Annotated in this window: 105 protein-coding genes and 1 tRNA gene (1 of these 106 only partly in view); 64 read left to right on the forward strand and 42 right to left on the reverse strand. The window is 73.0% G+C overall.

The window, feature by feature from the left end; all coding sequences use genetic code 11:
- Window positions 1-196 precede the first annotated feature (196 nt).
- Window positions 197-1,279: a helix-turn-helix transcriptional regulator gene (locus ABZY31_RS08795; RefSeq protein WP_356406315.1), complete on the reverse strand. Its 1,083-nt coding sequence runs from the start codon at window positions 1,277-1,279 to the stop codon at window positions 197-199.
- Between the two features lie 84 nt (window positions 1,280-1,363).
- Between ABZY31_RS08795 and ABZY31_RS08800 the strand changes: the two genes are divergently transcribed.
- Together ABZY31_RS08800 and ABZY31_RS08805 are read left to right on the forward strand one after the other, a co-directional pair.
- Complete coding sequence (locus tag ABZY31_RS08800; protein WP_356406317.1) at window positions 1,364-1,660, forward strand: hypothetical protein; 297 nt, start codon at window positions 1,364-1,366, stop codon at window positions 1,658-1,660.
- A complete protein-coding gene (locus tag ABZY31_RS08805) occupies window positions 1,657-1,971 on the forward strand; it encodes a (2Fe-2S)-binding protein (protein ID WP_356406318.1) in 315 nt (104 codons plus the stop codon). The genes ABZY31_RS08800 and ABZY31_RS08805 overlap by 4 nt, the downstream gene beginning before the upstream one ends.
- Window positions 1,972-2,242: 271 nt before the next feature.
- Here the strand turns inward: ABZY31_RS08805 and ABZY31_RS08810 are convergent, their stop codons facing one another.
- Window positions 2,243-2,647 (reverse strand): TIGR03618 family F420-dependent PPOX class oxidoreductase, encoded by a 405-nt coding sequence (locus tag ABZY31_RS08810; protein WP_356406320.1) that lies wholly within the window; start codon window positions 2,645-2,647, stop codon window positions 2,243-2,245.
- Between the two features lie 103 nt (window positions 2,648-2,750).
- Here ABZY31_RS08810 and clpB point away from each other — a divergent pair, with 103 nt between their 5' ends.
- Together clpB and ABZY31_RS08820 are read left to right on the forward strand one after the other, a co-directional pair.
- Entirely contained in the window at window positions 2,751-5,336 is a 2,586-nt protein-coding gene (gene clpB / locus ABZY31_RS08815) for an ATP-dependent chaperone ClpB (RefSeq protein ID WP_356406322.1), read from the forward strand.
- 186 nt (window positions 5,337-5,522) lie between these two features.
- Window positions 5,523-6,077 (forward strand): YbjN domain-containing protein, encoded by a 555-nt coding sequence (locus ABZY31_RS08820; RefSeq protein ID WP_356406324.1) that lies wholly within the window; start codon window positions 5,523-5,525, stop codon window positions 6,075-6,077.
- 22 nt (window positions 6,078-6,099) lie between these two features.
- Here the strand turns inward: ABZY31_RS08820 and ABZY31_RS08825 are convergent, their stop codons facing one another.
- From ABZY31_RS08825 to ABZY31_RS08835, 3 genes are all read right to left on the reverse strand, one after another.
- Window positions 6,100-7,257, reverse strand: coding sequence for a hypothetical protein (locus ABZY31_RS08825; RefSeq protein ID WP_356406328.1), 1,158 nt, complete (start codon window positions 7,255-7,257; stop codon window positions 6,100-6,102).
- Between the two features lie 113 nt (window positions 7,258-7,370).
- The gene (locus ABZY31_RS08830) at window positions 7,371-8,570 is read right to left on the reverse strand and encodes a pyridoxal phosphate-dependent aminotransferase (RefSeq protein ID WP_356406331.1); all 1,200 of its coding nucleotides are present in this window, start codon (window positions 8,568-8,570) and stop codon (window positions 7,371-7,373) included.
- Between the two features lie 65 nt (window positions 8,571-8,635).
- A complete protein-coding gene (locus ABZY31_RS08835) occupies window positions 8,636-9,028 on the reverse strand; it encodes a hypothetical protein (protein ID WP_356406333.1) in 393 nt (130 codons plus the stop codon).
- Window positions 9,029-9,301: 273 nt separating this feature from the next.
- Between ABZY31_RS08835 and ABZY31_RS08840 the strand changes: the two genes are divergently transcribed.
- The 6 genes from ABZY31_RS08840 to fbaA all read left to right on the forward strand — a co-directional run bounded on the left by ABZY31_RS08840 (window position 9,302) and on the right by fbaA (window position 15,370).
- The gene (locus tag ABZY31_RS08840; protein WP_356406336.1) at window positions 9,302-9,823 is read left to right on the forward strand and encodes a DUF2617 family protein; all 522 of its coding nucleotides are present in this window, start codon (window positions 9,302-9,304) and stop codon (window positions 9,821-9,823) included.
- Between the two features lie 192 nt (window positions 9,824-10,015).
- On the forward strand, window positions 10,016-11,659 hold the full coding sequence (locus ABZY31_RS08845) for a polyamine aminopropyltransferase (RefSeq protein ID WP_356406339.1): 1,644 nt from the start codon (window positions 10,016-10,018) through the stop codon (window positions 11,657-11,659).
- 110 nt (window positions 11,660-11,769) lie between these two features.
- The gene (locus tag ABZY31_RS08850) at window positions 11,770-12,693 is read left to right on the forward strand and encodes an SRPBCC family protein (protein WP_356406342.1); all 924 of its coding nucleotides are present in this window, start codon (window positions 11,770-11,772) and stop codon (window positions 12,691-12,693) included.
- A gap of 16 nt (window positions 12,694-12,709) precedes the next feature.
- Complete coding sequence (locus ABZY31_RS08855; RefSeq protein ID WP_356406345.1) at window positions 12,710-13,537, forward strand: aldose 1-epimerase; 828 nt, start codon at window positions 12,710-12,712, stop codon at window positions 13,535-13,537.
- A 10-nt stretch (window positions 13,538-13,547) separates the two neighbouring features.
- Window positions 13,548-14,087: an orotate phosphoribosyltransferase gene (gene pyrE / locus ABZY31_RS08860; RefSeq protein ID WP_356406348.1), complete on the forward strand. Its 540-nt coding sequence runs from the start codon at window positions 13,548-13,550 to the stop codon at window positions 14,085-14,087.
- Window positions 14,088-14,347: 260 nt separating this feature from the next.
- Complete coding sequence (gene fbaA, locus ABZY31_RS08865; RefSeq protein WP_356406350.1) at window positions 14,348-15,370, forward strand: class II fructose-bisphosphate aldolase; 1,023 nt, start codon at window positions 14,348-14,350, stop codon at window positions 15,368-15,370.
- Between the two features lie 91 nt (window positions 15,371-15,461).
- Here the strand turns inward: fbaA and ABZY31_RS08870 are convergent, their stop codons facing one another.
- Window positions 15,462-16,454 carry a ScbA/BarX family gamma-butyrolactone biosynthesis protein gene (locus ABZY31_RS08870; protein WP_356406352.1) on the reverse strand — a complete coding sequence of 331 codons (993 nt, stop codon included), beginning with the start codon at window positions 16,452-16,454 and terminating at the stop codon, window positions 15,462-15,464.
- Window positions 16,455-16,869: 415 nt separating this feature from the next.
- On the opposite strand from ABZY31_RS08870, the gene ABZY31_RS08875 reads away from it, so the two are divergent.
- The 7 genes from ABZY31_RS08875 to ABZY31_RS08905 all read left to right on the forward strand — a co-directional run bounded on the left by ABZY31_RS08875 (window position 16,870) and on the right by ABZY31_RS08905 (window position 23,923).
- On the forward strand, window positions 16,870-17,583 hold the full coding sequence (locus ABZY31_RS08875; RefSeq protein WP_356406355.1) for an HAD family hydrolase: 714 nt from the start codon (window positions 16,870-16,872) through the stop codon (window positions 17,581-17,583).
- Window positions 17,584-17,673: 90 nt separating this feature from the next.
- Window positions 17,674-18,441: a glucose 1-dehydrogenase gene (locus ABZY31_RS08880; RefSeq protein ID WP_356406358.1), complete on the forward strand. Its 768-nt coding sequence runs from the start codon at window positions 17,674-17,676 to the stop codon at window positions 18,439-18,441.
- 76 nt (window positions 18,442-18,517) lie between these two features.
- On the forward strand, window positions 18,518-19,237 hold the full coding sequence (locus tag ABZY31_RS08885) for a ScbR family autoregulator-binding transcription factor (RefSeq protein WP_356406361.1): 720 nt from the start codon (window positions 18,518-18,520) through the stop codon (window positions 19,235-19,237).
- 203 nt (window positions 19,238-19,440) lie between these two features.
- The gene (locus ABZY31_RS08890) at window positions 19,441-20,163 is read left to right on the forward strand and encodes a BTAD domain-containing putative transcriptional regulator (RefSeq protein WP_356406364.1); all 723 of its coding nucleotides are present in this window, start codon (window positions 19,441-19,443) and stop codon (window positions 20,161-20,163) included.
- Between the two features lie 207 nt (window positions 20,164-20,370).
- Entirely contained in the window at window positions 20,371-20,841 is a 471-nt protein-coding gene (locus ABZY31_RS08895) for a hypothetical protein (protein ID WP_356406367.1), read from the forward strand.
- Between the two features lie 56 nt (window positions 20,842-20,897).
- Window positions 20,898-21,725, forward strand: a complete 828-nt coding sequence (locus ABZY31_RS08900) for a hypothetical protein (protein WP_356406370.1) — start codon at window positions 20,898-20,900, stop codon at window positions 21,723-21,725.
- Window positions 21,726-21,778: 53 nt separating this feature from the next.
- Window positions 21,779-23,923 (forward strand): GAF domain-containing protein, encoded by a 2,145-nt coding sequence (locus ABZY31_RS08905; protein WP_356406373.1) that lies wholly within the window; start codon window positions 21,779-21,781, stop codon window positions 23,921-23,923.
- Window positions 23,924-23,972: 49 nt separating this feature from the next.
- On the opposite strand, the gene ABZY31_RS08910 is transcribed toward ABZY31_RS08905, so the two are convergent.
- Both ABZY31_RS08910 and ABZY31_RS08915 read right to left on the reverse strand, forming a co-directional pair.
- Window positions 23,973-24,767 carry an alpha/beta hydrolase gene (locus ABZY31_RS08910; protein ID WP_356406376.1) on the reverse strand — a complete coding sequence of 265 codons (795 nt, stop codon included), beginning with the start codon at window positions 24,765-24,767 and terminating at the stop codon, window positions 23,973-23,975.
- 40 nt (window positions 24,768-24,807) lie between these two features.
- A complete protein-coding gene (locus ABZY31_RS08915; protein WP_356406378.1) occupies window positions 24,808-26,055 on the reverse strand; it encodes a transposase in 1,248 nt (415 codons plus the stop codon).
- 147 nt (window positions 26,056-26,202) lie between these two features.
- Here ABZY31_RS08915 and ABZY31_RS08920 point away from each other — a divergent pair, with 147 nt between their 5' ends.
- The 4 genes from ABZY31_RS08920 (at window position 26,203) to ABZY31_RS08935 (ending at window position 30,000) form a co-directional block, all read left to right on the forward strand.
- The gene (locus tag ABZY31_RS08920; protein WP_356406381.1) at window positions 26,203-26,616 is read left to right on the forward strand and encodes a DUF3151 domain-containing protein; all 414 of its coding nucleotides are present in this window, start codon (window positions 26,203-26,205) and stop codon (window positions 26,614-26,616) included.
- A gap of 165 nt (window positions 26,617-26,781) precedes the next feature.
- A complete protein-coding gene (locus ABZY31_RS08925) occupies window positions 26,782-27,630 on the forward strand; it encodes a tryptophan 2,3-dioxygenase family protein (protein ID WP_356406383.1) in 849 nt (282 codons plus the stop codon).
- Entirely contained in the window at window positions 27,623-28,930 is a 1,308-nt protein-coding gene (gene kynU, locus ABZY31_RS08930; RefSeq protein ID WP_356406386.1) for a kynureninase, read from the forward strand. Before ABZY31_RS08925 ends, kynU begins: the two co-directional genes overlap by 8 nt.
- Window positions 28,931-29,124: 194 nt before the next feature.
- Window positions 29,125-30,000 carry an alpha/beta hydrolase gene (locus ABZY31_RS08935; protein ID WP_356406389.1) on the forward strand — a complete coding sequence of 292 codons (876 nt, stop codon included), beginning with the start codon at window positions 29,125-29,127 and terminating at the stop codon, window positions 29,998-30,000.
- A gap of 107 nt (window positions 30,001-30,107) precedes the next feature.
- On the opposite strand, the gene ABZY31_RS08940 is transcribed toward ABZY31_RS08935, so the two are convergent.
- Both ABZY31_RS08940 and ABZY31_RS08945 read right to left on the reverse strand, forming a co-directional pair.
- Entirely contained in the window at window positions 30,108-31,346 is a 1,239-nt protein-coding gene (locus tag ABZY31_RS08940; RefSeq protein WP_356406392.1) for a helix-turn-helix domain-containing protein, read from the reverse strand.
- On the reverse strand, window positions 31,343-31,663 hold the full coding sequence (locus ABZY31_RS08945) for an antibiotic biosynthesis monooxygenase (RefSeq protein ID WP_356406395.1): 321 nt from the start codon (window positions 31,661-31,663) through the stop codon (window positions 31,343-31,345). The genes ABZY31_RS08940 and ABZY31_RS08945 overlap by 4 nt, the downstream gene beginning before the upstream one ends.
- Before the next feature lie 155 nt (window positions 31,664-31,818).
- On the opposite strand from ABZY31_RS08945, the gene ABZY31_RS08950 reads away from it, so the two are divergent.
- The 3 genes from ABZY31_RS08950 to ABZY31_RS08960 all read left to right on the forward strand — a co-directional run bounded on the left by ABZY31_RS08950 (window position 31,819) and on the right by ABZY31_RS08960 (window position 34,088).
- Window positions 31,819-32,043, forward strand: coding sequence for a hypothetical protein (locus ABZY31_RS08950; protein WP_356406398.1), 225 nt, complete (start codon window positions 31,819-31,821; stop codon window positions 32,041-32,043).
- Complete coding sequence (locus tag ABZY31_RS08955) at window positions 32,040-32,471, forward strand: hypothetical protein (RefSeq protein ID WP_356406401.1); 432 nt, start codon at window positions 32,040-32,042, stop codon at window positions 32,469-32,471. The genes ABZY31_RS08950 and ABZY31_RS08955 overlap by 4 nt, the downstream gene beginning before the upstream one ends.
- A gap of 783 nt (window positions 32,472-33,254) precedes the next feature.
- Window positions 33,255-34,088: a DUF1906 domain-containing protein gene (locus ABZY31_RS08960; RefSeq protein ID WP_356406404.1), complete on the forward strand. Its 834-nt coding sequence runs from the start codon at window positions 33,255-33,257 to the stop codon at window positions 34,086-34,088.
- A gap of 269 nt (window positions 34,089-34,357) precedes the next feature.
- Here ABZY31_RS08960 and ABZY31_RS08965 read toward each other — a convergent pair whose 3' ends face one another.
- The gene (locus tag ABZY31_RS08965) at window positions 34,358-35,641 is read right to left on the reverse strand and encodes an adenylosuccinate synthase (protein WP_330331271.1); all 1,284 of its coding nucleotides are present in this window, start codon (window positions 35,639-35,641) and stop codon (window positions 34,358-34,360) included.
- A gap of 163 nt (window positions 35,642-35,804) precedes the next feature.
- Here ABZY31_RS08965 and ABZY31_RS08970 point away from each other — a divergent pair, with 163 nt between their 5' ends.
- On the forward strand, window positions 35,805-36,758 hold the full coding sequence (locus tag ABZY31_RS08970; RefSeq protein WP_356406407.1) for a diacylglycerol kinase: 954 nt from the start codon (window positions 35,805-35,807) through the stop codon (window positions 36,756-36,758).
- A gap of 301 nt (window positions 36,759-37,059) precedes the next feature.
- On the opposite strand, the gene ABZY31_RS08975 is transcribed toward ABZY31_RS08970, so the two are convergent.
- Window positions 37,060-37,626, reverse strand: a complete 567-nt coding sequence (locus tag ABZY31_RS08975; protein ID WP_356406410.1) for a MarR family transcriptional regulator — start codon at window positions 37,624-37,626, stop codon at window positions 37,060-37,062.
- Between the two features lie 71 nt (window positions 37,627-37,697).
- Between ABZY31_RS08975 and ABZY31_RS08980 the strand changes: the two genes are divergently transcribed.
- Together ABZY31_RS08980 and ABZY31_RS08985 are read left to right on the forward strand one after the other, a co-directional pair.
- Window positions 37,698-38,648 carry an ABC transporter ATP-binding protein gene (locus tag ABZY31_RS08980; protein WP_356406413.1) on the forward strand — a complete coding sequence of 317 codons (951 nt, stop codon included), beginning with the start codon at window positions 37,698-37,700 and terminating at the stop codon, window positions 38,646-38,648.
- The gene (locus ABZY31_RS08985; RefSeq protein WP_356406416.1) at window positions 38,645-40,219 is read left to right on the forward strand and encodes an ABC transporter permease; all 1,575 of its coding nucleotides are present in this window, start codon (window positions 38,645-38,647) and stop codon (window positions 40,217-40,219) included. The genes ABZY31_RS08980 and ABZY31_RS08985 overlap by 4 nt, the downstream gene beginning before the upstream one ends.
- Before the next feature lie 42 nt (window positions 40,220-40,261).
- Here ABZY31_RS08985 and ABZY31_RS08990 read toward each other — a convergent pair whose 3' ends face one another.
- The gene (locus ABZY31_RS08990; protein WP_356406419.1) at window positions 40,262-40,675 is read right to left on the reverse strand and encodes a nuclear transport factor 2 family protein; all 414 of its coding nucleotides are present in this window, start codon (window positions 40,673-40,675) and stop codon (window positions 40,262-40,264) included.
- A 107-nt stretch (window positions 40,676-40,782) separates the two neighbouring features.
- Between ABZY31_RS08990 and ABZY31_RS08995 the strand changes: the two genes are divergently transcribed.
- Window positions 40,783-41,229 (forward strand): MarR family transcriptional regulator, encoded by a 447-nt coding sequence (locus tag ABZY31_RS08995; protein ID WP_356406422.1) that lies wholly within the window; start codon window positions 40,783-40,785, stop codon window positions 41,227-41,229.
- A 64-nt stretch (window positions 41,230-41,293) separates the two neighbouring features.
- Here the strand turns inward: ABZY31_RS08995 and ABZY31_RS09000 are convergent, their stop codons facing one another.
- The 8 genes from ABZY31_RS09000 to ABZY31_RS09035 all read right to left on the reverse strand — a co-directional run bounded on the left by ABZY31_RS09000 (window position 41,294) and on the right by ABZY31_RS09035 (window position 49,311).
- A complete protein-coding gene (locus ABZY31_RS09000; RefSeq protein WP_356406425.1) occupies window positions 41,294-42,505 on the reverse strand; it encodes a cytochrome P450 in 1,212 nt (403 codons plus the stop codon).
- Window positions 42,506-42,531: 26 nt separating this feature from the next.
- Window positions 42,532-43,191, reverse strand: coding sequence for a response regulator transcription factor (locus tag ABZY31_RS09005; protein ID WP_356406428.1), 660 nt, complete (start codon window positions 43,189-43,191; stop codon window positions 42,532-42,534).
- A complete protein-coding gene (locus ABZY31_RS09010; protein WP_356406431.1) occupies window positions 43,188-44,507 on the reverse strand; it encodes a histidine kinase in 1,320 nt (439 codons plus the stop codon). Before ABZY31_RS09010 ends, ABZY31_RS09005 begins: the two co-directional genes overlap by 4 nt.
- Window positions 44,508-44,594: 87 nt before the next feature.
- Complete coding sequence (locus tag ABZY31_RS09015) at window positions 44,595-45,245, reverse strand: response regulator transcription factor (protein WP_356406815.1); 651 nt, start codon at window positions 45,243-45,245, stop codon at window positions 44,595-44,597.
- Window positions 45,246-45,262: 17 nt separating this feature from the next.
- On the reverse strand, window positions 45,263-46,579 hold the full coding sequence (locus ABZY31_RS09020) for a histidine kinase (protein WP_356406434.1): 1,317 nt from the start codon (window positions 46,577-46,579) through the stop codon (window positions 45,263-45,265).
- Between the two features lie 10 nt (window positions 46,580-46,589).
- Window positions 46,590-47,792, reverse strand: coding sequence for an acyltransferase (locus tag ABZY31_RS09025; RefSeq protein WP_356406436.1), 1,203 nt, complete (start codon window positions 47,790-47,792; stop codon window positions 46,590-46,592).
- Window positions 47,785-48,744, reverse strand: coding sequence for an alpha/beta hydrolase (locus ABZY31_RS09030; protein WP_356406439.1), 960 nt, complete (start codon window positions 48,742-48,744; stop codon window positions 47,785-47,787). Before ABZY31_RS09030 ends, ABZY31_RS09025 begins: the two co-directional genes overlap by 8 nt.
- Window positions 48,745-48,906: 162 nt before the next feature.
- Entirely contained in the window at window positions 48,907-49,311 is a 405-nt protein-coding gene (locus ABZY31_RS09035) for a nuclear transport factor 2 family protein (protein WP_356406442.1), read from the reverse strand.
- A gap of 234 nt (window positions 49,312-49,545) precedes the next feature.
- Between ABZY31_RS09035 and ABZY31_RS09040 the strand changes: the two genes are divergently transcribed.
- The 4 genes from ABZY31_RS09040 to ABZY31_RS09055 all read left to right on the forward strand — a co-directional run bounded on the left by ABZY31_RS09040 (window position 49,546) and on the right by ABZY31_RS09055 (window position 55,045).
- Window positions 49,546-50,937: an aspartate aminotransferase family protein gene (locus tag ABZY31_RS09040; RefSeq protein ID WP_356406445.1), complete on the forward strand. Its 1,392-nt coding sequence runs from the start codon at window positions 49,546-49,548 to the stop codon at window positions 50,935-50,937.
- A 194-nt stretch (window positions 50,938-51,131) separates the two neighbouring features.
- On the forward strand, window positions 51,132-51,812 hold the full coding sequence (locus ABZY31_RS09045) for a GntR family transcriptional regulator (protein WP_356406448.1): 681 nt from the start codon (window positions 51,132-51,134) through the stop codon (window positions 51,810-51,812).
- The gene (locus tag ABZY31_RS09050) at window positions 51,809-54,289 is read left to right on the forward strand and encodes a glycosyltransferase family 2 protein (RefSeq protein WP_356406451.1); all 2,481 of its coding nucleotides are present in this window, start codon (window positions 51,809-51,811) and stop codon (window positions 54,287-54,289) included. The genes ABZY31_RS09045 and ABZY31_RS09050 overlap by 4 nt, the downstream gene beginning before the upstream one ends.
- A 105-nt stretch (window positions 54,290-54,394) precedes the next feature.
- Window positions 54,395-55,045: a hypothetical protein gene (locus ABZY31_RS09055; protein WP_356406454.1), complete on the forward strand. Its 651-nt coding sequence runs from the start codon at window positions 54,395-54,397 to the stop codon at window positions 55,043-55,045.
- A gap of 123 nt (window positions 55,046-55,168) precedes the next feature.
- Here ABZY31_RS09055 and ABZY31_RS09060 read toward each other — a convergent pair whose 3' ends face one another.
- On the reverse strand, window positions 55,169-55,918 hold the full coding sequence (locus ABZY31_RS09060) for an SLATT domain-containing protein (protein WP_356406457.1): 750 nt from the start codon (window positions 55,916-55,918) through the stop codon (window positions 55,169-55,171).
- Window positions 55,919-56,172: 254 nt separating this feature from the next.
- Between ABZY31_RS09060 and ABZY31_RS09065 the strand changes: the two genes are divergently transcribed.
- From ABZY31_RS09065 to ABZY31_RS09095, 7 genes are all read left to right on the forward strand, one after another.
- Window positions 56,173-56,517, forward strand: coding sequence for a YbaB/EbfC family nucleoid-associated protein (locus ABZY31_RS09065; protein WP_356406817.1), 345 nt, complete (start codon window positions 56,173-56,175; stop codon window positions 56,515-56,517).
- A gap of 54 nt (window positions 56,518-56,571) precedes the next feature.
- Window positions 56,572-57,171 (forward strand): recombination mediator RecR, encoded by a 600-nt coding sequence (gene recR / locus ABZY31_RS09070; RefSeq protein ID WP_356406460.1) that lies wholly within the window; start codon window positions 56,572-56,574, stop codon window positions 57,169-57,171.
- Window positions 57,164-57,820 carry a DUF5063 domain-containing protein gene (locus ABZY31_RS09075; protein ID WP_356406462.1) on the forward strand — a complete coding sequence of 219 codons (657 nt, stop codon included), beginning with the start codon at window positions 57,164-57,166 and terminating at the stop codon, window positions 57,818-57,820. Before recR ends, ABZY31_RS09075 begins: the two co-directional genes overlap by 8 nt.
- A gap of 118 nt (window positions 57,821-57,938) precedes the next feature.
- Complete coding sequence (locus ABZY31_RS09080) at window positions 57,939-59,213, forward strand: aspartate kinase (protein WP_351038010.1); 1,275 nt, start codon at window positions 57,939-57,941, stop codon at window positions 59,211-59,213.
- Window positions 59,210-60,283 (forward strand): aspartate-semialdehyde dehydrogenase, encoded by a 1,074-nt coding sequence (locus tag ABZY31_RS09085; RefSeq protein ID WP_356406465.1) that lies wholly within the window; start codon window positions 59,210-59,212, stop codon window positions 60,281-60,283. Before ABZY31_RS09080 ends, ABZY31_RS09085 begins: the two co-directional genes overlap by 4 nt.
- 151 nt (window positions 60,284-60,434) lie before the next feature.
- The gene (locus ABZY31_RS09090) at window positions 60,435-61,217 is read left to right on the forward strand and encodes a SigE family RNA polymerase sigma factor (protein WP_356406468.1); all 783 of its coding nucleotides are present in this window, start codon (window positions 60,435-60,437) and stop codon (window positions 61,215-61,217) included.
- A complete protein-coding gene (locus ABZY31_RS09095) occupies window positions 61,214-62,338 on the forward strand; it encodes a hypothetical protein (protein WP_356406471.1) in 1,125 nt (374 codons plus the stop codon). Before ABZY31_RS09090 ends, ABZY31_RS09095 begins: the two co-directional genes overlap by 4 nt.
- On the opposite strand, the gene ABZY31_RS09100 is transcribed toward ABZY31_RS09095, so the two are convergent.
- Entirely contained in the window at window positions 62,307-63,125 is an 819-nt protein-coding gene (locus ABZY31_RS09100; protein ID WP_356406473.1) for an SURF1 family protein, read from the reverse strand. The genes ABZY31_RS09095 and ABZY31_RS09100 overlap by 32 nt on opposite strands.
- A gap of 76 nt (window positions 63,126-63,201) precedes the next feature.
- The gene (locus ABZY31_RS09105) at window positions 63,202-64,986 is read right to left on the reverse strand and encodes a prolyl oligopeptidase family serine peptidase (RefSeq protein ID WP_356406820.1); all 1,785 of its coding nucleotides are present in this window, start codon (window positions 64,984-64,986) and stop codon (window positions 63,202-63,204) included.
- Window positions 64,987-65,132: 146 nt separating this feature from the next.
- Between ABZY31_RS09105 and codA the strand changes: the two genes are divergently transcribed.
- The 4 genes from codA (at window position 65,133) to ABZY31_RS09125 (ending at window position 69,084) form a co-directional block, all read left to right on the forward strand.
- A complete protein-coding gene (gene codA / locus ABZY31_RS09110) occupies window positions 65,133-66,455 on the forward strand; it encodes a cytosine deaminase (protein WP_356406476.1) in 1,323 nt (440 codons plus the stop codon).
- Between the two features lie 40 nt (window positions 66,456-66,495).
- Complete coding sequence (locus tag ABZY31_RS09115; RefSeq protein WP_356406479.1) at window positions 66,496-67,074, forward strand: HD domain-containing protein; 579 nt, start codon at window positions 66,496-66,498, stop codon at window positions 67,072-67,074.
- Window positions 67,075-67,163: 89 nt separating this feature from the next.
- Entirely contained in the window at window positions 67,164-67,682 is a 519-nt protein-coding gene (locus tag ABZY31_RS09120) for a DUF5956 family protein (protein ID WP_356406482.1), read from the forward strand.
- Between the two features lie 139 nt (window positions 67,683-67,821).
- Window positions 67,822-69,084 (forward strand): SLC13 family permease, encoded by a 1,263-nt coding sequence (locus ABZY31_RS09125; RefSeq protein ID WP_356406485.1) that lies wholly within the window; start codon window positions 67,822-67,824, stop codon window positions 69,082-69,084.
- A 13-nt stretch (window positions 69,085-69,097) separates the two neighbouring features.
- Here the strand turns inward: ABZY31_RS09125 and ABZY31_RS09130 are convergent, their stop codons facing one another.
- The 4 genes from ABZY31_RS09130 to ABZY31_RS09145 all read right to left on the reverse strand — a co-directional run bounded on the left by ABZY31_RS09130 (window position 69,098) and on the right by ABZY31_RS09145 (window position 73,666).
- Window positions 69,098-70,765, reverse strand: a complete 1,668-nt coding sequence (locus ABZY31_RS09130; protein ID WP_356406488.1) for an FAD-dependent monooxygenase — start codon at window positions 70,763-70,765, stop codon at window positions 69,098-69,100.
- Window positions 70,766-70,919: 154 nt separating this feature from the next.
- On the reverse strand, window positions 70,920-72,434 hold the full coding sequence (locus ABZY31_RS09135) for a SulP family inorganic anion transporter (protein ID WP_356406491.1): 1,515 nt from the start codon (window positions 72,432-72,434) through the stop codon (window positions 70,920-70,922).
- A gap of 107 nt (window positions 72,435-72,541) precedes the next feature.
- Window positions 72,542-72,615: transfer RNA gene (locus ABZY31_RS09140), tRNA-Pro, on the reverse strand.
- A 112-nt stretch (window positions 72,616-72,727) separates the two neighbouring features.
- Window positions 72,728-73,666 (reverse strand): metallophosphoesterase, encoded by a 939-nt coding sequence (locus tag ABZY31_RS09145; RefSeq protein WP_356406494.1) that lies wholly within the window; start codon window positions 73,664-73,666, stop codon window positions 72,728-72,730.
- A gap of 67 nt (window positions 73,667-73,733) precedes the next feature.
- Here ABZY31_RS09145 and ABZY31_RS09150 point away from each other — a divergent pair, with 67 nt between their 5' ends.
- On the forward strand, window positions 73,734-74,195 hold the full coding sequence (locus tag ABZY31_RS09150; protein WP_356406496.1) for a GatB/YqeY domain-containing protein: 462 nt from the start codon (window positions 73,734-73,736) through the stop codon (window positions 74,193-74,195).
- 86 nt (window positions 74,196-74,281) lie between these two features.
- Here ABZY31_RS09150 and ABZY31_RS09155 read toward each other — a convergent pair whose 3' ends face one another.
- A complete protein-coding gene (locus tag ABZY31_RS09155; protein ID WP_356406499.1) occupies window positions 74,282-76,594 on the reverse strand; it encodes a transglycosylase domain-containing protein in 2,313 nt (770 codons plus the stop codon).
- Window positions 76,595-76,979: 385 nt separating this feature from the next.
- Here ABZY31_RS09155 and ABZY31_RS09160 point away from each other — a divergent pair, with 385 nt between their 5' ends.
- Window positions 76,980-77,330: a WhiB family transcriptional regulator gene (locus ABZY31_RS09160; protein WP_356406502.1), complete on the forward strand. Its 351-nt coding sequence runs from the start codon at window positions 76,980-76,982 to the stop codon at window positions 77,328-77,330.
- 17 nt (window positions 77,331-77,347) lie between these two features.
- On the opposite strand, the gene ABZY31_RS09165 is transcribed toward ABZY31_RS09160, so the two are convergent.
- Window positions 77,348-78,679, reverse strand: coding sequence for an ArsA family ATPase (locus ABZY31_RS09165; protein WP_356406823.1), 1,332 nt, complete (start codon window positions 78,677-78,679; stop codon window positions 77,348-77,350).
- A gap of 26 nt (window positions 78,680-78,705) precedes the next feature.
- On the reverse strand, window positions 78,706-79,686 hold the full coding sequence (locus ABZY31_RS09170) for an ArsA-related P-loop ATPase (RefSeq protein ID WP_356406505.1): 981 nt from the start codon (window positions 79,684-79,686) through the stop codon (window positions 78,706-78,708).
- A gap of 108 nt (window positions 79,687-79,794) precedes the next feature.
- Between ABZY31_RS09170 and ABZY31_RS09175 the strand changes: the two genes are divergently transcribed.
- The 4 genes from ABZY31_RS09175 (at window position 79,795) to ABZY31_RS09190 (ending at window position 82,284) form a co-directional block, all read left to right on the forward strand.
- Window positions 79,795-79,956 (forward strand): DUF4177 domain-containing protein, encoded by a 162-nt coding sequence (locus tag ABZY31_RS09175; protein WP_007264966.1) that lies wholly within the window; start codon window positions 79,795-79,797, stop codon window positions 79,954-79,956.
- Entirely contained in the window at window positions 79,953-80,432 is a 480-nt protein-coding gene (locus tag ABZY31_RS09180; RefSeq protein WP_356406506.1) for a RidA family protein, read from the forward strand. The genes ABZY31_RS09175 and ABZY31_RS09180 overlap by 4 nt, the downstream gene beginning before the upstream one ends.
- Before the next feature lie 80 nt (window positions 80,433-80,512).
- Window positions 80,513-81,433, forward strand: coding sequence for an NUDIX hydrolase (locus tag ABZY31_RS09185; RefSeq protein ID WP_356406507.1), 921 nt, complete (start codon window positions 80,513-80,515; stop codon window positions 81,431-81,433).
- A complete protein-coding gene (locus tag ABZY31_RS09190; protein ID WP_356406508.1) occupies window positions 81,430-82,284 on the forward strand; it encodes an MBL fold metallo-hydrolase in 855 nt (284 codons plus the stop codon). Before ABZY31_RS09185 ends, ABZY31_RS09190 begins: the two co-directional genes overlap by 4 nt.
- A gap of 31 nt (window positions 82,285-82,315) precedes the next feature.
- Here ABZY31_RS09190 and ABZY31_RS09195 read toward each other — a convergent pair whose 3' ends face one another.
- Complete coding sequence (locus tag ABZY31_RS09195) at window positions 82,316-83,146, reverse strand: nucleotidyltransferase domain-containing protein (RefSeq protein ID WP_356406511.1); 831 nt, start codon at window positions 83,144-83,146, stop codon at window positions 82,316-82,318.
- Between the two features lie 133 nt (window positions 83,147-83,279).
- A complete protein-coding gene (locus tag ABZY31_RS09200) occupies window positions 83,280-83,954 on the reverse strand; it encodes a Crp/Fnr family transcriptional regulator (protein ID WP_003981529.1) in 675 nt (224 codons plus the stop codon).
- 386 nt (window positions 83,955-84,340) lie between these two features.
- Here ABZY31_RS09200 and nth point away from each other — a divergent pair, with 386 nt between their 5' ends.
- From nth to ABZY31_RS09215, 3 genes are all read left to right on the forward strand, one after another.
- On the forward strand, window positions 84,341-85,159 hold the full coding sequence (gene nth / locus ABZY31_RS09205) for an endonuclease III (protein ID WP_356406514.1): 819 nt from the start codon (window positions 84,341-84,343) through the stop codon (window positions 85,157-85,159).
- Between the two features lie 129 nt (window positions 85,160-85,288).
- Complete coding sequence (locus ABZY31_RS09210) at window positions 85,289-86,047, forward strand: CoA pyrophosphatase (protein ID WP_356406517.1); 759 nt, start codon at window positions 85,289-85,291, stop codon at window positions 86,045-86,047.
- Between the two features lie 13 nt (window positions 86,048-86,060).
- Window positions 86,061-87,263: a MarP family serine protease gene (locus ABZY31_RS09215; RefSeq protein ID WP_356406519.1), complete on the forward strand. Its 1,203-nt coding sequence runs from the start codon at window positions 86,061-86,063 to the stop codon at window positions 87,261-87,263.
- A 110-nt stretch (window positions 87,264-87,373) separates the two neighbouring features.
- On the opposite strand, the gene ABZY31_RS09220 is transcribed toward ABZY31_RS09215, so the two are convergent.
- From ABZY31_RS09220 to ABZY31_RS09245, 6 genes are all read right to left on the reverse strand, one after another.
- Window positions 87,374-87,553 (reverse strand): hypothetical protein, encoded by a 180-nt coding sequence (locus ABZY31_RS09220; RefSeq protein ID WP_356406522.1) that lies wholly within the window; start codon window positions 87,551-87,553, stop codon window positions 87,374-87,376.
- Between the two features lie 105 nt (window positions 87,554-87,658).
- The gene (locus ABZY31_RS09225; RefSeq protein WP_356406525.1) at window positions 87,659-88,630 is read right to left on the reverse strand and encodes an alpha/beta hydrolase; all 972 of its coding nucleotides are present in this window, start codon (window positions 88,628-88,630) and stop codon (window positions 87,659-87,661) included.
- Window positions 88,627-89,085, reverse strand: coding sequence for a phage holin family protein (locus ABZY31_RS09230; RefSeq protein ID WP_356406528.1), 459 nt, complete (start codon window positions 89,083-89,085; stop codon window positions 88,627-88,629). The genes ABZY31_RS09225 and ABZY31_RS09230 overlap by 4 nt, the downstream gene beginning before the upstream one ends.
- Window positions 89,086-89,136: 51 nt before the next feature.
- Window positions 89,137-90,570 carry a Na+/H+ antiporter NhaA gene (gene nhaA / locus ABZY31_RS09235; RefSeq protein WP_356406826.1) on the reverse strand — a complete coding sequence of 478 codons (1,434 nt, stop codon included), beginning with the start codon at window positions 90,568-90,570 and terminating at the stop codon, window positions 89,137-89,139.
- Between the two features lie 266 nt (window positions 90,571-90,836).
- Window positions 90,837-92,834, reverse strand: a complete 1,998-nt coding sequence (gene acs / locus ABZY31_RS09240; protein WP_356406829.1) for an acetate--CoA ligase — start codon at window positions 92,832-92,834, stop codon at window positions 90,837-90,839.
- 171 nt (window positions 92,835-93,005) lie between these two features.
- Complete coding sequence (locus tag ABZY31_RS09245) at window positions 93,006-95,552, reverse strand: SulP family inorganic anion transporter (protein ID WP_356406530.1); 2,547 nt, start codon at window positions 95,550-95,552, stop codon at window positions 93,006-93,008.
- A gap of 237 nt (window positions 95,553-95,789) precedes the next feature.
- On the opposite strand from ABZY31_RS09245, the gene ABZY31_RS09250 reads away from it, so the two are divergent.
- On the forward strand, window positions 95,790-97,097 hold the full coding sequence (locus tag ABZY31_RS09250) for a hypothetical protein (protein ID WP_356406532.1): 1,308 nt from the start codon (window positions 95,790-95,792) through the stop codon (window positions 97,095-97,097).
- Here the strand turns inward: ABZY31_RS09250 and ABZY31_RS09255 are convergent.
- On the reverse strand, window positions 97,063-98,145 hold the full coding sequence (locus ABZY31_RS09255; protein ID WP_356406535.1) for an ATP-binding protein: 1,083 nt from the start codon (window positions 98,143-98,145) through the stop codon (window positions 97,063-97,065). The genes ABZY31_RS09250 and ABZY31_RS09255 overlap by 35 nt on opposite strands.
- A gap of 109 nt (window positions 98,146-98,254) precedes the next feature.
- Between ABZY31_RS09255 and ABZY31_RS09260 the strand changes: the two genes are divergently transcribed.
- Window positions 98,255-99,124 carry an oxidoreductase gene (locus tag ABZY31_RS09260; protein ID WP_356406538.1) on the forward strand — a complete coding sequence of 290 codons (870 nt, stop codon included), beginning with the start codon at window positions 98,255-98,257 and terminating at the stop codon, window positions 99,122-99,124.
- A gap of 403 nt (window positions 99,125-99,527) precedes the next feature.
- Here ABZY31_RS09260 and ABZY31_RS09265 read toward each other — a convergent pair whose 3' ends face one another.
- On the reverse strand, window positions 99,528-100,406 hold the full coding sequence (locus tag ABZY31_RS09265; RefSeq protein ID WP_356406541.1) for an HAD-IB family hydrolase: 879 nt from the start codon (window positions 100,404-100,406) through the stop codon (window positions 99,528-99,530).
- 642 nt (window positions 100,407-101,048) lie between these two features.
- Between ABZY31_RS09265 and ssd the strand changes: the two genes are divergently transcribed.
- The 7 genes from ssd to ABZY31_RS09300 are packed head-to-tail and all read left to right on the forward strand — an operon-like array spanning window position 101,049 to window position 106,202.
- A complete protein-coding gene (gene ssd / locus ABZY31_RS09270) occupies window positions 101,049-102,266 on the forward strand; it encodes a septum site-determining protein Ssd (RefSeq protein ID WP_356406543.1) in 1,218 nt (405 codons plus the stop codon).
- Window positions 102,263-103,411 (forward strand): TadA family conjugal transfer-associated ATPase, encoded by a 1,149-nt coding sequence (locus ABZY31_RS09275; RefSeq protein WP_356406546.1) that lies wholly within the window; start codon window positions 102,263-102,265, stop codon window positions 103,409-103,411. The genes ssd and ABZY31_RS09275 overlap by 4 nt, the downstream gene beginning before the upstream one ends.
- Window positions 103,408-104,295 (forward strand): hypothetical protein, encoded by an 888-nt coding sequence (locus ABZY31_RS09280; RefSeq protein ID WP_356406549.1) that lies wholly within the window; start codon window positions 103,408-103,410, stop codon window positions 104,293-104,295. Before ABZY31_RS09275 ends, ABZY31_RS09280 begins: the two co-directional genes overlap by 4 nt.
- Window positions 104,295-105,110, forward strand: a complete 816-nt coding sequence (locus ABZY31_RS09285) for a type II secretion system F family protein (protein WP_356406552.1) — start codon at window positions 104,295-104,297, stop codon at window positions 105,108-105,110. The genes ABZY31_RS09280 and ABZY31_RS09285 overlap by 1 nt, the downstream gene beginning before the upstream one ends.
- 36 nt (window positions 105,111-105,146) lie before the next feature.
- Complete coding sequence (locus ABZY31_RS09290) at window positions 105,147-105,344, forward strand: DUF4244 domain-containing protein (RefSeq protein ID WP_356406554.1); 198 nt, start codon at window positions 105,147-105,149, stop codon at window positions 105,342-105,344.
- Window positions 105,331-105,762: a TadE family type IV pilus minor pilin gene (locus ABZY31_RS09295; protein ID WP_356406557.1), complete on the forward strand. Its 432-nt coding sequence runs from the start codon at window positions 105,331-105,333 to the stop codon at window positions 105,760-105,762. Before ABZY31_RS09290 ends, ABZY31_RS09295 begins: the two co-directional genes overlap by 14 nt.
- Window positions 105,759-106,202 (forward strand): Rv3654c family TadE-like protein, encoded by a 444-nt coding sequence (locus tag ABZY31_RS09300; RefSeq protein WP_356406559.1) that lies wholly within the window; start codon window positions 105,759-105,761, stop codon window positions 106,200-106,202. Before ABZY31_RS09295 ends, ABZY31_RS09300 begins: the two co-directional genes overlap by 4 nt.
- A 20-nt stretch (window positions 106,203-106,222) precedes the next feature.
- Here the strand turns inward: ABZY31_RS09300 and ABZY31_RS09305 are convergent, their stop codons facing one another.
- Window positions 106,223-108,775 carry a DEAD/DEAH box helicase gene (locus tag ABZY31_RS09305; protein WP_356406562.1) on the reverse strand — a complete coding sequence of 851 codons (2,553 nt, stop codon included), beginning with the start codon at window positions 108,773-108,775 and terminating at the stop codon, window positions 106,223-106,225.
- Window positions 108,776-108,856: 81 nt separating this feature from the next.
- On the opposite strand from ABZY31_RS09305, the gene bldG reads away from it, so the two are divergent.
- From bldG to ABZY31_RS09320, 3 genes are all read left to right on the forward strand, one after another.
- Window positions 108,857-109,198 carry an anti-sigma factor antagonist BldG gene (gene bldG, locus ABZY31_RS09310; RefSeq protein ID WP_008743037.1) on the forward strand — a complete coding sequence of 114 codons (342 nt, stop codon included), beginning with the start codon at window positions 108,857-108,859 and terminating at the stop codon, window positions 109,196-109,198.
- 86 nt (window positions 109,199-109,284) lie between these two features.
- Window positions 109,285-109,743, forward strand: coding sequence for an ATP-binding protein (locus tag ABZY31_RS09315; RefSeq protein ID WP_356406565.1), 459 nt, complete (start codon window positions 109,285-109,287; stop codon window positions 109,741-109,743).
- 332 nt (window positions 109,744-110,075) lie between these two features.
- Window positions 110,076-111,783, forward strand: partial view of a sodium-translocating pyrophosphatase gene (locus ABZY31_RS09320; RefSeq protein ID WP_356406568.1) — the 5' portion only. Its footprint extends 695 nt past the window's final position; only the first 1,708 of its 2,403 coding nucleotides appear in the window; its start codon is at window positions 110,076-110,078; its stop codon lies beyond the right edge, outside the window.

The following is a 111,783-nucleotide window of genomic DNA, read 5'->3' on the forward strand; positions in this document are numbered from 1 at the left end:
CCGCGACCACCTCGACACCGTCGCTGCCCAACTCAACGGCCGCCCACGCAAAACGCTCGGCTGGGAAACCCCAGCCGAGCGCCTGCATAAACTGCTCGCAGCCTGATCCATACGACCACGTGTTGCGACGACCCCTAGAAACCGCCGACCGGGGGCGGGGCCTTCGTGCGCACACGGGGCGGGGCGGCCGCCGCCGTCACACGAGGCGGCCGGTGCCCAGGCCCGGGTCCGGATCGTGCTCGGCGGTCAGGCCGCCGCCGCCCGGCAGGCTGCCCGGGCCGTCCAGGATCCCCGACTGGGCGATGAGGTAGCCGAGCTGCGCGCGGCTCCCGCTGCCGAGGACGGTGGCCAGCTTCGCGATGTGGGCGCGTGCCGTCCGTACGTTCATTCCCAGCCGCCGGGCGATGGCCTCGTCGACGTACCCCTCGACCAGGAGCTGCGCGATGGAGCGCTGGACGCCCGAAATCCCCTCGGGGGTGTGCCGGTACGTCACTTCCTGGCGCAGGGGCACAGCGCGCCGCCAGAGCTGCTCGAAGACCTTGATGAGGTACTCGACCAGGCCCGGGTGCCGCAGCTCCAGCGCCACCCGCCGGTCGTCGCTGGCGGGGATGAAGGCGACGGTGCGGTCGAAGATGATGAGGCGCTCTATCAGTTCTTCCAGCGTACGGATCTCCACCTTGCCCGCGGAGATCCGGTCGACGTAGGCCAGCGTGCCCTGGCTGTGCCGCGCGGTGTGCTGGTAGAGGGTCCGTATGCTGACCCCGCGGTCGATCAGCGGGGCGTCCCGCTCCAGTGCCTGGGTCAGGGCGAGCGAGGGCCGGGCGCCGCCCGGCTGGACCGTCAGCACCTCGGTGTGGCACTCGGCGGTCGCCAGGTTCAGGGCGGCGTTGATCCGCTCGAAGCCCTCCAGCACCGTGATGGCGTGGGTGTTGGCGGGGCTCTGGGCACTGATGGCGAGGAACGGCTCGAAAGCGTCGGTGAGATCTACAGCGCTGCGTCGGCGGTCCTGGATCTCGCGTTCAATCGGATGCAGCCGTTGGGCCAATGCGACGGACGGGGGAACCGGACGCAGCTGGTTCGCGTCGTCCGGATCGGGCTGCAGAAGAGCGAATTCAAGCAGGCAGGGGGCATTTTCAACTTCTCCCCTTGCGATACGGCCCGTACTGAGCGCCGCCGCGTAGAGCCGCGCTCCCTCGTCACACAGAGACGTGACGGGGTGGGGATGTGTCTCGTTTGTGCCACTTCTGGGCAAATCTCCACCCCCCAGGGTCCTGAACATGCAAGAACATGATGCATCGTCCCTGTGGCAGTGACGTGCCTGAATGAGCCATCGTCGGACACGCGGGGGAGAGGATTCCATCAAGTGAGGACGAAGCCGACCATGTACAAAAGAATGCTTCGCTCGGCGCTTGCCGTTGTTTTCTCCGCCGTTGCGGTTTTTGGTGCAATCAGCGCCGTCGACACAGACGCGGGGAGCGCTAGGGCCAGCCATGACACCGGCTGGACCAGTGCGCCGGCAGGAACATCGTTCGACACCGGCTGGACCAACGGGCCGGTTCTGAAGAACGATCTGAAGGACGACACGGGCTGGACCGATTCTCCGCAGGGCACCGGGGGAGACACCGGGTGGACCTCCCACCCCGAGGCGGTGTCGTCATGACCCCCGACGACCGCGACTTCCGTCGCGAAATGGCATCGGCGTACCGATCCGGATGGCAGTTCATCGACCTCGTCACGGCCATCCCCCACACCGGCGATTCGTTGATGGTCACCTTGTTCGGCCAGCCGATCGTCGTCGTGCGCGAGGAGGACGAGGACGTCCGTGCCTACCGCTGCCTGCGCCGTCCCCGGGGCGCGCCGCAGCCCGTCCGCTGCGAGGTGCGGTACGGGATGGTCTTCGTCAACCTTGATCAGCGCGACCACCAGCTTTTCGAACCCGATGCCACCACCGCCACCCCCCGCAGTGCCTGAAGCGATTCCCCCGTCGTCACAGATCGCTCAGGCGCTTCCCCCACACAGCGGCGCCGTCGTGAACCTGAACACGATGGCGCCGCTGTGCTCCTCCCGTCCAGTGCTCGCACCGGGAACGTTCCGGAATTGGCCCGAATGAATCCGCGGCGCCGCACCCCTGCGCCGCACCACCCGCACACCCGAACCGCCCGCACCGCCCGCGACGCGCCCCGCGCCGCACCCCGAGCCCGCCGCCCGCGCCGCCCCGAGGGGCACACCCCTGCTCCGCCCCTCAGGCGCGGCCCATCGCGCGCTCCAGAGTGATCTCCAGGACGACCCGGTCCGGATTGGGCGACGGGACGCGTCCGTACCGCTGCGCGTAGCGCTCCACCGCCTCGGCCACCGACGCCGGGTCGTCGAGGATCCGCGCGCGCCCCTCCAGCGTCGCCCAGCGGCGCCCCGCCATCTGGCACACCGCGACCCGGGCCCCCTCGGGCCCCGCCGCCAGGACGTTGCGGATCTTCTTGCTGTGCTTGTTGCTGATCACCCGCGCCACCCCGGCCTCCGGGTCGTACGTCACGCCCACGGGCACGACGTGCGGCGTCCCGTCGGGGCGCGGGGTGGTCAGCGTGCAGACGTGCCGTTCCTGCCAGAAGGCGAGGTAGTCGGCCGTCGGGTTGAGTGCGTCATGGGACATGCGCCGAAGCGTACGAGCTTGCCCTTGAGTGGAATAGACTCAACTTTGTGCACGCTTCCCTTGGCAGAGAAGGAACGGAAGAAGGAACGGAGAGGAGCCGTACGTGGACGCCGAGCTGACCAACAAGAGCCGCGCTGCCCTGAACGCCGCCACCAGCAGGGCGGTCCGGGGCGGCCACGCCGACCTGACCCCCGCCCACCTGCTGCTGGCCCTGCTCACGGGCGAGGACAACGAGAACGTCACCGACCTGCTCGCCGCCACCGAGGCCGACCAGGCCGTCGTACGGGCCGGCGCCGAGCGCCTGCTGGCCGCGCTGCCCAGCGTCACCGGGTCCACGGTCGCACCGCCGCAGCCCAGCCGCGACCTGCTCGCCGTACTCGCCGAGGCCGACCGCGAGGCCGGGCGGCTCGGCGACGAGTACCTCTCCACCGAGCACCTCCTCATCGCCATCGCCGCCCAGGGCGGTCCGGCGGGCGAGGTGCTGTCCGCGCAGGGCGGCACCGCGAAGAAGCTGCTGTCCGCATTCGAGACCTCAAGAGGAGGGCGGCGGGTGACCTCCCCCGACCCCGAGGGCCAGTACAAGGCCCTGGAGAAGTTCGGCACCGACTTCACGGCGGCCGCCCGCGAGGGCAAGCTCGACCCCGTGATCGGCCGCGACCACGAGATCCGGCGCGTCGTCCAGGTCCTCTCGCGCCGCACGAAGAACAACCCGGTGCTCATCGGCGAGCCCGGCGTCGGCAAGACCGCCGTCGTCGAGGGCCTGGCGCAGCGCATCGTGAAGGGCGACGTCCCGGAGTCCCTCAAGAACAAGCGGCTCGTCTCCCTGGACCTCGGCGCGATGGTGGCCGGGGCGAAGTACCGCGGCGAGTTCGAGGAGCGGCTCAAGACCGTCCTGTCGGAGATCAAGGCCAGCGACGGCCAGATCATCACCTTCATCGACGAACTGCACACCGTCGTCGGAGCGGGCGCCGGCGGCGACTCCGCCATGGACGCGGGCAACATGCTCAAGCCGATGCTCGCGCGCGGCGAACTGCGCATGGTCGGCGCGACCACCCTCGACGAGTACCGCGAGCGGATCGAGAAGGACCCGGCGCTGGAGCGCCGCTTCCAGCAGGTGCTGGTCGCCGAGCCCAGCGTCGAGGACACCATCGCGATCCTGCGCGGGCTCAAGGGCCGCTACGAGGCCCACCACAAGGTGGTCATCAACGACAGCGCGCTGGTCGCCGCCGCGACCCTCTCCGACCGGTACATCACCTCCCGCTTCCTGCCCGACAAGGCGATCGACCTGGTCGACGAGGCCGCCTCCCGGCTGCGCATGGAGATCGACTCCTCGCCCGTCGAGATCGACGAGCTCCAGCGCTCGGTGGACCGGCTGCGGATGGAGGAGCTGGCGCTGAAGAACGAGTCCGACCCGGCCTCGATCGAGCGCCTGGAGCGGCTGCGCAAGGACCTCGCCGACAAGGAGGAGGAGCTGCGCGGCCTGAACGCCCGCTGGGAGAAGGAGAAGCAGTCCCTGAACCGGGTCGGCGAGCTGAAGGAACGCCTCGACGACCTGCGCGGGCAGGCCGAGCGCGCCCAGCGCGACGGCGACTTCGACGCCGCCTCCCAGCTGCTGTACGGGGAGATCCCGGCGCTGGAGCGGGAGCTGGCGGAGGCCACCGAGGCCGAGGCGGAGGTCTCCCGCGACACGATGGTCAAGGACGAGGTCGGCCCCGACGACATCGCGGACGTGGTGGGCGCCTGGACCGGGATCCCGGCCGGGCGGCTGCTGGAGGGCGAGACGCAGAAGCTGCTGCGGATGGAGGAGGAGCTGGGACGGCGCCTCATCGGCCAGAAGGAGGCCGTCCAGGCCGTCTCGGACGCCGTGCGCCGCACCCGCGCAGGGATCGCCGACCCGGACCGCCCGACGGGCTCGTTCCTCTTCCTGGGACCGACCGGCGTCGGCAAGACCGAGCTGGCCAAGGCCCTCGCGGACTTCCTCTTCGACGACGAGCGGGCCATGATCCGCATCGACATGTCGGAGTACGGCGAGAAGCACAGCGTGGCCCGCCTGGTCGGCGCCCCGCCCGGCTACGTCGGCTACGAGGAGGGCGGCCAGCTCACCGAGGCGGTGCGCAGGCGCCCGTACTCCGTCGTGCTCCTCGACGAGGTGGAGAAGGCGCACCCGGAGGTCTTCGACGTGCTGCTCCAGGTCCTCGACGACGGGCGGCTCACGGACGGCCAGGGCCGGACGGTGGACTTCCGCAACACCATCCTGGTGCTCACCTCGAACCTGGGCAGCCAGCACCTGATGGACCCGCTGACCTCGCCGGAGGTGAAGAAGGCGCAGGTCCTGGAGGTGGTGCGGGCGAGCTTCAAGCCCGAGTTCATCAACCGCCTGGACGACCTGGTGGTCTTCTCCGCCCTGGACCGGGACGAGCTGGCGCACATCGCCGAACTCCAGATCGGCCGCCTGGCGGCCCGTCTCGCGGAGCGCCGCCTGACCCTCGACGTCACGCCGGAGGCGCTGGCCTGGCTCGCGGACAAGGGCAACGACCCGGCCTACGGGGCCCGGCCGCTGCGCCGGCTGATCCAGACCGCGGTCGGGGACCGGCTGGCCCGCGAGATCCTGGCGGGCGAGGTCAAGGACGGCGACACCGTCCGCGTGGACGTGGCGGGCGAGGGCCTGCTGGTCGGCAAGGCGCTGTAGCCGCCGCGGCGCCGCAGGACGCCCGCGGGCGCCGTCCGGCCGGACGGCGCCCGCACACGTCGGGCCATACACGCCCTTAACCAGCTCTTATGCCTGTCCGCCCGGAGCGGATCGCGCGTCCGGGGGTGGACACGGGGTGGGCGCGATGGGGGAGGATGAAGGTATCCGCACGAAGGGAAGTACACGGTGAGCATCGACCCGGCCTCGATTCCGAACTTCGGGGGTCAGCCCGAACCGCAGGCCACAGGATCGGCGGGACCCGTCGTCCCCGACCAGGATCTGGTCAAGCAGCTCCTGGAGCAGATGGAGCTGAAGTACGTCGTCGACGACGAGGGTGACCTCGCGGCGCCGTGGGAGGACTTCCGCACGTACTTCATGTTCCGGGGCGAAGACGAGCAGCAGGTCTTCTCGGTGCGGACGTTCTACGACCGTCCGCACGCCATCGAGGACAAGCACCAGCTCCTCGAGGCCATCGACGACTGGAACCGCCGCACCCTGTGGCCCAAGGTCTACAGTCACACCCACGACGACGGCTCGGTCCGTCTGATCGGTGAGGCGCAGATGCTGATCGGCACCGGCGTCTCCCTGGAGCACTTCGTGTCCTCCACGGTCAGCTGGGTCCGCGCCTCCATCGAGTTCGACAAGTGGCTCCTGGAGCAGTTCGGCCTGGAGAAGGACGTCGACTCGGCGGATTCCGCCGACGAGAAGGGCGACGCCGAGGGCGACGACTCGGGAAACTGAGTCACGCGCGCCCGGACGAGCCCTACAGCGGTACGTGGGACACGAGCATCAGATAGGCCCCGTAGCCGCACGAGAGCCCGGCCAGGACCCCGGTCACCACGACCGCCGTCCGCGGCCGGGCTCTCGCCATGGCGGCCGCGAGCGGCAGCAGCAGCGGGAAGGCAGGCAGCAGGAAGCGCGGCTTGGAGTCGAAGAACCCCGCGCCGCCGAGGGTTATCACCAGCAGCACGGCGGTGTACACGAGCAGCGGCAGCGGCGCCCGGTCCAGGGCGAGCAGCACGCCGAGGCCCACCGCCAGCGCCAGGACGACGAGCGTCATCGCGGAGTTGGGCGAGCCCTGGCCCATCAGCACCCGCGAGGCCGAGCGCACCGCCGAGGCCCCGAAGTCGAAGCGCGAGCCCCAGGAGTCCTGCACGGCGAAGTAGCCGCCCAGCAGGTCGCGCCGCCGGACGCCCACGGCCAGGAGGTACGCCGCCCAGCCCGCCGGGGCCAGCAGCCCGGCCGCCCACACCGCGGGCCGCCGCAGCCCCCCGCGCGCCAGCAGCGCGTACAGGGCGGTCACCGACACCGCCGCGGCCACCGCGATGCCGGTGGGCCGGGTCAGCCCGGCCAGCACCGCGAGCCCCGCCGCCCACAGCCACCGCTCGCGCAGCAGCGCGTACAGCGACCAGGCGGCCAGCGCGGCCAGCAGCGACTCCGTGTACCCGGTGGTGAAGACCACGGCGTGCGGCTGGACCCCCCACAACGCCACCAGCAGCACCCCGGTCCGCGCCCCGGCCACCCGCTCGCCGACCCGGTAGACCCCGACCGCGGCCGCGGCGGCCGCCCCCCAGGCGACCAGCAGCCCCGCCCCGGCGGCCCCCACGGGCAGCAGGAGGGTCGTGAGCCGCATCAGGGAGGGGTAGAGCGGGAAGAACGCCAGATCGCTCTGCACGGAGCCGCTGTGCGGCCAGGCGAGGCTGCGCCCGTACCCGTGCTCGGTGATCGCGACGTACCAGCCGGAGTCCCAGGAGGTCCCGAGCACGGCGAGCGGGTCCTTGCCCGCCCACCACGCGCCGAGCGCGATCACGAGCACCCCGGCGGCGCGCACCGCGGCGAACACCGCCAGCGCGGCCACCCCGGCCGACAGGCCCCCCGCCGCCCGGGTCCGCGGCGCAGCCGTCACCGTGCGCGTGGTCATGTTCCCGGCCTTCCGGTGCTGCGTCCGTCCGCTGATGGAAGGCCGTCAGGGGAGACCCTACGAGTCGGCCCGGCCGCGCGCCCGGGCGGCCTCCGGGCAGCCCGGCGGCGCACTCAGAGCCGGGAGAGGCGGCCCAGCCGGGTGGCGGCTTCCTGGAGGACGGAGTCCTGCTTGCAGAAGGCGAAGCGGACCTGGGTGGCGCCCGCGGCCTTGTCGTCGTAGAAGACCTGGTTGGGGATGGCCACGACCCCGCAGAGGGCGGGCAGGCGGCGGCAGAAGTCGAGGCCGTCGTGCTCGCCGAGGGCGGCGATGTCGGTGGTGATGAAGTAGGTCCCCGCAGGGGTGTACACCTCGAAGCCGGCCGCTTTCAGGCCCGTGGAGAGGATGTCCCGCTTGCGGGCCATGTCGGCGCGGAAGCCCTCGTAGTAGGCGTCGGGCAGGTCCAGTGCCTGGGCGATGGCGTACTGGAAGGGGCCCGAGGAGACGTACGTCAGGAACTGCTTGGCCGAGCGGACCGCCGCGACCAGGTCGGGCGGCGCCGTGACCCAGCCGACCTTCCAGCCGGTGAAGGAGAAGGTCTTGCCGGCGGAGGAGATCGTCACCGTGCGCTCGCGCATCCCCGGCAGCGAGGCGAGCGGGATGTGCGCGCCCTCGAAGACCAGGTGCTCGTAGACCTCGTCGGTGACGACCAGGAGGTCCCGCTCCACGGCGAGGGCGGCGATCCCGGCCAGTTCTTCGGCGCCGAGCACGGTCCCGGTGGGGTTGTGCGGGGTGTTCATGAGCAGCAGCCGGGTGCGCGGGGTGACGGCGGCGCGCAGCTCGTCGAGGTCGAGGGCGAAGGCCCCGGCGTGCGGGCGCAGGGTGACCGGGACGCGGGTGGCGCCGGCCATGGCGATGCAGGCGGCGTAGGAGTCGTAGAACGGTTCGAGGGCGATGACCTCGTCGCCCGGTTCGAGGAGGGCCAGCAGGGAGGCCGCGATGGCCTCCGTGGCGCCCGCGGTGACCAGGACCTCGGTGTCCGGGTCGTAGGACAGGCCGTAGAACCGCCGCTGGTGGCGGGCGACGGCGGCGCGCAGCTCGGGGACGCCGGGGCCGGGCGGGTACTGGTTGCCGCGGCCGGAGAGCACCGCGCGGGAGGCCGCCGCCGCGATCTCGGCGGGCCCGTCGGTGTCGGGGAAGCCCTGCCCGAGGTTGATCGATCCGGTGCTCGTGGCCAGCGCGGACATCTCCGCGAAGATCGTCGTGCCGAAGGAGGCGAGACGGCGGTTCAGGAAGGGGCGGCTGCCGCCCGCGGGTGCGCTCATGGGCGTCATCCTTGGCCAAGCTCTGGAGTTGCTCAAGTGTGCTTTGCCCGGAACGGGCCGCGGGAATCCCCTCGTCACGCGGGACGCGGGGATCCCGCTCCTCGGGGGACCGAGGCGTACAGGAGGGGGGCGAGGACCGTGTTCCTGGCCTTTTTCATCGGTATCGCGGCAGTGCTGGTGGGGTTCTTCTGGTGGCTGGTGCGGGGCGGGGCCCGGGGATGGTCCGGCTCTTCCGGCTCGTCCTGCGGCTCCGGCAGCTGGTGGGCGGGTGACGGCGGGTCGTCCTCGGACGGCGGATCGTCCTCGTCCTGTTCCTCGTCCTCGTCGTCGTCCTGTTCGAGCAGCTCCTGCGGATCGTCGTCCTCCTGCGGGGGCGGCGGGTGCGGCGGCAGCTGACGGCGGGCCGGAGTAGGCGGATGGGATATGCGGGGGGAAGGTTCCCGGCGGGGGTGGTTTCCGCCGGGCACCTTCCCGGTAATTCCCTGCTGGTGCCGGTGGTGGGACCGCCGCGCGGGACCGCTGGTTGAACACCTGAACTGTGGAGCCCCCGGGGGGATGTAAACCCCTTCAAGTTGGGTAAAAACGCTGTGGATGCCGTGCCTTTCATGATTCCCTCGGTTGAGTAGACCAGTCCTCGGACCTCGCTGGACTTCCTGTGGACCCGCCGGTGATCCCCCACCCGTTGCCTACCGCTGGCGGGACCCGGCCCATCTCCCCTCGCGCGTTTGCGGAGTCGACTCATGCTCACGACCCTCCAGACCACCTATACCGACACGCGTGCCGCCGACCTCGCCTGGGCCCTGGGTCGGGAGCGGCTGCCCGCCCTGGCCGTACTGAACCTCCAACTGGAGGGTGCGAAGGTGGAGCTGCGCCTGCTCGGCGCCTCCCACCAGGTGTTGTTGGAGGAAGGCGCGGTGCTCTGCTCGGAGACGGTCGCCTGCATGCCCGGCAGCAGCACCCCCCTGCCCCTCGGCGTGGCCAAGCGGGTGGGTGACTGGGAGTACGAGTTCGCCGCCCGCGTGGAGACCCTCTCCGAGGGCTCTTTCGCGGGGCGCGCGCAGGAGTTGCTCGCCCTCGTCGCGGATCACCCGAACGGGCTCGCCGGAACCTTTCCGGGCAGTCCGCACGCCTTCACGGCGCTGCTCGTGCAGCGGTGCGAGGGGCAGGTGCGCTGGCGGACCTGGCACGCGTACCCGCAGGAAGGGCAGTTGGTCGCGACCCGGACCCGGGTGGGCGTACGGATGGCGGCCGCCGCGCTGTAGGGCGGTGTCGTGCGTCGGGCGGGCGCGTACCGGTCGGGCCGGTGCACCGGCGGCCCGGACCGCGTGGCGCGCGATCCGGCGCGCGGCCGCCCGCGCGGTGCTCCGCGGTTACTCCAACTGGCAGGCATGGCACACCACTTGCACCCATGTGGGTGACGGGGTGCGGGCGGGCTGTGACGTACGGTTCGCTGCATGATCGACCGTTCCACCCCCGGCGGCGTGCTCCCGGCAGCGAAGCCGAGGGGCAGGGTCACGGTCCCGGCCGCCCTCCCCGTACGGCCCCGGACCGGCCGACTCCTCGTCCTGGCCACCGTGTTCGTCTGCGCCGCCTGCGGGCTCGTCTACGAGCTGGAACTGCTCGCCCTCGGCTCGTACCTGATCGGTGATTCCGTCACCCAAGCGTCGGTGGTGCTCTCCGTCATGGTCTTCGCCATGGGCGTCGGCTCCCTGCTGGCCAAACGGCTGCGCGGGCGGCCCGCCTTCGGCTTCGGAGCCGTCGAAGCGCTGCTCGCCCTCGTCGGGGGGCTCTCCGCCATGGCGCTGTACGCGTGCTTCGCCTGGTTCGGCGAGTCCAGAGCGGCGCTGGTCGCCTTCTCGCTCGTCATCGGCGTGCTGATGGGAGCCGAGATCCCGCTGCTGATGACCCTCATCCAGCGGGTGCGGCGGCAGGACGCGGGCGGCGCGGTGGCCGACCTCTTCGCCGCCGATTACGTCGGAGCGCTCGTCGGCGGCCTCGCCTTCCCCTTCCTGCTCCTGCCGTTGCTCGGCCAGCTCACCGGCGCGATGCTCACCGGCACCGTCAACGCGCTGGCGGGCGGCGCCCTCGTCCTGTGGCTGTTCCGCCGCGACCTGAGCCGCCGCGCGCGCTGGCTGCTGCTCGCCGCCAACGTGAGCGTGCTGCTCGTCCTGGCCGCGGCCACCGTGCTGGCGGGGGACTTCGAACGGGTGGCCCGGCGCGCGGTCTACGGGGACGAGGTGCGGGTCGCCGTCCAGACCGGCGTCCAGGAACTCGTCGTCACCGGGCCGGCCGCCGGCTCACCGCGCTCCCTCGACCTCTACTTCGACGGGCGGCTGCGGGTCAGCGGTTACGACGAGTACCGCTACCACGAGGCCCTCGTGCACCCGGCGATGGCGGGCCCGCACGCCCGCGTGCTCGTCCTCGGCGGCGGCGACGGGCTGGCCGCCCGCGAGGTGGCGCGCTACCGCGACGTCGAATCCGTCACCGTCGTGGAACTCGACCCCGGCGTGGTCCGGCTCGCCCGCACCGACCCGATGCTGTCGCGGCTGAACGCGCACGTGTACGCCGACCCGCGCATCGGGGTGGTGGCCTCTGACGCCTTCCGCTGGCTGCGCGGACCCGGCGCGGCCGGCCGGTACGACGTCATCGTCTCCGACCTCCCCGACCCCGGCATCACGCCCAGCACCAAGCTGTACTCCCAGGAGTTCTACGGGCTGGCCGCGCGGGCGCTGCGCCCGGGCGGGCGGCTCGCGGTGCACGCGGGACCGCTGACCTCCCGGCCGCGCAGCTACTGGACCGTGGAGGCCACGCTGCGCGCGGCGGGGCTGCGGACCGCGCCCTACAGCGCGGGCGGGCGGCTCACCGGCTTCGCGGCGGGCCCCGACCGCGCGCAGGGCGGCTCGGTCACCCCGGCGCAGGACTGGGGCTTCGTCCTGGCCGCCCGGGAGCGCACCCCCGCACTGCGGGTCGAGAGCGACGCCCCGGTGCTGCGCTCGCTGTCCACCCGCGCCCTGCAGGACGCGGCCCGCGACACCGAACGGGTCCGCATGCGGGACCTGCGCCCCTCGACCCTCCCGCACCCGCGCTACGCGTCCTAGGGGTCCCGGGGCGGGGTGGCTGCCGGGGCGTCCGCCGGGCGCCTGGAAAGGCGGCGGCCCGGGGCGGCGAAAGCCCCCGGTCGGGCCGAGCCCTCGGTAGGCTCGGCGCCATGGAGCATCAGGTGTTCGTTCCGGTACCGGCAGCCGACCTCCGAGCGGTGCTGCGGGACCCCGCCCGCCTGGCCCGGTGCGTCCCCGGCTTCCAGCAGGACGCCGACGGCGCCTCGGGGCCGCTGGCCGGGCGGCTGAAGTTGCGGGTCGGCGGCAGCACCGTGACCTATCGGGGCGCGCTGACCGTCACCGAACGGGACGGGGACACCTTCGAGGCGGAGGGGGAGGGCGCGGAGGTCCGGGGCTCGGGCTCCGTGAAGGTCTCGCTCACGCTGCGGCTGGCCCCGGCGGAGGGCGGCACGCTGCTGGCCGTCACCGCCGCAGGCAGCGCGGAGGGCCGGGCGGCGGGCTTCGCCCCGGAGGCGACCGCGACCTCGGTGCACCGGCTGCTGGACCGGACCGCGGCGAACCTGACGACCGCCGCCACGCCCCCGACCGCGCCTTCGTCTGCCGCGGACGGGCCGGTCGTCGACGCGCCGATCGCGGACGCCCCGGTCGTGGACGATCCGCAGGACGCCGTGGCAGCGGGGGAGGCCGCGGAAGCGGCGGAAGGCGACCCGGCGGACGGGACGGACCCCGCGGACGGGCCGGACGGGCCCAACGTCATCGAGGTGTCCGCCACGGTCTTCGACGCCGAGGTGCCGCCCCCGTCCCTGGACCCCTTCCTCGACCACGACTTCAGCGAGTTCGGCGACCTGGGGGACACGCCGCGCGCGCCCGCCGAAGCCGCCCACGCCCGCCGCACGATGATCGGCCGCAGCGCCGAAGAGGTCGACCACGCACCCCCGCGCGGCCGTTACGCCCCGGTCCCCGCGCCGGACTCCGGCTCCCCGGCCCTGAACCTGCGCTGGCTGGCCCCCGCCGCGGCCCTCGCCCTCGCCTCGGCGGTCGTCCTCGGGCGTGCCCTGCGACGCCGCCGCTGACCCGTAGGGTCGGGGCATGAGTACGCGACTGAGCGCCGGTGGCGCCGAACTGACCGTCGACCAGAAGAACGGCTGCCGGATCAGCAGTCTGCGCGTCGACGGGCTGGAACTGCTGCGCCAAGGGGATGACTTCGGGTCCTTCCCGATGGTGCCCTGGTGCGGGCGGCTGGGCGAGGGCCGCTTCCGGGACGGTGGCGTGCTCCACCAGATGCCGCTGGACCACCCGCCGCACGCCATCCACGGCTTCGGCCGCCACGCCGCCTGGAGCCCCGCCGGAACCGGCGCCGACGACGCCCGGGCCGAGGCCTCCTTCACCTACGACCTCGCCGCGCCGTGGCCGTTCCCGGGCAGGGTGACCCAGACCTTCGCCCTCACCCCGGAGGCGCTCACGCTCGCCATGGGCGTGGAGACGTACGACGACTCCTTCCCGGCCCAGGTCGGCTGGCACCCCTGGTTCCGCCGCAACCTCGGGGTGGGGGAGGACCTGCGGCTCGCCTTCGAGCCGGTCTGGCAGGAGGAGCGGGGCGAGGACTACCTCCCGACCGGCCGCCGCATCGAGCCGCTGCCCGGGCCCTGGGACGACTGCTTCGGCATGCCCTACGGCGTCGACGTCACCCTGACCTGGCCCGGCGCCCTGGAGCTGCGCATGACCAGCAGGGCCGAATGGCTGGTGGTCTACGACCAGCCCGAGGAGTACGTCTGCGTCGAGCCGCAGTCCGGCCCGCCCAACGGCCTGAACACCCTCCCGCAGCTGGTCACGCCCGTCGACCCGCTGGAGCTGTCCACCACCTGGACCTGGCGCCGCCTGCGGGCGTCCGGCCTCGACTCCGACGCGGGGCTCTAAGCTCATGGGCATGAGTGACGTACGTGGTGAGCTGCTCCAGCAGATCAAGGACAAGGCCGTGGTGCACGGCAAGGTGACGCTTTCCTCCGGGCGGGAGGCCGACTACTACATCGACCTGCGCCGGATCACCCTGGACGGCGAGGCCGCCCCGCTGGTCGGCCAGGTCATGCTCGACCTCACCGCCGACCTCGACTTCGACTGCGTCGGCGGTCTGACCCTGGGCGCCGACCCGGTGGCGACCTCGATGCTGCACGCCTCCGCCGCCCGCGGCCGGCGCCTGGACGCCTTCGTCGTCCGCAAGGCGCAGAAGGCCCACGGCATGCAGCGGCGGATCGAGGGCACCGACGTGAAGGGCCGTCGCTGCCTGGTCGTCGAGGACACCTCCACCACGGGCGGGTCCCCGCTGACCGCCGTCGAGGCCGTCCGTGAGGCCGGCGGCGAGGTCGTGGCCGTCGCCACGATCGTGGACCGCGGCGCGGCCGACGCCATCGCCGACGCCGGACTGCCCTACCTCACCGGGTACCGGCTCGGGGACCTCGGTCTCTCCTGACGAGACGCTCTCCCCGGCGAAGGCCTCCCCCGGGAGCCGGTGACGTGAGGTCCCGGAATTCCGTGTACCGGTTCTGACCTGGGCCTTTACCGGGAGGCGGAGTGTTTCACGTGAAACACTCCGCCCGCCCGGGCCGGGCCGGGCCGCCGGGCGAGGTGGAGTGTGGTGCGGAGTCTGGAAAGATAGCCCCGACGGCAACGTCGCACCCCAGGTCAGGGCCCGCAATAAGCACACTCCCCGCACATCCAAGGAGCGGACAGATGCCCATCGCAACCCCCGAGGTCTACAACGAGATGCTCGACCGGGCGAAGGCAGGCAAGTTTGCCTACCCGGCGATCAACGTGACCTCGACCCAGACCCTGCACGCTGCGCTGCGCGGCTTCGCGGAGGCCGAGAGCGACGGCATCATCCAGATCTCCACCGGTGGCGCGGAGTTCCTGGGTGGCCAGTACAACAAGGACATGGTGACCGGCGCCGTCGCCCTGGCCGAGTTCGCCCACATCGTGGCCGCGAAGTACGACATCACCGTCGCGCTGCACACGGACCACTGCCCCAAGGACAAGCTGGACGGCTACGTCCGCCCGCTGCTCGAGGTGTCCGCCGAGCGCGTGGCCCGTGGTCTGAACCCGCTGTTCCAGTCGCACATGTGGGACGGTTCCGCCGAGACCCTCGCCGACAACCTGGCCATCGGCCAGGAGCTGCTGGCCAAGGCCGCCGCCGCCAAGATCATCCTTGAGGTCGAGATCACCCCGACCGGCGGCGAGGAGGACGGCGTCAGCCACGAGATCAACGACGAGCTGTACACGACCGTCGACGACGCGCTGCGCACCGCCGAGGCGCTGGGCCTGGGTGAGAAGGGCCGCTACCTGCTGGCCGCCTCCTTCGGCAACGTGCACGGCGTCTACAAGCCGGGCAACGTCGTCCTGCGCCCCGAGCTCCTCAAGGACCTCCAGGCCGGCGTGGGCGAGAAGTACGGCAAGTCCTCCCCGTTCGACTTCGTCTTCCACGGCGGCTCCGGCTCCAGCGCCGAGGAGATCGCCACCGCGCTGGAGAACGGCGTCGTGAAGATGAACCTCGACACCGACACCCAGTACGCCTTCACCCGTCCGGTCGCGGACCACATGTTCCGCAACTACGACGCGGTCCTGAAGGTCGACGGCGAGGTCGGCACCAAGTCCAAGTACGACCCCCGCACCTGGGGCAAGGCCGCCGAGGCGGGCATGGCCGTGCGCGTCACCGAGGCGTGCGCGAACCTGCGCTCGACCGGTACCCGCCTGAAGTAGGCGGCGGAAACGTCGGAAGGGCCCTGATCCACCGCGTCGTCAGCGGTGGATCAGGGCCCTTCTGCGTGTACGTGCCCCCGTGCCCGTACGCTCAGGCCGTCATCCCGAACGGCATCGCCTGCACCTGACCGGTGCCCACGACCGCGAGGAAGACCTGCTCCCCGTCCTGCGTGCCGGTCACGCGCACCGTGGTGGAATCGGTGCGCTCGGCGTGGATCCACAGCGGTATGCCGAACTCCGCGTACCGCTGGTAGGTGCTTTCGACCGACACCGGCATGACGGCGGGCGCCGGGGTCAGGGCCAGCGCGGCCTGGCGGGCGGCCTCCAGCAGGACCATGCCCGGCAGGTGGTCCCCGGGGTGGTCGAAGAGCACCGGGTGACGGGTGTCGTACCGCAGCTGCCAGGTGACGCCGGTGGCGGCCGGCGCGGTGGCGGCGAGCACCACGTCGAAGGGGGAGAAGCGGCCGACCTGCGCGGGGTGGAGGGGCGCGGACGGCAGGGAGGGCATCGGACGGCGGTCCAGCTGCTCGGCGCGCAGCCGCCGGTAGACCGCCGGCGAGGTCACGGTGTAGCCGACGTCGCCGGTGGCGACGACCATGCCGCCCCTGAGCACGGTCACTTCGTACCGCAGCGCTTGCAGCTGGGTACCGCGCATGCGGATGTCGGAGCAGCTGACCTCCAGGTCGAGGTCGGCCGGGGCGTCCGTGATCAGGAGATGCTCGGGAACCGTGGTGTAGTCGAGGCCCCAGAGCAGGAACTGGTGGCCCAGCGGTACCCCGTAGGCCTCGTGGGCGATGTAGGAGCCGACCTGGCGAATGGCTTCGCAGATCATCATGGGGTCGTAGTGCGTGCCCGCGATCGGGGTGAAGAAGCTGTGCCCGCGCGGGAGTTGGGCGCGGACGTGGAAGCGGTCGGGGGCGGGCCCGCACATCCCGGTGAGGAAGACCTCGGCCACGGCCGCCCGGTGCACGAGTTCACGGGCAACGGTGCTGGTCCGGGTCTGCCCGGTCGCGCCCGGGCAGACGCACTTCAGGGAGGGGTGGGGGAACGCGGGCGCGGCCGCCGGTTCCAGGGTCGTGGTCATGGAGCCCCTCGGGATCTTGGCCGGAAGTCGTTCGGATGTGCCGTCACCAAGTACGTACTTCCAGGTTTGGTTGACAGCCAGAGAATTACCCGATGATCGGTCAGCCTAGGGCTTCGAAGTGACACACTCCACACCTGTGCGGGGGCGAAACTGACCGCAATGGGCGCCATATGCGCAGGTCAGTCACTGGAAAAGAGTCACCCTGTCACCCTCGGTCGATTTTCGGCCTGCCGGAGGAAACCAGACACGCGTCCGGTATCTTTTACCGAGCAGTTACCGCGTACCTCAGAGTATTTTTCTGGGGGGCCCTGGTACACCGGTGGCTGCAACTGTCCGGAACGGGCCCGTCGGCAGCCGACCCGCCCCGCCCGCACCACCCGCCACCCCAAGCGGCCCCCGCCGATGGGAGACACCGATGCCCGCCCGCCACGCCGTCCGCCCGCTGGGGCACTTGAGGCTCGCCGCCGTCAACATCGACGGGGTGCTGCTCAACGACACCTTCAGCCCGGTGATCCACCGGTTCGTCACCAGCCGCGGGGGCACCTACGACGCCGGCGTGGAGCGTGCGGTCTTCTCGCAGTCCCGTACTGTCGCCGCCCGCGCGCTCGGCGCCGCCGCCGGCGTCGACTGGTCACCCGAGAAGGTGCTGGAGGTGTACTTCGAGGAGCGCGCCGCCCGCCTGGCCGAGCACCCGCTGGAGGTGCTCCCCGGCGCCGAGCAGCTGCTGCACCGGCTGCGCGCCCTGGGCCTGCGGACGGTCTGCTACGGCGGCCTGGACCGGGCCCACTTCGACACGTACCTCGGCCGCTACGCACACCTCTTCGACGAGCCGGGCTACGTCTGCACCAACGATTTCCGGCCGGGCATCCACGAGATAGCCGTCGACACCTTCGGCGTCGACTACGACCGGGCGCTCTTCATCGACGACGTCGCCCGCGTCTCCGAGGCCGCCCGCGCGCTGCGGGTGCCGTTCATCGGCCACCCGAGCCCCTTCGAGCACGGCTATCAGGCGGGTCTGATGCGCGAGGCGGGCGTCCGGCACCTGGTCGGCTCCTTGGAGGAGATCGACGAGCGGCTCCTGCGTACCCTCGACCACGAGGCCGCGGCGGGGCGGTCCTGGGCGGCGTGACCTCGCGGGAGCGGGCCGCCGGACCCGGACGGACCGGCTGGATCAAGCCACAGACATCAGACGAGCGATGACATGGAAATGGGGACGGCAATGGCAGGGGAGCGGATGCTCGACGGCAAGGTCGCACTGATCACGGGAGCCAGCAGCGGCATCGGAGCCGCCGCCGCCCGCGTCTTCGCCCGCGAGGGGGCCAGGCTGGTGCTGGCCGCCCGCCGCGAGGACCGCCTCGGGGCGCTGACCGAGGAACTGCGCGCGCAGGGAGCGGAGGTCGAGTACGCCGTCACCGACGTGACCCGTGCCGCCGACACCGCCGCGGCGGTCGCCGTCGCGGTGCGCCGCTTCGGACGGCTGGACTGCGCCTTCAACAACGCGGGCTGGGGCGTGGGGCGTTCGCCGCTGCACGAGATGGGTGACGATCTGTACGAGCAGATCATGGAAGTGAACGTCCGGGGCACCTGGAACTGCCTGCGGGACGAGATCGCGGCCATGCTGCTGACCGGCGGCGGCACGATCGTCAACAACAGCTCCGTCGGCGGCCTGCTGGCGACCCCGGTGGCCGCTCCCTACGTGGCCGCCAAGCACGCCGTGATCGGCCTGACCAAGGCCGCCGCCGCCGAGTACGCCGCCCAGGGCATCCGCGTCAACGCGGTGGCCCCGGGGACCACCCGCACCGAGGTGGTCGAGCAGTGGTTCGCCGCCGTACCGGGCGTCGAGGAGCAGCTGCACGCCTCCACCCCGCAGCCGAGGACCGCGGAACCCTCGGAGATCGCGGAGGCGGCCGCGTGGCTCTGCAGCTCGCGTGCCTCCTTCGTCACAGGCGTCACCATGCCGGTGGACGGAGGCTTCACGATGGTGTGAAGCTGTACTCAGAGGTACGTACCCGGGGGCATGTAATGCCGATCGAACGGGGGCATGGAGAGGGACAGAACGGCTGATGAGGACTGAACGACCCCAGGTGAAGCAGGACCGCGCCGTGCGGACGCGCCAGGCGATCCTGGAGGCCGCGGCGCTGGTCTTCGAGGACCGGGGCTACGACGCGGCGAAACTGACGGACATCGTCAAGATCGCCAGGGTCACCAAGGGCGCCCTGTACTTCCACTTCGACTCGAAGGAAGACCTGGCGCAGGCCGTCATCGACGCCCAGGTCAACGTCGATCCGGTGTTCACCCCGCAGGAATTCAAGGCGCAGCAGTTCGTCGACATCGGCATGATCTTCTCCCACCGCCTCCAGCACGACGTCCTGATGCGCGGCAGCGCGCGGCTCACGCTGGAGCAGAACGGCCGCTCCCTGGACCGGGCCGCGCCCTACCAGGGGTGGATCGACCTGCACACCGAGCTGATGACCGAGGCCAAAGCGCGCGGGGAGCTGCTCTCGCACGTGGACCCGGCGCAGCCGTCCAGGCTGATCGTCGGCTCCTTCGCCGGGCTCAACGTCATGTCGCAGACCCTCGGCCTCACGCTGGACGACGAGGTCTCGGCGCTCTACACGAGCGTGATGCCCAGCCTGGTCGTCTCGGCCGTGGCGATCCGGCTGGACACCGCTCCCGGCCGCGGCGGCCGGGCGCTCCACGGGGTGCAGGGCGCGCACCTGTGCGACTGCGACGACCTGCGGCAGTTCCCGGGCGATGCCGGAGCCGAGGGGAACGTCGCCTGACGGGCGCCCCCGCCCTTTGCTCGCCGGTCCTCCCCGTCTTTGCGGGGAGGACCTTTTTTCGCGCCTCGGGTCACCTGTGCCCCGGCTCACGTGATTCGTGATGCCCGGGGCATTTCCATGAAAAAAACTTCCGGGTATCATTTTTCCGGCGGGGTCCGCTCGTGAGCGTGGACCGTGACGCGTCGCACCCTGGGGAGGGATTCATGGACATCGAGGTGCTCGGCGGGTTTCGCGCCCTGGAAAACGGCGTTCCCGTGGTCCCGCAGGCGGAGCCCGCCCGCCAGGTCTTCGCCGTACTCGCCGCCCACGCCGACCAGATGGTGCCCACCGACGTCCTGGCCGCGGAGCTGTCGGCGTACGGGCAGGACGGCGAGCACGCCCGCTCGGTCCTGCTGACATCGGTCCGCCGGATACGCGAACTCCTCGCCGGAGCCGCCGACTCCGCCGGGCGGCGCACCCCCGAGGCCGTCCTGGTCTCGCTGCCCGGCGGATTCTTACTGGACACCGACGGCGGCCGCAGCGACCAGGGCGACTTCGCCCGGGAGACCGGAGCGGGCTACCGGGCCATGGCCCGCGGGGACTTCGCCACCGCCGCCCACCGGCTGCGCGGGGCGCTGCGCCTGTGGCGCGGCCCGGCCTTCGAGGGGATCGAGGCCGGTCCGCGGCTGGCGGCGCGCATAGCGGACCTGGAGGCGACCCGGCTCTCGGCGCTGAAGCAGTGGGTGGAGGCCGAGCTGGCGCTGGGCCGGCACGGGGAGCTGCGGACCGAACTGCGGGCCGTAACGACTGGAAAGTCCCTCGAAACATACCGAACCCTCGCAGACGCACTCGGTTCGGACCTGGGGTCCTCTCCGGGCGACACCACCCGCGCCCTGCGCCGGGCGCTGTTGCCGGGTCCGCCGTCCACCCTGCCCCTGGCCGCCTGACCTGCGGTTTGCGCCGGTCTGACGCGCTTGCGGGGTCTTTCCCGCACTGTGGTCTTTTTTTCTCACCTCGCCCGAACACTCACCATTCCGGCCGGTATGTTTCTCCGGTTCCTCGCAGAAAGTGCACCTCATGAGCCACGCCACCGCCTCCCGTACCCGCCCGGTCGCCCCGCTCGGCCACCCGTCCGCCGGTGACACGGGATGGGGGTGACCCCACCCCCGCTGATCGCGGTCGTCCACGAAGGGCGGGCGGGGCGGGCCTGCGCACAGGCTTTCGTGGCGCGCGACGGCGCCGCGGAAGCCGGTGCGCGCAGCCACCTCGTCGCCGCCGGCGACCTGGGGGAGGCGCAGTGGGAGGTGCTGGCCCAGGCCGACGGCATCCTCTTCGGCGTCCCGCTCCCCTTGGCGCAGATGCTGGGGCGGGGTGACTGGCGGGGGAAGCCGGCCGCCGGTTTCGTGCGCCCGGAGGGGGACGCGCGGGGCCGCCTCCGCGAACTGGCCGCTCTCGCAGAGGCGTTGGACATGTGCTGGATCGGTCCGATGGCGCCGCCGGGGCGTTTCGTCGGGCCGGGTCCGGACCCGGTGCTGGATGCCGCGCGCCGACTGGGCTCCCGGATGGCCCGGATGGCCCGGCTCGCGGGCGCCGCACCGGTCGCGGTCCGCGGCCCGGTGAGTTGACACACGACCCGGACCGGCCGTGTGCGGCGGCCCCCGGACCAGCACACTCCGTGGATATGGGTGCTGCGTTTGTCGAAGAACCCGGCGCCGCGGCTGCCGTGCGCCGACTGGTGGCCGAAGGGGTGAGTCCCTGGCTGGAGGGCGTACCGGGCGTCGGCCCCTACCGGATGGCGGAGTTCGCGGACCGCCTGACGGTGCGGAACCTGCTGTACGGGGTGCCGCGGCGGCCCGCGGCCCTGGGCGCGGTGTGCGACGTCCTGCTCGCGCGCGGCGGGCTGGTCGCGGCGCCGCCGCCGGGTGACGGGTGCTCGTACGACGCGGCCCGCGCGCTCGTGGCGGCCGTGGACCGGCCCAACCTGATCGTCGTGCTGCCGGCCTCGGGGGAGGGCCCGGCAGCCGGTGCGCGGCTGCTCGGCGAGGGCGTCGGAGTGTGTTTCGGCCCGATGACCGGTCCCAGGACGTACGAGGGGGTCCTGGGAGCGTGGCTGAGCGGCCTGGAGCGGGCCCGGGAGCGCGGCCTCGACCTGGCCGCGCTCCCGGCGTTCGCGTCGTTGCGCGTGTGCGAGCTGGGCCCGCTGGCCGTGCCGACCGCGCGGCTGCTGTACGCGCGCTACGACCGGGCGCTCGGCGGGAAGCGGTGGCGGAGCCTGGCCGCGGCGGGCGCCCGCCCGCACCGGCTGCTGTGGACGGCACTCGGCGACCGCGCGGAGGACCTGCCGGGCCTCATCGGCTGGGGGACCGCGGCCGCCCTGACCCTGCGCGCGCTGCAGGGGCTGCCCGCCCTGCGGGGGGACACCCTGAGCCCGCCGTGTACCGGTCCTAGAGCGCCCGCACCCGCTCTGACCAGCGAAAGCTCACTTGACCACGATCACGGCGGAACCTAGGTTCGGATGGCTTGATGCGTGCCGGTACGTCAGGGAGCGGGGGGAACGGGCCCATGGGACCAGTGCCGGACGACGCCGGGAACGCCGCGGGGGGCGCCGGGGCGGCTCTCGCCGTCCTGGAGCTGCTGGCCGCGGGCGCGCCCGCGGCCGCCTTCGACGCGCTCCTGCCCGCGGCGGACCCCGCGCTGACCCGGGCCGTCGCCCTGGCCCACGCGATCCGTGCCGGCGCCGGGCGGCCGCCGGAGCCGCGGGCCGTGGCCGCTGCAGCGCCGTCGGATGACGACGGCGGGTCCGATGACGCACGTGACGGCGGATCCGGCGATGAGCGCGGCGGCGGCCAAGGCGACCACGACGACCGCGGCGACCAAGGCGACATCGGCGATCACGGCGACCCCGGCGACCACAACGCCGACGGCCTCGTCGCGCTCGTCGACACCGCGCACGACCTGACCTCCGCCTACGAGCTCGACAGCCTGCTGCGCGTCATCGCGCGCCGGGCCCGGCGGCTGCTCGGCCTCGACGTGGTCCGCCTCAGCTTCACCCGGCCCGACGGCACCTCCTACCCGTACCTCTCCGACGGCAGCAGCGCCGGGTACGAGTCCGGGCTCGGGCTCGGCTGCGCCGAGGGTCTCGGGGCGCTCGTGCGCGAACGCCGCGCCCCCGTCTGGAGCGCGGACTACCCCCACGACACCACCCTCGCGCACGCCCCCGGCGTGGACGCCGCGGTCCGCGCCGAGGGCGTGCGCGCCGTCGTCGCCGTACCGCTGCGCCACCGCGAGGGCGTCCTCGGCGTGCTCTACGGCGCGGACCGGCGCGTGCGCTCATTCACCCCGGCCGAGGTGGGGATGCTGCTGTCGCTGGCCGACCTGGCCGCCGTGGCCATCGAGAAGGCGCGGCTGCTGGAGCGGGCCCGCGACGAGGTGACCGAGCTGGAGCGCTTCGGTTCCGTCACCGACGCCACGCTCACCCGGGTCCGCTACCTGTGGGACTGCCACGCCCGGCTCGCCCGCCTCGTGCTGGACGGGGCCGGTCTGGCCACGCTGGCGCGGACCACCGCGGACGCGCTGGACGGCGTACTCCAGGTGCGCGATCCCGGCGGCCGCCCGCTGACCCCGGGGCCCGCCCCGGTAGGCCTCGACGAGGCCGCCGTCACCCGCGGAGCCCTGCACGCGCACACGGCCCGCCGCCCGGTCCGCCTCCCGCGCGAGACGCAGGCCCCCACGGGCCCCGGCCCGGACGGCCTGTCCGACGCCCGCGCCGCGCGGCCCGCGGGCGAGGTGTGGGTCGCGCCCGTCACCGCCGGGGCCGAGGACCTCGGCGTCCTGGTGCTGCACGCCGCCGAGCCCCTCACCGAGGAGGACGTGCGGCTGCTGGAACTGGCGGCGCTGTCAGTGGCCTCCCTCATGCTGATCCAGCGCGGTACGGCGGCCGCGGAGGGCCCCGTCCGCGACGAGCTGCTCCAGGAGCTGCTCGACCGCCCGCACCACCTCTCCGACCTGCACCTGCGCGAGCGCACCCGGCGCCTGGGCATCGACCTCGACGTGCCGCACGTGGTGGTCGTGGTCCGGCCCGAGGGCGGGGAGCTGGGCCGCGCGGTCGCCTGGGCGAGTTCGTACGCCTACCGGGTCGGCGGCCTCAAGGGGGTCCGCCGCGGCTGCATCGTGCTGCTGCTGCCCGGGGAGGACGCTTCCGCGGCGGCCCGGCAGGTCTCGATGGAGGTCACCCCGCTCCTCGGCCACCCGGTCTCCACGGGCGCGGCGGGCCCGGCGAAGGGCCCGTCGGCGGTGGCCGGGGTGTACGAGGAGGCCGCGCGCTGCCTCGACGCGCTGACCGCGCTCGACGGCGCCGGAGGCACCGCCTCCCTGCGCGAACTCGGCTTCCTGGGCCTGCTGCTGTCGGCGGATCACGACGTGGACGCCTTCATCGCGCAGGCCCTCGGCCCGGTCCTGGAGTACGACGCGGCCCGCTTCACCGAGCTGACCCGCACCCTGGAGGCGTACTTCGAGTCGGGCGCCAGCCCCACGCACGCCGCCGAAGCGCTGCACGTGCACGCCAACACGGTCTCGCGCCGCCTGGAGCGCATCGCGGAACTCCTGGGCGAGGGCTGGCAGAAGCCGGCCCAGGCCCTGGAGATCCAGATGGCGCTGCGCCTGCGCCGCACCCGCGAGATCCTCGTCCGCACCCGCCCCCCGACGTGACCCGGGCCCGCGCCGGAGCCGGCGCGGGCCCGGGTCGGGCGCGGTCCCCTCAGCGCACGTGCACCGGAGCGTCCAGGGCCGCCCGCACCGCGTCCGCGAACGCGTCCGGGTTGTCCAGCATGATGTTGTGCCCGCAGTCCGCGACCGGCACGACGCTCACACCGGCCGCCTCCAGCTCCGCGGTCCCCGCGAGCGCGCCGTCCTCGGCCGGGTGGAGGAAGGCGCGCGGGATCCGCAGCCCCACCAGCAGCTCCCGCATGGTGGGCCGGGTCCCCGCCGCGAGGTGAACGGCGCTGCGGTGCAGGGCGGTCCGCCCCGCGAGCCGCATCGTCGACCACCAGTGCGCGCCGACCCGGTCCCGCACCTCGGCCCAGCCGCCCGCCAGGAACTCCTCCTCCGTGTAGGCGGCGAGCCCGCTGCTCCCGGCCGGCACCTGCGCTCCGGGCGCGGGCGGCTCCGCCGGGTCGAGGTTGGCGTCGACGAGGACGAGCCGCGAGACCAGCCGGGGGTGCCGGTGGGCCAGCACGATCGCGACCGCCCCGCCCATGCTGTGGGCGATCACCTCTGCCCCGGCGACCTCCGCCTCCAGGAGCGCGTCGGCCACGGCGTCGGCGTGCGCCTCCAGGGTGTACGAGAACTCCTCGGGCCGGTCGCTGTGGCCGTGCCCCAGCAGATCCAGCAGCAGCGAGCGGCGCCCGGCGAGCCGGGGGTGCGTCGCGCTCGCCGCGAAGTACGCGGGCGAGGTGGAGCCCAGTCCGTGCAGGTAGACCCGCGCCGGTTCCTCCCCGGCCAGCTCGACCCACCGGATCCGGTCCCCCTCCGCGGTCACCACGGCACTGTGCACAACGAACCCCCGTCATCCTCCATCGAGTTACGGCCCGACCCTAGAGAAGGTCCCGCCCCACCGGCATCCCGGTTTCCGAGAGGCAGCGCGCCGCGTGCGCCACCGAGGCCATCGTCACGTGCCGGTGCCAGCCCGGCAGCGAGCGCCCCGCGAAGTCCCGCAGACCGACCTCCTGCACGCTGCGCGCCGAGGTCGCCGACACCCGGCGCGCCTGCTTCGTCATCCGCAACAGCACCGCCGGGGTCACCGGCACCGGCCGGGCCAGGTCCGTCACCCACAGCTGCGTGGGCATGCTGCGGGCGTCCGTCCATTCGCCGAGCAGGGTCAGGTGGCGGCGCCGGGCGGGCGATGGGTCCGGCATCATCACGCGCACCGCGGCCACCAGCGAGGTGCGCCGCTGGCCCGGGTACATGGGGTCGGCCCACTCGACGGGCGTGCGCAGCGCCCGTACGTTCTGCAGCACGTCCCGCGCCGCCAGGGTCCCCGCGCCGTGCCCGGGGAGCGCCGGGTCGGTCACCAGGAGCCGGGCGGCCGGACTGATCCGGGCCAGGACCGGCAGCTTCGCGTCGGCGAACCGGTTCATCGTGGAGCGGGTGCCGATGTTCTGGATGTCCAGCAGCACCGGCCGCGGCGGCACCGCGACCTGGCGCACGGCGTCCAGCACCCCGGTCACCGCGCACTCCTCGTACGTCTCCCCGGACCGCTCGCCGCCCTCGAACCCGGCGGCGTCCGGACCCTCTGAGGAGGGTCCGTCCGCGGACGGACCCTCCTCCGGCAGGTACAGCCGCCACCCGACGGGCGTGACCACATCGGCCGAGGTGAACCAGATCCCGAAGGCCTGCTGCCCGCGGAACATCTGCCCGCGGTGCGGGTCGTACTGGCGGCCCACGCCCACCGAGTGCTCCCCGCCCTTCGGGATCGCCATCGGCTGGGCCACCCAGGCCGTCAGCGGCGAGGACTGCTCCAGGTACTGCGACAGGGCGGTGCGGATCGGCTGCCAGTCCCAGGTGGAACCGGCGATGAAGTGGTGCAGGCTCTGCTCGGCGGCGGGCCCGCCGATCTGCTGCGCGATGTTGCGGATGGACTTGCGGCCGGGCGTCGCGAGCAGCCCCCGGACGTACTGCAGGCCCTTTTCCCGCTGGTCGCGGCGGCGCAGCGAACCGAAGACCGCCCCGCACAGATCGGCGGCCGCCTCGTGCGCGCGGTCTCCCGCGTCGACGCGCCCGGGCCCGCTACGGCCGCGCGGGCGGGTCGGGACATGACTCCTGTACATGGTGCTCGTGCTCACTGTGTTTCCCCCGTCAAGTCAACTGTCGACCTTCGACCCCACCGTCCGGTGCGGCCCCCGCACGGGGGGAGGTGCGCCGGGCACACACATCGCGCCCGGTGTGGTGGGCCCCCCACCACGGGCCCGCCAGTACCGCAGACTGGGGGCATGTCGATTCACGAGAACCTGCTCGGCGGCCCTGCCCCGACCCACCTGCCCGACGACCCCGAGCCGCGCGAGGCCCTCGCCGCGGGCACCGACCCGGCCGAGGTGGCCGCGAAGTACCCGACCTCCTCCCTCGCCTGGGCCCGCCTGGCGGACGACGCGTTCGAGGCCGGCCGCGCCGTGGAGTCGTACGCCTACGCCCGCACCGGCTACCACCGCGGCCTGGACTCGCTGCGCCGCGCCGGCTGGAAGGGCCACGGCCCGGTGCCGTGGGAGCACGAGCCGAACCGCGGATTCCTGCGCGCCCTGCACGCCCTGGCGCGCGCCGCGCACGCCATCGGCGAGGACGCGGAGTACGAGCGCTGCTCGACCTTCCTGCGCGACTCCTCGGCGACGGCGGCCGACACCCTGAACTGAGGTCCGCGCTCCTCGGGGGCCGCCGGGGAAGGTGTGAAGGTGGTCACCTTCCACTGGCGGGCCCCGCGGGCCCCCGGCCTATGATGCGAGCAGGGGACCGGAGCTCCACTCACCCAGCAGGAAGGGGCGGACCGCTACCCGGAAGTTCATATCGAGGAGACAGCGATGTCGGAAAACCTTGATGCCTCCGGAGTGGGCGGTTCGGAAACCCCGAACCTCGACTTCGCCGGCACGACCCCGTACGAGGACTACGTCCAGGCGGACGTCCTCACCCACCTCCAGCACCTGCGCTCTGACGACCCGGGCGAGATGGTCTTCCTGGTCACCACCCAGGTCATGGAGCTGTGGTTCACGGTCATCGTCCACGAGTGGGAGACCGCGGCCCGCGCCCTGCGCGAGGACGACCTCCCCGTCGCGATGGACGCGCTGAAACGATCCCTCCGTGAGCTGGAGGCCCTCAACGCCTCCTGGCGCCCCCTCGCCCAGCTCACCCCGGCGCAGTTCAACTCGTACCGCGGCGCCCTCGGCGAGGGCTCCGGCTTCCAGTCCGCGATGTACCGCCGCATGGAGTTCCTCCTCGGCGAGAAGTCCGCGTCGATGCTGGTCCCGCACCGCGGCGCGCCGCGCGTGTACGCGGAGCTGGAGAAGGCCCTGGCCGAGCCCAGCCTCTACGACGAGGTGCTGCGCCTGCTCTCCCGCCGCGGCCTGCGGATCCCCGCCTCGGTCCTCGGCCGCGACCTCACCCAGCGCTACGAGCCCTCACCGGTCGTGGAAGCCGTCTGGACCGAGCTGTACGCCGACCCGGACGCCCACGGCGACCTGCACCGCCTCGGCGAGGTCCTCACCGACGTCGCGGAACTGGTCTGGCGCTGGCGCAACGACCACCTGGTCGCCACCCGCCGCGCGATGGGCGCGAAGACGGGCACGGGCGGCTCGGCCGGCGTCACCTGGCTGGAGAAGCGCGCCCAGAAGAACGTCTTCCCGGAACTGTGGACGGCGCGCAGCCATGTCTGAGACCCCGGCTGTTTCAGCCCCTGTTCCGGCACACTCAGCCGCCGGTCCGGCACATCCAGCCCCTCCGGCGTTTGAGGAGCGGGGTACGGGGCGGAGCCCCGAAAGCCCCGGCGCATCCGCCCTCCAGGCCCGCGCCGCCGCACTGGACGCCCAGGACGACCTGGCAAAGCTCCGCACCCGCTTCACCCTCCCCGAAGGCCTCGTCTACCTGGACGGCAACAGCCTCGGCGCCCTCCCGGCAGGCGTCGCGGCCACGACGGCGGACGTCGTCACCCGCCAGTGGGGCGAGAACCTCATCCGCTCCTGGTCCGAGGGCACCTGGTGGACCGCCCCCGAGCGGATCGGCGACCGCATCGCCCCCCTCATCGGCGCGGCCCCCGGCCAGACCGTCGTGGGCGACTCCACCAGCGTCAACCTCTTCAAGGCCCTGGTCGGCGCCGCCCGCCTCGCGGGCGAAGGCCGCACCGACCTCCTGGTCGACGCGGCCACTTTCCCCACCGACGGCTACATAGCCGCCTCCGCGGCCCGGATGACCGGCCTGAACGTCGTCCCCGTCGACCCGGACCGCGCCGCCGAGGCCTTCGGCCCGTCCACGGCCGTCGTCCTGCTCAACCACGTCGACTACCGCACCGGCCGCCTGCACGACCTCCCCGGTCTGACGGCGGCGGCCCGCGCGTCCGGCGCGGTCACCGTCTGGGACCTGTGCCACAGCGCGGGCGCCCTGCCCGTGGACCTCGACGACAACGCCGTCGACCTCGCGGTGGGCTGCACGTACAAGTACCTGAACGGCGGCCCGGGCTCCCCGGCGTACCTCTACATCGCGGCCCGCCACCAGCGGGACTTCGATTCGCCGCTGCCCGGCTGGAACGGACACGCGGAGCCCTTCGCGATGACCCCCGGCTTCACCCCGGCCGAGGGCGCCGTCCGCGGCCGGGTGGGCACCCCGGACATCCTGTCCATGCTCGCCCTCGAAGCGGCCCTGGACGCCTGGGACGGCGTGACGGTGGAGGCCGTCCGCGCCAAGTCCCTCGCGCTGACGGACTTCTTCCTGGAGTGCGTGGCGGCGTACGTGCCCGAGGGCGCGGTCGAGTCGGTGACCCCGGCCGCGCACGCGGAGCGCGGCAGCCAGGTGTCGCTGCGCACCGAGAACGCCTCCGCCGTCATGGCCGAGCTGATCGCGCGCGGCGTCGTGGGCGACTTCCGGGCCCCCGACGTGCTGCGGTTCGGCTTCACCCCGTTGTACGTCGGTTTCGCCGACGCGGAGCGGGCCGCCCGGACGCTGGGTCACATATACGGGTGATGTCGGGGCGAAACGTCACGGCAAGGGGGCGGGCGGGGCTGAGGCTCCGCCCGCCCCCGCATATGCGCCCCCGTACGCCCGGGGTGGCACGGAACGCCGCGTTCCAGCCTGATACGGTCCCGCTCTGCCCGGAACACATGTACCCGCCGGCTCTGCTGTCCCCGCTGTCCCACCCGTTACCGGAGGTTGAGCTGATGACGGACCCCGCAGTGGAACGTGACGCTGCCGAGGCCGCGTCGGCCTTCTCCCACCCGCCGGTCGAGCCCGACACCACCGCCGCCTACGGCGAACACCCCGACCAGGTCATCGACTTCTACGCCCCGCGCGCCGCCGGCCCAGGCCCGGCCCCGCTGGTGGTCGTCCTGCACGGCGGCGCCTGGCGCGCCCCCTACGACCGCCACCACATCACCCCCTTCGCGGACTTCCTGGCCCGCCAGGGTTTCGCCGTCGCCAACGTCGAATACCGCCGCGGCAGTTCCTTCCCGCACCAGCAGGCCGAGGGCCCGATCGCGGGCCGGTGGCCGGAGACCTTCGACGACGTCGCCGCCGCCCTGGACGCGCTCCCCGCCCTGGTGCCGACCGCCCTCCCGGGCATCGACCCGCGCCGCATGGTCGTCACCGGCCACTCGGCAGGCGGTCACCTCGCCCTGTGGGCCGCCGCCCGCCACGTCCTGCCCGCCGCCGCCCCCTGGCGACTCCCGGCCCCGCCGCCCCTGCGCGGCGTGGTGGCCCTGGCCCCCATCGCCCACTTCCGCGAGGCGGAGTCCCGCGACGTCTGCGGCGGCGCCTCCGCACAACTCCTGGGCGGCCCAGCACACTTCGAGCTCCGTCTCCCGTACGCCGACCCGGCCGCCCTCCTCCCGACGGGCATCGCCACCACCCTGGTACAGGGCCGCGACGACATCGTGGTCCCGCCGGAAGTAGCGGAGGCCTATGTGGACGCCGCGGCGCAAGCGGGCGAAATGGTCGGCCTGACCCTCCTGGACGGCGTAGGCCACTTCCCCCTGATCGACCCCGCGGCCGACGCCTGCGCAGTGGTCTCAGAAGAAATCGCCCAACTGGCCTGGTAGCGGGACCCCCGGGAACGCCATCTGGTCCGCCGATGGGAGCGACCGACCGATGGACGTCGTGGCCATCGAGGTCTACGAGCCCGTCGCGCCGCGCTACCGGACGGCCCTCACGGGAGACTGTCCGTGCGCTCGGCCAGGGCGCGGAGTTCGTCCGAGGCGGCACGGCCCGCCACGAGTACGAGGTCATGTACGACCGACCGCGAGGCGACATGCGTGTGGATCATCTCGGGGGCCAGCTCCTCGGCGCGCAGAAGGCTGTCGAGGGCATCGGCGTACTGCCGGCGCTGGGCGTGTGCGCGGCCCACGTCCATGAGGAGACGAGCCTGCCGCTCGGAGGAGAGACCGGCGGTGTCGAGGTCCTTGGCGATGTCGAGAGCCTCGCCCGCGTCACCGAGGTCGACTGCCGTGGAGACCGCCTGGACCTCCACGTTCGTCGGGCCGAACTCCAGGTTGAAGTCGTTCCGGTCCGTGCCGAGCTGATGGGCGATGACCCGGGCCGCATCGATCTCACGGCGTGCGGACGGCCTGTCACCGGAGCGGGCGTGGACGAGCGCCAGCATCAGGTGCAGCGAGCCCAACACGGAGAGGTGCTGTGGCGCGGGCTCGTCGACCTCGGCGTGGTGCTGTAGGGCACTGACCGCCGTCGCGGCCGCGTGCTCGGCCTGGTCGAGGTGTTGCAGGCGGACGAACGCGTGGCACAGGCGGTAGACGCCCGCGAAGACACCGAGTGGATCGCCGGACAGTTCCGCTTCGCGGATGGCCCGGTCGGCCGCGACCCATGCGGCGTCCGCCTCGTTCTGGCGGACGAACGCGGCTGCCAGCGCCTGGTAGGTCCTGGCCAGGAGATCGTGGAGTTCGGGCAGGTACTTCGCCGGCGCAGTCCTGCTCGCCCGCTCCAACCGCGGTACCAGGGGGCCGACAGCGGCGCTCAGTTCGGCGAAGCGGTCACCGTGCGTGAGATCCCAGACCTTCACGACCGCTGCCCGCAGATCGTCCAGCGTGTCGGGCCGGAAGTCCTGGCGCGGGCTGAGGAGAACGCCAAGCGCAGGATGGCCGGACAGCACGAGGCGGGCCTGATCCAGGTCGTTCGTCTCCGGCTGAGGCGTCGGCTCGGCTTCGGCCGGCGGCGGGGCAGCGGGTTCGAGCACCTGGAGCGGCACACCGAGCCCGTCGGCCAGCAGGCGCAGCACATCAAGGCGGTTCACCGGCTGGATTCCCCGCTCGACCTGGGACAGCCAGCTCGCCGTCCGCCCGATGGCCGCGGAGAGTTCCCCTTGCGTCATGCCCCGCTGCTTGCGCAGGTCGGCCACTCGCGCGCCGAAGACGCGCCGCTCCTCGGAACTCACTGCTGTGCTGCCACCTTCCCGCTGATCGCTTCGAGGAACGTGACCTCGACACCGGCAAGGTACTGCTCCCGCTCGGCGAGGAAGTGCTTCGTGTGGGCTTGGGCCTCGTGGGCGTCGAACGCCGCCCGATCCGCGTACAGCTCGTAGAACACGCGGACGAGCGGCTCACCCTCCGGTACGTGCACCACGTAGGTCAGCGTTCCCGGCTCGGCGCTCTTGATGCCCTCCAGGGCCGCTGCGCACAGCTCGTCGAAAGCCGCCGCCGCTGCCTGATCGCGGAGTGAAAACCGCACGACCAGGCCGAATCCCTCGCTCATACGTGCTCCTTTCGGTAGCAGACAGTCTCGCAGGTACACAGATTTCCTGCGAGTAACAGATTCTCTTGACTCACAGAAAAACTGTGAGTAACGTCGTAGTCATTCCACTACTCACAGTGATAGAGCGGCTGGAGCCAGAAGAACGGAGATGTGCGATGCGCCAGATTCCGACGAACGAAGCATTCGGACACGTCGACCACCCCCACCTGCGCCGACAAGTCCGCGACCCCAGGTCCGATCGTGAGGGTGAGTTGATGGCCGTGGTCGAGGAGTACGTCGGCACGGTCGCTGGGGCACCGCAGCACACCCGCACCGCCTTCGTCCGCGCGCCGAACGGCCTGGAGTTCACGGCGGCACCGGACACCCTGGTGCGGCTGTGAACACCGCCGCGCCCCGGATCTGCGCGGCCGGAGAGGACCCCATCCGGACTGGCGGATGGGAGTCGCGACTCGCGCAGGAAGCGGCGTACGTACTCGCCCACGCGGAGCAGCCGCCGGACAGCGCGACCACCGTGGAGTGGCTGGCGTACCTGGGCGAAGGCGGCGGCCTCCTCGCTCATGGCGTCCGGTCCTCGCACTTCAAGGCCGAAGGCCGTCGAACCCCTACGGCCGCGGCCGCCCTGGCCGCGTGGCATACGGCGACCCGCCTCCCGGACGGTTGGCGGAAGGCGGTCGCCCTCGCGGAAGCGATCCGCGACCTGCTCACCGAAGAAGCCGAGCACCAGACCCGCCGCCGCGCACAGCGGGAAGAGACAGGCGGACAGGAACAGGAACAGGAACAGGAACGCGGACAGGAACAGGAACAGTGAACGAGCACCTGCGCCAGCTCCTGTACGTCCTGATCGTGCTCGGCGCGCTAACCGTCATCGTCCTGGGCACCCGCTGACGCGATGTCCCGGGGCGGGGCCGGGAGTGCCAGGCGGGGAACCGCCCACGCAGAGCTCCGCCGGGCCGGGCGCGGCCGGGGCTTCCAGACGACCCGATCCAGCCCCGTGCGACCTGCGGTCGCCGGCTCGGAGGAGCGCGTAGCGATCGGTGGCGCCCCCTGTCCAGGCCGGAGAGATGAGATCCCGGTCGTCGGGAACCGCTTCCCCCTGGGCGTCTTTTGTCGGGGCCCTCCGCCAGGCATTCATTGCCTGCCGGTCCGGCGCGGGCAGTCAAGGGTGGCCGCAGGCCATCGCGTAGCGACGCGACGAAGGAGCGCCCTTGAGGGGCCGGGTCGGGCCGGGAACACCCTCGGCTGGTGGATGGCCCCGACTGCCGAGGTTCGCTGATGCGGGCCGATGGTGGTCCGGCCCACCCACAGCGGACCGCTGGCGGCCAACGGAGGCGGCGGCCGGCCGCCTCCGGCCGCCTCCGGCAGCCGCCTGTGCGTGCCGGTCCACGCGGTCGGCCCATGGGGCGCAGGGATCCGGCTCCGCGCCCGGCGGAGCCGAGCCCGGCGGGACAGGTGCCGGATGCGCAGGCGGCGTACAAAGGAAGGCGCTCCCCGCGTCAAGGCCCGGGACGCCGAAACCGGATGGGGTGGTCGTGCGGCGACACGCCGTACGGGTCCCCCACTTGGCGGCATCCGGGCGGCAGGGTCCCGGTCGGTGCGCACTCTTCTGCGGAACCTCGGCCTGACCGCCGCCTCCCTCGCCCTCCTCGGCGCGACCGTCCCAGCCGCCGTCCCAGCCACCGCCCCCGCGGCCGCCTCCGCCCCGCCGGCCACCGAGGTGGTGCACGGCCTCGGCTTCGACGCCTGCGCCGCGCCCCCCGTGAAGGCGATGCGCGCCTGGTACGGGACCTCCCCCTACCGGGCCGTCGGCATCTATGTCAGCGGCAGCCAACGGCACTGCGCGCAGCCCGAACTGACCGCCGAGTGGGTCCGGCAGGTGCGCGCGATGGGGTGGCGGCTCATCCCCGCGCACGTCGGCATGCAGGCCCCCTGCAACGACTACCCGCACAAGACGGAGCGCTTCGAGCCCGCCCGCGCCGTCGAACAGGGCCGCGCCCAGGCGCGCGAGGCGGTACGGGCGCTCACCGCGCTCGGCATCGGCAAGGGCAGCCCGGTCTACCTGGACGTCGAGTCGTACGCCGTCAAGGACGCGCCCGCGGCATGCGGCCGGGCCGTCGTGGACGCGGTGGTGGGCTGGACGCGGGAGCTGAAGTCCTCCGGCTACCGGGCCGGTTTCTACTCCAGCCTCGGCTCCGGCGTCCGCGACCTGGCCGAAGCGGCCCGCGCGGGCCGTTCGCCGCTCCCCGAAGCACTCTGGTACGCGCGCTGGGACCAGCGGGACACGACGGCCGACCAGGGCCCGCTGACCGCCGGCCTGTGGCCGAAGGACGCCCGCATCCACCAGTTCGCGGGCAACGTGAAGGAGACCTGGGGCGGCGAAACCCTCACCATCGACCGCAACCGGCTGGACGGTCCGGTGGCCCGGTAGCCGCGCGCGTCGCGTGCTCTGTCACCCGGACGGGTGATCCCGGGGACTTGCCCACCCGCTCGGCGCGGGCCGCCCTACGCTCGCGCCATGCCGGGAACCACGCGCATCACCGTCACGCTGCCGACCGCGCAGGTGGCGACCCTAAGGGGGCTCAAGGCCTTCACCGACCCCCCGCCCCCGGCCCCGCCACGCACGAGGGGCGGACCGCGTATGGCGGTCCGCCCCTCGGGCGTCGTACCGGGTGGCGGCCCGCGGGGCCGCCGGTCCGGCTACAGGAACGAGTTGATCTCGATCGTCTCGGTGCGGCCGGGGCCGACGCCGATCGCGGAGATCGGGGCGCCCGACATCTCTTCGAGGGCCTTCACGTACGCCTTGGCGTTCTTCGGCAGCTCGTCGAAGGTCTTCGCCTTGGTGATGTCCTCGGACCAGCCGGGGAAGGTTTCGTAGATCGGCTTCGCGTGGTGGAAGTCGGTCTGCGAGTACGGCAGCTCCTCGACGCGCTTGCCGTCGATCTCGTACGCCACGCACACCGGGATCTCTTCCCAGCCGGTGAGCACGTCGAGCTTGGTGAGGAAGAAGTCCGTCAGGCCGTTCACGCGGGTCGCGTAGCGGGCGATCGGCGCGTCGAACCAGCCGCAGCGGCGGTCGCGGCCGGTGGTGACGCCGCGCTCGCCGCCGATGCGGCGCAGCGCCTCGCCGTCCGCGTCGAACAGCTCGGTCGGGAACGGGCCCGCGCCGACGCGGGTCGTGTACGCCTTGAGGATGCCGATGACGCGGCTGATCTTCGTCGGACCGACACCCGCACCCGTGCAGGCGCCGCCCGCGGTCGGGTTCGAGGAGGTGACGAAGGGATACGTGCCGTGGTCGACGTCGAGCAGCGTGCCCTGGCCGCCCTCGAACAGCACGACCTTGTCCTCGTCGAGCGCGTTGTTGATGATGAGGGTGGTGTCGGCGACGTAGGGCTTGATCAGCTCCGCGTAGCCGAGCATCTCGTCGACGATCTGGGCGGCGTCGATCGCGCGCCGGTTGTACAGCTTCGCGAGGAGCTGGTTCTTGCCCTCCAGCGCCGCTTCGACCTTCTGGGTGAGGATCGACTCGTCGTAGAGGTCCTGGACCCGGATGCCGATGCGGTTGATCTTGTCCGCGTACGTCGGGCCGATGCCACGGCCGGTCGTGCCGATCTTCCGCTTGCCGAGGAAGCGCTCGCCGACCTTGTCGAGGGTGACGTTGTACGGCGTGATCAGGTGCGCGTTGCCGCTCAGGAGCAGCTTGGAGGTGTCGATGCCGCGCTCGTTCAGGCCGCGCAGCTCGGAGAGCAGGACGGCCGGGTCGACGACGACACCGTTGCCGATGACCGGGGTGCATCCGGGGGAGAGGATGCCGGAAGGGAGAAGGTGCAGTGCATACTTCTGGTCGCCCACGACGACCGTGTGGCCGGCGTTGTTGCCACCCTGGTAACGCACTACATAGTCAACGGATCCACCGAGCAGGTCGGTGGCCTTTCCCTTGCCCTCGTCACCCCACTGAGCTCCGAGCAGCACAAGAGCGGGCACAGGCGTACACCTCTTCCGGATGGGGCATGTCCAAGGTCAGGGGGCGTACGACGATGTACACCGCAGGCTGAGCCGTCGGACCGGTACCCCGGAATAGACGAAGGCCCTGGCGCAATAGCGCAAGGGCCTCTTGCACAAAGATGCTACCCGAGGAAGGACCGAGGTGTCGGCTCCAGAGCCCACCATGAGCCATGCGGGCGCGCCGGTAGGCGGCCTGCTCGTGCTCGTCGACCCGGTCGCCCGCCGCCTCGACGGCGAGTCCGTGCGGATCGCGAAGGATGTCTTGTCGGCGGGGGCGGCGACGAAGATCTGCCTCCCCGAGAGCCTTGAGGAGTTCGCGCGGGCCCTCGCCCGCCGGGGTCATCGGCAGCCGGTGATCGTGGGTGACGACCAGGCGCTGGTGCGCACCGTGGGGCTGCTCCACCGGCGCCGCGAGCTGGCCGACGCGGCGCTCGCGCTGGTGCCCGTCGGCGCCGCCGGATCGCTGTCGCTGGCCCGCGCGCTGGGCGTTCCGGTGGGCGCCGTGGCGGGGGCGCGGGCGGTGCTCGACGGGGCCGTGCGCACCCGTGACCTGCTGGTCGACGACAGTGACGGGGTGGTGCTGGGGAGTCTGCGGATCGCCGGGCCGGGTGGTCCGCCCGGTCGCCGGACCGGAGTCGCACCGTCCGGTTGGCCGGTCGGCCGGCCCGTCGGTGCGGGGGGTGGCGGGGGCGCCGTCGCCGGGGCCGGGGTGGGGCGTGCGGCCGCGCCCGGGGCGCCCGGCGCACTGTCCGTATGGAGTGCGTGCCGGTCGCTGGTGCGGACCCTGGTACGGCCGCCCGTGGGCCGCGGGGCGGTCCCCGCACAGGGGCTTCGCCTGCGGGTGGAGGCGGACGGAGTGCTGGTCAGCGACGTGGACCGGGCGGTCGCCGACGTGGCCGTGGAGGCCCGCGACGGATTGGTCGAAGTCGTTGTCCGGATGGTGGACGCCGAGCCCGCCGTGATCGGACGGGGGCTGTCCGTGACGGTTTCGGGCGCGGATTTCCGCTACCGCGCCGACCACGCCGACACCGGCCCGGTGCGGCGCCGGACGTGGACCCTGCGGCCGAGGGCGTGGGGGCTGACGCTGCCGCGGTGAGGTGGGTGGGGTGGGTGAGGTGAGGTGCCGCACGAGCGCGCCCCCCGCCACCGCGGGCCACCAGAACACCGGCAACAGGCGCAGCAGCACCCCGCCGCGGGCTGCGGGGGCTGCTGCTGCTGGTGGTGCTGCTGGCGGCTGCTGAGCCCGGTGGCGCTGGGACCGCTCGGGAGGCGGGTCGTCCCGGGGCGGCCCTGGCCGCCGGGGGACGCGGTGTTGTGGCTCGCGGAGGGGGCTCCGGGGGGCCGGTGCTGGGTGTGGGCGCCGGGGGCGCGCGGGGTGGGGCGGGGGAGGGTGCGGGTCAGGGCAGGTCGAGGGTGGCGCGGTGGGCGCGCCAGCGGTCCATCAGGTCCAGCATCTCGCCGTGCATGAACTCGAAGAAGGCCGCGGTCTCGGCGACGCGGCTTCCGGCCGGGGTGTCCGGGCCGAGGCCGGCCGCGCCCTCGCGCAGGGTCTTCTCCCACAGGGTGAGGATCTGGTCGCGGCGGGTGAAGGTCTCGTACCAGAACTCGTTGTGCAGGACGTAGCGGTCGCGTCGTGAGCCCGGTTCGCGCTCCCGGCTGACCATGTTGACCTGCGTGAGGTAGCCGACGGCGCCCGATACCGCGGCGGGGCTGATCTGCAGGGCCAGGCTCAGCTCGGCCGAGGTCATCGCCCCGACGTCGCTGGCCAGCAGGGCGGCGAACACCCGGGAAGCCATGCGCTGCATGCCCGCCTCGGTCAGCTGCGAGGCGAAGCGCTCCACGAAGCGGTTGACCGCTTCCTCGTCGCGGGCCGGGGCCGGGGCTGGGGTCGGGACCGGGGCTGCGGCGTCCGCGTCCGCCCGCTCCGGGCCCGTCGGCTTCTTCGTCTGGGTCTTCGTCTTCATGTCCGCCACCCTCCCGACTTTACTCGATTTCCAATCTTCACAAAATTATGAAACCAGCGTACCTTCGGAACATGACGAAGGCCATCAGTGTCGCCGGACTTCACAAGTCGTTCGGCCGCACCCACGCGCTGGACGGGCTCGACCTCTCGGTCGCGGCCGGCGAGGTCCACGGCTTCCTCGGTCCCAACGGCTCCGGGAAGTCGACCACCATCCGGGTCCTGCTGGGTCTGCTGCGCGCGGACTCCGGCAGCGCGGTGCTCCTCGGCGGCGACCCCTGGGCCGATGCGGTCGCCCTGCACCGGCGCGTCGCCTACGTCCCCGGGGACGTCACCCTGTGGCGCAACCTCTCGGGCGGCGAGGTCATAGACCTGTACGGGCGGTTGCGCGGCGGACTGGACGCGAGGCGCCGGGCCGAGCTGATCGAGCGGTTCGAACTCGACCCCACCAAGAAGGGGCGCACGTACTCCAAGGGCAACCGGCAGAAGGTCGCCCTCGTCGCCGCCTTCGCCGCCGACGTCGACCTCCTGATCCTCGACGAACCCACCTCCGGCCTGGACCCGCTGATGGAGGAGGTCTTCCACGGCTGCGTGGCCGACGCGCGCGCCGCCGGGCGGACCGTCCTGCTCAGCTCGCACATCCTCAGCGAGGTGGAGGCCCTCTGCGACCGGGTCAGCATCATCCGCAAGGGGCGGACCGTGGAGAGCGGCAGCCTCGCCGAACTGCGCCACCTCAGGCGCACCTCGATCACCGCCGAGCTGGCCGCCGCCCCCAACGGCCTCGCGCACCTGCCCGGCGTGCACGACGTCGAGGTGCGGGGCCTGACGGTCCGCCTCCAGGCCGACACCGACAAGCTGGACGCCGTGCTGCGCGCCCTCGCCGCGTCGGGGGTCCGCTCGCTGACGTCCACGCCGCCGACGCTGGAGGAGCTGTTCCTGCGCCACTACACGGGGGCGGACGGGGAAGCGGACGCCGCCGGGGACGTGCGGGAGCAGCCCGGCGCGGTGGCGGGTGGCGCGCGATGAGGGGCCGCCTCGCCGGGACGGGCGGGCTGTTGCGGCTGGCGCTGCGCCGGGACCGCGTGCTGATGGCGGTGTGGATCGGGGTGGTCTCGCTGCTGGTGCTCAGCATGCCCGCCGCGCTGCAATCGGCGTACGGGACGGCGGCCGAGCGGGCCCGGCTGCCTGTCACCATGAACGCCAACGGCTCGCTGCGCGCCCTGTACGGGCCCGTCTTCGGCGATTCGATCGGCGCGCTCAGCGCGTGGAGGGGCGGGGTCTTCGCCGGGTTGTGCGCCGCGGTCATGAGCCTCGTCATCGTGGTCCGGCACACCCGGGAGGAAGAGGAGAGCGGCCGTCAGGAGATGCTCTGCGCCGCCATGGTGGGGCGCGCGGCTCCGCTGACCGCCGCCCTGCTGGCCGCCCTCTTCGCCAACGCGCTCGTCGCGGTCCTGGTCGCGGTCGGACTGGCGGGCCGGGGAGCGGCCGGTGCGCTGGCGCTGGGGGCCGCGCTCGGCGCGACCGGGATGGTGTTCGCCGCGGTGGCCGTGATCGCCGCGCAGCTCACCGAGAGCGCGCGGCTGGCCAAGGGGATGGCGGGCGCGGTGCTGGGCGCGGCGTTCGTGCTGCGGGCCTCCGGGGACGCGGGCCGGGCCGCCGGGGGGTCGGCGCTGACTTGGGCCTCGCCGCTGGGCTGGCTGGAGAACGTACGCGCCTTCGCCGCCGAACGCTGGTGGGTGCTCGGCCTCTTCGCCGCGGCCTGCCTGGTGCTGCTGGTGCTCGCGTACGTCCTGGCCGGGCGCCGGGACCTGGGGATGAGCTTCTTCGCGGCCCGGCCGGGACCGGCGCGCGGGCGGCTCGGCGGGCCCGCGGCGCTGGCGTGGCGGCTCCAGCGGGGGAGCGTGCTGGGGTGGAGCGCCGGGTTCCTCGCGGCCGGGGCGTCCTTCGGGGCGATGACCGAAGGCGTGGCCCAACTGGTCGGGGACAACGCGAAGACCCGCGAGATCATCGAGCGGATGGGTGGACAGGCTGGAGTGACCGACGCCTTCCTCGCGGCGATGGCCGGGATGCTGGGGATGGTGGCGGCGCTGTACATCGTCTCGTCGGTGCTGCGGCTCGGGGGCGAGGAGAGCGCGCAGCGCGCCGAACCGCTGCTGGCGGCCGCCGTCGGGCGCCTGCGCTGGGCGGGCGGCCACCTGGTGATCGCCTTCGGCGGCTCGGCGCTGATCCTGGCCCTGGGCGGGCTCGGCCTGGGCCTGGGGCACGGCCGGGACGTGGGCGCGGCGGTGGGGGCCTGCCTCGCGCAGCTTCCGGCGGTGTGGGTGATCGGGGCGCTGGCGGTGCTGCTGCACGGCGCGCTGCCGCGGTTCGCGGTGGCCGCCTGGGCGGTGGCGGGTGCGGCGCTGGCCCTGGGCTGGGTCGGCCCGGCGCTGGGCCTCCCGCAGGCCGCCCTGGACCTGTCGCCCTTCGCCCACCTGCCCCGGCTGCCCGGGCCCGGGGCGGTCGAGTGGATACCGGTGGCGACCCTGACCGGGCTGGCGGCCGTGCTCACGGGGGCGGGCCTGGCCTCCCTGCGGCGGCGCGACCTGGTGGGTTGACGGGGGCGGGGGTCCTGGGGCCGGGGCTCTGGGGGCGGGGGCTCAGCGGGCGCTGCCGAGGTTCCGGTCGGCCGGGTCGCCGTCCAGCATGAGGGTGGTCTCCTCGATGCGCAGGAACCGGCCGTCGGGGGCGAACTCGCCGAAGAGGTAGACCTCCATGCGGACGGTGGAGCCGTCCTTCTTGGTGGCGCGGACGGTGTGGCGGTCGGCGTACAGGGTCCCGTCGGTCAGCTCCTCGTGCACCTCGACGCTGCCCTCGGCCACCACGGTGCGCAGGTGGGCGATGTGCTCCAGGAACCCGGCCCGGTCGGCCCAGGCGCCGTCCGTGCGCTGCCGGTAGCCGGGCGCGAAGTGCCGGTCGGCGACCTCGTGGAGGTCGGACTCCGGGGAGAAGAGCAGTTCGCCGAGAGCGGTGGCGATGTCGGTGCGGGCGGGGGCGTGGGTGCTGCTGCTCATGGTGTCTCCATGGTCGAAGAGTCCCTGCACGGAGTTGCGTGCGTGACGCACGCTTCAGGGAGGAGACTATCCCTATCGCGTGCGCTGCGCACGCTATTCTTCGGGATGTGGACAACGAAACGGGTCACGCGGTCGCCGACGCTCTGGGCGACCTGCTCAAACGCACCCTCAGAGCCGGGCTCTACCAGGCCCTGACCGAGAACCTCGGCGAAGCCGTCGACGAGGTCACCTACCCCGTCCTCAGCGGCCTCGCCAGAACCGGCCCGCGCAGCGCCGCCGACCTGGCCGTCGAAGTGGGCCTGGACCGCTCCGGCGTCAGCAGGCGCGCGTCCCGGCTGGAAAGCGGCGGACTGGTCCGTCGCGAACCGGACCCCGCCGACCGCAGGGCCGTCCTCCTGGCCCTCACCGAAGAGGGCGCGCGCACGGTGGAAACGATGCGGCAGCGCCTCGCCGACCGGATCGAGGCGTCGCTCAGCTCATGGCCGCAGGAGGAGGCGCGGTCGTTCGCCCGCCAACTGCGCAGGTTCGTCGACGAAGGCCCCTTCAGTGCTTAGGGCTTGGGACTTAGGGCCGAGGTGTGCCGAGTCGCACTAGTCGGTACTCGGCTCGGTGTTCGGCTCAGCATTCGACGAGCAGCTCCCGCAGGCCGCGGATCACGTAGCCGTCCCGCCATTGCGGCTCGCGCGTCAGGCGCAGGGGTGGGAAGGCCGGGTCGAGCAACGCCCCGAAGGAGGCGATGAGTTCCAGCCGGGCGAGTGGGGCGCCGAGGCAGTAGTGGATTCCCGCCCCGAGGCTCAGGTGCGGATTGTCCGTGCGCGAGAGGTCCAGTTCGTCGGGGCGCGTGAAGCGGGCCGGGTCGCGGTTGGCGGAGCCGAAGAGCAGCGCCACCTCGGCGCCGCGCGGGATGACGGTGTCCCCGACCCGGATGTCGTCGAGCACCCAGCGCTCGAACAGCTGGAGCGGGGTGTCGTACCGCATGAGTTCATCCACAGCTGTGGACAACTTTTCGGGATTGCCGGCGCGGAGCCGGTCGAGCGCCCCGGGATTGCGGAAAAGGGCCCACCAGCCGTTGGCGGTGGTGTTCACGGTGGCCTCGTGTCCCGCGTTGAGCAGCAGGACACAGGTGGAGATCATCTCCTGCTCGCTGAGCCGGCCGCCGCCCTCCTCGTCGTGCGCGGCGATCAGGGCGGAGATCAGGTCCGGACCCGGGGACGTGCGGCGCTGCGCGATCAGGTCGCGCAGGTACGCGCTGAACTCCAGGCTCGCGCGGACCGCCCGAGCGGCGCTCTCGGGCCCGGGCCGCAGCTCGTACATCCCGCAGATGTCCGCCGACCAGGGTCGCAGCGGCGCCCGGTCCTCCTGCGGGATGCCGAGCAGCTCGGCGATCACCGCCACCGGGAGCGGCTCGGCGACCGCGGTGAGCAGGTCCCCGCCGCCCGCCGCGACGAACCGGGCGGTCAGCTCGCGGGCGAGGCGCTGCACGGCGGGCACGAGCCGCTCCACGGTGCGCGGCGTGAACGCCTTCGCGACGAGGCGGCGTACCCGCGCGTGCGCGGGGTCCTCCAGGTCCAGCAGCCCGTTGCCGTTGAGGACGTGGAACGGCTCGTGCTCCGGCGGCGGCGCGGTGCGCCCGAACTCCTCGTGGGTGAAGCGGTGCAGGTACGTCCGCCCCAGCCGCCGGTCCCGCAGCAGCGCGTTCACGTCCGCGTAGTGCGGGATCAACCACTGCCCGGTGGCCTCGCACCACACCGCCCGCCCGCGCTCGCGCAATTCCCGGTAGGCCGGGTACGGATCGGCGACGAATGCGGCGTCCCACGGATCGAAGTCCATCCCCGTACCTTAGGCAGCGGCGCCTCCTATGCGGGCGAGACCAGGCGGGTCTCGTACGCGTAGACGGCGGCCTGGGTGCGGTCCCGCAGCCCCAACTTGACCAGGATCCGGCTGACATGGGTCTTGATCGTGGACTCCGCGACCACCAGGCGGTCGGCTATCTCCGCGTTGGACAGGCCCTGCGCGATCAGGATGAGCACCTCCGTCTCCCGCTCGGTCAGCTCCTCCACCGTCCCCGGCTCCGCCACCCGGGGCGTCTCCGCGAGCTTCGCGAACTCCACGATCAGCCGCTTGGTCACCGAGGGCGCCAGCAACGCCTCACCGGAGGCCACCACCCGCACGCCGTCGGCCAGTTGCCGTGCGGACGCGTCCTTGAGCAGGAACCCGGAGGCTCCGGCCCGCAGCGCCTGGTACACGTACTCGTCGAGATCGAAAGTGGTCAGCACCAGCACCTTCGCCGCCGCGTCCGCCGCGACGATCAGCCGCGTCGCCTCCAGGCCGTTCATCACCGGCATCCGGATGTCCATCAGCACCACGTCCGGCCGCAGCGCCGTCACCTGCTCCAGGGCCTCCCGGCCGTCGACGGCCTCCCCCACCACCTCGATGCCGGGCATCGCGTTGAGCAGGACGGAGAACCCCTCCCGGACCATCATCTGATCGTCCACGATCAGTACCCGGATCGTCATGCCGCGTCCTCGGAGGGCCGGGGGCGCACCGGTATGAACACGGCGACCTCATACCCGCCGTCCGGCGTCCGGCCGGCCGTCATCTCCCCCTCCAGCATGGCCACCCGCTCGCGCATCCCGGTGATGCCGTGCCCCGCGCCCGGCGAGGGCCGGACGTTCTCGGTCGACGCGCCATTGACGATCCGCACCCCCAGCCCGCCCAGGACGTACGACACCTCGACCCCGGCCGCCGCACCCGGCGCGTGCCGCAGGGTGTTGCTCAGGGCTTCCTGGACGATCCGGTACGCCGACAGCTCCACCCCCTGGGGCAGCTCGCGCACCGCGCCCGTCACCGTCTTCTCCACGGTCATCCCCGCCTCCCGCACATTGCTCAGCAGCCCGTCCAGCGAGGCGAGCGTCGGCTGGGGCGCGTCCGGTGCCTCGTAGTCCGAGGACCGCACCACGCCCAGCACCCGCCGCAGCTCGGTGAGCGCCGCCACCGCGTTCTCCCGGATGGTGACGAAGGCCGCCTCCAGCTCCGGCGGGGGGTTCTCCACCCGGTACGGCGCGGCCTCCGCCTGGATCGCCACCACCGACATGTGGTGCGCCACCACGTCGTGCAGCTCGCGGGCGATCGTCGTGCGCTCCTCCAGCAGGGTGCGCCGGTCCCGCTCCACGGCCGTCACCTCCTGCTGCGCCGAGACCTCCTGCTCGGCCGCCACCCGTATGTGGCGGACGCTGACCGCCAGCAGGATGAACGCCGAGAGGAAGACCATGGGCATCGTCCCGATCGAATGCCCCCGGCCCAGGAGCACGCTCAAGGCGACCCCGGCCCCCGTACTGACCACCCACATCCAGGCCGCCACCCGCGGGCCGGTCCGGATCGCCACGAGGGTGAGCACAGCCAGGTGCGCGAAGAAGGACCCGGGCGACCACGGCCAGAGCGACCCGCCCGTATTGAGCACGGCGAGCACCGCCATGACGGCCATCGAGGCCCAGAACGCCCCGAGCGGCCGCACCAGCGTCATCACCACCGGTACGGCGGTCAGCAGCCCGATCACCAGCGTCCGCAGCGGGGATTCGTAGCCGGTGCCGCGCCCCGCGTTGAGCAGGACGACGAAGGCGACCGCGGCCACCACCGCGTGGGGGGCGAAGGCGGCCTCCCGCCGGATCCGCTGGGGAAGCCGGCGTATCAGGGGGTTGTCCACGCGCAAGGGCATGAGCGGTCGGTAGGCGAGGGCATCGGTGAACAGGTCCCGGCGCAGGCTGTGCATGAAGCCCGACGCCAGCCGGATCTCAGGGGTCCGGGGGGCTGCCCCGGTGGTCGTCTCGGTCACCTACGAACCGTAGGCCGCCGAGCCCGTGGTCCGCGTCGCCGCTGATGGGGACTTATCAGCCTCCCTCTCAAGTACTACCCGGCGTAGTCAGTAGCCCGACGGGCGGACCAGACCCGTCTCGTACGCGAAGACGGCGGCCTGGGTCCGGTCCCGCAGGCCCAGCTTCACCAGGATCCGGCCGACATGCGTCTTCACGGTCTGCTCGGCCACGATCAGATGCGCCGCGATCTCCCCGTTGGACAGCCCCTGGGCGACCAAGGACAGGACCTCGGTCTCCCGCTCGGTCAGCTCCGCGATGCGCTCCTTCGAAGGCGCCCGTGGCGCCCCCAGCCGGGAGAACTCCGTGATCAGGCGCTTCGTGATGTTCGGCGAGAGCAGCGCCTCCCCGGCCGCGACCACCCGCACCGCCTCGGCGAGCTGGTCCGCCGAGGCGTCCTTGAGCATGAACCCGGAGGCTCCCGCCCGTAGCGCCTCGTACACGTACTCGTCCAGGTCGAAGGTGGTCAGCACCAGCACCTTCACGGTGGAGCCGGGCGCCGTGGTGAGAGCCTCCGTGGCCTCGATCCCGCCCATGCCCGGCATCCGGATGTCCATCAGGATGACGTCCGGCCCGATCACGGCGGCCTGGGCGATCGCGTCGGCCCCGTCGACGGCCTGGCCGACGACCTCGATGTCCGGCTGCGCGTTGAGCAGCACGGTGAAGCCCTGGCGGACCATCATCTGATCGTCGGCGATCATGACCCGGATCGGAGTGGTCACTGGTCTCTACTCTCCTTGGCGAGGGCGTCGGACGGCGGATCCAGCGGGAGCACCACGCTCACCTCGTACCCGCCGCCGGGCCGGGGTCCGGCGGCCAGCTCACCGCCCAGCATGCCCGCCCGCTCCCGCATGCCCAGCAGTCCGTGCCCCGCCCCCGGAGACGGCGCAGCCGGTGCGGTCGGTGCGGAGTTGGCGACGCACAGGTGCAGACTATGCGGCCCGTACGCCAGGCCGACCTCCACCCTGGAACCGGGCGCATGGCGCAGGCAGTTGCTCAGGGCCTCCTGCACCACGCGGTACGCGGTCAGTTCGAGCCCCGGGGACAGCGCCCGCCGCTCGCCCGCGATCTGCGTGGTGACCTCCATCCCGGCGGCCCGCACATTGGCGACGAGCGCGTCGAGTTCGGCCAGGGTCGGCTGCGGGTGGTGCGGATTGGCCGGATCGTCCGGATGCTCCGAGCGCAGCACGCCCAGGACCCGGCGCAGCTCGGTCAGCGCTTCCAGCGCATTGCCCCGGATCCCGGCCAGGTTCTCCTTGAGCTCGTCGGACGGATTCTCCGCGAGGTGCACGGCGACCTGTGCCTGGATGGAGATGACCGACATGTGGTGCGCGACGACGTCGTGCAGTTCGCGCGCGATCCGGCTGCGCTCCTCCAGCAGCGTGCGCTGGGCGCGCTCGGCCTCGGTCAGGGTCTCCTGCTCCACCAGCCGGCCGCGGGCCAGGCGCACGGCGCGCAGCGAGTACCCCAGCACCCCGGCGACCCCGAGGACGACCACCGCCTCGGTAAGGGTGGAGCGGCCGGGCGGCGGGCGGAAGCCCAGCTCGCCGACGAGGCTGAGGAGGAGGGTGGTGCCGACGACCCCCGCGGTCACGCGGGGCGGCACCCGGAGGGCGACCAGCAGCACCACCGGGGCGAAGGCGAACGCGCCCATCGGGATCCACGGCCAGGGCTGCCCCAGCATCACATGGGGGTGGATCACGACGGCGACGCTCACCGACGCGGCCAGTGCCAGCCACCAGCCCAGCATCGGCCAGCACATCGCCAGCACGATGGAGAGGCTGGTCAGCACGCCCAGCAGGACCGCCGACAGATGGTCCACCTCGTACTGCGCGCTGGCCTGGGTGCCTACCAGGAAGCCGAACAGGGCCGCCACACAGCCGGTCAGCAGATGCGGCAGCCGGGCCAGCCAGCGCGGCCGGGACAGCCTCGGCAGGGGGTCCCAGCGGGCGGTGAGCAGATCCTCCCGCAGGGCCCGCAGCATGCTGCGGGCCCTCGGAGGGCGGCTGCCCGCGGTCTTGATCGGCTCTTTCACGAGGCTCACCCTAGGCACGGGCGGCGGCCTTCACGGGAGGAGCCGCGGTGCCTGCGGTGCGCACGATGCGCGAGGTGCCGGCCGACCGCCGCTTGCGGCCGCCCTGCTCGAACGTGCGGAAGGCCGCCCAGCAGACCAGCAGCGCTGCCGAGAAGACCGGCAGCCACAGCAGCCGGGCACCCATCCACGCCAGGGAGTCCGGGACGGTGTGCAGACCGGGCAGGTCCACCCCGCCGAGCAGACCGAGCGCGGTGACGGACATCATCGCGCTCTGGTGCCACAGGAAGACCGTCATCGCGGACAGGTTGACCAGCGCCGCCCCCGCCCACGCCATCGGCCGGCGCATGACCCGCGCCAGCGGCCCCCGTACCAGCAGCGCCAGCGCGCACTGGGCCAGCCCGAAAGCGACCGCCGCCAGCGTCGGCGGATTCAGGTTGGAGACCGCGGCCCCCGGGACACCCACCATCGACGCCGGGTACCCGCACCCCAGGACCAGGGCGGCGGTGCCCACCGCCCCGCCCGCGAGCAGCAGGACGGCCGGGGTGCGCCGGGCGAAGGCGCCCCGTGCCCACGCGGCCCCCAGGGTGTAGGGCACAAGCCACCCGGCCACCACATTGGCCCAGCCGATCCAGGCGGGCCCGCCCAGGGCGAACCGCCACACGTCCACCACGGCGACGACGGCCAGCGGCCACAGCGGGCTCAACCGGGCCACCAGCGGAGTCAGCGCCGTCAGCCCCGCGAACACCAGCAGGAACCACATCGGGGACAGGACCAGCTTCACCAGCCCGCGCACCGTGCCGTACTCGACCCCGGAGGCCAGCAGCGCGCCCGCCGCGAGCGTCCACACCACGAGCACCGCCGCGACCGGCCGGAACAGCCGCCCCAGCCGCCGCCCGATCCACTGCCCGTACGAGACGCCGGCCGCCCGGGCCGACGCGTAGCCCAACGCCCCCACCCGACCGCCCACGAGGAAGAACACGGCCAGCGTCTGGAGCACCCACGACAGCGGCGCGAGCCAGGGCATGGACGCCAGCGGGCTGCTCGTGGCCGGCCCGCCCTCGGTGGTGTTCAGCGAGGTGACCAGCCAGTGCCCCAGCACCACCCCGAGGATCGCGAAGGCGCGCAGCGCGTCCACGGTCCGGTCCCGGTCGGCGGGTGTGGCGGCGTCGATGCGGCGGGCCAGAGCGGCCCAGCGGGCCCGGAGCTCATGCACGGGGGGCCTCCGTGGGGGCGCCGGTGCCCAGAACGATCCGGGCGAGGCTGTCGAGGGAGGTGGTCCCGGGCCGGAGGTAGTCGCTGTGCCCACCGGCCCCGGCGTCGAAGGCACGGGCACCGAACGCGGGATCCACCGGATCCGTACCGAAACCGAGCCCGGCGATGCGCAGGTGCGGCACCTGCGCGATCCAGTCGTCGCCGCCGCGCCCCGCCCACACCCGGGCCTCGGTGGGCAGCTGGGCGGCGGTGTCGGCGCCGGTGCCCGGGCTGCCGTACAGCGCCATGTCGGTGACGCGAGGGCCGGTCCCGGTCCGGGCGCAGACCACCGAGCCGTAGGAGTGGCAGAGCAGCGACAGTCGCGCGTCGCTCCCGCCCAGCCGCCGCAGCTGCTCCAGGAACGGGGCCAGCTTCCTCGCCCCGTCCTCGGCGCGGTCCGTGGTCAGGACGGTGGTGCTGACCGTGCCCGGGGTGTCGTACCCCAGCCAGGCGACCACCGCGGAGCGCGGATGCTCGGCCCGGAGGCGCTGCTGGAGCGCGAGGGCTCCGGCACGGAACCGCTGGTAGGTGTCGAGGGTGGTGTCGGACCCCGGGACCAGGACCGCGATGCGGTCCGCCGTATCCAGGTCGCCCAGCACCTCGACGGCCCGCCCCGTCCCCCTGCCGTCGAAGGACAGGAAGCGCGCCGCACCGCCCGCCGTCATGGCCCACAGCTTGGCGGCCCGCTCCGGGCGCCCCGCGCCCTCGGCCATGCGGGCCGCCTCGCGCAGGTTGGCGAGGCTGGCGGTGTACCGCTCGGAGGCACTGGCGTCCGCGGAGAACCGCACGGCCGCCGGAGCGGGGACCTGGGGCGGCGCGGCGGCGGACACGGGGAGGACGACCGACGCGGTGATGAGCCCGGCGAGCAGTGCACGGCGCAGTCGTACGGGGCGGCTGTGCGCGCTGAGCGGCATGTGGGTGGTCCTTCGGTCCAGAGGGGCGTTCTCTCCGGTACCGAAGCTATGAACCGAGATCCGTCGTCAGCGTCACGCCAGGGAGTGGGGTTTCCGCGTAGCTCTCAGGTATTACATGGGTGACACGGCACGCTCAGTCGGCGACTGGGTGACACGGCACGCTCAGTCCGCGACCAGGGGCTCCACGTACCCCGCGCGCCACCGCGGCGCGGGGTCCTGGCCGGGGCTGGTCCAGTACTCGCGCGCCTCGACGACCTCCCCGGCCCGTACCGTCCACAGCGACACCGCCCGGTACACGACGTGGTCCTGCGGGATCTCGACCTCGGTGACGACGAAGTCACCGTCGGCGAGGATCCGCAGCACCTCCACGGACCGCCCCGCCGCGTCCGCGTCGGCGTCCGCCGCGCCGTCACTGTTCACGGCGATGAAGTTGGCGCGCCCGACGATCCGCTCCCCGCTGACCGGCCATTCGATCACCGCGTCGTGCGCGATCAGCGCGCCGACCCCGTCCCAGTCCCGGGCCTCTATCCGCTCCCACAGTTCTGCAACTACGTTCAACGGCTCCATGAGCGGCAGTGTGCGACGCCTGTGACCTGCGCAACAAGCATTGCGTACAGGCTTATTGAGGTCGACACAATCATGGGCTCACCCTGCGTTCCCCTAGGACGAAACAGTAGGAATCGCGCCCCGCCCCCGACCCGTCGTCCGGCCCGCCACCCGGACAGGTTGCCGAGGTCCGCGCCCCAGCCGCATACAGACCGCCGATATCCCCTCCCACCTGCGCACTTCTAGCCTGCTCGCATGACCCCTCATGTCCCGCACGCCGCTCCCCACGCCGTGTCCGCCGACCCGGGCGCCGGTGCGGCCGTCAAGGCCGCCGACCGCGCTCACGTCTTCCACTCCTGGTCCGCCCAGGCCCTGATCGACCCGCTCGCCGTCGCCGGGGCCGAGGGGTCGTACTTCTGGGACTACGAGGGCGGGCGCTACCTCGACTTCGCCTCCCAGCTGGTGAACACCAACATCGGCCACCAGCACCCGAAGGTGGTCGCCGCGATCCAGGAGCAGGCCGCCCGGCTGTGCACCCTGGCACCCGGCTTCGCGGTCGACGTCCGCTCCGAGGCCGCCCGCCTGATCGCCGAGCGCACCCCCGGCGACCTGGACAAGATCTTCTTCACCAACGGCGGCGCCGAAGCCGTCGAGAACGCCGTCCGGATGGCCCGGCTGCACACCGGCCGCCAGAAGGTCATGTCGGCGTACCGCTCCTACCACGGCGCGACCGCCGCGGCGATCAACCTGACCGGCGACCCGCGCCGCTGGCCCTCCGACACCGCCTCGGCCGGGGTCGTGCACTTCTGGGGCCCCTACCTCTACCGCTCGGCCTTCCACGCCGAGACCGAGGAGCAGGAGTGCGAGCGCGCCCTGCGCCACCTCGCCGACACCATCGCCTTCGAGGGACCGCAGTCCATCGCCGCGATCATCCTGGAGTCGGTACCGGGCACGGCCGGGATCATGACCCCGCCGCCCGGCTACCTCGCCGGGGTCCGCGCCCTGTGCGACCGCTACGGCATCGTCTTCATCCTGGACGAGGTCATGTCCGGCTTCGGCCGCACCGGCAGGTGGTTCGCCGCCGAGCACTGGGACGTCACGCCCGACCTGCTGTGCTTCGCCAAGGGCGTCAACAGCGGCTACGTACCGCTCGGCGGCGTCGCGATCTCCGGCGCCATCGCCGACACCTTCGCCACGCGCCCCTACCCGGGCGGACTGACCTACTCCGGGCACCCGCTCGCCTGCGCAGCCGCCGTCGCCACGATGAACGCGATGACGCAGGAGGGCGTCGTCGAGCACGCCGCCCACCTCGGCGCGAACGTGATCGGCCCGGCGCTCGCCGAGATCGCCGAGCGCCACCCCTCGGTCGGCGAGGTGCGCGGCCTGGGCGCCTTCTGGGCGGTGGAGCTCGTACGGGACAAGGAGACGCGCGAACCGCTCGTCCCCTACAACGCGGCGGGCGCCGACAACGTGCCCATGGCCGAGTTCGCGGCGGCCTGCAAGGCGTCCGGTCTGTGGCCCTTCGTGAACATGAACCGCACCCACGTCGTGCCGCCCTGCACCATCTCGGAGGCGGAGGCGAAGGAGGGCCTGGCCCTGCTCGACGAGGCCCTCACGGTCGCGGACCGGCACACGGCCTCCGCGTAGCCCTCCGCGCCGCCGCCCCGGCCGCTGCCGCGCGCCGCCCGCCGAGGGGCCGCACCCCCCGGCGGGCACCGCGTCTCCGCGGGGCGCTCACGAGGCGTCCGCGCAACGACCACGCAGTGATCACACAGCGTCCCGGTCGCGGCGCCGCCGCCTGGCCTAAGGTGTCCGGAGTTCTACGAAGGAGACGGACCCTTATGCCAGGCAGCGGCGCTGTCACCCGCAACACACTTCGCCAGCAGATCGCGGACGCGCTGCGTGACGAGGTGCTCGCGGGACGCCTGCCGCCGGGCACCGAGTTCACGGTGAAGCAGATAGCCGAGCAGTACGGGGTGTCCGCCACGCCCGTGCGCGAAGCGCTGGTCGACCTCGCCGCCCAAGGCCTGCTGGACTCCGTGCAGCACCGCGGTTTCCGCGTGCGGATCTTCTCCGTGGACGACTTCCGGGGCCTGGTCGAGGCCCGCACGCTGATCGTCGACGGGATCTTCCGCCGGCTCGTCGAGCGCGGCACGGCGCCCGGCTCGGGCGAGATGCTGGTGTCGGTGCGCCGCCGGGCCGAGGAGGCCCGGCGGGCCGCGCTGAGCGGCTCCCTGGAGGTGCTCATCGGCTACGACCTGCGCTTCTGGAGGGAGCTGAGCGCTCTGGTGGGCAACGTCTACATCTCCGAGTTCCTGCACCGCATCCGCGTGCAGTGCTGGGTCTTCGCCGTGCCCTACCTGCAACGGGAACCGAAGCTGCACGCGGCGCTGTGGAGCGGGCACAACGAACTCGTCGAAGCGGTGACCCTCGCGGACGCGCACGAGGTGCGCCGCCTGGTGCACGCCTACAACCAGCACAACCTGGACTGGGCCGCCGCGCTGACGGCGGCGGGCGCGTGAGCGCGCCGAGCGGGCGCATCGACGCGCGTACGGGCGCCACCTGGCCGCAGCCGGTCCGGCTGAGCGTGGTGCTGCGGACGCACGGCGCCCCCGCCGGCCGGACCGCCCCGCTCCTGGCCCGGCTGCGCGCGGACCTCGACGCGCATGCCGCGTCCTGGTCCGGAGGTGGCGCCTGGGAGCTGGTGGTGGTGGAGCCGGACACCCCCGACGCCGCGCCGACGGCAGCCCCCGCGCCCGCCACCGATCCCGCGCCGGCCACCGACCCCGCCGAAGCCCACGCCCCCGACCCCGCCCCCGACCCCGCGTCCGACCACCGCATCCGGACCGCCCCCACCCTGCGCGCGGCCGTCCGCGCCACCACCGGCCGCCGCGTGCTGCTCACCGACACCGCCCACGCCGCCGGCCACCTGCACGGCCTCGACGCGCTCCAGCGCGACCTCGACCGCGCCCCCGCCGCGACCGCCGTGGTCTGCGGCCGCCACCGCGGCCGCCTGGCCCGCACCCTCGGCATCCCGGGCGTGCCGGGCTTCCGCCCCGACACCCTCGCCTTCGCCCTCTTCGACGGCGGCCGGGCCCGCGCCGCCTTCACCGCCTCGACCCTGCACGGGCCGGCCGTCGACGCCGAGGTGCTGCGCTGGTGCCGCGCGCAGGGCTGGGCGACCGCGGAACGCCCGGCCGGCCGGCCCCCGGGGGAGCGGCGGCCGCTCCGCGCACCCCGCGGGGGCGACCGGGCGCTCGCCCCGCGCGTCCGCGAGCTCCTGCGGCTGAACGCGGGCGGCCTGGCCGTCGCCGCCTTCTTCGTCGCCCTGGCCTTCCTGCTCTTCCACCGCCTCTGGTTCGACCTCGACGGCGCCTACCTGCGGGACGCCCTCCAGGACCAGAACCAGTGGGAATGGTTCGTCGGCGTCACCACCGACAACATCACGCACCTGCGCAACCCGCTCTTCACCACCGCCCAGGGCATGCCCGACGGCGTGAACCTGATGGCCAACGCGACCATGCTCGGCCTCACCGTCCCGCTGATCCCGGTCACCCTCGCCTTCGGCGAGACCGTCACCTTCGTGCTGGTCCTCACCCTCGGCATGGCCGCGTCCGGCTGGACCTGGTACTGGCTGATCCGGCGCCGTCTGGTGCGCTCCCGGTGGGCGGCCGCCGCGGGCGGCGCGCTCGCCGCGTTCGCGCCGCCGATGGTCTCCCACGCCAACGGCCACCCGAACTTCGTCGTCCTGTTCATGATCCCGCTGATCATCGACCGGGCGCTGCGGCTGTGCGACGGCTCCGACGGGGGCCGGGCGCGGGTGCGCGACGGGGTGCTGCTCGGCCTGTTCTCCGCGTACCAGATCTTCATCGGCGAGGAGCCGCTGCTCATCACCGCGCTGGGCCTGGTCGTCTTCGGCCTCGCCTACGCCGTGGTCGACCGCGAGCGGGTCCGGGCGGCCTGGCGCCCGCTGGGCCTCGGCGTGCTCGTCGCCCTGGCGGTCTGCCTGCCGCTGGTGGCCTACCCGCTGTACTGGCAGTTCTCCGGCCCGCAGAGCTACCACTCGGTGCTGCACGGGGACAACGCGGGGAACAGCCCGCGCGCCCTCGTCGAGTTCGCGGGCCGCTCGCTCTTCGGCGATCCGGAGACCGCGGGCAGGCTGTCCATGAACACCACCGAGCAGAACGCCTTCTACGGCTGGCCCCTGCTCGCCTTCGGCGCCGTCGCCTGCGTCGGGCTGTGGCGGCGGCGGCTCGTCCGCGCGCTCGCGCTCACCGGTCTCGTGGCGGCCGTGCTGTCCCTCGGCCCGGTCGTCCCGGTCCCGCACACGGACCTCACCCTGCCCGGCCCGTGGCGCTGGATCATCGAGCTGCCGCTCTTCGAGTCGGTCATCGAGGGGCGCGTGGCGATGGTCTGCGCGCCGGTCCTCGGCATCCTGCTCGCCCTCGCGCTGGACCGGATCCTGGCCGCTCCCGCGCGCGAGCACCGCACCCTCGGCCTGCTCGCGGTGGCCGCCGTCCTGATCCCGGTGCTGCCGCTGCCGCTGGCGGTGCGGGAGCGGGACCCGGTGCCGGCCTTCGTCACCTCCGGCGCCTGGAAGCAGTACGTCAGGGACGGCGAGTCGCTGGTCGCCGTGCCCCTGCCCGACCCGGGCTCGGCCGACGCGCTGCGCTGGCAGGTCGAGGCGGACTTCGGCTTCCGGCTGGCCGGGGGCTACTACAACGGGCCCTGGGGCCCCGACCGGATCGGGATCTACGGGGCGCCCCCGCGGCACCTGTCGAACCTGCTGCGGGACGTCCGCTACGGGGCCGAGCCGCCCGTGGTCGGCCCGGAGTGGCGCGCCCAGGCCCGCCGCGACCTGGCGCACTGGAAGGCGGGCGCGGTGGTCGTACCGGAGGCGGACCGCTCGGCGGAGCTGGTGCGCACGCTGACGGATCTGCTGGGGGAGCCCCCGGTGAAGGTGCGCGACGCGTGGGTCTGGCGGGTGGGTCCGCGGTAGGTCCGCGCGCCGGATCGGCGAGCGGACCTTTGCCGACCCCTTCGCGGAGGGTGTCCGGCGCACTACGCTGGGCCGATCGGCGGACAACGACCGGACGGAGCCCGCGTGGCCTGTGACCTGTGGCTGGTCCCCCTTGTCGACGTGCTGTGCCACAGCCCCGACAATCCCTTCGCGGAGGAGATCGCCTCGTACGACAAGGCGCTGGGCGAGGCCGGACTGCCGTCCGTGCCCGTCTTCGCGTACATGCCCGGACTGTCGGGGGACGTCGCCCCGGTGGCCGGGTTCGACTACGACGCCCTGCACTTCCTGCGGCGCGCCTACCTGCTCCAGCTCTGCGGGCTGCCGGTGACGCCGGTGGACGAGCTGGGCGGGGACTACGAGCAGCTGCTGGAGATGTTCGAGCCCACGGCCCAGCAGTCGCACCTGGTGTGGCACTACGACCACGCCGGGGCGTACGTGCCGGTGGACTTCGCGGTTCCGCTGGCCAACGAGGAGCTGCTGGCCGGGGGCGGCCCGCTGGGCTCCGCCCAGGGCCTGCTGCGGGAGCTGGCCTTCGTGGCGCCCTCGATCGGGATCGACCCGGGCAATCCCCCCGCGCCGCCCGCGCCGCCGGGGCGGCCGACCTCGCTGGAGGAGCCGGCGGGGCCGATCCCGTACGACGACAGTCCGTTCGCCCGCGAGCGGCACGTCTGGCTGGGGCTGCACGCGGCGGCGACGCGGAGCCTGGGCCAGGGCTCGATGATCATTTTCAGCTGACCCTGCGTCCGGAGCGCTCCGGGACCTCCCGGGTGGTTCCGGGCGTTCCCGGGCGTTGCGTGCCGGGGTCCGGATCCCTCCGCGGGCGATCCGGCCTCCGGCCCGGGGCCGTGGCCCGGGGTCTCAGCGGGGCTGCTCCGGGGGCCGCTGGCGCGGCATGTTCGGGCGGGTCCCCGGCGGTAGCGGGAAGCGGACCGGCGGGAGGCCCGCTTCGGTCCGCGTTCCGGCGGCGCCCAGGGACTGCATCACCAGCGGCGCCGGGCCCGAGCGGAACTCCACCATCCAGTCCGCCGTCTCGGAGCGGACGAGTTCCGTCACGTCCTCCTGGAAGCGCCGCAGCACGCTCAGGCAGCGGTCCGCGGCCTCACTGGCGGTGCCCTCGGTGGGGCCGAGCACCTCGCGCACGTTCTCCGACGCCCAGTCGAACTGGAGCGTCTGGAGTCTTCGCTGCACCGCCTGGGCCGTCGCCACGTCCCGCATCCACCCGGACGTCAGGCCGAAGAAGCGGTCGCAGGCCAGGCAGGCCGTGGCGAGCAGCAGCGCGAGGTAGCCGTACGCCGCCAGCCCGGGCGCGGCCCCCGTCAGCTCCAGCAGCGGCAGCGCGGCGCCGGCGAGCGCGCCCAGGGCCGCCCCGGCGCGCAGGATCCGGGCCCCGCGCCGCTTGCGGGCGCGGTCGCCGAGGTACCACCCGGCGGTCCGCAGCGCATCGGCCTCGACCCGCCGGTACAGCTCGTCGAGCCGCTCGGCGGGCTCACCCCAGTCCCCGAGCGGGAAGGGCCGGCCGGTCAGATCGCCCGCGGCGGCCATCGCTGCGCCGCCCTCCTCCCGGGGATCCCGGGGTGGCCCCTCGGGCTGCATCTCCGGCTGGCTCACCCGGCACTCCCTCTGCCTGCGCTGACGTGTGGTGGTGCGCGTGTGCGCAATGGTGCGCATGCCCTTCCTACCGCCGAACGGCGGGCGGTGGGCGACGAATCCCGGGATCTCCGCTCGCAAGGGGCCCTTGATCAGGTGCGTGCACGCCTCACGCTCACTCGAAAGAGTTGGTCTGGACGGCGTGGGGCGCGGCGCCCGGGGAGCACGTAGGCTCGGTTTCACCCGTAGCAGTCCGACGTATGGAGTGAGTGACAGTGATCCCCGGCGGTGGCCAGCCCAACATGCAGCAGCTGCTCCAGCAGGCCCAGAAGATGCAGCAGGACCTCGCCGCGGCCCAGGAGGAACTGGCCCGCACCGAGGTCGACGGCCAGGCGGGCGGGGGCCTGGTCAAGGCCACCGTCACCGGCTCCGGCGAGCTGCGCGCACTGGTGATCGACCCGAAGGCCGTGGACCCCGAGGACACCGAGACGCTCGCCGACCTGGTGGTCGCGGCCGTCCAGGCGGCCAACGAGAACGCGCAGGCGCTCCAGGCCGAGAAGCTGGGCCCGCTGGCACAGGGCCTGGGCGGCGGCAGCGGCATTCCCGGCCTCCCGTTCTAAGCTCCCCCTCCCGGACCGTCGTGGTCCGGGGCGACGACGAAAGAAGGCAGTCCGTTGTACGAAGGCGTGGTCCAGGACCTGATCGACGAACTGGGCAGGCTGCCCGGCGTCGGGCCCAAGAGCGCGCAGCGGATCGCCTTCCACATCCTGCAGGCCGAGCCGGCCGACGTCCGCCGCCTCGCGCACACGCTGCTGGAGGTCAAGGACAAGGTCCGGTTCTGCGCGGTGTGCGGGAACGTGGCGCAGGAGGAGCGGTGCAACATCTGCCGCGACCCGCGCCGGGACCTCACCGTGATCTGCGTGGTCGAGGAGTCGAAGGACGTCGTCGCGATCGAGCGGACGCGTGAGTTCCGGGGCCGGTACCACGTCCTGGGCGGCGCGATCAGCCCGATCGAGGGCGTCGGCCCCGAGGACCTGAGCATCCGCGAGCTGCTGGCGCGCCTCGCGGACGGGACGGTGACCGAGCTGATCCTCGCCACCGACCCGAACCTGGAGGGCGAGGCGACGGCGACGTACCTCGCCCGCATGATCAAGCCCATGGGCCTGAAGGTGACCCGCCTGGCCAGCGGGCTCCCCGTGGGGGGAGACTTGGAGTACGCGGACGAGGTCACGCTCGGGCGGGCCTTTGAAGGAAGGCGACTTCTCGATGTCTGACGCAACGCTGCACGCCGTGGGCCAGGATCCGGACGACTTCGCCGTCCAGATCTCCGACCAGATCGAGTCCTTCATCGTCGCGGTCACCGAGGTGGCCAAGGGCGAGGACCCGGACAGCGCGGTGCCGTTCCTGCTGCTGGAGGTCTCCCAGCTGCTGCTGGCGGGAGGCCGGCTGGGGGCGTACCAGGACGTCGTGCCCGACGAGCGCTACGAGCCGGACATCGGGCCGGAGCCGGGCGTGGACGAGCTGCGCGAGCGGTTCGCCCTGATGCTGGACCCGGTCGACGTGTACTCGGAGGTCTTCGACCCGTACGAGCCGCGCAAGGCGCCGGTCGCGCACCGGATCTCGGACGACCTCGCCGACGTGGTCGCGGACCTGCGGCACGGCCTGGTGCACTACCGGGCGGGGCGCACCGCCGAGGCCCTGTGGTGGTGGCAGTTCTCGTACTTCTCCAACTGGGGATCGACCGCCTCGGCCACGCTGCGGGCCCTGCAGTCGCTCGTCGCGCACGTCCGCCTCGACCAGCCGCTCCAGGAGCTGGACGGCCTGGACACGGACGAGGACCTGACGGACGAGGACCTCGCGGAGCAGGCCGGACTGGTGATGGCGCAGGAGCTCGCGGGCCCGCTCGGCCTGCGCGACAAGTAGCGCGGACCGGGAACTTATTTTTTGATCTCTTCGTCTCATGATGTGGTACGGGGCGGTCGGATCGCGGCCGCTCGTTAGACTGCACCCGCAAACAGACGGACTTGATCGAGGAGCGCACGTGGGCCTAGTCGTGCAGAAGTACGGAGGCTCCTCCGTAGCGGATGCCGAGGGCATCAAGCGGGTCGCCAAGAGGATCGTCGACGCCAAGAAGGACGGCCACCAGGTCGTCGTCGTGGTGTCCGCGATGGGCGACACGACGGACGAGCTGATCGATCTCGCCGAGCAGGTGTCCCCGATGCCTGCCGGGCGTGAATTCGACATGCTGCTCACCGCCGGGGAGCGGATCTCCATGGCCCTGCTGGCCATGGCGATCAAAAACCTGGGCCACGAGGCCCAGTCGTTCACCGGCAGCCAGGCGGGCGTGATCACCGACTCGGTCCACAACAAAGCGCGCATCATCGATGTCACGCCGGGCCGGATCCGCACCGCGCTGGACGAGGGCAACATCGCCATCGTCGCCGGTTTCCAGGGCGTCTCGGCGGACAGCAAGGACATCACCACCCTCGGCCGCGGCGGGTCGGACACGACCGCCGTCGCCCTGGCCGCGGCGCTCGACGCCGAGGTCTGCGAGATCTACACCGACGTCGACGGCGTCTTCACCGCGGACCCCCGCGTCGTGAAGAAGGCCCGGAAGATCGACTGGATCTCCTCCGAGGACATGCTGGAACTGGCCGCCTCCGGTTCCAAGGTGCTGCTGCACCGCTGCGTGGAGTACGCGCGCCGATACAACATCCCGATCCACGTCCGCTCGTCCTTCTCCGGACTGCGCGGGACCTGGGTCAGCAACGAGAATCCGCAAGGGGACGAGCCGGTGGAGCACGCCATCATCTCCGGAGTCGCTCACGACGTCTCCGAAGCCAAGATCACGGTCGTCGGGGTGCCGGACAAGCCGGGCGAGGCCGCGGCCATCTTCCGCGCCATCGCGGACGCCGAGATCAACATCGACATGATCGTGCAGAACGTGTCCGCCGCCTCCACCGGCCTGACGGACATCTCCTTCACCCTCCCCAAGTCCGAGGGCCACAAGGCCATCGACGCCCTGGAGAAGGCGAAGGGCGCGATCGGCTTCGACTCCCTGCGCTACGACGACCAGATCGGCAAGATCTCCCTGGTCGGCGCGGGCATGAAGACGAACCCCGGCGTCACCGCCTCGTTCTTCCAGGCCCTGTCCGACGCGGGCGTCAACATCGAGCTGATCTCGACCTCCGAGATCCGCATCTCGGTGGTCACCCGCCAGGACGACGTCAACGAAGCCGTCCGCGCCGTGCACTCGGCCTTCGGCCTCGACTCCGACAGCGACGAGGCCGTCGTCTACGGAGGCACCGGACGATGACCGCCGACCGGTCGTCCGCCCCGGCGCTGGCCGTGGTCGGGGCGACCGGAGCGGTCGGCTCCGTCCTGCTCCGGATGCTGTCCCAGCGGGCGGACGTCTGGGGCCGGATCAGCTTGATCGCCTCCTCGCGCTCGGCCGGCCGGCGGCTGACCGTGCGCGGGGAGGAGAGCGAGGTGCTCGCCCTCACCGAGGACGCCTTCGAGGGCCTCGGCCCGGGCGACGTCGCGCTCTTCCTCACCCCGGCCGAGGTGTCGGCCCGCTGGGCGCCCGTGGTGACCGCCCGCGGCGCCGCCGTCGTCGACCACTCCGCGGCCTTCCGCGACGATCCCGACGTGCCGCTGGTGGTGCCCGAGATCAACGCGCACGCGCTGCGCAAGCGCCCCCGCGGGATCGTCGCCGGGCCGGACTCCGTCACGGCCGCGATGATCGCGGCCGTGGGCGCGCTGCACGCCGAGTACCGGCTGACCGGGCTGGTCGTCTCCTCGTACCAGGCCGCGAGCGCCGAGGGCCGGGCCGGAGCCGAGACCCTGCGCCGCCAGCTGGCCCTGGTCGCCGGGACCGCGCTGGGCGAGCACACCGGGGACGTGCGCCGGGCCGTGGGCGAGGACACCGGGCCCTTCGAGGGCCCGCTCGCCCTGAACGTCGTGCCCTGGTCCGGTGAACTGCGCGCGGACGGCTGGTCCTCGCACGAGCTGGCGGTCCGGGCGGAGGTCCGCCGGATCCTGGAACTCGACGCCCTCGCGGTGGCCGTGACCTGCGTCCAGGTACCGGTGATGACCGGGCACTCGCTGACGGTGCGGGCCGCCTTTGGGGAACCGGTCGAGCCGGTGCGGGCCCGCGAGGTCCTGGAGGCGGCCCCCGGCGTGGTCCTCGTGGACGACCCGGCCGCGGGGGAGTTCCCCACGCCCGTGGACGCCGCGGGCACCGATCCGGCCTGGGTGGGACGGGTGCGGGTGTCCCTGGACGACCCCCGTGCGCTGGAGTTCTTCGTGTGCGCCGACAATCTCCGTAAGGGCGTGGCACTGAACGCCATCCAGATCGCGGAACTGATCGCTGGTGAATTCGCGTAATTCGCTTTGTAGGATCGGTGTGATCCCCTGATCGACGGGTGCGATCCCCTGATCAAGGCGAAGAGCGGTTACGCATGAGGGCGGGCGACACAATGCTGGTGAGGCTGCCGCACGCGTACAACCCTGACCGGGGGACGCGTGTCCAACTGGCGTGGCAGAGGCATTGCTCGACTTCGTGGCTCCACCGGTGCGCCCCGCGATCCTTCCGGTCCGGCGGCGCTCACCGCGCTCCGGCGCCGCCGACGGCTTTGCGGTGATCGTGCCCCTTCCGGCGGGAACGCCGGGCTCCGGCGCGCCGGCCGTGCCCGCCGCGAAGGCCAGGGGGGTGCTCGTGCCCTCCCCGCGTGACGGCTCCGCCGTGCCCCCGGCGGCTCCCGCCACGGGCGAGGCGGCGGTCCGGCCGGTGGCCGCCGAGGCCGCAGAGGCCGCCCCGGCCGTCGGGACCACCGTCGACCACCTCACCGCCACCTACCAGGCGCACTACCGCTCCCTGCTGGGCCTGGCCGCGCTGCTGCTCGACGACACCGCCTCCTGCGAGGACGTGGTCCAAGAGGCGTTCATCCGGGTGCACTCCGCGCGCAGCCGGGTCCGCGAACCGGAGAAGACCCTGGCGTACCTGCGCCAGACCGTCGTGAACCTCTCGCGCTCCGCGCTGCGCCGCCGCATCATCGGCCTCAAGCTGCTGTCGAAGCCGATGCCCGACATGGCGAGCGCCGAAGAGGGCGCGTACGAGCAGCTGGAGCGGGACGACCTGATCAAGTCCATGCGGGGACTGCAACGCCGCCAGCGCGAGGTGCTGGTGCTGCGCTACTTCGCGGACATGACGGAGGCCCAGGTCGCCGAGACCCTCGGGATATCCCTGGGCTCGGTGAAGGCGTACGGATCGCGGGGCATTGCCGCGCTGCGGGTGGCGATGGAGGCTGCGCAGTCATGAACGACCAGGTGAACCGGTCCGGCGGGACGCACGACGAGCAACCCGGCGGCCACGACCACGACCGCGCCCCCGGGTCGCCCGGCCCCCTCGGACCGGACGACCTGCGCGGGCTGCTGCACGGAGCCGTCGGGGGCCTGGCGCCCTCGGACGGCGCGCTGGAGCGCCTGCGCCACGCCGTCCCGGTCCGCCGGGCCCGCAAGCGCCGCGCGGTCATCGGCGCCGCCGCGGCCGTGCTGCTCTGCGGTACCGCGGTCCCGGCCGCGATGCACCTGACGGCGGCCGAGAGCCCGCCCGGCGACCACCCGGCGATGGCGGGCCACGGCGCCGCCGCCGAGGGCGAACCCGGCGGCGGCTCCTCCGACCCGCACGCCGCCGGTGGCGGCGAGGCCCCCGCGACCGCGCAGCCCCCGGCCCCCGGCCAGGGCGCGGGCGGCGCCGACAGCACCCCGGGCCCCGCGGCGTCGGCGCAGGCCGTCGGCGGGGCAGGCACCGGCCCGGCCGCCACGGGCGCCGCGACCGGCGGCGGCCCGCTGCCCCCCGCGGCCGCGGGCCTGCCCGGCTGCGCCGACGCCCAGCTCGGTGTGGTCGCGAGCGCGCGCGGCGCGGAGGCGGACGGCAAGGTGTACGGCAGCTTCCGCGTCACGAACGTCTCCGCGGCGGGCTGTACGGTCACCGGCGCCGACACCGTCACGGCCGCCCCGGCATCGGGCGCGGCCACCGGCAAGACCGCCGTCACGGTCCTCGCCCACACGGCGGGCGACCCGGCGACCGGACTGCCGGACCCGGCGGTGGAGACGCCCGGCCTCATCCTCCAGCCGGCCGCGGGCTACGAGGTGCGCTTCGCGTGGGTGCCCGACACCCCCTGCACGGGCGCCACCGCGGAGCCGGGGACCAAGACCCCGCCGGCCGGCACCGCCCAGGACACGGGCGCGCGGGCGGACGCCGACAGCGGGACGGGCGCGCAGCCGAGCGCCTCGCCGACCCCGCAGGGCGCCGGGATCGCGGTCACGCACACCGTCCAGCCGGGCGCGCCGGCCACCCGGACCACCCTCCCCGCGGCCTGCGGGGGGACGCTCTACCGCACGGGCGTCATCGCGCTGGACGCGGCGCCGACGCCGTAGCGGGCGCGGGGGCGGCGCTCCCGTCGGCGGCCGCCCCGGTCAGCAGTCCGGCCTCCGCGTCGCGCAGGGTCTCCACCTCGCGCCGGTAGAGCCGGAACCACATGAAGAGGACGAAGGCCGCGAAGACGAACCACTCGCCGGTGTAGCCGAGGTTCTGGAAGGCCTTGAGGTCGAGCCCGGTGTTCACCGGAGCCGTCGCCGGTACCGCGGTCATGCCGTCCGCCGCCGTCGGCACGGTCAGCCAGGCGTCGTACAGGCCGTAGGGCACCAGGTTCACCAGCGAGGCGGCCCCGATCACGCCGAGCTGACCGGCGGGCAGTCCGCCCTGGGAGTGGACGCCCTTGCTGCTGGAGCTCTCCGAGGCCTGGAGGACGCCGGTGACCTCGACCCGCCCGGCCGGCGGAGCCGGGGCCCGGGCCGCGTCGGGGGCCCCCGGGAGCCAGCCGCGGACCACCGGGACCGCCTTGCCGCCGTCGGTGCGCAGCAGGGTCAGCACGTAGAAGCCGGTCCTCCCGTCGAGCTGCCGGTCCGGGACCAGCAGCTGTTCGGCGTAGGTGCCGGAGACGGAGGCCAGGCGCCCCGAGGTCCGGGTGTCCACCGGGAGCAGGGAGTCCAGCGGGGCGGCGGCGCGGTCGGCGGGCCGCGCGGCGGACGCCTCCCGGTGGCTGCCGACGCGGTCCTCGAACCGGCCGAGCTGCCACGTCCCCATGAACAGGCAGAAGGGGACGGCCAGCACGACGAAGACGTTGATCCCCCACCAGCGCGGGGTCAGGAGAAACCGGTGCACCCCACCACGGTACGGGGGGTGCACCGCTCCCTCGGTCCCGGGTCGCCGGCGCGGGGCCGGGCCGCCGGGCGGGCCGTCAGAGCGCGGCGCCCCGCGGCAGGTGCTTCAGCGCGAAGTCCAGCTCCATCCGGACCTGCTTGATCCGCTCCTCCACGACCAGCGAGCCGTGTCCGGCGTCGTAGCGGTAGACCTCGTGTTCGGCGCCGCGCGCCGCCAGCCGCTCGACGTAGTTGTCGATCTGCCGGATCGGGCAGCGCGGGTCGTTGACGCCCGCCGCGATGTGTACGGGCGCGCGCACCGCGTCCACGTACGTCAGCGGGGACGAGGCGGTGAAGCGCTCGGGCACCTCCTCGGGCGTCCCCCCGAAGAGGGTCCGGTCCAGGGCCTTGAGCGGCTCCATCTCGTCCTCGTACGCCGCCACGTAGTCGGCGACGGGCACCGCGGCCAGCCCCACCGCCCACACCTCGGGCTGGGTGCCCAGGCCCAGCAGGGTCAGGTAGCCGCCCCACGAGCCGCCGGACAGCACCAGGCGCGCGGGATCGGCGAGCCCGGACTCCACCGCCCAGACGCGCACCGCGTCGATGTCCTCCAGCTCGATCAGGCCGACCCGGTGCTTGAGCGCGTCGGTCCACTCGCGCCCGTAGCCGGTCGAGCCCCGGTAGTTGACCCGGACCACCGCGAAGCCGTGGTCCAGCCAGGCCGCGGGGGTGGCGGCGAAGGCGTCGCTGTCGTGCCAGGTGGGCCCGCCGTGGACCTCGAAGACGGTCGGGAAGGGGCCCTCGCCGTGCCCGGCCGGGCGCTGCGCCAGCGCGTGGATCCGCCCGCCGGGGCCCTCCACCCACACGTCCTCGACGGGCACCGAGCCCGGCGGCCGGAAACCGGGCGGGTCCAGCACCACCGCGCCGGTGGTGGACCGTACCGAGGCGGGCTCGGCGGCCGAGGACCACTGGTACTCGACGGTGCCGTCGGGGCGGGCGGTCGCGCCCGAGACCGTACCGCGCGGGGTGTCCACCCGCAGCAGCTCCCGCGTCGCGAGGTCGTAGCGCCACAGCTCGCCGCGCGCCTCGAACTCGTGGGCGATCAGCAGGGCGGTGCCGTCCGGGTACCACTCGGCGCTCACGTCGCCCGGCAGGTCGATCTCCAGGTCCTCCTGGGTGCCCGCGGCGACGTCCCACACCATCGGCTCCCAGCGGCCGCGCCGCTGGTGGCCCACCAGCAGCCGGGTGTCGCCGGCGACCGGCGCGAAACCGAGCGCGGACAGGCCCAGTTCCTCGGTGCCGCCCTTGGTGTCGTCCAGTTCGGCCACGGTCGCCCCGTCCAGGGTGACCACGCGCAGCGAGGAGTGCATGGCGTCGCCGTGCTCGGTGTGCTCGATCACGACGAGGGTGCCGTCGCGGGAGAGGTCGCCCACGCCCGCCGACTCGGGGTGGCGGTAGATCTCCACCGGCTCCGCGCCGGGGCGCACGACGTGCAGCGTCGAGCCGTCCTCGTCGGTGGAGCGGCCCACCACCGCGGTGCCGTCCCGGCCGATGGCCAGACCGCCCGGGTAGGACGGCTCCAGACCGGGGGTCGCGGGCTCGTCGGGACCGCCCTCGAAGGGCTGGCGCACCCAGACGCCGAACTCGTCGCCGTCGGTGTCGGAGAACCACCAGATCCAGTTGCCGTCGGGGGAGAGGGTGCCGTCGGTGGTGCCGTTGGGACGGTCGGTGGCCTGGCGCTGCGTGCCGCTGGCGCGGTCCCACGCGTACAGCTCGTAGGTCCCCGTCGCGTTGGAGACGAACAGGCTGCGGTCCGGGGCGTCCTCGGCCCAGTCGGGCAGGCCGACGCGGGGTGCGCGGAACCGCTTCTCCCAGTCCGGCATCGCGGGCGGGGCACTGGAGGTCGGGGCGCTCGCGTCGCTCACGTCGCTGCTCACATCGCTGGTCATGCGTCCCATTCTCGCCGCACCGGGCGGCGCGGTGCCCGGATGCAGCCGCGCGTGCACCCGTACCGCTATAACGTCGCGGTATGCGCATGATCGTCCGGGGTGCCCGGCTGCACACAGGAGAGGGCCGCGGCGCGGTCGCCGCCGACCTCGTCGACGTCGAGGTGGCCGAGGACGGCCGGATCGCCCACCTCATCCCGCACGACGACGAGCGCGAACCCCCGGTGACCGGGACCCTGATCGAGGCGCACGGCGGGCTGCTCACCGCGCCCTTCGTCGAGCCCCACATCCACCTGGACACCGCCCTGACCGCGGGCGAGCCGCGCCCCAACGCCTCCGGCACCCTCTGGGAGGGCATCGCCCGCTGGAGCGAGCGCAAGAAGACCCTGACCCGTGAGGACGTCGTCGCGCGCGCCACCGAGGTGCTGCGCTGGCAGGCCGCCCAGGGCGTGCTGTACGTCCGTACGCACTGCGACGTCACCGACCCCGCCCTGACCGCGCTCGACGCGCTCGCGGAGGTCCGCGACCGGGTGCGCGACGTGATGACCCTCCAGATCGTGGCCTTCCCGCAGGAGGGCATCGTCTCCTTCCCGGACGGCGAACGCCTGATGCGGGAGGCGGTCGTGCGCGGCGCGGACGTGATCGGCGCGATCCCGCACTTCGAGGACACTCGCGAGGACGGGGTCGACTCGCTGCGCTTCGCCTTCGAACTCGCCGAGCGGCACGGGCTGCCCGTGGACGCCCACTGCGACGAGATCGACGACGAGCAGTCGCGGTTCGTGGAGGTACTGGCCACCCTGGCGCTGCGCTCCGGCCTGCGCGGCCGGGCGACCGCCTCCCACACCACCGCGATGGGCTCCTACAACGGCGCCTACAGCTACAAGCTCCAGCGGCTGCTGGAGCGGTCCGGGATCAACCTGGTCAGCAACCCCTTCGCCAACCTCAACCTCCAGGGCCGCTTCGACGCCTACCCGCGCCGGCGCGGCCTCACCCAGGTAAAGGAGATGCTCGCGGCCGGGGTCAACGTGGCCTTCGGGCACGACGACGTGATGGACCCGTGGAACGCCCTGGGCACCGGCAACCCGCTCCAGACCGCCCTGGTGGGCCTGTACGCGGCCCAGCTGACGGGAACGGACGAGATCCCCACCGCGTTCTCCATGGTGACGGACCGCGCGGCCCGGGTGCTCGGGCTGGAGGGCGAGGCGTACGGCATCGCGGAGGGCGCCCCCGCCAACTTCGTGCTGCTGCCCGCGCCTTCGCCCGCCGAGGCGCTGCGCCGCCAGGTCCGTCCGAGCCACGTCGTCTCGCGCGGCCGCATCCTCGCCGAGACCCCGGTGGCGCCGACCAGGCTGAGCTGGCCGGGAGAGGACCCGCGACCGGTGGATTTCGCCCGCCGCCTACAGTGACCAGCGTCAACCGGCGTCAGGCGGAGGGGAACCCAGCGACATGTGGACCATAGTGGGACGATCGGCCGAGGCGGCGCGCGAGATCGCCGCGGAGTATGCGGACGAGGCGCTGTTCAACCACTCCGTGCGCTCCTACGCCTTCGGCGCGCGCTACGCCACCGAGCACGGCCTGGCGTACGACGAGGAGCTGTTCTACGTCGCCTCGCTCCTCCACGACCTGGGACTGACCGCGCCCTTCGACAGCCACACCCTGCCCTTCGAGGAGGCGGGCGGCCACGTGGCCCGCGTGCTGACGGCGGGCCTCGGCTGGGCCCCGGCCCGGCGCGCCCGCGCCGAGGAGATCATCGTGCGGCACATGCGCGAGGACGTGACGGCCGACGAGGACGTGGAGAGCCACCTCCTGCAGGTGGGCACGAGCGCCGACGTGTCGGGCCTGCGGGTGGAGGAGTTCGACGAGCGCTTCCGCGCCGAACTGCTCGACGCCTACCCGCGGGCGGGGTTCGGTCCGTCCTTCCTGGCCCTGTTCGAGGACCAGGCGGCGCGCAAGCCGCACTGCTCGGCGGCCGGCCTGGTCTCCAACGGCATCGCGGAGCGGATCGCGAAGAACCCGCTGGGCTGACGCGCGCGGGCGCAGCCGCAGCCGCAGCCGCGGCTGCGCCCGCCGTGGGCCTCCCGGCCGCGGGGCCCCGGCGTCGGTAGCCTGCGCCCATGTCATGGGACTGGGACGAGGACGGAACCGCGCACCCCCTCTCGCTGCGCCGCTCCGGGCGCAGCGAACTGGAGCCGGACCGGCTGCCCGAGGTGCGCGAGCTGGAGGTGCTCGGCTGGGAGAGCGCCCCCGAGCAGGCGCTGTGGGTGTTCCTGCCCTACGTGTGGCCCGCCGCCGCCCGGTGCTGGGTGGCCGACCGCTCCACCCGCTGGGCGGTGGAGACCCGGCTGGACGGCCACGGCCGGGTCACCGACGTCGAGTGCGCGCCGCTCCCGGCCGCCGACCTGCACGGGATGGACGCCGAGGCCGACGCGACCCTGGCCGGCCTCGGTCTGCCGCCCCGGCCGGCGGGTCGCCTGTGGCTGCTGCGGCCGGTGGGGCCCTTCGAGGACCTGGAGGCCGTCCTCGGGCACCTCTACGCGGTGGCCGCGGAGCGCGCGGTGGAGCCCGCGGCGACCAGGGCGTTCATGGAGCTGGTCCGGGACGAGCTGACGGCGCTGCTGGACGCGGCGGGCTGAGGGGGCGGTGGCCCGGTGACCAGGTCCGGGGGCAGGGGCCTGGGGGACGAGGGCCGGGGGACACGGGCCCGCGGGGCGGCGGCCCGCGGGGCGAGGGCCCGGGCCGCGGGCGCCGCCCGCTGCTGAGATGATCGCGGGCATGTCCTTCGACGCCGTCCCCTTCACCGTGTCGCTGGCCGCGTTGCTGGTGGTGCTGGTGTGCGCGGTGGTCCGCCCCTTCGGCCGCCCCGAGGCGTTCTTCGCCGTACCGGCGGCGGTCGTGGTCATCGGCTGCGGGGCCATCGGAGCGGACGCGGTCCGGGCGGAGGCCGAACGCCTCGGTCCGGTCATCGGCTTCCTCGCCGCCGTCCTCGTCCTGGCGAAGCTCTGCGCCGACGAAGGCCTCTTCCACGCCTGCGGCACCTGGATGGCCCGCTGGTCGGCGCGGCGCCCCCGCCGCCTGCTCGGCGCGGTCTTCGTCCTCGCCTCGCTGATCACCGCCGCGCTGAGCCTGGACGCCACCGTCGTCCTGCTCACCCCGGTCGTCTTCGCCACCGCCGCCCGCATGGGGGCCCGGCCCGCGCCGCACCTCTTCGCCTGCGCCCACCTGTCCAACACCGCGTCGCTGCTGCTGCCCGTCTCCAACCTCACCAACCTGCTCGCCTTCACCGCGAGCGGCTTGAGCTTCACCCGGTTCGCGGCCCTGATGACCCTGCCGTGGCTGGTCGCCATCGGCGTCGAGTACCTGGTCTTCCGCCGCTACTTCGCCGCCGACCTCGACGCCGAACCGGCCGGCCGGGAGGCCCTGGAGGCGCCCGAACTCCCGCTGTTCGCCCTGCTGACCGTCGCGGGGACGCTGGCCGGCTTCGCCGTGGCCTCCGCCGTCGGCGTGGACCCGGCCTGGGCCGCCGCGGCGGGCGCCCTGGTGCTGGGCGTGCGGGCGCTGGCCCGGCGCCGCACCACCCCGGCCGCGATCGTGCGCTCGGCCGCGCTGCCGTTCCTCGCCTTCGTCCTGGCCCTGGGCATCGTCGTACGGGCGCTGGTGGACAACGGGCTCGGCGCGGCCCTCGCGCACGCCGTCCCGGACGGCTCCGCCCTGCCCGCGCTGCTCGGCCTGGCCGCGCTGGCCGCCGTACTGGCCAACCTGATCAACAACCTGCCCGCGGTACTGGCCCTCGTCCCCCTGGCCGTGCCGGGCGGCCCGGGCGCCGTGCTCGCCGTCCTGCTGGGCGTGAACATCGGCCCGAACCTCACCTACGCGGGCTCCCTCGCCACCCTGCTGTGGCGCCGCATCGCGCACCACCACGAGCACGAGGTGCGGCTCGGCGAGTTCACCCGCCTCGGCCTGCTGACCACCCCGGCCGCGCTGGCCCTGTCGACCGTCGCCCTGTGGCTGTCGCTGCGCCTCACCGGCACGGCGTGACGCGGGGCCGGGCTCAGGACGCGAACACCTTCGCGAGGCAGCCGCGCAGTTCGGCCACCGCCGGCGGGCTGAGCCGCGCCGCGAGGTAGCCGTCCGGGCGGATCAGGAACGCGGTGGCCTCCCGTACGCCGTACATCAGGGCGAACTCGCCCCGGGCGTCGCGGTACACGGGCAGCGGCGCCCCGGCGGCGCCGTCCGCGCCGTCCGCGTCCTGCGCTTCGGGGAGCACCGCGCACGCCGTGAGCGCGCCGTCCGGCGACCCCTCCCGCACGGCGGAGGCCAGCTCGCCGAAACCGTCCGCGGCGGGTCCGGGGCCGTACAGCAGCAGCAGGTGCTCCCGGCCGCGCAGCAGGTCGAACAGGCGCAGCGGATAGGCGGTGATCGCCCCGCGGAGGCCGCCGCAGTCGGGCGCCCGGTCGCCGGGCAGCGGGCCGGGTGCGCCGTCCGCCCCCGGCCCGTCCACGAGCGGGCTGCCCCGGTAGCCGACCAGCAGCTGGGCCTCGCGCAGCAGCGTCGTCCGCGGGTCCGACGGGTCCGCCTGGACCCCCTGGGCGGCGTGCCGGACGGTGCGGCCGACGACCTCCTCGCCGACCGGGCGGCGCTCGGCGTCGTAGCTCGCCAGCAGCCCCGGACCGGCCGCGTCCCCGACGGCCAGCGCCAGCTTCCAGGCCAGGTTCCAGGCGTCCTGGATGCCGGTGTTCATGCCCTGCGCCCCGGTCGGCGGATGGATGTGCGCGGCGTCCCCGGCGACGAAGACCCGCCCCTCCCCGTAGCGGTCCACCAGCCGGTGGCTGATCCGGAACACCGAGGACCAGCGCATCGCGCCCGCGGTCGTCGGCCACGGCGACAGCCGGTCCAGGACGGCCTGGATGTGCTCCAGGCGCGGAGCCCGGGCGCCCTCCCCGGCCAGGCCGTGGGCGATCCCGCCCCCGCCGGCGCCGGCCGCGGCGTCCGCAGCGGACAGTTCCGGCGGCACCTTCATGGACATCCGGTACCGGCCCGCGCCGGGCAGCGGGATGGACACGAGCACGTCGGCGACGTCGCCCCGCTCGTCCCGGCGCATGGCGCGCAGCCCGTACCCGTGCGGGAGGTCCCACGCGACCTCCACGTCGGCGAGCATGTACTCCTCGGGGAAGGCACCGCCCTCGAAGCCCAGCCCGAGCCCCTTGCGCACGGTGCTGTGCGCGCCGTCGCAGCCCACCAGGAACCGGGTCCGGACCTCCTCCTCCCCGGCGGGCGTGCGCAGCAGGCAGGTCACCCCGTCGGCGTCCTGGGTGAAGGACACCAGCTCGGTGGAGCGCTCGATGCCGGTCCCGAAGCGGTTCAGGAACGCCTCCAGGAGGCGCTCGGTCTCGTACTGCGGCAGTGCGGCGAAGCCGTAGGGGACCTCCGGCGGCAGCACCAGGTCGAGCCGCGGCTGCTCGGCGCCGTCGACGTACGTCAGCTGCCCGCGCAGCGGGACCGCCAGGTCGAGGGCGTCGTGGACGAAGCCCATCCGGTCCCAGATCTCCAGGGTGCGCGGCTGGATGCCCACCGCCTTCGCGTACGGCAGCCGGGCCGGGAGCCGGTCGACGAGGCGGCAGCGGACCCCGCGCCGCCGCAACTCGGCCGCAGCCGTCAGCCCGACCGGACCGGCCCCGGCCACCAGTACGTCCGTGGTTCCTGCGGAGGTCTCCGACATGGGTTTCTCCCCGGATCCGGCCCCCCGGCGGGCGGTCCCCCGCCCTCCATGGTCACCCGCGACCCGGAACCCGGCACTCCGGCGGGCGGGCGCGGCCGGCGGGGGACTGCGGCCGCGCCCGGCCGGGGACGCCGGGCGCGCGTCGTGCGGAGGGTCAGCTTCCGCCGGCCAGCTCACCGCTGAGCGTGCCGTGCAGGCGGGCACTGGGCCCGTTCAGCCCGGTGATCTCGACGCTCTTGCCGCGCTGCGCGTAGCGGTGCTCGACCGCGTCGAGGGCGGCGACGGAGGAAGCGTCCCAGATGTGGGCCGCGGAGAGGTCGATGACGACCCGGTCCGGATCGCCCGCGTAGTCGAACTGCTCGACCAGCTCGTTGGAGGAGGCGAAGAACAGCTCGCCGGTCACGCAGTAGACGACCTGCCCGCCCTCCGGATCGAGGACGGAGGTGACGTGGGCGAGGTGCGCGACGCGCCGGGCGAAGACGACCATCGCGGTGACCGACCCCACGACGACGCCCACGGCCAGGTTGTGGCTGAGGACCACGCACGCGACGGTCACGAGCATGACGGCGATCTCCCCGGCGGGCATCCGCTTCAGCGTCTTCGGCGCCACGGAGTGCCAGTCGAAGGTCGCGAAGCAGACCATGACCATGACGGCGACGAGGGCGGCCATCGGGATGTCCGAGACGACCGGCCCGAAGACGATGCACAGCACCATCAGGAACGCGCCCGCGAGGAAGGTCGAGAGCCGGGTCCGGGCACCCGAGACCTTCACGTTGACCATCGTCTGGCCGATCATCGCGCAGCCGCCCATGCCGCCGAAGAACCCGGTGACGATGTTGGCCACGCCCTGGCCGACGGACTCCCGCGTCTTCGAGGACCGCGTGTCGGTGATCTCGTCGACCAGCTTGGCCGTCATCAGCGACTCCATCAGCCCGACGAGCGCCATGGCCAGCGCGTACGGCGCGACGAGGACCAGCGTGTCGAGGGTGAACGGCACGTCCGGCAGCCCCGGCACCGGCAGCGCGGACGGCAGCGCCCCCTTGTCACCGACGGTCGGGACCGCGATCCCCGCGGCGACGGTGACGGCGGTGAGGACGGCGATCGACACGAGCGGCGCCGGAACCGCCTTCGTGACCCGGGGGAAGAACACCATCAGCGCCAGCCCGGCCGCCAGCAGCGGGTAGACGGGCCAGGGCACGCCGACGAGTTGGGGCACCTGGGCCATGAAGACCAGGATGGCGAGGGAGTTGACGAAGCCGACCATCACGGAGCGCGGCACGAACCGCATCAGCTTCGCCACGCCGAGCGCGCCGAGCGCGATCTGGAAGACGCCGGCCAGGATCACGGCGGCGATCAGGTAGCCCAGCCCGTGCTCCCGGTTCAACGGGGCGATCACGAGCGCCACGGCGCCCGTCGCGGCGGAGATCATCGCCGGCCGCCCGCCGACGAAGGCGATCACGACGGCCATCGTGCACGAGGCGAACAGCCCGATCGCCGGATCCACCCCGGCGATGATCGAGAAGGAGATCGCCTCCGGGATCAGCGCGAGCGCGACGACCAGCCCGGCGAGCACCTCGGTCCGCAGGACCTTCGGCGAGAACCAGACCGGCCGCCCGGGCCGACGGAAGCCGGGCAGCCGGGCGGTTATGGAGGAAGAAGAAGGAGACACGGATACGGACCTCAAGCTCGGGCACGCCCGAAGCGGCGGAGGGCGTGCGGAAAAGACACGAAAGGCCCGATCCACCGAGTGGATCAGGCCTCTTGCGTCTTACGAAGTCGGGGTGGCGGGATTTGAACCCACGACCTCTTCGTCCCGAACGAAGCGCGCTGCCAAGCTGCGCTACACCCCGATCGCCGCCTTGGCGATGTTGCTGCCCTGGCGACATCGATTACTTTAGCGGACCGTCGGCCGGAGACGAAATCCGGTTTTCGCGGGGGCGGAGCCCCCGGGGTGCCCGCGGCTCAGGGCGCCGGGGTCAGGGTGAGCAGGGTCGCCTCCGGCGGGCAGGCGAAGCGGACCGGGGTGAACCGGTTCTGGCCGCAGCCCGCCGAGACGTGCAGGTACGAGCGGTGCCCGGCGGCCTCGTGCGTGGAGAGCCCCTTGACCCGCTTCGTGTCCAGGTCGCAGTTGGTGACCAGGGCCCCGTAGAAGGGGACGCACAGCTGCCCGCCGTGGGTGTGCCCCGCGAGGATCAGCGGGTAACCGTCCGCCGTGAAGGCCTCCAGCGTGCGCAGGTACGGGGCGTGCACGACGGCGAGCGAGAAGTCGGCGTCCGCCTCCGGACCGCCGGCCACCCGTTCGTAGCGGTCCCGCTTGATGTGCGGGTCGTCCAGACCGGTGAAGGCCAGCTCCAGCCCGTCCAGTTTCATCCGCGCCCGGGTGTTGGTGAGGTTCAGCCACCCGGCCCCGTCGAAGGCGTCCCGCAGGTCCTCCCACGGGTTGTGGACGGCGCCGACGACCGGCTTGTTGCCGTTCAGCCCGTGCCGGCCCTGGACCTTCTCGATCAGGTAGCGCCCCGGATTGCGCAGCCGCGGCCCGTAGTAGTCGTTCGAGCCGAAGACGTACGCGCCCGGGAACTCCATCAGGGGGCCCAGCGCGTCCAGCACCTCCGGCACCCCGTCGGTGTCCGAGAGGTTGTCGCCGGTGTTGATCACGAAGTCGGGCCGCAGCCCCGCCAGGGACTGGAGCCAGGCGCGCTTCTTGCGCTGCCCGCACACCATGTGGATGTCGGACACCTGGAGGACCCGCAGGGGCCGCATCCCCCGGGGGAGCACCGGGACGGTCACCCGGCGCAGCCGGAAGGACCGGGCCTCGAAACCGGCGGCGTAGGCCACCCCGGCTGCTCCGGCCGCGGCGATGCCGGCGGTGACCTTCAGGGGGATTCCGTAACGCGCGCGCATGGCCCCATCGTCTCAGACCGGTGAAACCGGTGGGCGCCGACGCCCTCTCACCTGGCAGACTCGACCCATGACCACGCTCAAGGCCAAGCTCAGGGAAGACCTCACCGTTGCCATCAAGGCGCGCGACGAACTCCGTTCGGCCACGCTGCGCCTGACCCTCACCGCCATCACCAAGGAGGAGGTCGCGGGCAAGGAAGCGCGCGAACTCTCCGACGACGACGTCCTCAAGGTGATCGCCAAGGAGGCGAAGAAGCGCCGCGAGGCCGCCGAGGCCTTCGCCCAGGGCGGCCGCAGCGAGCAGGCCGCGCGCGAGCTGGCGGAGGGCGAGGTGCTCGACGCCTACCTCCCCAAGCAGCTCGGTGACGACGAGCTGACCGCGATCGTGGTCGCGGCCGTCGAGGAGGCCCGGGCGGCGGGCGCCGAGGGGCCGCGGGCGATGGGCGCCGTCATGAAGATCGTGAACCCGAAGGTCGCCGGGCTGGCGGAGGGCGGCCGCGTCGCCGCCACCGTCAAGAAGCACCTCTCCTGACGCAGGGGAAACCCGCCACGGAACACGAGGAGGGCCCCGGTCGCCGATGCGACCGGGGCCCTCCGTCTTCCGTCCCTACGCGCCGGCTACGGCCGACGGCCCGTCGGCTCGCCCAGGATGCCCGCCGGGAGGCTGATCCCGGGGTCGGGGGTGCCGGGGAACCCCGGGTCGCCGGTGGTCGCGCCCGTGAGCGCCTGGCCGGCCGGCCTGCCGTCACCCGGCTTGCCGTCGCCGCCCGGCTTCCCGGGCTTGCCGCGGCCCGGCTTGTTCGGGTTCGGCGGGGTCGGGTTGGCACGGCTGCCGCCCGACGGGTTGCCGGCGTCCGGGATGGTGACCGTGGCGAACATCGGGGACTCGCGCCCGGACAGCGCGCCCGAGACGGCGTCCTTCCAGATCGGGCCGGGCAGGCCACCACCGAAGACCTTCGGGTAGTACTGCCCGCCGATGGTGATGTCCTCCATCGAGATCTTCTTGGCACCGCCCGAACCGACCCACACCGCACCGGACATGTTCGGGGTGTAGCCGACGAACCAGGCGTTGTAGCGGCTGTCGGTGGTACCCGTCTTGCCCGCGCTGTCGCGGTCGGACAGTCCGGCCTTCTCACCGGTACCGGAGTCGACCACCCCGCGCAGCAGGGTGTTGATGGTGTCGGCGGTCGTCTCCGACATGGCCTGGTCGCACTTGGACTTCGGCACCTGGAGCGCCTTGTTGTGCGAGTCCGTGATCGCCTCGATCGCGACGGGGGTGCAGTACACGCCCCGGTTGGCGAAGGCGGCGTACGCGTTGGCCATCGTCAGCGGGGACATCTCGGCGGAACCGAGCGCGATGGACGGGGACTCGGGGAGCTTCTCGCCGCTGGCCGGGACGACGTTCAGCTTCTGCGTCATCTCGGTCACCGGGCAGAGCCCGACCTCGCCGATCATCTGGACGAAGTACGTGTTGATGGACTTCTCCATCGCCGTCCGCAGCGGGTACGGGCCGAACTCGTCCTCGGTCTCGTTCTGCGCCTTCTCGTACTTCCTGGTCTTGGGGTCGCGCTCGTTGATGTAGTTCGTGCCGTCGCAGCGCGCGATCGGGCTCGGGTAGTCGATCTCGTACGGCGCCGGGTACACCTTCGACGGCTGCATCCCGCGCTCCAGCGCGGCGGCCGCGATGAACGGCTTGAAGGTGGAGCCCGTCTGGAAGCCGAAGTTGGAGCCGCCCATCCGCTTGTCCACGGAGTAGTTGATCTGCGTCTCGTTCTTCCCGAAGCCGTACGGCTTGGACTGCCCCATCGCCAGCACCCGGCCGGTGCCCGGCTGGACCATGGTCACGGCCGTCGCGATCGAGTCGTCCGCGTAGACGTGCTCCTTGATCGAGGCGTTGGCCGCCTCCTGCGACTGCGGGTCCAGCGTGGTCCGTACGGTCAGGCCGCCCTGGTTCCAGACCTTCGCCCGCTCCTCGCGGGTCTTGCCGAAGACCGGGTCGGACAGGAAGGTGTTGCGCACGTAGTCGCAGAAGAAGCCCGCGCCCTTGACGGCGGTGATGCAGCCGTTCTTCGGCCGGGTCACCTTCAGGGTGACCGGCTTGGCCTTCGCGGCGTCCGCCTCCGCCTGGGAGACGTCCTTCATGTCGGCCATCCGCTGGAGGACGACGTTGCGGCGCTTCATGGACTCGGCCGAGTCGTTGACCGGGTCGAAGCGGCTCGGCGACTGGACGATGCCCGCGAGCAGCGCGGCCTCGTCCAGGGTGAGGTCCTTGGCGGGCTTGCTGAAGTAGCGCTGCGCCGCCGACTCGATCCCGTAGGCCTGCTGGCCGAAGTACGTGATGTTGAGGTAGTTCTCGAGGATCTTCTTCTTCCCGAGTTCCTCCTCGACCTGGATCGAGTACTTCAGCTCGCGGATCTTGCGGCCGAGGCTCTTCTCCTGTGCCTCGCGCACCTTGCTCTCGTCGTCGCCGGCCTCTTCGACGAAGACGTTCTTCACGTACTGCTGCGTGAGCGTGGAGGCGCCCTGTGCGGCGCCGCCCTCCTGCGCGTTGCGGTTCACGGCGCGCAGGATGCCCTTGAGGTCCACCGCGCCGTGTTCGTAGAAACGCGAGTCCTCGATCGCGACGATCGCCTTCTGCATGTAGGGCGAGATCGCGGTGAGCGGGACGACCTGGCGGTCCCGTGAATAGACAGTGGCGATCAAGCCACCCTCTGCGTCCAGAATCGTGGTGCGCTGACTCAGCGGCGGTGTCTTCAGATTGGCCGGGATCTCGTCGAATCCCTCGACCGTGCCCTTGGCCGCGAGGCCCAGCGCGCCCGCGCCGGGGATCGCGATGCCGGCGAGCACGACTCCGGAGAGAACGGACACACCGAGGAACCTGGCGGCCTGTTGGCTCCCCGAGAGCCCTCCGCTTGAGCGCTTCTTTCCCATGGAGGGCAGCCTACGTTCTCATTCGCCGGACACACGCGAATGCCTTGGCCTAAGCTGGCAACAACTGTCACAGCAGTGTGGCGCGACATCAACCCTGCGGCTCGATTTTCACCCTTCCCGAATGGGGTGAACTCTTGTCCGAATCTCGCCCCTCTTCCGGGTGGCCTACCGCCGATTCACCCGAATTGTCGGAATGGTCGGGCATGTCGTCCGATCACTCCGTCGGGTGATCTGCCGCTTACCCATAGTCCGTTCGGACCATTCAAGATTGGGCCCGACGGGGGTGTTGCACTCTGTCCACCTTCCGTAACGTCCTCAACTGGCAGCGGTGAATATGCCGCTACCGCCGTGGGGGAGCCTCGATTCGGGAGAGGACGGCGCCGGGATGGGCTGGGTTACCGACTGGAGTGCGCAGGCAGCCTGCCGCACTACCGATCCGGATGAACTGTTCGTTCAAGGAGCGGCACAGAACAGGGCCAAGGCGGTGTGCACCGGATGTCCGGTGCGGACCGAATGCCTGGCCGATGCGCTCGACAATCGCGTGGAGTTCGGCGTGTGGGGCGGAATGACCGAGCGGGAGCGGCGCGCACTGCTGCGCAGGCGCCCCACCGTCACCTCGTGGCGACGGCTGCTCGAAACCGCCCGTACGGAGTACGAGCGCAGTACGGGCATCCTCACCGTGGATGTCGAGGGGGAGGTTGATCTTCGGTTCGAGACGTACGCGGCAGCCGGGTAGACCCCCGCGCAGCCCGTCTACGCTCCGGCCGGCACCCCGGCCGCGAGCCGCTCTCCGATGGCCCGCAGCCCGGCGAGGTCGTGCACATCGCCGGGCAGGGCGGCCACTTCGGCCACCGCCACCTCGGGATGCAGCGAGGTGAACCGATCACGTGTGCGCCGTTCGCGCGCGATCACCTGCATGCGCTCGGCGTGCAGGCGCAGGAGCCCGGCGGTGATCTCGTCCGCCGTGACGTCGTCGTCGTCCGGAGTCGTGCCGGTGCTGTCGGTACTTCCGGTTCCTTCGGTGCTTTCCGTGCTTTCCGTGCTTTCGGCAGGGCCGGCAGGGGTGGGGGAGCCCTCCGCGGCGGAGCCACGATGTCCAGCTTTCCCGGCCTCCTGATCGACAATGCCGCCCTCTTCAAGATTCTCTGCGGCGGCCAACGCCCGCTCCGCCGACAGCTGGTCGGCCCCGCTGCCGTGCACCCGGTTCAGTACGAGCCCGGCCAGCGGCATCCGTTCCGCGGCCAGCCGCTCCACGAAGTACGCCGCCTCGCGCACCGCGTCCGGTTCCGGCGCCGCGACCACGAGGAAGGCCGTACCGGGCGCCTGGAGCAGCCGGTACGTCGCGTCCGCGCGGGTCCGGAAGCCGCCGAACATCGTGTCCATCGCCGCGACGAAGGTCTGCACGTCCTTCAGCAGCGAGGCACCCATCAATTTGCTGAGCGTGCCGGTCATCATCGACATGCCGACATTGAGGAACTTCATCCCCGCCCGGCCGCCGACCTTCGCCGGAGCCATCAGGACCCGGATGAACTTCCCGTCCAGGAAAGACCCCAGCCGCTTCGGCGCGTCCAGGAAGTCCAGCGCCGACCGGCTCGGCGGGGTGTCCACGATGATCAGGTCCCAGTCGTCCCGGGCGCGCAGCTGCCCGAGCTTCTCCATCGCCATGTACTCCTGCGTGCCCGCGAACCCGGCCGACAGGGACTGGTAGAAGGGGTTGTCCAGGATGGCCCTGGCCCGCTCGCCGTCCGCGTGCCCCTCGACGATCTCGTCGAAGGTCCGCTTCATGTCCAGCATCATCGCGTGCAGTTCGCCGCCGGCCCCCGGCGCGCCGTCCGCCGCGCCCACCTCCGCCACCCGCCGCGGGGTGTTGTCGAGGGAGTCGATGCCCAGCGACTGGGCCAGCCTGCGCGCCGGGTCGATGGTCAGGACGACCACCGTGCGCCCGCGCTCCGCCGCCCGTACGCCGAGCGCCGCGGCCGTCGTGGTCTTGCCCACGCCGCCCGAACCGCAGCAGACGATGATCCGCGTACCGGCGTCGTCGAGCAGCGCGTCGACCGCCAGCCGCGGCGGAGTGTCCAGGCCCATGGTCCCCGCGCTCCCCAGGTTCTCGCTCATTCGGTCCCCACCTGCTTGCGGAGTTCCGTCGCCAGCTCGTACAGCCCGGCCAGGTCCATCCCCGCGCCGAGCAGGGGGAGTTCGTACGCCGGTACGTCCAGCCCCTCCAGCACCGCCCGCTGCTCCCGCTCCAGCTCCACCCGGCCCGCGTGCTCTTCGGCCTGCTCCAGCAGCGGGTCCAGCAGCCGCTCCGCCAGGCCGCCGCGCCGCGCGCCGCCCAGCCCGGCCCGGGACAGCGACCGTGCGAGTTCGGCGCGGCGCTCTCCGGCGGCGGCCCGCAGGGTTCCGCCGTCCAGGTGGTGCGGCCGCATCATGTTGACGACGACCCGGCCGACCGGCAGCCCGGCGGCGCGCAGTTCGGCGATCCCGTCCGCGGTCTCCTGGACGGGCATCTCCTCCAGCAGCGTCACCAGGTGCACGGCCGTCTCGGGGGACTTCAGCACCTTCATGACGGCCTGGGCCTGGTTGTGGATCGGCCCGAACCGGGCCAGCCCCGCCACCTCGTCGTTGACGTTCAGGAAGCGGGTGATCCGCCCGGTCGGCGGCGCGTCCATCACCACGTGGTCGTAGACGAACCGGCCCGCCTTGTCCTTGCGCCGCACCGCCTCGCACGCCTTGCCGGTGAGCAGCACGTCCCGCAGCCCCGGCGCGATCGTCGTCGCGAAGTCGATGGCGCCCAGCTTCTTCAGGGCGCGCCCGGCCGAGCCGAGCTTGTAGAACATCTGGAGGTAGTCCAGCAGGGCCCGCTCCGCGTCGATCGCGAGCCCGAACACCTCACCGCCGCCCGGCGCGACGGCGATCTTGCGCTCCTCGTACGGGAGCGCCTCCGCGCCGAAGAGCTGCGCGATCCCCTGCCTGCCCTCCACCTCCACCAGAAGCGTGCGTCCGCCCTCACGTGCGAGGGCGAGCGCGAATGCCGCGGCGACCGTGGTCTTTCCGGTGCCGCCCTTGCCGCTGACCACCTGGAGCCTGCTCACAGCGACCGAGCCTAATTCCTCGGCGGCGGTGGCGTGGGCGGCGGGGGCCGGGACGGCCGGGGGACGGGCCGCGCGTCACCCCCCGGGACAGGCACTACGCTCGCTCCCATGACCAAGAAGTTCGAATATGCGACCGTCCCGCTGCTGGTCCACGCCACCAAGCAGATCCTGGACACCTGGGGCGAGGACGGCTGGGAGCTCGTCCAGGTCGTGCCCGGCCCGAACAATCCCGAGCAGCTCGTCGCCTACCTCAAGCGGGAGAAGGCATGACCGCCGGAGCCGTCGAGGCCAGGCTGGCCGAGCTGGGCCTGACGCTGCCCGAGGTCGTCCCGCCGCTGGCCGCCTACCAGCCCGCCGTGCGCTCGGGCGCCCACGTGTACACCGCGGGCCAGCTGCCGATGGTGAAGGGCAGCATGCCGGTCACCGGCAAGGTCGGCGCCGAGGTCTCGGCCGAGCAGGCCAAGGAACTGGCCGCGATCTGCGCGCTGAACGCGCTGGCCGCCGTGAAGTCCGTCGTGGGTGACCTCGACCGGATCGCGCGCGTGGTGAAGGTCGTCGGCTTCATCGCCTCCGCCCCCGACTTCACCGGGCAGCCGGGCGTGCTCAACGGCGCGAGCGAGCTGCTGGGCGAGGTGCTCGGCGAGCGCGGCGTGCACGCGCGCAGCGCGGTCGGCGTCGCGGTGCTGCCGCTGGACGCGCCCGTCGAGGTCGAGATCCTGGTGGAACTGACCCCGGACGAGGTCTAGCCGTACCGGCCCCCACCCCGCCCCTCCGGGGAGGGGCGGGGGCCCTCGAACATCCCGCCGGTTACCCGTAGCATCCCGCCATGCCGAATGATCCGCACGGCCAGTCGCCCAGCGTGCCCCCCGCCCCCGGCGGCCAGTGGTACCCGCCCGAGTGGCCCGACCGCATCCGCGCCCTCGCCGACGGGACCCTGACCCCCGTGGCGCCCCGGCGCGCGGCCACCGTCATGCTGCTGCGCGACGACGAGAGCGGAAGCGGCGCCGGTCCCGCGGTGCACATGCTGCGCCGCCGCACCTCGATGGCCTTCGCCGGGGGTGCGTACGCCTATCCCGGCGGCGGTGTCGACCCCCGCGACGAGGACCACCGCATCGGCTGGGCGGGCCCGGCGCTGGCCGACTGGGCCGCCCGGATGGGGACGGACCCGGCCACCGCCCAGGCCATCGTCTGCGGCGCGGTCCGCGAGACCTTCGAGGAAGCCGGGGTGCTGCTCGCGGGCGAGAGCCCCGACACCGTCGTCGGCGACACGACCGGGGACGACTGGGAGGCCGACCGGCGGGCCCTGGTCGCCCGGGAGCTGTCCTTCGCCGAGTTCCTGGACCGCCGGGGCCTGCTGTTGCGGTCCGACCTGCTGGGTGCCTGGGCGCGCTGGATCACCCCGGAGTTCGAGCCGCGCCGCTACGACACCTGGTTCTTCGTGGCCGCGCTCCCCGCCGGTCAGCGCACCCGCAACGCCTCGACCGAGGCCGACCGGACCGTGTGGATCCGCCCGTCCGAGGCCGCCGCGGGCTACGACAAGGGCGAGCTGCTGATGATGCCGCCGACCATTTCCACCCTGCGTTCGCTGGAGCCGTACGGGAGCGCCGCGCAGGCGCTCGCCGCCGCATCGGGACAGGACCTGGCCCCGGTGCTGGCCCGGGCCGTGCTGGAGGGCGGCGAGGTGGTGCTCAGCTGGCCGGGCCACGACGAGTTCACCAAGCGGGTCCGGCAGGGGGACGCGCCGTGACCGACGCCGCCGCCCTGCCCGGCCAGCCGCGCGGAACCGTCGTCTCCGGTCCCGCCACCGCCCGCGCGGTCAACGTCCTGGCCCCCAACGCCTCCGCGATGACCCTGGACGGCACCAACACCTGGCTGGTCTCCGAACCGGACTCCGACCTCGCGGTGGTCGTCGACCCCGGCCCGCTGGACGAGGGCCACCTGCGGAACGTGATCGCGACCGCCGAGGCGGCGGGCAAGCGGGTCGCGCTGACCCTCCTCACGCACGGCCACGTCGACCACGCCGAGGGCGCGGGCCGCTTCGCCGAGCTGACCGGCACGAAGGTGCGCGCCCTGGACCCCGCGCTCCGCCTCGGCGACGAGGGGCTGGCGGGCGGCGACGTGATCCGGGTCGGCGGTCTGGAGCTGCTGGTCGTGCCGACCCCGGGCCACACCGGCGACTCGCTCTGCTTCCACCTCCCGGCCGACGGCGCGGTGCTGACCGGGGACACCGTCCTCGGCCGCGGCACCACGGTGGTGGCCCACCCCGACGGCCGCCTCGGCGACTACCTCGACTCGCTGCGCCGGCTGCGCTCCCTGACCGTGGACGACGGGGTGCGTACGGTCCTGCCGGGCCACGGGCCGGTCCTGGAGGACGCCCAGGGCGCGGTGGAGTACTACCTCGCCCACCGCGCGCACCGGCTCGCCCAGGTCGAGACGGCCGTCGAGAACGGGCTCGCGACCCCCGAGGAGGTCGTGGCGCACGTGTACGCGGATGTGGACCGCTCGCTGTGGCCGGCCGCGGAGTGGTCCGTACGGGCCCAGCTGGAGTACCTGCGGGAGCACGGCCTGATCCCGGGCGGCCCGGAAACGTACGCCTGAGGGTGCGACGTCCGGCGGACCGGGCGGGACCCTAGAAGACTTCCCCGGCCCGCCGCGGGCCGCGGCGGCCGTGCCGGGCGGTGTGCTCCGCGGTGAGCCACGGTCCCAGGTCCTCCAGGTGGGTCCGGAGGACGCCCCGGTCGGTGCCCGGGTCCAGGCCCTCGGCCGCCGCCGCGCGCATCTGGTCCGCGCGCTCGGGGTGGTACCGCGCGAAGATCTCGGCGGATTCGGCCAGGTCACTGGTCCAGCCGCCCCACCGGGGCATGACCAGGGTGAATCCGGTGCGCACGAGACGCCGAGCGAGGAAACGATTCAGCTCCCGCAGCTCCGCGTCCGTCCGCGCCGCCGCGGCCCGTTCGCGCGCGGTGGCGAGTACGTCCTCCAGGTCGCCGCCGGTCTCCCGGGCGAGCCGGGTGTCCGGGCGGTAGCGCGGCAGGTGCTCGGCCAGGTCCGCACCGAGCAGCGGGGTGCACAGGCAGGCGAGGAACCACCCCAGTTCGTACCGCTGCGCCTCGCCGAGCAGGGTCTCCTTGCCGTGGAGCAGGATCCCCGCGCCGCGGATCACCCCGCCCGCCCGCGCGAAGTCCAGGTCGAGCCCGCGGACGAGCACCTCGGCGGTGTCCCGGTCCTCGCCGGTGGGCTCGCGGTGCAGGGCGACCAGCATGTCGAGGCCGGAGCGGCCGGGCCGGGCGGTGCCGCGCGGCACGGACCCGTACAGGTAGGCGCTGTGCAGCCGCGGCCCGTACGCCTCGGCGATCCGCGTCCGGGCGGCGGCGACCACCTCGCGGAAGGGCGCGGGCACCCGCCCGAGGGAACCCTCGCGCGCGATGAACCCCTGGGGGTCCAGCCCTCTGTGTCCCATGGGAACCACTGTGGCACCGCGGCCCGGGGATCGGCGGGGGCGGGGCATGCGGAAGGGGGTCCCGCCCGTGGGCGGAACCCCCTTCACGGTGTCGCAGGGCGCCCGCGGGGGCGCCGCGGGACGAGGGCGGGCGTCAGCGCGAGCGCTTCGCCAGCCGCTCCACGTCCAGCAGGATGACGGCGCGCGCTTCGAGGCGCAGCCAGCCGCGGCCGGCGAAGTCGGCGAGCGCCTTGTTCACGGTCTCGCGGGAGGCGCCGACGAGCTGGGCCAGCTCCTCCTGCGTCAGGTCGTGCACGACGTGGATGCCCTCTTCGGACTGCACGCCGAAGCGGCGCGACAGGTCCAGGAGCGCCCGGGCCACACGGCCCGGCACGTCGGAGAAGACCAGGTCGGACATCTGGTCGTTGGTCTTGCGCAGGCGGCGGGCGACGGCGCGCAGCAGCGCGGTCGCGACCTCGGGGCGGGCGTTCAGCCAGGGCTGGAGGTCGCCGTGGCCGAGGCCGAGCAGCTTGACCTCGGTCAGCGCGGTCGCCGTGGCGGTGCGCGGGCCCGGGTCGAAGAGGGACAGCTCACCGATCAGCTCGCCGGGGCCGAGCACGGCCAGCATGTTCTCGCGCCCGTCGGGCGAGGTGCGGTGCAGCTTCACCTTGCCCTCGGTCACCACATACAGGCGGTCGCCGGGGTCGCCCTCGTGGAACAGGGCGTCACCGCGGGCGAGGGTCACCTCGCCCATGGATGCGCGGAGCTCCGCGGCCTGCTCGTCATCGAGCGCCGCGAAGAGCGGGGCGCGCCGCAGAACGTCGTCCACGAGTCTCTCTCCTATGTCGACCGGCGTCAGGGGGACCTGCGTCCCCCATTTTGCCGGACGCGTCAAACAGTGCGATCAGTCACTCAGGTCACAAGGATGCCGGACTTACGGGCGTGCTGTGCGGTGGGAGGCCAATCGGAGTGGTGTTACCAGAGGTCCGGCGGGGTGTCAGCCGTCGGCCTTAGGCTGGCCGGGTGTCCAATAAGCCGGTGAGAGCACAGGCCAAGGGGTCCGCGGATGTGACCGCGGCCCATAATTCTGCTGTGGGCGAACAGCCTCCGTCCGGGGTCGCTCCGGAGGGGTCGCCGCCCGCGAAGGGCAAAGTTTCGGCCAAGAAACCTGCCGCGGCGGAGTCGAAGGTGAAGGCGGCCAAGGCGGCGCCCGCGGTGACGTCCGGGAGAGCGGCCAAGCCGGCCGAGGCGGCCAAGGGGGCCAAAGCGGAATCCCGCCTCGCCATGGTCCGGCGTGCCCGCCGCATCAACCGCGAGCTGGCCGAGGTCTATCCGTACGCCCACCCGGAACTCGACTTCCGCAATCCCTTCGAGCTGCTCGTCGCGACCGTGCTGTCCGCGCAGACCACCGACCTGCGGGTGAACCAGACCACCCCGGCGCTCTTCGCCGCCTACCCCACCCCCGAGGACATGGCGGCGGCCGTGCCCGAGGAGCTGGAGCAGATCATCCGGCCGACCGGGTTCTTCCGGGCGAAGGCGAAGTCGCTGCTCGGCCTCTCGGCCGCGCTGCGCGACAACTTCGGCGGCGAGGTGCCGGGCCGGATAGAAGACCTGGTCACCCTGCCGGGCGTCGGCCGCAAGACCGCCAACGTGGTCCTCGGCAACGCCTTCGGTGTCCCGGGGATCACCGTCGACACCCACTTCGGCCGCCTGGTGCGCCGCTGGAAGCTGACCGAGCAGGAGGACCCGGAGAAGGTCGAGGCGGAGATCTGCGCGATCTTCCCGAAGAGCGAGTGGACGATGCTCTCGCACCGGGTCGTCTTCCACGGCCGCCGGATCTGCCACTCCCGCAAGCCCGCCTGCGGCGCCTGCCCGATCGCGCCGCTCTGCCCCGCGTACGGCGAGGGCGAGACCGACCCGGAGAAGGCGAAGCTGCTCCTGAAGTACGAGATGGGCGGGTACCCGGGCCAGCGGCTGAGTCCGCCCCCCGACTACCCGGGCCGCCCGGCGCCCCCGCTCGGCGCGGGGTCGTGACGCCGCGGGACGTGTCGACGACCTGACATGCCCGGGATGGCCCGAGATGGTTTCGAGGTGTTCCGAGGAACGAAACCGGCCACGGACCGCGTTGTCCGGATGCCGGAAGTACAGGGAGCAAGGGTGCCTATGACGCGCGGGACGCAGGACGACAGCCTGACCACCGGAGCCCGGGCCCGCACCGGCCCCGGACCCGCCCGGGGCGGCGGCGGCGCGCCCGGCGGGATCGAGGTCAGCACGCGCGGGCTGCCCCGCTGGCTCGACCCCGTGGTCTCCGCCGCCCGGACCGTCCGGCCGACCCAGCTGAGCCGCTTCCTGCCCCCCGAGGACGGCGCGGGCCGCCAGTCCGCCGTGCTGGTGCTCTTCGGCGAGGGCCCGCGCGGCCCCGAACTGCTCCTGATGGAGCGCGCCGCCGCGCTGCGCTCCCACGCCGGCCAGCCGTCCTTCCCGGGCGGCGCCCTCGACCCCGAGGACGGGGACCCGCAGACCACCGGCCCGCTGCGGGCCGCCCTGCGCGAGGCCGAGGAGGAGACCGGGCTGGATCCGGCCGGAGTGCAGCTCTTCGGCGTGCTGCCCCGGCTCTACATCCCGGTCAGCGAGTTCGTCGTGACCCCGGTGCTCGGCTGGTGGCGCGAGCCCAGCCCGGTCGGGGCCGTTGACCTCGCGGAGACCGCGCGGGTCTTCACGGTTCCCGTGGCGGATCTCACGGACCCGGCCCACCGGGTCACCGTCGTCCACCCGGGCGGCTACCAGGGCCCCGCGTTCCAGGTCGCATCGGCTCTGGTCTGGGGTTTTACGGCCGGAGTGATCGACCGGATCCTGCATTTCGCCGGCTGGGAGCAGCCGTGGGACCGCTCGCGCCAGGTCCCCCTCGACTGGCGCGCATGAGACGGTGGCCCACGTGAACGTGCTGGACATCCTGTTGCTGGTCGCCGCCGTGTGGTTCGCGATCGTGGGCTACCGCCAGGGGTTCGTCGTCGGCATCCTGTCGGTGACCGGCTTCCTGGGCGGCGGTCTCATCGCCGTGTCCCTGCTCCCGCTCGTCTGGGACCAGGTGACGGACGACAAGGCCAAGGTGTCCACCACCATGGCCGTGGTCGCGGTGGTCGTCGTCATCGTCTGCGCCTCGATCGGCCAGGCCTTCACCACGCACCTGGGCAACCGGCTGCGCCGCTACATCACCTGGTCACCGGCGCGCGTGGTGGACGCGACCGGCGGCGCGCTGGTCAACGTGATGGCCATGCTGCTGGTGGCGTGGCTGATCGGCTCCGCGCTCGCCGGGACGTCACTTCCCACGCTGGGCAAGGAGGTTCGCGGCTCCAAGGTCCTGCTCGGCGTGTCGCGGGTGCTGCCCGACCAGGCCAACACCTGGTTCTCGGACTTCAGTTCCGTCCTCGCCCAGAACGGCTTCCCCCAGGTCTTCAGTCCGTTCTCGAACGAACCGATCACCGCGGTGCAGCCGCCCGACCCGGAGCTGGCCCGCAGCCCCGTCGTCGAGCGCGCGAAGCGATCCATCGTCAAGGTGGTCGGTACGGCGCCCAGTTGCAGCAAGGTGCTGGAGGGTTCCGGGTTCGTCTTCGCGCCGGGCAAGGTCATGACGAACGCGCACGTCGTCGGCGGGGTGGGCGAGCCGACCGTGCAGATCGGCGGCGAGGGCAAGCTGTACGACGGCAAGGTCGTGCTCTACGACTGGGAGCGGGACATCGCCGTCCTGGACGTGCCCAAGCTGAAGGCGCCGCCGCTCGAATTCGCCGAGAAGGACGCGGCGAGCGGGTTCGACGCGATCGTCGCCGGGTTCCCGGAGAACGGCGCCTACGACGTGCGCCCGGCCCGCGTCCGGGGCCGGATCAACGCGAACGGCCCGGACATCTACCACCGGGGCACCGTCCGCCGTGACGTCTACTCGCTGTACGCGACGGTCCGCCAGGGCAACTCGGGCGGCCCGCTGCTGACGCCCGACGGCAAGGTGTACGGGGTCGTGTTCGCGAAGTCGCTCGACGACCCGAACACCGGCTACGCCCTGACGGCGGACGAGGTCCGCGACGACATCAGGAACGGCCGGAGCGCCGAGCGCCGGATCGACAGCCAGGGCTGCGCCCTCTGAGCCGTACGCGGTGTGCGCGGCCCGCGGGAGCGGACCGCGCACACCGCGCGGGCGGACGGATCGGGTGGGGTGGTGGTACGCCTGGGGTGCGTCGTCTACGTGTGCGTCGTCTACGTGCGCGGATGGCGCAGGCGCGCCGAGACCCAGCGGGCCCGGCGGCGCAGGATCAGTGGAATTCCGAGCCGGGGGTCGTGGCCGTGGCCTTGTCGACCGACCCTCTCGTGGGTGCCCGGCGCGGCGGCCGAGCGTCGTTCGCGTGCGGTGTCACCGTAGTCGTGCGTCCAGCCCATACCGGGACCTCTGCCCGTGCCCCAAGGTCCGTAATCGCCCGGGCGTCGGCCAATTGGCCTATGCGGCGGGCAAGTGAACGTGCGTAGGACACGTGTTCCCGCCGGTCACCGGTCGGGTTCGGGGTCCCCCAGCCAGTTCACCAGCTCCGTCGAGAAGACGTCCGGGGCCTCCTCGTGTGGGAAGTGCCCGAGACCGTCGAACAGCCGCCACCGGTACGGGGCTTCGACGTACTCCCCGGACCCCGCCGCACTGCGCGTGCGCATCACCGGGTCGAGCGCGCCGTGCACGTGCAGCGTCGGCACCCGCACCGGACGCTTCATCCGGCGGTTGAACTGGAGCCCGTCCGGCCGGGCCATGGAGCGCATCATCCAGCGGTAGGGCTCGATCGAGCAGTGCGCGGTGGACGGGATGCACATCGCGCGCCGGTAGGCGTCGATGGCCTCCTCCTCCGCGCGGCCGTCCGGACCCCCCTGCGACAGCGGCCCCGACCACGCGCGGATCAGCTCGCCGACCAGCGCGCCCCCGTCGGCGACGAGCTGCCGTTCGGGGATGAACGGGCGCTGGAAGCCCCAGATGTGCGCACTGGCCCGGGTCTGGCCGACATCGGACAGCATCGCCGAGCGCCAGCGGCGCGGATGCGGCATGGAGGAGACGACCAGGCGCCGCACCAGCTTGGGCCGCATGACGGCGGCGGTCCAGGCGAGGTACCCGCCCAGGTCGTGCCCCACGAGCGCGGCGTCTGGCTCGCCCAGCGAGCGGATGACCCCGGTGACGTCGAGGGCGAGGTTGGCCGGATCGTAACCGCGCGGGGTGCGGTCGCTGCCGCCCACCCCGCGCAGGTCCATCGCCACCGCGCGGTAGCCCGCGTCGGCGAGCGCCACCAGCTGGTGGCGCCAGGTCCACCAGAACTGCGGGAAGCCGTGCAGGAGCAGCACCAGCGGCCCCTCGCCCAGCTCGGCGACGTGGAACCGGGCGCCGTTGGCGGCGACGTCCCGGTGGGTCCAGGGGCCGTCGATCCGCACCGGCGAGGCAGCCGGGGGCGGGGTGCTGCTGGGGTCCGGTGTGGGCGCTGTCATGAAGACGAGCGTGCCACACCCACCGCCTTGTCACTGACCGGCCGCGGATGCGGCTTGACGGTCCCGACCAGGGCCGCGGTCTGCTTGACGGAGGCGATGGAGCGCTCCGGCGGCTTGACCTTCTTGAACTTCGACACCGCGATCAGCGCGAGCAGGCCCGCGAGCAGCAGGAACGCTCCGCCGACGATCAGGAACGACCACGCGAGGCCGAGGCCGAGGGCGTGGATCCCGTAGGCGGCCGCGAAACTCAGCACCGGCAACGAGAAGATTCCGAACACTCCGGCGATACCGATGGCGGTAGCACCGATGCCCACGCGCTTGACGTCCTGGCGCAGTTCCGCCTTCGCGAGGGCGATCTCGTCGTGCACCAGGGCGGACATCTCGGCGGTGGCCGAGGCGACCAGCTGACCGAGCGTGCGCTCGGCTCCTTGCGCCCCTTGGTCCACTGCGCTCATCGCTCTCTCCCTCATTCGTCTGCCGGCGACGGCTGTCCTCCGTCAGTCAGATCATGCCGGACGGTCGCCTCCGGCGGGGGACCCGGTGGCGGCGGCGGTGGCCGCTTCGGCCCCTTCGGCGGAGCCCGCGGCCCCCGCGACCGCTCCGGGGGCCGCTCCGGCGGCTTCCGCCCGGCGGCGGTGTTCCGCGGCCTTGGCCTCGTAGATCTTCGCCATGCGCAGGTGGTAGTCCGGCTTGTCCGCCTCGTAGACGTCCGGGATCCCGTCGAGGTCCTCGTCGCGCTCCTCCGCGTCGGTGAGGGCCTTGTACTTGCGGTCGCGGAGCTTGAGCATCACGCTCGCGAAGACGGCGGCGATGAGCGAGCCGATCAGGACGGCGGCCTTCACCTCGTCGGTGAGGGTCTGGTCGCCGGCGAAGGCGAGTTCGCCGATCAGCAGGGAGACGGTGAATCCGATGCCGGCGAGCGAGGCGACCGCGAAGACGTCGGGCCAGGCGAGGTCGTCGTTCAGCTCGGCCCTGGTGAAGCGGGCGGCCAGCCAGGTGCCGCCGAAGATGCCGATGGTCTTGCCGACGACCAGGCCCAGCACCACGCCGAGCGTCTCGGGCCGGGTGAAGACCTGTCCGATCGATTCGTCCGAGAGGGAGACGCCGGCGGCGAAGAGGGCGAAGAACGGGACGGCCAGACCGGCGGAGACGGGCCGGACCAGGTGCTCGATGTGCTCGCCGGGGGAGTGCTGCTCGCCGTCCTTGACGTGGCAGCGGAGCATCAGGCCCATGGCGACACCGGCGATGGTCGCGTGGACGCCGCTGTTGTACATCAGGCCCCAGATCACCAGGGCGAGCGGCACGTAGACGTACCAGCCGCGGACGTCTCGGCGCAGCAGGAACCAGAAGAGGACGAGGCCGGCGACCGCCCCGCCGAGCGCCGCGAAGTTGATGTCGCTGGTGAAGAACACCGCGATGATCAGAATGGCGAACAGGTCGTCGACCACGGCCAGGGTCAGCAGGAACGCGCGCAGCGCGGACGGCAGCGAGGTGCCGATCACGGCGAGGACGGCGAGCGCGAAGGCGATGTCGGTGGCGGTGGGGACCGCCCAGCCGTCCGTCGAGCCGCCGCCGAAGGTGTTGACCGCCACGTAGACCAGGGCGGGGACCGCCATGCCGCAGAGGGCGGCGATCACCGGCAGGGCGGCGGCCTTGGCATCGCGCAGGTCCCCGGCGACGAGTTCGCGCTTCAGCTCGATGCCGGCGACGAAGAAGAAGACGGCGAGCAGGCCGTCGGCCGCCCAGTGCTGGAGCGAGAGGTCCAGCCCGAGGGCGGCGGGGCCGAGGTGGAAGCCGCGGACGCTGTCGTAGCCGTCGGCCAGGGCCGGGATGTTCGCCCACAGCAGGGCGGCGATGGCGGCCACGAGGAGGAGGACGCCGCCCACGGTCTCGGCGCGCAGCGCGTCGGCCACGAACCGGCGCTCGGGCAGCGAGAGCATGCCGAGGAGCTTGCGGGCGGGCGGTTCGGTCGGGCGGGGCGCGGCCACGTGAGGACCTCCGGGGTCGGTTGGACGGCATGACGAAGCACGTTGCCGACCAGACTTCCCGGCGCACCCTGTGGATCACATTTTTACGTTCTCAATACTTTACAGGGGACCCGCGGACGGTGCGGGGTACGCAAGGGATGTATCCGGCGATCATCACCTTAAACGCGAAAGGGGCACCCGGCGCGCTATGCGCCGGGTGCCCCTGGGACGCGGGGGACTCAGTCCTCGTCGCCCGCGGCGGGCAGCTGGGTCTGGATCAGGTCCATGACCGAGGAGTCCGCGAGGGTGGTGACGTCACCGACCGCCCGGTTCTCCGCGACGTCGCGCAGCAGGCGGCGCATGATCTTGCCGGAGCGGGTCTTGGGCAGCTCCTGGACCGGCAGGATCCGCTTCGGTTTGGCGATGGGGCCGAGCGTGGTGCCCACATGGTTGCGCAGCTCGGCGACCAGGGTGTCTGTCTCGGCGGCGCTGCCGCGCAGGATCACGAACGCCACGATGGCCTGACCGGTGGTCTCGTCCGCCGCGCCGACCACGGCCGCCTCGGCGACCGAGGGGTGCGAGACGAGCGCCGACTCGACCTCGGTGGTCGAGATGTTGTGGCCGGAGACCAGCATGACGTCGTCGACCCGGCCGAGCAGCCAGATGTCGCCGTCGTCGTCCTTCTTGGCGCCGTCGCCGGCGAAGTACTTGCCCGGGAAGCGCGACCAGTAGGTGTCGATGAACCGCTGGTCGTCGCCCCAGATGGTGCGCAGCATGGAGGGCCACGGCTCGGTGAGGACCAGGTAGCCGCCCCCGCCGTCGGGGACCTCGTTGCCCTCGTCGTCCACGACGGTGGCGCCGATGCCGGGCAGCGCGCGCTGGGCGGAACCCGGCTTGGTCGCGGTGACACCGGGCAGCGGGGAGATCATCATGGCGCCGGTCTCGGTCTGCCACCAGGTGTCCACGATCGGACAGCGGTCACCGCCGATGTTCTTGCGGTACCACATCCAGGCCTCGGGGTTGATCGGCTCGCCGACCGACCCCAGCACGCGCAGGCTCGACAGGTCGAACTTGGCGGGGATGTCGTCGCCCCACTTCATGAAGGTGCGGATGGCGGTGGGCGCCGTGTAGAGGATGGTGACGCCGTACTTCTGCACGACCTCCCAGAAACGCCCCTGGTGGGGGGTGTCGGGGGTGCCCTCGTACATCACCTGGGTCGCGCCGTTGGCCAGCGGCCCGTAGACGATGTAGGAGTGCCCGGTCACCCAGCCGATGTCGGCGGTGCACCAGTAGACGTCGGTCTCCGGCTTGAGGTCGAAGACGGCGTGGTGCGTGTACGAGGCCTGGGTGAGGTAGCCGCCCGAGGTGTGCAGGATGCCCTTCGGCTTCCCCGTGGTGCCCGAGGTGTAGAGGATGAAGAGCGGGTGCTCCGCGTCAAAGGCCTCGGGGGCGTGCTCGGCGGACTGGCGGCCGACGATGTCGTGCCACCAGACGTCCCGGCCCTCGGTGAAGGCGGTGTCCTGGCCGGTGCGCCGGACGACGAGCACGTGCTCGACCTGCGGGCACTTGCCGACGGCCTCGTCGATGGCGGGCTTGAGCGCGGTGGGCTTGCCGCGGCGGTAGCCGCCGTCGGCGGTGATGACGAGCCGGGCGTCGGCGTCCTGGATGCGGGAGGCGACGGCGTCGGCGGAGAAACCGCCGAAGACCACGGAGTGTGCGGCGCCGACCCGGGCGCACGCGAGCATCGCGACGACGGCCTCGGGGATCATCGGCAGGTAGACGGCGACCCGGTCGCCGCTGCGCACCCCCAGCTCGGTCAGGGCGTTGGCGGCCCGGGAGACCTCGTCCTTGAGCTCGGCGTAGGTGATCGAGCGGCTGTCGCCCGGCTCGCCCTCGAAGTGGAGGGCCACCCGGTCGCCGTTGCCGGCCTCGACGTGACGGTCCACGCAGTTGTAGGCGACGTTCAGCTTGCCGTCCGCGAACCACTTCGCGAAGGGCGGGTTGCTCCAGTCGAGCGTCTCGGTGGGCTCGACGGCCCAGCTCAGTCGACGTGCCTGCTCGGCCCAGAAGCCCAGCCTGTCCGCGTCGGCCTGTTCGTACGCCGCGGCCGTCACGTTGGCGGCGGTGGCCAGATCGGCGGGCGGTGTGAACCGCCGCTCCTCCTTGAGCAGGTTGGCCAGGCTGTCATTGCTCACGACATCTCCCTTTCCCAGGGTGTCCGTTGTGTCCCCGGGTATAGCTCATCAGGTCGGACACCCAGGTGACAAGCCCTTGCCGAGAATTGGTTTAGACCTATACCACGGTGGATCGGGTGCCCCGGCCCCGGGCGGGCAGGCGCCGATGGCCCCTTCCGGCGACGGGTCGCGGGAAGGGGCCATCGGTGGCGTTCGAGGACGGAGCGTATCGGCTCAGGCGTGGGAGGCCGCCCGGGGCAGAGCGGGAGCGTCCCGCTTGGCCGCTTTTGCCCCCTCGGTGTCCGGGAGGACACTGTCGAAGACCCGGCAGTCGAAGAAGTCCTCGCCCGGGGACAGCAGATAGGCCTGGGCCTCGCCCACGTGGAAGTACATGCCGTGGAGTTCCAGGGTCCCCTCCGCCAGCCTGCGCGCCACCGACTCGTGGGCCCGCAGGTGTTCCAGTTGCTGCACCACATTGGTCAGGCAGAGCTGCTCCACGGCGTCCGCGGGCAGCCGGCCCGAGATCCGCACCCAGGCGTGGTGCCGACTGGACATCCGGGCCAGGCTCGGCAGTCCGTGCCGCAGCCAGCGCCGCAACGGCGTCATCGGTGCGCCCGGCGTCGCGTTGAGCAGTGCCTGCATCGCCCCGCACCCCGAGTGCCCGCACACGGTGATGCTGTCCACCCGCAGGACGTCCACCGCGTACTCGATGGCGGCCGCGACGGAGTCGTCGGTGGACTCGGCGCCGGGCAGCGGGACCAGGTTGCCGACATTGCGGACCGTGAACAGGTCGCCCGGACCGCTGGCCGTGATCATGCTGGTGACCAGTCGGGAATCCGCGCAGGTCAGGAAGAGCTGCGAGGGGCTCTGGCCCTCGCGCGCCAGCCGGGCCAGCTCGTCCCGGACGTGCGGGGCGGTGTCGCGCTGGAACGCGACGATCCCGTTGGCCAGTTGACCCGCTCCCCGGCGCCGCGGCCCGGGGGTCGGACGGACGGCGGCCCGCGCTCCGGCGGCAGCGGAGCCGGCCGGGCCGACCGGAGCGCCCGGACCCGCCGAGCCGCCCGGAACCGCCGCGCCCCTCGCGGGGTCGGCCTCGTCGGCGGGGACCATCGAACCGGCGTGAGCCGCCCGACCCACCGCTCCGGTGTCCGGCTCCCCGGCCGTCCGGTGGTCGCAGTGGTTCTTCCAGGGGGTCCAGGGGCGGCAGCAGTGGTGCGCGCCGCGCGGGGCCTGGCCGGGCTCGCCGATCCGGGCCCCGGAGCGGCCGGTGACCTCCACCGAACCGCCGTGTGCCAGATGGGAGTCCTGCCAGTCCTGGAGCGTCTCGAAGGCCGCGTGGTCGATGAAGGAGCCGTCCAGCTCGATCACGGCGTGTGCCTGCGGCGGGATCTGCCCCAGCACCCGGCTCAGCCGCGGCACGGCGAGGAAGGTCAACTGGCCGCGTGCCCAGACCCGGTGGACCGCGCCGTCGTCCTGGATCTCGACGGTGATCCGCGTGCGCGCCAGGCGCTGCAGGGCCACGGCGACCGCGGCCGCGATGCCGACGGCCACGCCTTCGAGGACGCCGCCGAGCACCACGGCCGTGATGGTCGTGAGGTAGACGACGAACTCCCGGTGGCGGGTGACGTTGCGCAGCCGCGTGATGCTGGCCATCTGCACGCCCACGGCCATGACGAGCGCGGCCAGCGCGGCGAGCGGGATCAGATCGAGCAGGGGGACGAGCAGCCCGGCCGCGAGCAGCACCCACAGCCCGTGCAGCATCGACGACCTCCGGCTGACCGCACCGGACTTCACGTTGGCGACGCTACGGGCGGCCCCGCCCGCGACGGGAAGCCCGCCGAGTGCCCCGGAGACCATGTTGGCGAGCCCTTGGCCGCGCAGCTCCCGGTTCAGGTCGGCGCGCGCGGGGCGGTCGCCGGTGCCGCGACTGGAAGCGATCATCTTGTCGGTGGCGACCGCGGACAGCAGTGATTCCACGCTGCCGACCAGGGTGACCGTGAGCACCGCCGCGAGGATGCCGAGCACGGGTCCCTCGGGCAGCTCGGGCAGGGCGTGGCTGCTCCAGGACGGCAGGTCCACCCGGGGGAGGGTGAGTCCGGCGAAGGTCGCGACGGCGGTGGCCGAGGCGACGGCGGCGAGCGCCGCCGGGACCTTGCGCAGCGCCCGCCCGGTCCGCCCGGGCAGCCGGGGCCAGGCGAGCAGCACGGTCAGGGTGAGCGCGCTGACGGCGAGCGCCCCGGGATGGAGGTCGGCCAACTGGGCGGGCAGTCCGAGCACGTTGGCGACAGCGGAACTCTGTGGAGTGCCGCCGAGCACGATGTGCAGCTGGGCGATGGCGATGGTCACGCCGACGCCCGCGAGCATGCCGTGGACGACGGCCGGGCTGACCATGAGGGCGGAGCGGGCGGTGCGCAGGAGGGCGAGGCCCAGCTGGCAGAGACCCGCGAGGACGGTGATGGCGCAGGTGGTGCGCCATCCATAGCGCTGGATCAACTCGGCGGTGACGACGGTGAGTCCGGTGGCGGCGCCGCTCACCTGGAGCGGAGCCCCGCCGAACCGTCCGGCGACGATCCCGCCCGCGACGGCGGCCACGAGCCCGGCCTGGAGGGGCGCGCCGGTGGCCAGGGCGATGCCCAGGGAGAGCGGCAGGGCGATCAGGAAGACGGCGGCGGAGGCGGAGAGGTCGGCGGCGAGGCCGGGGGGAATCCGGGGCGTGGCCCCGGGGGGCGCCGGGGGCGGGGAAGCGTGGTGGGTGGAGCGCGTGGGGGCGCTGGCGGTCATGTCCCGTCTCCTCTGGGGGCAGGGGTGAAGCGGCGGGAATCTCAACACTCGGTAAATGGATGGTAATGCAGAGTAAAGAGCCTGCCTAGGCATAGGGGTCGAATAGCCTACGAATTAGCTCGCACGAGTGATTAAGTATTTAGTCGGGCTTGTCATACCTTTCCCGGGCCGGGTCGCGTGCGACGTTTCAGCCGGAACGTGCGGAACACCGAAACGGGCAAGGGATGAGGTGGGCGGATGATGGCCGCCACGAAGAAGATCGCCGGAGGGCTGATCGCCACGGCACTGGTCCTGGGCGCGACCGGATGCGGCGCCTCGGAGCCCGCCAAGTCCACCGGCTCGGGGGGCGCTCAGGTGAAGAAAGGCGCGGCGGCGCCGGAGGCCCCGGGCAGCGTCCTGCGGATGATCGGCGACGGCTCGACCTCGTACACCGGCCCGCAGCCGAACGTGGCCAAGCCGGAAAAGCTCAAGCCCGGCCAGAAGCCCCCGCAATTCGTGGTCTTCTCGTGGGACGGGGCCGGCGAGGACAGCCAGAAGCTCTTCTCGCACTTCCGCGGGGTCGGCAAGCAGTACAACGCGCGGATGACGTACTTCCTCAGTGGCGTGTACATGCTCCCCGAGGAGAAGCGTTCCCTCTACACCGCTCCCCAGCACGCCCCCGGCCGCTCGGACATCGGCTTCGGTGACCTGCAGGGCATCAAGGACACCGCCGAGCAGGTCCGCGGCGCCTGGCTCGAGGGCAACGAGATCGGCACCCACTTCAACGGCCACTTCTGCGGACCCGAGGGCGGCGTCGGCACCTGGTCGGTGGAGGAGTGGAAGAGCGAGATCAACCAGGCCAAGTCCTTCGTCAAGTCCTGGAAGACGAACACCCCGGCCCTCAAGCAGGAGAAGGCGCTGCCCTTCGACTACGACAAGGAGCTGATCGGCGCCCGCACCCCGTGCCTCGAAGGCCAGAAGAACTTCATGCTGGCGGCGAAGGACATGGGCTTCCGCTACGACTCCAGCGGGATCAGCAAGCAGATCTGGCCCAAGAAGACGGACGGCCTGTGGGACCTGCCGCTCCAGCTGGTGCCGATGCCGGGGCGCGCGTTCGAGACGCTCAGCATGGACTACAACTACCTGGTCAATCAGTCGGGGACGACGACCCAGGGCGACCCCTCGCAGCACGCCTACTGGGGTGAGCAGATGCGCGACGGCCTGATGAAGGCCTTCGGCCGCGCCTACGAGGGCAACCGCGCCCCGCTGATCATCGGCAACCACTTCGAGTCCTGGAACGGCGGCACCTACATGCGCGCCGTCGAGGACTCCATCAAGGGCATGTGCACGCAGAAGGAGGTCCGCTGCGTCACCTTCCGCGAGCTGGCCGACTGGCTGGACGCGCAGGACCCCAAGACCCTGGAGTGGATGCGCACGCTCGACGTCGGCCAGGCGCCGAAGGAGGGCTGGACGAAGTTCCTGACCGCGGGTCCGGCGGCCCCGCCCTCCGCTCCCGCGGCGCCCCCGGCCGTCAAGCCGGCTGCGGAGTCGGCAGAGGAGAGCTGAGCGGCTCACCCGCCGGCCCGGCGGACGCCCCGGTGACGGGCTCGCCGTCGAGCCGCTGGTGACCGAGCCGCTCGTGGAGGACGAAGTCGGGGTCGATCTGGTCCGTCAGATCGACCCCCGTCTTCGCGTTGCCCCAGCTCTCGGCGTTCTTCCGGTGGAAGTGCACCATCTGCTCGGTGTACCGGACCCAGTCGCGCCCGGCGTACGAGTCGTCGGCCGCGTCCTGGAGCGTCTGCAGGGCCACCCGGTTGCTCGCCTCCAGCAGGTCGAAGGGGGCCGGACGGCCCTTCTCCATCGACCGGACCCAGTCGGAGTGCCCGACGGTGACGAGCAGGTCGTCCCCGACCTCGGCGCGCAGGAAGTCGATGTCGTCCTGCCCCTGGACCTTGTTCCCGACCACCTTCAGCGTGACGCCGAAGTCCCGCGCGTACTCCTTGTACTGGCGGTAGACGGACACGCCCTTGAGCGTCGGCTCGGCGACCAGGAAGGTCATGTCGAAGCGGGTGAACATGCCGGAGGCGAAGGAGTCCGAACCGGCCGTCATGTCGACGACGACGTACTCGTCGGGTCCGTCCACGAGGTGGTTCAGGCAGAGTTCGACCGCCCCGACCTTCGAGTGGTAGCAGGCCACGCCCAGGTCGGATTCGGTGAAGGGCCCGGTGGCCATGAGCCGGACGTACTCGACGTCGCCCTCTTCGTGGCGGTCGAGCGTGACGGTACGGGCACAGGCGTCGTAGACCGGGTTGTCCTCCGCGACGCGCAGTAGGCGCGAGCCGCTGCCGGGCGGGGTGGTCTTGACCATCGCCTCGGCGGAGGCGATGCGGGGGTTGGAGCCGCGCAGGTACTCCTTGATCAGCGGCAGGTGCGCGCCCATGGCGGGCAGCGCGGCGGCCTCTTCCTCGGTGAGACCGAGCGCGGCGCCCAGGTGCTGGTTGATGTCGGCGTCCACCGCGACGACGGGGGCCTCATTGGCTGCGAGGTGGCGGATGAAGAGGGAGGACAGCGTGCTCTTGCCGCTGCCTCCCTTTCCCACGAAAGCGATCTTCATGTTCACCAAGAGTAGTCGGTTGACCGCACGGTGTGTCCGAGGTGAGTGAAGAAGACCACTCCAAGGAGGGGTCGGTGCTATGGCTGAGCAGTGCGTAGGCTCCCTACTTATGAGTAGCGCTTCTGATCCGCTGGCCGTCCTGACGTCGCTCCCCGGAGTGCCGGACGCGGTGGACTCCGTACGCAAGGCCGTGGACCGGGTCTACGGGCACCGGGTGATGCGGCGCCGCGCCGGCGAGGTCACCTCGGAGGCCGCACTGCGGGCGGCGCGCGGGAGCGCGGCGCTGTCCGGTGCGGACTGGGCCCTGGAGGAGGTGCGGCGGCGCAGCGACTTCGGCTCGGAGGAGCAGGCGCGGACGGTGGGCGCGGCGCTGCGGCTCACCGCCGAGGCCGGGCAGCTGCTGAGCATCTGGCGGCAGTCGCCGATGCGGGTACTGGCGCGGCTGCACCTGGTGGCGGTGGGGCAGGTGAGGACGGGTGGTGGCTCGGGCTCCGGTTCCGCGCCGGGGGCGGACGGACCAGCCGTGGACACCGTCGGGCGGCCGAGGCTGGCCGGCGAGCCGGTGGACGAGCCGCTGGTGGAGCTGCCGCTGCCGGACGCGCGGGAGGTCGCGGGACGGCTCGAAGGGCTGTCCGGGCTGATCATCGGCGGGAGTGCGGCCCCGGCTCTGGTCACGGCGGCCGTGGTGCACGGCGAGCTGCTGGCGCTGCGGCCGTTCGCTTCGTACAACGGGCTGGTCGCGCGTGCGGCCGAGCGGATCGTGCTCATCAACAGCGGCCTCGACCCGAAGGCGATCTGCCCTGCGGAGGTCGGTCACGCCGAGCAGGGCCGCGCGGGCTACCTGGCGGCCTTCGAGGGGTACGTGTCCGGGACCCCCGAGGGGATGGCCGCATGGATCGCGCACTGCGGGCGGGCGGTCGAACTGGGTGTCCGCGAGTCGACGGCGGTGTGCGAGGCGCTCCAGCGCGGCGCCGCCTGAGGGCGGCCGGAACATAGGGTTGCGGCGACACCGTCTTGCTCTGGTGTCGCCGCTGGCACTCGCGCCGGGTTACCAAGCGTCCTCGAAGGTTGCCCATCAGGTCGGGAACTCTGCCCGTCACCTGGTGCGGCTGGCCCGTAATCGACGGGTCGACGTCGCGTGGGTGCTCGGCGTTCGTGCATCTTGCTCGGTCCGTGGGCCTTACTGCGGTTAAAGATGATCCTCTCGGATGTTCTTTGGTCTCGCGGGCCGTTGACTCCTTTGTACTCCGCTTCCGAAGTAAGCGGAACCCCTAGCCCCACTTCTTTACTTTCGGGGCGTAACGGTGCGAATCGGGCGCGGCGTGTCGTGGCTGGTGAGGACCCCGCGGGGGGAGCTGTGCGGGGTGCGGCTCGGCGGGACGTCAGGCGGAGCCGGTGACCGCCGCGAGGACGCTCGCCCGGCGTCGGCTGGCGTACCAGACGAGGCCGGCCGTGGCCGCGGCCGCGCCGACCGCCGCCGCCGCGATGAGCGCGGGGCGGGCGGGCATGGACAGTCCGGGCAGCCGCTGCTTGAGCCGGACCGGCCGGTTGAAGACCAGGATCGGCCACTCGCGGGCCAGCGCCTCCCGACGCAGTGCCCGGTCGGGGTTGACCGCGTGCGGGTGGCCGACCGCCTCCAGCATCGGGACGTCCGTCGCCGAGTCGCTGTAGGCGTAACAGCGCGCGAGGTCGTAGCCCTCGGACTCGGCCAACTCCCGTACGGCTTCCGCCTTGGTGGGCCCGTAGGCGTAGTACTCGATCTCGCCGGTGAAGCAGCCGTCCTCGCCGACCACCATGCGTGTGGCGACGACCCGGTCGGCGCCCAGCATCTCGCCGATCGGCTCGACCACCTCTGCGCCGGAGGTCGAGACGATCACCACGTCGCGGCCCGCGGTGTGATGGGCCTCGATGAGGGAGGCCGCCTCGTCGTAGATGATCGGGTCGATGAGGTCGTGCAGGGCCTCGGCGACGATCTCCCGGACCTGCTGGACGTTCCATCCCTTGCAGAGCGCGGAGAGGTACTCCCGCATCCGCTCCATCTGGTCGTGGTCGGCGCCGCCGGCCAGGAAGATGAACTGGGTGTACGCGGTGCGCAGCACCGCTCGCCGGTTGATCAGGCCGCCCTGGTAGAAGGACTTGCTGAACGTCAGCGTGCTCGACTTGGCAATGACCGTCTTGTCCAGGTCGAAGAAGGCGGCAGTGCGAGGCAAGGAGTGCGGCAAGGGCTGGTTTTCCACGCCCCGAGCATATGCGCCCACCATTCGGCGTAAAGTGCGGCGCGTGGGTTTGCCTAAGCGGCCTCTCGGGTACACCATGGAAGTCACGGATCGTTCGCGACCGTGCTAACCCGGTCTGGCTCCTCCCCCCCCCGAGTCGGACCGTGGGGACGACCCCCGCTCTCCCCCCCGGCGGGGGTCGTCGCATGTCCGGACGCGGTTCGCGTCTCTGCCTTCGGCCCCAAGTGATCATTCCTCTGGCCCCTCTTGCTCGGTGGGCCTACGTGGCGAAGGCCCTTCATTCTCTCGAACGCGTGACGCTGTGTAGTTGTCCCAGTGCGCTGTGAACTCACTCTTGTGGGTGGCGAAGTTATTCACAGGCGCGTTCTTGTCCCCAGTTTTCAAGCAAGATCCACTTGATTTCCCCTCCTCGCTGCACGGTGATTCCGGGCGTGAAGTCCACGGCCCGGGATGTGCGGTGAGAAAGGGGTGGGGATCATGGCTGGATCGTTCACGGGATCGACGGCCGGAATGTGGGCCGGACCGAGGACCGGGAGGGCGGCCGCGGCGGGGCCCCGGGCGCGGACCCGGCCCGCGGCGGGACCGGTGGCCGGAAGGCCGCGGGGAGCGGCGGTCGGTGTGAAGGTCCGCGCGCGGGCAGGGGAAAGGGCTCGGCCGGGACGGGGCGTGCCGGTTCCCGCCGGGGAGCGGCCCGCGCTGGGCGGCGGACGGCCGCTGATCATCACGGAAGACCCGTTGCTGCTCGACGATCTGCTGCGGCTGTGCGCCGCGGCAGGAGCCGAGCCGTATGTGGACCACTCGGTGCCGGAGCACAGCGGAACGGCATGGGCCGCCGACGTCGACTCAGACGGCGCCGAGGGCGGCGAGGCCGCCGGGGCCCGGCGCACCGGCGGGGATGCAGGGGACGGCGCCGAGCGGAGCGCGGGCGGGGGCATCGGCTGGGAGAGCGCGCCGCTCGTCCTCGTCGGGGACGACGCCGCGCGGCGGGTGCGCGGAGCGCCCCGGCGGCACGGGGTGTTCCTCGTCGGCCGGGATCTGGACGATCCCCTGGTGTGGCAGCGGGCGGTGGAGATCGGTGCCGAGGAGGTCCTGCGGCTTCCGGATGCCGAGAGCCGTCTCGTCGACCGCATCGCCGATGTGGTGGAGGGCGCCGGACGGCCCGCGCTGACGGTCGGGGTCATCGGCGGGAGCGGCGGCGCCGGAGCCTCCACGCTGGCCTGCGCCCTGGCGGTGCGGGCCGCCGCTTCCGGGGAGCGGACGCTCCTCGTCGACGGTGACCCGCTGGGCGGCGGTATGGACGTGCTGCTCGGAGGCGAGGGCGCCCAGGGGCTGCGCTGGCCGGACTTCGCGGGCTCGCGGGGCCGGGTCGGCGCCGACGCGCTGGCGGAATCACTGCCGGAACTGCACGCGCTGCGGGTGCTCAGCTGGGACCGCGGCGACCGGGTGGTGGTGCCGCCAGCCGCGATGCGGTCCGTGGTGGCCGCCGCGCGGCGCCGGGGCGGCGTGGTGGTGGTCGACCTGCCCCGGCGGGTGGACGAGGGGGTGGCCGAGGTACTGGCCCAGCTGGACCTGGTGCTGCTCGTGGTGCCGGGCGAGCTGCGGGCGGTGGCCGCCGCCGGGCGGGTGGCGGCGGGGGTCCGGATGGTGGCCCGGGACGTGCGGGTGGTGGTCCGGGGAAGGTTCCCGGGCGGGCTGGACGCCGAAGCGGTGGCCGAGCTGCTGCGGGTGCCGCTGGCCGGAGAGGTGCCGCTGGAGGTGGGACTGCCCGGCAGGGTGGCCGAGGGGGAGACCCCGGGGGCTCGGGCCCGGGGTGCGCTGGCCCGGTTCTGCGACGGCTTCTGGGCGCGGGCGCTGGCCCCTGCCGGTCAGGGGGTGACGGCATGAGCGCCGGGCTGCTGGACGCGGTGCGCCGGCGGCTGGCGGAGAGCGGGGCGGAGCCGACCCCGGCCCGGGTGGCGGCGGCGCTGCGGGCCCAGGGGCGGTTGCTGGGGGACGCGGAGGTGCTGGGCGCCGCCGAGGAGTTGCGGTGCGAGCTGGTCGGCGCGGGACCGCTGGAGGCTCTGCTGGCCGATCCCGGGGTGACGGACGTGCTGGTGGCCGCGCCGGACCGGGTGTGGGTGGACCGGGGCGGGGGGCTGGAGCTGACCGCGGTGACCTTCGCGGACGCCGAGGCGGTGCGCAGGCTCGCGCAGCGGCTGGCCGCCGTCGCGGGGCGCCGGCTGGACGACGCGCGGCCCTGGGTGGACGCGCGGCTCCCGGACGGGACCCGGCTGCACGCGGTGCTGCCGCCCGTCTCGGTCGGCTCGGCCTGCTTGTCGCTGCGGGTGGTGCGGCCGCGGGCGTTCACCCTGGAGGAGCTGGTGGCCGCGGGGACGCTGCCGCCGGGCGGGCAGCGGCTGCTCCGGGCGCTGGTCGAGGCCCGGCTCTCGTTCCTGGTGTCCGGGGGCACCGGCACCGGAAAGACCACGCTGCTCAGCGCGCTGCTGGGGCTGGTCGGTCCGGACGAGCGGATCGTGCTGGCCGAGGACTCGGCCGAGCTGCGCCCCGACCATCCCCACGTGGTGCGGCTGGAGGCCCGCCCGGCGAACCAGGAGGGCGCGGGCCTGGTCACGCTGGCCGACCTGGTCCGCCAGGCGCTGCGGATGCGGCCGGACCGGCTGGTCGTGGGCGAGGTGCGGGGACCCGAAGTGGCCGATCTGCTGGCCGCTTTGAACACCGGGCACGAAGGCGGGTGCGGGACGGTCCACGCGAACGCCGCCGCGCACGTCCCCGCCCGGATGGAGGCGCTGGGAAGCGCCGCCGGGCTCGACCGGGCCGCCCTGCACAGCCAGTTGGCGGCGGCTCTCTCCCTGGTGATCCACCTGGTCCGGGACCGGGGCGGGCAGCGCCGGGTGGCCGAGGTGCACGTGCTGGAGCGGGATTCCGCCGGACTGGTGGTGACGGTGCCCGCGCTGTGCTGGGGTGCGCGGGGTTTCGTCCGGGAGGCGGGCTGGGAGCGGCTGCGCCCTCTGCTGGGAGGTGTGCGGTGAGCGCGGGGACGTCGTTGGTATCGGTTCCGGTGTTCGCCGCGGCGCTCTGTACCGGGGCGGCGGCCTGGCTGCTGGCCGCCCGGGACCAGGGGCCCCGGCGGGCCCGGCTGCTGCTGGCCGGTGCGGGACCGGTGGTATCCGGGGGGCCCGCGCCCTGGGAGCGGCTGGCCGCCGCGGTGCGGATGCGGGCGGCCCGCGCGCCGGAATGGGGCGCGCTGGTGGCCGGGCTGGTCCTGGCCGTACTGGGGGGATCGGCGATCCCGCTCGTCGTGGGGGCGGTGGCGGTGCCGCTGGTACGGAGACTGCTGCGGATCCGGCGGCGGGCCCGCGCCCGGGAGGCGCGGGCCGCGGAGGTGTCGGCCCTGTGCGGGGCCGTGGTGGGGGAGCTGCGCTCCGGGGCGCAGCCGGGGCAGGCCCTCACGGCGGCGATGCGCCGGACGGTGGCCGGACCGGGAGGTCCGGGCGCGGCGGAGGCGGGGCTGCTGGCCGCGGCGGCCTTCGGCGGGGACGTGGCCGGGGCACTGCGGCTGGCGGCCCGGGAGCCGGGCGCGGAGGGGCTGGCCGGGATGGCCGCCTGCTGGCGGGTCTCGCTGGACGGCGGTGCGGGGCTGGCGGCCGGGCTGGAGCGGCTGGAGGGGGCGTTGCGGGCGGAGCGGGACCGGGACGAGTCCCTGCGGGCCCAGTTGGCGGGGGCGCGCTCCACCGCGGTGGTGCTGGCGCTGCTGCCGCTGGTCGGGCTCCTGATGGGGACGGCCATGGGCGCCGACCCGCTGCGGGTGCTGCTGCACACCCCGCTGGGGCTGGGGTGTCTGGCGGCGGGCGGGGTGCTGGAGGCTCTGGGGTTGCTGTGGTGTCGGCGGCTGATGCGGGCGGGTGAGCGGTGATGGGCGGGTTCGGGGCGTGGCTGCCTGAGCCCGGGGGTGGCTTCGGGTTCTTCGTCCACAGGCTGGGGACGGCGCTCTGCCTCGCGGGGGCGGTGGTGTGCCTGGCGTCGGCGCTGGGTGCGCGGGTCCGGGAGCGGGGGGTCCGGCGCAGGCTCGCGGTGCTGCTGCCGGTGGACCCGGTCCCCCGCGGGCCCCTGATCGGATCCCGGGTCCGGGGTGCGCTGGCGGGGTGGGCCGCGCCGGTCGGGGCGCTGCTGGCCGGGTGGGTTCTGGTCGGCGGGGTGGCGGGCGGGGCGGTCGGGTGCGCGGCGGCCTTCGGGGTGCGGAGGTGGCAGCGCCGGGTGCGGGCGGCGCCCGGGGTGGATCCGCGGGAGGCGGTGCGCCAGCTGCCGTTCGCCGCGGATCTGCTGGCCGCGTGCCTGGCGGCCGGAGCGGGGCCGGTGGAGGCGGCCGAGGTGGTCGGGGAGTCGCTCGGCGGGCCGGTGGGCGAGCGGCTGGCCATGGCCGGGGCGGAGCTGCGGCTGGGCGGTGAACCGGGGGACTCGTGGGGGAGGTTGGCGCGGATACCGGACGCCCGGATGCTCGCCGAGTGCCTGGAGCGGGCCGCCAGGACGGGGGCTCCGGCGGCGGAGCCGGTGTCCCGGCTGGCGGTTCGGCTCCGCGAGGACCGGGCCCGGCGGGCGGGGGCCGTGGCGCAGAGGGTGTCGGTTCTCATCACCGCCCCGGTCGGGCTGTGTTTCCTCCCCGCCTTTCTCGCCGTGGGAGTGGCTCCGGTGGTGATCGGAATGGCTTCCGGTCTCCTCTCCGGTAACTGAAATCACATCAGAAACTCACATTCACAGGAGGTTGTCATGCGGATCATGTGGGCGCGTGTCAGGTCGGCTCTGCGGGGTCGCTGCGGGGACGCGGGAATGTCCACTTCTGAATACGCCATGGGCACGATCGCGGCGTGTGCGTTCGCGGCCGTTCTGTACAAGGTGGTGACGAGTGACGCCGTCGCGTCGGCGCTCCAGTCGACCATCGGGAAGGCACTCGATGCGCCCTTCTGAGTGGACTTCCCGGTGTTCTTCCGGCCAGGGGTCTGACGACGCGTCCCGGAAGTCCGGGCGCGTGCGGAAAAAGGGGGACCGGGGATATGTGACGGCTGAGGCGGCACTGGTGATCCCGGCGCTGGTTCTTTTCGCGGCGCTGCTGGTGTGGGCGTTGATGGCGGCGGCAGCGCAGATCCGGTGCGTGGACGCGGCGCGGGCGGGGGCACGGGTGGCGGCCCGGTCGGAACCGGCCGAGGCGGCCCTCGGCGCGGCTCGGGAAGCCGCGCCGGCGGGGGCGCGGGTGGAGCTGGAGCGGACCGGTGACCTGTGGCGGGTCCGGGTGAGCGCGCCCGCGCCCGGCCCGGGGGCGCTGCCGGTGCGGCTGGGGGCCCAGGCGGTGGCGCTGGCCGAGGACAGCGTGGGGCCGCCGCCGTGAGCCGGGACCGGGGCTCGGCCACGGTGTGGGCGGCGGTGGTGGCCACGGCGCTCGTGGCGGTGTTCGGGGGAGTGCTGCTGCTGGGCCAGGCGGTGGTGGCCCGGCACCGGGCCGCTTCCGCCGCGGACCTGGCGGCGCTGGCCGCCGCCGCGAGCTGGACCCACGGCCCGCGGGCCGCGTGCGCGACGGCGATACGGGTGGCGGTGGCCCAGGGCGCCCGGATGACCGCCTGCACGCTCTCAGGGGAGCTCGCGGACGTCACGACCCGCACATCGACGGGCCCCTTCACCCCCGAGTCGACCTCCCGCGCGGGCCCGCGGCTGCCCCCGGACCCCGATCCCCGCCCGGCCTCGAACCCCGCCTCGGCCCCAGCCCCGTCCCTGGCCCGGCCCCCGGCCCGGCCACCGGCTCCGACCCGACCCCCGGACCTGACTGACTAGGGCTGGGACGGAGCCCGGGCCTAGGAAGCCGCCGGCGGTGCCGAGGGCCCGAGCTCCGGCCCCGCAGCGGGCCCCGGCTCTGGCTCCGACCCCGCAGCGGGCCTCGCCCCCGCCTGCCTCTCAGGGTTCGGGGCTGCTGAGAGGAGGTGGGTCAGGAGGCGGATGGCGCCGCGTTTGTGGAGGGGGTCGTTGCCGTTGCCGCATTTGGGGGACTGGATGCAGGACGGGCAGCCGGCCTCGCACTCGCAGGCCGCGATGGCGTCCCGGGTCGCGGTCAGCCAGGCGCGGGCCGTGTGGAAGGCCCGCTCCGCGAAGCCGGCACCGCCCGGATGGCCGTCGTAGACGAAGACCGTCGGAAGGAGGGTGTCCGGGTGGAGAGGCACGGAGACGCCGCCGATGTCCCAGCGGTCGCAGGTGGCGAACAGGGGGAGCAGGCCGATGGAGGCGTGCTCGGCGGCGTGCAGGGCGCCGCCGAGGATCTCCGGATTGATCCGCGCCTGGTCGAGCTGGTCCTCGGTGACCGTCCACCACACGGCCCGGGTGCGCAGGGTGCGCGGCGGCAGGTCGAGTTTGGCCTCGCCGAGCACCTCGCCGGTGATCAGTTTGCGCCGTAGGTAGGACACGACCTGGTTGGTGACCTCGACCGAGCCGAAACAGAGCCGGGCCGCGCCCCAGGGGATCTCGGTGTCGGTGTCCAGGACGGAGATGGAGGTGATGTCGCGGGCGGTGGTGGAGAAGGGCGGGGAGGCCTCCTCGACGAGGGCGACCGAGTCCTCCAGGTCCAGGTGCTTCACCAGGTAGCTGCGGCCCTGGTGAAGGTGGACCGCGCCGTCGTGGACGGTGGTGTGGGCGGCCGCCTCGTCGACGGTGCCGAGCAGCCGCCCGGTGGCGGCTTCGACGATCTGGACCGGGCGTCCGCCCTCGCCCCGGATGTCCGTCAGGTCGGAGGCCCGTTCCCGGCGGGTCCAGTGCCAGGCCGTGGCGCGGCGGCGCAGCAGCTTCGCCGCTTCGAGCTGCGGGATGAGGTCGTGGGCGGCCGGGCCGAACAGCGCCAGGTCGGCCTGGGTCAGCGGCAGCTCGGCGGCCGCCGCGCACAGGTGGGGGGCCAGGACGTAGGGGTTGTCGGGATCCAGCACGGTGGCCTCCACGGGCCGCTGGAACAGTGCCTCGGGGTGGTGGACGAGGTAGGTGTCCAGCGGGTCGTCGCGGGCGATCAGGACGGCCAGGGCGCCGTGGCCGGAGCGCCCGGCCCGGCCCGCCTGCTGCCACAGGGAGGCCCGGGTGCCGGGGTACCCGGTGATCAGGACGGCGTCCAGGCCGGAGACGTCCACGCCCAGCTCCAGGGCGGTGGTGGCGGCCAGCCCGAGGAGTTCCCCGGAGTGCAGAGCCCGCTCCAGGGCCCGGCGCTCCTCGGGCAGGTAGCCGCCGCGGTAGGCGGCCACGCGGGGCGGCAGGGAGAGGTCGACGGAGGCCAGGCGCTCCTGGGCGATCAGGGCGATCAGCTCGGCGCCGCGCCGGGAGCGCACGAAGGCGACCGTGCGGACGCCCTGGACCACCAGGTCGGTCAGCAGCTCGGCGGTCTCCGCGGTGGCCGTGCGCCGCACGGGGGCGCCCTTCTCGCCCCGCAGCTCGGTGAGCGGCGGCTCCCACAGGGCGAAGACGACCTCGCCGCGCGGGGAGGCGTCGTCCGTGATCTCCGTCACGGGGATGCCGGTGAGGCGGCTCGCCGAGGCGGCCGGGTCGGTCGCGGTGGCCGAGGCGAGGAGGAAGACCGGGTCGGCGCCGTAGCGGGCGCACAGCCGCCGCAGCCGGCGCAGCACCTGGGCGACGTGCGAACCGAAGACCCCGCGGTAGGTGTGGCACTCGTCGATGACCACGTAGCGCAGGGCGCGCAGGAAGGAGGACCAGCGGGGGTGGCCGGGGAGTATGCCCCGGTGCAGCATGTCGGGATTGGTCAGCACGTAGTTGGCGTACTGGCGGACCCATTCGCGTTCCTCGACGGGCGTGTCCCCGTCGTAGACGGCGGGCCGGACGGCGTTTCCGAGAGGTCCGGCGAGTTCCCGCACGGCGCGCCGCTGGTCGGCGGCGAGGGCCTTGGTGGGCGCGAGGTACAGGGCGGTCGCGCCCCGCCCGTTGGGCGCCTCGGCGCCGTCCGCGAGGGCGCTGAGGACCGGGGCGAGGTAGGCGAGGGACTTGCCCGAAGCGGTGCCGGTGGCGACGATCACGGACGTGCCGTCCAGGGCGTGCTCGGCCGCCCGCGCCTGGTGTTCCCACGGGTGTTCGATGCCCGCGGCCCGGATCGCCGCTACGACATCCGTTCGGATGCGATCGGGCCACACTGCATGACGGCCCGCCCGAGGGGGCAAGTGCTCCGTATGAGTGATGCGCGCAGCTCGCGAAGGCCCCCGTGACAGGCGGTCCAGGACCGTGTCGGGGCCGGGTCGTGAGTCCGCGGCCGCCGTGGGCCGACCGGGACGGGAAGTGTGGGACATCCAAAGTGAGTGTGTCACCGGTGTGCGGGACAATGGTCCCAAGGCGTCGTGCGCGCCTGCCGGTAAGTGATTGAATGCCATCGCGGCAGCCAATCCCTCCTCTACCTTCGGATGAGGAGGCCCCTGGGGGGCGCCGCTCGATAGCAAGGTGCTGGAGGATCCGTGGACCTGTCCCTGTCGACTCGCACAGTTGGCGACCGCACAGTCGTCGAGGTCGGTGGCGAGATTGATGTGTATACCGCGCCCAAGCTGCGCGAGCAGTTGGTCGAGTTGGTGAACGACGGCAGCTACCACCTGGTTGTCGACATGGAGCGAGTGGACTTCCTCGACTCCACCGGCCTCGGTGTGCTCGTGGGAGGCCTCAAGCGCGTCCGTGCGCACGAGGGCTCGCTGCGCCTGGTGTGCAACCAGGAGCGCATCCTCAAGATTTTCCGCATCACCGGTCTCACCAAGGTGTTCCCGATTCACACCACGGTGGAAGACGCCGTCAACGCCACCGACTGACGGATCCCGGCAGTAGGAGCGGGGGATTCCGGACCACAGTGGTCCGGGCCCCCGCAAGGCACGCCCGTAATCCGAGGGGGACGCGCATGGCCACCGTTGAACTCCGCTTCAGCGCTCAGCCCGAACACGTCCGGACGGCCCGCCTGGTCGCGGCCGCCGTGGCGCGCCGGGCCGGCGTGGAGGAGGCCGTGCTCGACGAGGTCAGACTCGCCGTGGGCGAGGCCTGTTCGCGCGCCGTGGGCCTGCACCGGGGCAACGGGCTCCTCGCTCCCGTCCGCGTCGTGCTGACCGAGGACGAGAAGGTCTTCACCATCGAGGTCGGCGACGAGGTCCCCGGCCCCTCCGGCAGCCACGCCACGCCCGACTCCGGCGCGGGTTCCGACGACCCCGCCCCCGCGGCGGTGGAGGGCGACAGCGACGCCGACGACGAGATGAGCCTCGCGGTCATCAGCGGGCTCGTGGACGATCTCGAGGTGACCAGTGGGGAATCGGGCGGTGTCATCAGGATGAGCTGGCCGACGAACGGGCTCTCCGCACGCCCGTAGACGCCGTGCGACTTCCGGGGACGCGGCGCGTTCCTCCGCTTTTTCTCCTCCTAGATCCTTAATCTCATCTTCCTATCTTTTTTCGAGGCCCTGCTGAGCAGGGCCTTTTTCCTTTTCCTAGATCGAATGCACGGCGATCCGCGCCCCTTCTGCGCGGGAGCGGCGATCTGTCAATGGGTTTGCCCCATTACTACTTTCGAGGGTAATGGCGTGACGCGATCTATTGCTGAGGAGCAAGAGCAGGCCAATTCCGTTTCCCGCCCCCTGTTTTGATCAGGTGGCGCTCCCTACAATCCGTCCACATCTTGAGCTCATCACGTCAAGGAGGACGAATGACGGGGCTCTTCACCCCTCTCGCGCAAGACGGCACCGCTCAGCTCTCGGCAGCGGTGCTCACCGATGACAATCGGCTTATCGTGATCGTCATCGCGGCGGTGGCACTCGCCGCACTCGTCGTCGCACAGGTCCTGGTCCGCCAGGTCCTGGCCGCCGACGAGGGAACCGACCGGATGAAGGAGATCGCGGCGGCCGTCCAGGAGGGCGCCAACGCCTACCTGGGGCGGCAGTTGCGCACCCTCGGCATCTTCGCCGTCGTCGTGTTCTTCCTGCTCTTCATGCTCCCCGCCGAGAACTGGACGCAACGGGCGGGACGTTCCGCCTTCTTCCTCGTCGGCGCGCTCTTCTCGGCCGCCACCGGCTACATCGGCATGCGGCTGGCCGTCCGCGCCAACGTCCGCGTCGCCGCGGCCGCCCGCGAGGCCACCCCCGCCGAGGGCGAACCCGCCAAGGACCTCACCGAGGTCTCCCACAAGGCCATGCGGATCGCCTTCCGCACCGGCGGCGTGGTCGGCATGTTCACCGTCGGCCTCGGCCTGCTCGGCGCCTCCTGCGTCGTGCTCGTCTACGCCGCCGACGCCCCCAAGGTCCTGGAGGGCTTCGGCCTCGGCGCGGCCCTGATCGCGATGTTCATGCGCGTGGGCGGCGGCATCTTCACCAAGGCCGCCGACGTCGGCGCCGACCTGGTCGGCAAGGTCGAGCAGGGCATTCCGGAGGACGATCCGCGCAATGCCGCGACCATCGCCGACAACGTGGGCGACAACGTCGGCGACTGCGCGGGCATGGCCGCCGACCTGTTCGAGTCGTACGCCGTCACGCTCGTCGCGGCGCTCATCCTCGGCAAGGCCGCCTTCGGCGACCTGGGGCTGGCCTTCCCGCTGATCGTGCCCGCCATCGGCGTCATCACCGCCATGATCGGCATCTTCGCGGTCTCCCCGCGCCGCAGCGACCGCAGCGGCATGACCGCCATCAACCGCGGTTTCTTCATCTCCGCGGTGATCTCGCTGGTGCTGGTCGCCGTCGCGGTCCTGGTCTACCTGCCGTCCAGCTTCAAGGACCTGGTCGGCGTGGAGGACGCGGCCATCACCGGCCACACCGGCGACCCGCGCGTCTTCGCCCTCGTCTCCGTGGCCATCGGCATCGTGCTCGCGGCCCTCATCCAGCAGCTCACGGGCTACTTCACCGAGACCACCCGGCGTCCCGTCCAGGACATCGGCAAGTCCTCGCTGACCGGCGCGGCCACCGTCGTCCTCGCCGGCATCTCCATCGGCCTGGAATCCGCCGTCTACACCGCGCTGCTCATCGGCCTCGGCGTCTACGGCGCGTTCCTGCTCGGCGGCACGTCGATCATGCTGGCGCTCTTCGCGGTGGCCCTGGCCGGCACCGGCCTGCTGACCACCGTGGGCGTCATCGTCGCCATGGACACCTTCGGCCCCGTCTCCGACAACGCCCAGGGCATCGCGGAGATGTCCGGCGACGTCGAGGGCGCGGGCGCCCAGGTCCTCACCGACCTGGACGCGGTGGGCAACACCACCAAGGCGATCACCAAGGGCATCGCCATCGCCACCGCCGTACTGGCCGCCGCCGCGCTCTTCGGCTCGTACCGCGACGCCATCGCCACGGCCGTCAAGGACGTCGGCGCCAAGGCCGGCGACATGGGCCTGAGCCTGGACATCTCGCAGCCGAACAACCTCGTCGGGCTGA

Origin of the sequence: Streptomyces sp. NPDC006529 (assembly GCF_040611795.1) — a bacterium.
In the GTDB taxonomy this organism is placed as follows: Bacteria; Actinomycetota; Actinomycetes; order Streptomycetales; family Streptomycetaceae; genus Streptomyces.

Bases quoted from the DNA above. Each gene is read 5' to 3' on its own strand.
- ABZY31_RS09130 (WP_356406488.1), bottom strand. From the start codon at position 70,765: ATGTCGGAGACCTCCGCAGGAACCACGGACGTACTGGTGGCCGGGGCC.
- ABZY31_RS09105 (WP_356406820.1), bottom strand. From the start codon at position 64,986: ATGCCGGACTGGGAGAAGCGGTTCCGCGCACCCCGCGTCGGCCTGCCC.
- ABZY31_RS09255 (WP_356406535.1), bottom strand. From the start codon at position 98,145: ATGAAGATCGCTTTCGTGGGAAAGGGAGGCAGCGGCAAGAGCACGCTG.
- nhaA (WP_356406826.1), bottom strand. From the start codon at position 90,570: ATGCTCTCGCTGCCCGAGCGCCGGTTCGTGGCCGACGCGCTGCGCGCC.
- ABZY31_RS08885 (WP_356406361.1), top strand. From the start codon at position 18,518: ATGAGGACTGAACGACCCCAGGTGAAGCAGGACCGCGCCGTGCGGACG.
- ABZY31_RS09315 (WP_356406565.1), top strand. From the start codon at position 109,285: ATGGCCACCGTTGAACTCCGCTTCAGCGCTCAGCCCGAACACGTCCGG.
- ABZY31_RS09000 (WP_356406425.1), bottom strand. From the start codon at position 42,505: ATGGACTTCGATCCGTGGGACGCCGCATTCGTCGCCGATCCGTACCCG.
- ABZY31_RS09180 (WP_356406506.1), top strand. From the start codon at position 79,953: ATGACCGCCGGAGCCGTCGAGGCCAGGCTGGCCGAGCTGGGCCTGACG.
- ABZY31_RS09285 (WP_356406552.1), top strand. From the start codon at position 104,295: ATGGGCGGGTTCGGGGCGTGGCTGCCTGAGCCCGGGGGTGGCTTCGGG.
- ABZY31_RS09220 (WP_356406522.1), bottom strand. From the start codon at position 87,553: ATGGGCTGGACGCACGACTACGGTGACACCGCACGCGAACGACGCTCG.
- ABZY31_RS08925 (WP_356406383.1), top strand. From the start codon at position 26,782: ATGTCGGAAAACCTTGATGCCTCCGGAGTGGGCGGTTCGGAAACCCCG.
- ABZY31_RS09125 (WP_356406485.1), top strand. From the start codon at position 67,822: ATGTCCTTCGACGCCGTCCCCTTCACCGTGTCGCTGGCCGCGTTGCTG.
- ABZY31_RS09120 (WP_356406482.1), top strand. From the start codon at position 67,164: ATGTCATGGGACTGGGACGAGGACGGAACCGCGCACCCCCTCTCGCTG.
- ABZY31_RS09210 (WP_356406517.1), top strand. From the start codon at position 85,289: ATGACGCGCGGGACGCAGGACGACAGCCTGACCACCGGAGCCCGGGCC.
- ABZY31_RS09085 (WP_356406465.1), top strand. From the start codon at position 59,210: ATGACCGCCGACCGGTCGTCCGCCCCGGCGCTGGCCGTGGTCGGGGCG.
- ABZY31_RS09260 (WP_356406538.1), top strand. From the start codon at position 98,255: ATGAGTAGCGCTTCTGATCCGCTGGCCGTCCTGACGTCGCTCCCCGGA.
- ABZY31_RS09290 (WP_356406554.1), top strand. From the start codon at position 105,147: ATGCGGATCATGTGGGCGCGTGTCAGGTCGGCTCTGCGGGGTCGCTGC.
- ABZY31_RS08920 (WP_356406381.1), top strand. From the start codon at position 26,203: ATGTCGATTCACGAGAACCTGCTCGGCGGCCCTGCCCCGACCCACCTG.
- ABZY31_RS09175 (WP_007264966.1), top strand. From the start codon at position 79,795: ATGACCAAGAAGTTCGAATATGCGACCGTCCCGCTGCTGGTCCACGCC.
- ABZY31_RS08855 (WP_356406345.1), top strand. From the start codon at position 12,710: ATGAGTACGCGACTGAGCGCCGGTGGCGCCGAACTGACCGTCGACCAG.
- ABZY31_RS09015 (WP_356406815.1), bottom strand. From the start codon at position 45,245: ATGATCGCCGACGATCAGATGATGGTCCGCCAGGGCTTCACCGTGCTG.
- ABZY31_RS09230 (WP_356406528.1), bottom strand. From the start codon at position 89,085: ATGAGCGCAGTGGACCAAGGGGCGCAAGGAGCCGAGCGCACGCTCGGT.
- ABZY31_RS09275 (WP_356406546.1), top strand. From the start codon at position 102,263: ATGAGCGCCGGGCTGCTGGACGCGGTGCGCCGGCGGCTGGCGGAGAGC.
- ABZY31_RS08805 (WP_356406318.1), top strand. From the start codon at position 1,657: ATGACCCCCGACGACCGCGACTTCCGTCGCGAAATGGCATCGGCGTAC.
- ABZY31_RS09095 (WP_356406471.1), top strand. From the start codon at position 61,214: ATGAACGACCAGGTGAACCGGTCCGGCGGGACGCACGACGAGCAACCC.
- ABZY31_RS08870 (WP_356406352.1), bottom strand. From the start codon at position 16,454: ATGACCACGACCCTGGAACCGGCGGCCGCGCCCGCGTTCCCCCACCCC.
- ABZY31_RS09035 (WP_356406442.1), bottom strand. From the start codon at position 49,311: ATGGAGCCGTTGAACGTAGTTGCAGAACTGTGGGAGCGGATAGAGGCC.
- ABZY31_RS08825 (WP_356406328.1), bottom strand. From the start codon at position 7,257: ATGACCACGCGCACGGTGACGGCTGCGCCGCGGACCCGGGCGGCGGGG.
- ABZY31_RS09150 (WP_356406496.1), top strand. From the start codon at position 73,734: ATGACCACGCTCAAGGCCAAGCTCAGGGAAGACCTCACCGTTGCCATC.
- ABZY31_RS08875 (WP_356406355.1), top strand. From the start codon at position 16,870: ATGCCCGCCCGCCACGCCGTCCGCCCGCTGGGGCACTTGAGGCTCGCC.
- ABZY31_RS09195 (WP_356406511.1), bottom strand. From the start codon at position 83,146: ATGGGACACAGAGGGCTGGACCCCCAGGGGTTCATCGCGCGCGAGGGT.
- ABZY31_RS09225 (WP_356406525.1), bottom strand. From the start codon at position 88,630: ATGACAGCGCCCACACCGGACCCCAGCAGCACCCCGCCCCCGGCTGCC.
- ABZY31_RS09295 (WP_356406557.1), top strand. From the start codon at position 105,331: ATGCGCCCTTCTGAGTGGACTTCCCGGTGTTCTTCCGGCCAGGGGTCT.
- ABZY31_RS08840 (WP_356406336.1), top strand. From the start codon at position 9,302: ATGCTCACGACCCTCCAGACCACCTATACCGACACGCGTGCCGCCGAC.
- ABZY31_RS09160 (WP_356406502.1), top strand. From the start codon at position 76,980: ATGGGCTGGGTTACCGACTGGAGTGCGCAGGCAGCCTGCCGCACTACC.
- ABZY31_RS09005 (WP_356406428.1), bottom strand. From the start codon at position 43,191: ATGACGATCCGGGTACTGATCGTGGACGATCAGATGATGGTCCGGGAG.
- ABZY31_RS08985 (WP_356406416.1), top strand. From the start codon at position 38,645: ATGAGGGGCCGCCTCGCCGGGACGGGCGGGCTGTTGCGGCTGGCGCTG.
- ABZY31_RS09265 (WP_356406541.1), bottom strand. From the start codon at position 100,406: ATGGTGGGCGCATATGCTCGGGGCGTGGAAAACCAGCCCTTGCCGCAC.
- ABZY31_RS08935 (WP_356406389.1), top strand. From the start codon at position 29,125: ATGACGGACCCCGCAGTGGAACGTGACGCTGCCGAGGCCGCGTCGGCC.
- fbaA (WP_356406350.1), top strand. From the start codon at position 14,348: ATGCCCATCGCAACCCCCGAGGTCTACAACGAGATGCTCGACCGGGCG.
- ABZY31_RS08890 (WP_356406364.1), top strand. From the start codon at position 19,441: ATGGACATCGAGGTGCTCGGCGGGTTTCGCGCCCTGGAAAACGGCGTT.
- ABZY31_RS08945 (WP_356406395.1), bottom strand. From the start codon at position 31,663: ATGAGCGAGGGATTCGGCCTGGTCGTGCGGTTTTCACTCCGCGATCAG.
- ABZY31_RS09305 (WP_356406562.1), bottom strand. From the start codon at position 108,775: ATGGCATTCAATCACTTACCGGCAGGCGCGCACGACGCCTTGGGACCA.
- ABZY31_RS09075 (WP_356406462.1), top strand. From the start codon at position 57,164: ATGTCTGACGCAACGCTGCACGCCGTGGGCCAGGATCCGGACGACTTC.
- ABZY31_RS09045 (WP_356406448.1), top strand. From the start codon at position 51,132: ATGCCAGGCAGCGGCGCTGTCACCCGCAACACACTTCGCCAGCAGATC.
- ABZY31_RS09185 (WP_356406507.1), top strand. From the start codon at position 80,513: ATGCCGAATGATCCGCACGGCCAGTCGCCCAGCGTGCCCCCCGCCCCC.
- ABZY31_RS08845 (WP_356406339.1), top strand. From the start codon at position 10,016: ATGATCGACCGTTCCACCCCCGGCGGCGTGCTCCCGGCAGCGAAGCCG.
- ABZY31_RS08880 (WP_356406358.1), top strand. From the start codon at position 17,674: ATGGCAGGGGAGCGGATGCTCGACGGCAAGGTCGCACTGATCACGGGA.
- ABZY31_RS08810 (WP_356406320.1), bottom strand. From the start codon at position 2,647: ATGTCCCATGACGCACTCAACCCGACGGCCGACTACCTCGCCTTCTGG.
- ABZY31_RS09030 (WP_356406439.1), bottom strand. From the start codon at position 48,744: ATGCCGCTCAGCGCGCACAGCCGCCCCGTACGACTGCGCCGTGCACTG.
- ABZY31_RS08830 (WP_356406331.1), bottom strand. From the start codon at position 8,570: ATGACGCCCATGAGCGCACCCGCGGGCGGCAGCCGCCCCTTCCTGAAC.
- ABZY31_RS08795 (WP_356406315.1), bottom strand. From the start codon at position 1,279: ATGTTCAGGACCCTGGGGGGTGGAGATTTGCCCAGAAGTGGCACAAAC.
- ABZY31_RS09145 (WP_356406494.1), bottom strand. From the start codon at position 73,666: ATGCGCGCGCGTTACGGAATCCCCCTGAAGGTCACCGCCGGCATCGCC.
- ABZY31_RS09155 (WP_356406499.1), bottom strand. From the start codon at position 76,594: ATGGGAAAGAAGCGCTCAAGCGGAGGGCTCTCGGGGAGCCAACAGGCC.
- kynU (WP_356406386.1), top strand. From the start codon at position 27,623: ATGTCTGAGACCCCGGCTGTTTCAGCCCCTGTTCCGGCACACTCAGCC.
- ABZY31_RS08975 (WP_356406410.1), bottom strand. From the start codon at position 37,626: ATGAAGACGAAGACCCAGACGAAGAAGCCGACGGGCCCGGAGCGGGCG.
- ABZY31_RS08905 (WP_356406373.1), top strand. From the start codon at position 21,779: ATGGGACCAGTGCCGGACGACGCCGGGAACGCCGCGGGGGGCGCCGGG.
- ABZY31_RS08990 (WP_356406419.1), bottom strand. From the start codon at position 40,675: ATGAGCAGCAGCACCCACGCCCCCGCCCGCACCGACATCGCCACCGCT.
- ABZY31_RS09165 (WP_356406823.1), bottom strand. From the start codon at position 78,679: ATGGGCCTGGACACTCCGCCGCGGCTGGCGGTCGACGCGCTGCTCGAC.
- ABZY31_RS09250 (WP_356406532.1), top strand. From the start codon at position 95,790: ATGATGGCCGCCACGAAGAAGATCGCCGGAGGGCTGATCGCCACGGCA.
- ABZY31_RS08850 (WP_356406342.1), top strand. From the start codon at position 11,770: ATGGAGCATCAGGTGTTCGTTCCGGTACCGGCAGCCGACCTCCGAGCG.
- pyrE (WP_356406348.1), top strand. From the start codon at position 13,548: ATGAGTGACGTACGTGGTGAGCTGCTCCAGCAGATCAAGGACAAGGCC.
- ABZY31_RS09115 (WP_356406479.1), top strand. From the start codon at position 66,496: ATGTGGACCATAGTGGGACGATCGGCCGAGGCGGCGCGCGAGATCGCC.
- ABZY31_RS08980 (WP_356406413.1), top strand. From the start codon at position 37,698: ATGACGAAGGCCATCAGTGTCGCCGGACTTCACAAGTCGTTCGGCCGC.
- codA (WP_356406476.1), top strand. From the start codon at position 65,133: ATGCGCATGATCGTCCGGGGTGCCCGGCTGCACACAGGAGAGGGCCGC.
- ABZY31_RS08900 (WP_356406370.1), top strand. From the start codon at position 20,898: ATGGGTGCTGCGTTTGTCGAAGAACCCGGCGCCGCGGCTGCCGTGCGC.
- ABZY31_RS09245 (WP_356406530.1), bottom strand. From the start codon at position 95,552: ATGACCGCCAGCGCCCCCACGCGCTCCACCCACCACGCTTCCCCGCCC.
- ABZY31_RS08950 (WP_356406398.1), top strand. From the start codon at position 31,819: ATGCGCCAGATTCCGACGAACGAAGCATTCGGACACGTCGACCACCCC.
- ABZY31_RS09040 (WP_356406445.1), top strand. From the start codon at position 49,546: ATGACCCCTCATGTCCCGCACGCCGCTCCCCACGCCGTGTCCGCCGAC.